Annotated in this window: 92 protein-coding genes, 1 pseudogene and 1 CRISPR repeat array (2 of these 94 only partly in view); of the genes and pseudogenes, 49 read left to right on the top strand and 44 right to left on the bottom strand. The window is 76.7% G+C overall.

All coding sequences use genetic code 11. The features are described from left to right. The 5 genes from J0910_RS19195 to J0910_RS19215 form a co-directional block, all read right to left on the bottom strand. Positions 1-1,420, bottom strand: partial view of a GMC oxidoreductase gene (locus J0910_RS19195; RefSeq protein WP_420159923.1) — the 5' portion only. Its footprint begins 542 nt before the window's first position; the window shows 1,420 of its 1,962 coding nt (coding positions 1-1,420); the start codon lies at positions 1,418-1,420; its stop codon lies off the left edge, out of view. Then, positions 1,417-2,049, bottom strand: coding sequence for a hypothetical protein (locus J0910_RS19200; protein WP_420159924.1), 633 nt, complete (start codon positions 2,047-2,049; stop codon positions 1,417-1,419). Before J0910_RS19200 ends, J0910_RS19195 begins: the two co-directional genes overlap by 4 nt. Continuing rightward, positions 2,046-3,695 carry a GMC family oxidoreductase gene (locus J0910_RS19205; RefSeq protein ID WP_420159925.1) on the bottom strand — a complete coding sequence of 550 codons (1,650 nt, stop codon included), beginning with the start codon at positions 3,693-3,695 and terminating at the stop codon, positions 2,046-2,048. The genes J0910_RS19200 and J0910_RS19205 overlap by 4 nt, the downstream gene beginning before the upstream one ends. A 979-nt stretch (positions 3,696-4,674) precedes the next feature. Next, positions 4,675-5,331 carry a class I SAM-dependent methyltransferase gene (locus J0910_RS19210; RefSeq protein ID WP_420159926.1) on the bottom strand — a complete coding sequence of 219 codons (657 nt, stop codon included), beginning with the start codon at positions 5,329-5,331 and terminating at the stop codon, positions 4,675-4,677. Between the two features lie 88 nt (positions 5,332-5,419). Beyond that, entirely contained in the window at positions 5,420-6,415 is a 996-nt protein-coding gene (locus J0910_RS19215; protein WP_420159927.1) for an NAD(P)/FAD-dependent oxidoreductase, read from the bottom strand. Between the two features lie 78 nt (positions 6,416-6,493). Between J0910_RS19215 and J0910_RS19220 the strand changes: the two genes are divergently transcribed. After that, positions 6,494-7,096: a helix-turn-helix domain-containing protein gene (locus tag J0910_RS19220; protein WP_420159928.1), complete on the top strand. Its 603-nt coding sequence runs from the start codon at positions 6,494-6,496 to the stop codon at positions 7,094-7,096. A 127-nt stretch (positions 7,097-7,223) separates the two neighbouring features. Here the strand turns inward: J0910_RS19220 and J0910_RS19225 are convergent, their stop codons facing one another. Next, positions 7,224-7,493 carry a hypothetical protein gene (locus J0910_RS19225; protein WP_420159929.1) on the bottom strand — a complete coding sequence of 90 codons (270 nt, stop codon included), beginning with the start codon at positions 7,491-7,493 and terminating at the stop codon, positions 7,224-7,226. 241 nt (positions 7,494-7,734) lie between these two features. Here J0910_RS19225 and J0910_RS19230 point away from each other — a divergent pair, with 241 nt between their 5' ends. The 11 genes and pseudogenes from J0910_RS19230 to J0910_RS19280 all read left to right on the top strand — a co-directional run bounded on the left by J0910_RS19230 (position 7,735) and on the right by J0910_RS19280 (position 20,798). Further along, on the top strand, positions 7,735-9,189 hold the full coding sequence (locus J0910_RS19230) for an SDR family oxidoreductase (RefSeq protein ID WP_420162020.1): 1,455 nt from the start codon (positions 7,735-7,737) through the stop codon (positions 9,187-9,189). After that, on the top strand, positions 9,186-10,517 hold the full coding sequence (locus J0910_RS19235) for a cryptochrome/photolyase family protein (protein ID WP_420159930.1): 1,332 nt from the start codon (positions 9,186-9,188) through the stop codon (positions 10,515-10,517). The genes J0910_RS19230 and J0910_RS19235 overlap by 4 nt, the downstream gene beginning before the upstream one ends. 525 nt (positions 10,518-11,042) lie before the next feature. Beyond that, positions 11,043-12,608, top strand: a complete 1,566-nt coding sequence (locus J0910_RS19240) for a molybdopterin-dependent oxidoreductase (protein WP_420159931.1) — start codon at positions 11,043-11,045, stop codon at positions 12,606-12,608. An 83-nt stretch (positions 12,609-12,691) separates the two neighbouring features. After that, positions 12,692-13,345, top strand: coding sequence for a fasciclin domain-containing protein (locus J0910_RS19245; RefSeq protein WP_420159932.1), 654 nt, complete (start codon positions 12,692-12,694; stop codon positions 13,343-13,345). Positions 13,346-13,470: 125 nt separating this feature from the next. Next, positions 13,471-14,064 carry an ECF RNA polymerase sigma factor SigK gene (sigK, locus tag J0910_RS19250; RefSeq protein WP_420159933.1) on the top strand — a complete coding sequence of 198 codons (594 nt, stop codon included), beginning with the start codon at positions 13,471-13,473 and terminating at the stop codon, positions 14,062-14,064. Between the two features lie 8 nt (positions 14,065-14,072). Then, positions 14,073-14,798 carry an anti-sigma factor gene (locus tag J0910_RS19255; protein WP_420162021.1) on the top strand — a complete coding sequence of 242 codons (726 nt, stop codon included), beginning with the start codon at positions 14,073-14,075 and terminating at the stop codon, positions 14,796-14,798. Positions 14,799-15,278: 480 nt separating this feature from the next. Next, complete coding sequence (locus J0910_RS19260) at positions 15,279-16,640, top strand: NAD(P)/FAD-dependent oxidoreductase (RefSeq protein ID WP_474646598.1); 1,362 nt, start codon at positions 15,279-15,281, stop codon at positions 16,638-16,640. After that, positions 16,637-17,341 (top strand): annotated as a pseudogene (locus J0910_RS19265) (DUF1365 domain-containing protein); the annotation flags it as partial. The gene J0910_RS19260 and the pseudogene J0910_RS19265, both read left to right, overlap by 4 nt. Before the next feature lie 60 nt (positions 17,342-17,401). After that, complete coding sequence (locus J0910_RS19270) at positions 17,402-18,697, top strand: class I SAM-dependent methyltransferase (protein ID WP_420162023.1); 1,296 nt, start codon at positions 17,402-17,404, stop codon at positions 18,695-18,697. Continuing rightward, the gene (locus J0910_RS19275) at positions 18,694-19,971 is read left to right on the top strand and encodes a class I SAM-dependent methyltransferase (RefSeq protein WP_420159934.1); all 1,278 of its coding nucleotides are present in this window, start codon (positions 18,694-18,696) and stop codon (positions 19,969-19,971) included. The genes J0910_RS19270 and J0910_RS19275 overlap by 4 nt, the downstream gene beginning before the upstream one ends. 68 nt (positions 19,972-20,039) lie before the next feature. Continuing rightward, entirely contained in the window at positions 20,040-20,798 is a 759-nt protein-coding gene (locus J0910_RS19280) for a DUF1295 domain-containing protein (RefSeq protein WP_420162024.1), read from the top strand. 250 nt (positions 20,799-21,048) lie between these two features. Here the strand turns inward: J0910_RS19280 and J0910_RS19285 are convergent, their stop codons facing one another. Beyond that, the gene (locus J0910_RS19285; RefSeq protein WP_420159935.1) at positions 21,049-21,672 is read right to left on the bottom strand and encodes a methyltransferase family protein; all 624 of its coding nucleotides are present in this window, start codon (positions 21,670-21,672) and stop codon (positions 21,049-21,051) included. Positions 21,673-22,459: 787 nt separating this feature from the next. Here J0910_RS19285 and J0910_RS19290 point away from each other — a divergent pair. The 5 genes from J0910_RS19290 (at position 22,460) to J0910_RS19310 (ending at position 33,477) form a co-directional block, all read left to right on the top strand. Then, on the top strand, positions 22,460-24,115 hold the full coding sequence (locus J0910_RS19290; protein ID WP_420159936.1) for an AMP-binding protein: 1,656 nt from the start codon (positions 22,460-22,462) through the stop codon (positions 24,113-24,115). 133 nt (positions 24,116-24,248) lie between these two features. Next, positions 24,249-31,652, top strand: coding sequence for an SDR family NAD(P)-dependent oxidoreductase (locus J0910_RS19295; protein ID WP_420159937.1), 7,404 nt, complete (start codon positions 24,249-24,251; stop codon positions 31,650-31,652). Further along, the gene (locus J0910_RS19300) at positions 31,649-32,419 is read left to right on the top strand and encodes an alpha/beta fold hydrolase (protein ID WP_420159938.1); all 771 of its coding nucleotides are present in this window, start codon (positions 31,649-31,651) and stop codon (positions 32,417-32,419) included. The genes J0910_RS19295 and J0910_RS19300 overlap by 4 nt, the downstream gene beginning before the upstream one ends. 10 nt (positions 32,420-32,429) lie before the next feature. Then, positions 32,430-32,738 carry an acyl carrier protein gene (locus J0910_RS19305; protein ID WP_420159939.1) on the top strand — a complete coding sequence of 103 codons (309 nt, stop codon included), beginning with the start codon at positions 32,430-32,432 and terminating at the stop codon, positions 32,736-32,738. Positions 32,739-32,988: 250 nt separating this feature from the next. Beyond that, the gene (locus J0910_RS19310; RefSeq protein ID WP_420159940.1) at positions 32,989-33,477 is read left to right on the top strand and encodes a hypothetical protein; all 489 of its coding nucleotides are present in this window, start codon (positions 32,989-32,991) and stop codon (positions 33,475-33,477) included. 78 nt (positions 33,478-33,555) lie between these two features. Here the strand turns inward: J0910_RS19310 and J0910_RS19315 are convergent, their stop codons facing one another. Further along, the gene (locus tag J0910_RS19315) at positions 33,556-34,083 is read right to left on the bottom strand and encodes an EF-hand domain-containing protein (protein WP_420159941.1); all 528 of its coding nucleotides are present in this window, start codon (positions 34,081-34,083) and stop codon (positions 33,556-33,558) included. Positions 34,084-34,650: 567 nt separating this feature from the next. Here J0910_RS19315 and J0910_RS19320 point away from each other — a divergent pair. Then, positions 34,651-35,382 (top strand): TVP38/TMEM64 family protein, encoded by a 732-nt coding sequence (locus J0910_RS19320; RefSeq protein WP_420159942.1) that lies wholly within the window; start codon positions 34,651-34,653, stop codon positions 35,380-35,382. Positions 35,383-35,442: 60 nt separating this feature from the next. On the opposite strand, the gene J0910_RS19325 is transcribed toward J0910_RS19320, so the two are convergent. Next, entirely contained in the window at positions 35,443-36,000 is a 558-nt protein-coding gene (locus J0910_RS19325) for a GNAT family N-acetyltransferase (protein ID WP_420159943.1), read from the bottom strand. A gap of 1,325 nt (positions 36,001-37,325) precedes the next feature. Then, positions 37,326-38,213 (bottom strand): LysR family transcriptional regulator, encoded by an 888-nt coding sequence (locus J0910_RS19330; protein WP_420159944.1) that lies wholly within the window; start codon positions 38,211-38,213, stop codon positions 37,326-37,328. 210 nt (positions 38,214-38,423) lie between these two features. On the opposite strand from J0910_RS19330, the gene J0910_RS19335 reads away from it, so the two are divergent. Together J0910_RS19335 and J0910_RS19340 are read left to right on the top strand one after the other, a co-directional pair. Then, complete coding sequence (locus J0910_RS19335) at positions 38,424-39,737, top strand: cytochrome ubiquinol oxidase subunit I (protein WP_420159945.1); 1,314 nt, start codon at positions 38,424-38,426, stop codon at positions 39,735-39,737. Positions 39,738-39,744: 7 nt separating this feature from the next. Beyond that, entirely contained in the window at positions 39,745-40,749 is a 1,005-nt protein-coding gene (locus J0910_RS19340; RefSeq protein WP_420159946.1) for a cytochrome d ubiquinol oxidase subunit II, read from the top strand. 111 nt (positions 40,750-40,860) lie between these two features. Here J0910_RS19340 and J0910_RS19345 read toward each other — a convergent pair whose 3' ends face one another. Beyond that, positions 40,861-43,008 carry a protein kinase domain-containing protein gene (locus J0910_RS19345; RefSeq protein WP_420159947.1) on the bottom strand — a complete coding sequence of 716 codons (2,148 nt, stop codon included), beginning with the start codon at positions 43,006-43,008 and terminating at the stop codon, positions 40,861-40,863. 340 nt (positions 43,009-43,348) lie between these two features. Here J0910_RS19345 and J0910_RS19350 point away from each other — a divergent pair, with 340 nt between their 5' ends. Continuing rightward, positions 43,349-44,293, top strand: coding sequence for a cation diffusion facilitator family transporter (locus J0910_RS19350; RefSeq protein WP_420159948.1), 945 nt, complete (start codon positions 43,349-43,351; stop codon positions 44,291-44,293). A 120-nt stretch (positions 44,294-44,413) separates the two neighbouring features. Here J0910_RS19350 and J0910_RS19355 read toward each other — a convergent pair whose 3' ends face one another. From J0910_RS19355 to J0910_RS19380, 6 genes are all read right to left on the bottom strand, one after another. Beyond that, entirely contained in the window at positions 44,414-47,278 is a 2,865-nt protein-coding gene (locus J0910_RS19355) for a hypothetical protein (protein WP_420159949.1), read from the bottom strand. Next, the gene (locus J0910_RS19360; protein WP_420159950.1) at positions 47,278-48,390 is read right to left on the bottom strand and encodes an AAA family ATPase; all 1,113 of its coding nucleotides are present in this window, start codon (positions 48,388-48,390) and stop codon (positions 47,278-47,280) included. Before J0910_RS19360 ends, J0910_RS19355 begins: the two co-directional genes overlap by 1 nt. A 12-nt stretch (positions 48,391-48,402) precedes the next feature. Then, a complete protein-coding gene (locus J0910_RS19365; RefSeq protein WP_420159951.1) occupies positions 48,403-49,743 on the bottom strand; it encodes a VWA domain-containing protein in 1,341 nt (446 codons plus the stop codon). Beyond that, positions 49,740-51,146 (bottom strand): hypothetical protein, encoded by a 1,407-nt coding sequence (locus J0910_RS19370; protein ID WP_420159952.1) that lies wholly within the window; start codon positions 51,144-51,146, stop codon positions 49,740-49,742. The genes J0910_RS19365 and J0910_RS19370 overlap by 4 nt, the downstream gene beginning before the upstream one ends. Beyond that, positions 51,146-51,649, bottom strand: a complete 504-nt coding sequence (locus tag J0910_RS19375) for a hypothetical protein (RefSeq protein WP_420159953.1) — start codon at positions 51,647-51,649, stop codon at positions 51,146-51,148. The genes J0910_RS19370 and J0910_RS19375 overlap by 1 nt, the downstream gene beginning before the upstream one ends. A 1,338-nt stretch (positions 51,650-52,987) precedes the next feature. Then, positions 52,988-55,783 (bottom strand): hypothetical protein, encoded by a 2,796-nt coding sequence (locus J0910_RS19380; protein WP_420159954.1) that lies wholly within the window; start codon positions 55,781-55,783, stop codon positions 52,988-52,990. Between the two features lie 290 nt (positions 55,784-56,073). Here J0910_RS19380 and J0910_RS19385 point away from each other — a divergent pair, with 290 nt between their 5' ends. Together J0910_RS19385 and J0910_RS19390 are read left to right on the top strand one after the other, a co-directional pair. Next, positions 56,074-57,456 carry a DUF2201 family putative metallopeptidase gene (locus J0910_RS19385; RefSeq protein WP_420159955.1) on the top strand — a complete coding sequence of 461 codons (1,383 nt, stop codon included), beginning with the start codon at positions 56,074-56,076 and terminating at the stop codon, positions 57,454-57,456. Between the two features lie 223 nt (positions 57,457-57,679). Next, a complete protein-coding gene (locus J0910_RS19390; RefSeq protein WP_420159956.1) occupies positions 57,680-59,554 on the top strand; it encodes an AAA family ATPase in 1,875 nt (624 codons plus the stop codon). A gap of 324 nt (positions 59,555-59,878) precedes the next feature. Here the strand turns inward: J0910_RS19390 and J0910_RS19395 are convergent, their stop codons facing one another. Next, a complete protein-coding gene (locus J0910_RS19395) occupies positions 59,879-60,523 on the bottom strand; it encodes an HNH endonuclease family protein (protein ID WP_420159957.1) in 645 nt (214 codons plus the stop codon). A 367-nt stretch (positions 60,524-60,890) separates the two neighbouring features. On the opposite strand from J0910_RS19395, the gene J0910_RS19400 reads away from it, so the two are divergent. The 4 genes from J0910_RS19400 (at position 60,891) to J0910_RS19415 (ending at position 65,144) form a co-directional block, all read left to right on the top strand. Next, complete coding sequence (locus J0910_RS19400; protein ID WP_420159958.1) at positions 60,891-61,334, top strand: NUDIX domain-containing protein; 444 nt, start codon at positions 60,891-60,893, stop codon at positions 61,332-61,334. Between the two features lie 156 nt (positions 61,335-61,490). Beyond that, positions 61,491-62,645: a hypothetical protein gene (locus J0910_RS19405; protein ID WP_420159959.1), complete on the top strand. Its 1,155-nt coding sequence runs from the start codon at positions 61,491-61,493 to the stop codon at positions 62,643-62,645. Between the two features lie 352 nt (positions 62,646-62,997). Beyond that, the gene (locus tag J0910_RS19410; RefSeq protein WP_420159960.1) at positions 62,998-63,885 is read left to right on the top strand and encodes a universal stress protein; all 888 of its coding nucleotides are present in this window, start codon (positions 62,998-63,000) and stop codon (positions 63,883-63,885) included. A gap of 113 nt (positions 63,886-63,998) precedes the next feature. After that, on the top strand, positions 63,999-65,144 hold the full coding sequence (locus tag J0910_RS19415; protein WP_420159961.1) for an epoxide hydrolase family protein: 1,146 nt from the start codon (positions 63,999-64,001) through the stop codon (positions 65,142-65,144). A gap of 465 nt (positions 65,145-65,609) precedes the next feature. Here J0910_RS19415 and J0910_RS19420 read toward each other — a convergent pair whose 3' ends face one another. The 6 genes from J0910_RS19420 to J0910_RS19445 all read right to left on the bottom strand — a co-directional run bounded on the left by J0910_RS19420 (position 65,610) and on the right by J0910_RS19445 (position 68,747). Then, positions 65,610-66,227 carry an Asp23/Gls24 family envelope stress response protein gene (locus J0910_RS19420; protein ID WP_420159962.1) on the bottom strand — a complete coding sequence of 206 codons (618 nt, stop codon included), beginning with the start codon at positions 66,225-66,227 and terminating at the stop codon, positions 65,610-65,612. A 442-nt stretch (positions 66,228-66,669) separates the two neighbouring features. After that, positions 66,670-67,278, bottom strand: a complete 609-nt coding sequence (locus tag J0910_RS19425; RefSeq protein ID WP_420159963.1) for a DUF6286 domain-containing protein — start codon at positions 67,276-67,278, stop codon at positions 66,670-66,672. Next, positions 67,263-67,691, bottom strand: coding sequence for an Asp23/Gls24 family envelope stress response protein (locus tag J0910_RS19430; protein WP_420159964.1), 429 nt, complete (start codon positions 67,689-67,691; stop codon positions 67,263-67,265). The genes J0910_RS19425 and J0910_RS19430 overlap by 16 nt, the downstream gene beginning before the upstream one ends. After that, the gene (locus tag J0910_RS19435; RefSeq protein ID WP_184390362.1) at positions 67,688-67,858 is read right to left on the bottom strand and encodes a hypothetical protein; all 171 of its coding nucleotides are present in this window, start codon (positions 67,856-67,858) and stop codon (positions 67,688-67,690) included. Before J0910_RS19435 ends, J0910_RS19430 begins: the two co-directional genes overlap by 4 nt. A gap of 116 nt (positions 67,859-67,974) precedes the next feature. Then, positions 67,975-68,205, bottom strand: coding sequence for a hypothetical protein (locus tag J0910_RS19440; RefSeq protein ID WP_420159965.1), 231 nt, complete (start codon positions 68,203-68,205; stop codon positions 67,975-67,977). 53 nt (positions 68,206-68,258) lie between these two features. Further along, a complete protein-coding gene (locus J0910_RS19445) occupies positions 68,259-68,747 on the bottom strand; it encodes an Asp23/Gls24 family envelope stress response protein (RefSeq protein ID WP_420159966.1) in 489 nt (162 codons plus the stop codon). Positions 68,748-69,004: 257 nt separating this feature from the next. Between J0910_RS19445 and J0910_RS19450 the strand changes: the two genes are divergently transcribed. The 3 genes from J0910_RS19450 to J0910_RS19460 all read left to right on the top strand — a co-directional run bounded on the left by J0910_RS19450 (position 69,005) and on the right by J0910_RS19460 (position 71,503). Further along, entirely contained in the window at positions 69,005-69,556 is a 552-nt protein-coding gene (locus J0910_RS19450) for an RNA polymerase sigma factor (RefSeq protein WP_420159967.1), read from the top strand. Then, positions 69,547-70,086 (top strand): anti-sigma factor, encoded by a 540-nt coding sequence (locus J0910_RS19455; protein ID WP_420159968.1) that lies wholly within the window; start codon positions 69,547-69,549, stop codon positions 70,084-70,086. The genes J0910_RS19450 and J0910_RS19455 overlap by 10 nt, the downstream gene beginning before the upstream one ends. A gap of 412 nt (positions 70,087-70,498) precedes the next feature. Beyond that, positions 70,499-71,503: a YbgA family protein gene (locus J0910_RS19460; protein ID WP_420159969.1), complete on the top strand. Its 1,005-nt coding sequence runs from the start codon at positions 70,499-70,501 to the stop codon at positions 71,501-71,503. A 31-nt stretch (positions 71,504-71,534) separates the two neighbouring features. Here the strand turns inward: J0910_RS19460 and J0910_RS19465 are convergent, their stop codons facing one another. Beyond that, positions 71,535-72,953, bottom strand: coding sequence for an MFS transporter (locus J0910_RS19465; protein ID WP_420159970.1), 1,419 nt, complete (start codon positions 72,951-72,953; stop codon positions 71,535-71,537). A gap of 104 nt (positions 72,954-73,057) precedes the next feature. Here J0910_RS19465 and J0910_RS19470 point away from each other — a divergent pair, with 104 nt between their 5' ends. After that, positions 73,058-73,654 carry a TetR/AcrR family transcriptional regulator gene (locus J0910_RS19470; RefSeq protein ID WP_420159971.1) on the top strand — a complete coding sequence of 199 codons (597 nt, stop codon included), beginning with the start codon at positions 73,058-73,060 and terminating at the stop codon, positions 73,652-73,654. 1,376 nt (positions 73,655-75,030) lie between these two features. Here J0910_RS19470 and J0910_RS19475 read toward each other — a convergent pair. Continuing rightward, positions 75,031-76,602, bottom strand: coding sequence for an MFS transporter (locus tag J0910_RS19475; protein WP_420159972.1), 1,572 nt, complete (start codon positions 76,600-76,602; stop codon positions 75,031-75,033). A 292-nt stretch (positions 76,603-76,894) separates the two neighbouring features. On the opposite strand from J0910_RS19475, the gene J0910_RS19480 reads away from it, so the two are divergent. After that, entirely contained in the window at positions 76,895-77,767 is an 873-nt protein-coding gene (locus J0910_RS19480) for a TetR/AcrR family transcriptional regulator (RefSeq protein ID WP_420159973.1), read from the top strand. 43 nt (positions 77,768-77,810) lie between these two features. On the opposite strand, the gene J0910_RS19485 is transcribed toward J0910_RS19480, so the two are convergent. Further along, on the bottom strand, positions 77,811-78,761 hold the full coding sequence (locus J0910_RS19485; RefSeq protein WP_420159974.1) for a LysR family transcriptional regulator: 951 nt from the start codon (positions 78,759-78,761) through the stop codon (positions 77,811-77,813). A gap of 215 nt (positions 78,762-78,976) precedes the next feature. Here J0910_RS19485 and J0910_RS19490 point away from each other — a divergent pair, with 215 nt between their 5' ends. Next, the gene (locus J0910_RS19490) at positions 78,977-79,672 is read left to right on the top strand and encodes a type 1 glutamine amidotransferase domain-containing protein (RefSeq protein ID WP_420159975.1); all 696 of its coding nucleotides are present in this window, start codon (positions 78,977-78,979) and stop codon (positions 79,670-79,672) included. 60 nt (positions 79,673-79,732) lie between these two features. Here J0910_RS19490 and J0910_RS19495 read toward each other — a convergent pair whose 3' ends face one another. After that, positions 79,733-80,287: a CGNR zinc finger domain-containing protein gene (locus tag J0910_RS19495; RefSeq protein ID WP_420159976.1), complete on the bottom strand. Its 555-nt coding sequence runs from the start codon at positions 80,285-80,287 to the stop codon at positions 79,733-79,735. A gap of 88 nt (positions 80,288-80,375) precedes the next feature. Between J0910_RS19495 and J0910_RS19500 the strand changes: the two genes are divergently transcribed. From J0910_RS19500 to J0910_RS19510, 3 genes are all read left to right on the top strand, one after another. After that, positions 80,376-81,170, top strand: a complete 795-nt coding sequence (locus tag J0910_RS19500; protein ID WP_420159977.1) for a class I SAM-dependent methyltransferase — start codon at positions 80,376-80,378, stop codon at positions 81,168-81,170. A gap of 425 nt (positions 81,171-81,595) precedes the next feature. Beyond that, on the top strand, positions 81,596-84,619 hold the full coding sequence (locus tag J0910_RS19505) for a helix-turn-helix transcriptional regulator (RefSeq protein WP_420159978.1): 3,024 nt from the start codon (positions 81,596-81,598) through the stop codon (positions 84,617-84,619). A 605-nt stretch (positions 84,620-85,224) separates the two neighbouring features. Further along, positions 85,225-86,064, top strand: a complete 840-nt coding sequence (locus J0910_RS19510) for an AraC family transcriptional regulator (RefSeq protein ID WP_420159979.1) — start codon at positions 85,225-85,227, stop codon at positions 86,062-86,064. A 31-nt stretch (positions 86,065-86,095) separates the two neighbouring features. Here J0910_RS19510 and J0910_RS19515 read toward each other — a convergent pair whose 3' ends face one another. Further along, positions 86,096-86,827 (bottom strand): nuclear transport factor 2 family protein, encoded by a 732-nt coding sequence (locus J0910_RS19515; RefSeq protein WP_420159980.1) that lies wholly within the window; start codon positions 86,825-86,827, stop codon positions 86,096-86,098. Between the two features lie 136 nt (positions 86,828-86,963). Continuing rightward, positions 86,964-87,578 carry a TetR/AcrR family transcriptional regulator gene (locus tag J0910_RS19520; protein ID WP_420159981.1) on the bottom strand — a complete coding sequence of 205 codons (615 nt, stop codon included), beginning with the start codon at positions 87,576-87,578 and terminating at the stop codon, positions 86,964-86,966. Between the two features lie 110 nt (positions 87,579-87,688). On the opposite strand from J0910_RS19520, the gene J0910_RS19525 reads away from it, so the two are divergent. Continuing rightward, positions 87,689-88,609, top strand: coding sequence for a class I SAM-dependent methyltransferase (locus J0910_RS19525; RefSeq protein WP_420159982.1), 921 nt, complete (start codon positions 87,689-87,691; stop codon positions 88,607-88,609). Here J0910_RS19525 and J0910_RS19530 read toward each other — a convergent pair. Together J0910_RS19530 and J0910_RS19535 are read right to left on the bottom strand one after the other, a co-directional pair. Beyond that, on the bottom strand, positions 88,555-88,950 hold the full coding sequence (locus J0910_RS19530) for a Fur family transcriptional regulator (protein WP_420159983.1): 396 nt from the start codon (positions 88,948-88,950) through the stop codon (positions 88,555-88,557). The two genes, J0910_RS19525 and J0910_RS19530, sit on opposite strands and share 55 nt — an antisense overlap. Before the next feature lie 71 nt (positions 88,951-89,021). After that, positions 89,022-89,780: a class I SAM-dependent methyltransferase gene (locus J0910_RS19535; protein ID WP_420159984.1), complete on the bottom strand. Its 759-nt coding sequence runs from the start codon at positions 89,778-89,780 to the stop codon at positions 89,022-89,024. Between the two features lie 273 nt (positions 89,781-90,053). Between J0910_RS19535 and J0910_RS19540 the strand changes: the two genes are divergently transcribed. After that, positions 90,054-90,347 carry a hypothetical protein gene (locus tag J0910_RS19540; protein ID WP_420159985.1) on the top strand — a complete coding sequence of 98 codons (294 nt, stop codon included), beginning with the start codon at positions 90,054-90,056 and terminating at the stop codon, positions 90,345-90,347. 235 nt (positions 90,348-90,582) lie between these two features. Here the strand turns inward: J0910_RS19540 and J0910_RS19545 are convergent, their stop codons facing one another. The 3 genes from J0910_RS19545 to J0910_RS19555 form a co-directional block, all read right to left on the bottom strand. Beyond that, complete coding sequence (locus tag J0910_RS19545; RefSeq protein WP_420159986.1) at positions 90,583-91,170, bottom strand: peptidoglycan-binding domain-containing protein; 588 nt, start codon at positions 91,168-91,170, stop codon at positions 90,583-90,585. 176 nt (positions 91,171-91,346) lie between these two features. After that, positions 91,347-91,673, bottom strand: a complete 327-nt coding sequence (locus tag J0910_RS19550; protein ID WP_420159987.1) for a DMT family transporter — start codon at positions 91,671-91,673, stop codon at positions 91,347-91,349. Further along, positions 91,667-92,314, bottom strand: coding sequence for an FMN-dependent NADH-azoreductase (locus J0910_RS19555; protein ID WP_420159988.1), 648 nt, complete (start codon positions 92,312-92,314; stop codon positions 91,667-91,669). The genes J0910_RS19550 and J0910_RS19555 overlap by 7 nt, the downstream gene beginning before the upstream one ends. Positions 92,315-92,404: 90 nt before the next feature. On the opposite strand from J0910_RS19555, the gene J0910_RS19560 reads away from it, so the two are divergent. Next, positions 92,405-92,980, top strand: a complete 576-nt coding sequence (locus J0910_RS19560) for a TetR/AcrR family transcriptional regulator (protein ID WP_420159989.1) — start codon at positions 92,405-92,407, stop codon at positions 92,978-92,980. 242 nt (positions 92,981-93,222) lie between these two features. Further along, entirely contained in the window at positions 93,223-93,660 is a 438-nt protein-coding gene (locus J0910_RS19565) for a hypothetical protein (protein WP_420159990.1), read from the top strand. 175 nt (positions 93,661-93,835) lie between these two features. Here the strand turns inward: J0910_RS19565 and J0910_RS19570 are convergent, their stop codons facing one another. Then, positions 93,836-95,428: an MFS transporter gene (locus tag J0910_RS19570; RefSeq protein WP_420159991.1), complete on the bottom strand. Its 1,593-nt coding sequence runs from the start codon at positions 95,426-95,428 to the stop codon at positions 93,836-93,838. A 129-nt stretch (positions 95,429-95,557) separates the two neighbouring features. Between J0910_RS19570 and J0910_RS19575 the strand changes: the two genes are divergently transcribed. Then, complete coding sequence (locus J0910_RS19575; RefSeq protein ID WP_420159992.1) at positions 95,558-95,929, top strand: MerR family transcriptional regulator; 372 nt, start codon at positions 95,558-95,560, stop codon at positions 95,927-95,929. An 899-nt stretch (positions 95,930-96,828) separates the two neighbouring features. Here J0910_RS19575 and J0910_RS19580 read toward each other — a convergent pair. Both J0910_RS19580 and J0910_RS19585 read right to left on the bottom strand, forming a co-directional pair. After that, complete coding sequence (locus tag J0910_RS19580) at positions 96,829-97,719, bottom strand: serine hydrolase (RefSeq protein ID WP_420159993.1); 891 nt, start codon at positions 97,717-97,719, stop codon at positions 96,829-96,831. After that, positions 97,716-98,609, bottom strand: coding sequence for a LysR family transcriptional regulator (locus J0910_RS19585; RefSeq protein ID WP_420159994.1), 894 nt, complete (start codon positions 98,607-98,609; stop codon positions 97,716-97,718). The genes J0910_RS19580 and J0910_RS19585 overlap by 4 nt, the downstream gene beginning before the upstream one ends. Positions 98,610-98,830: 221 nt before the next feature. Between J0910_RS19585 and bla (J0910_RS19590) the strand changes: the two genes are divergently transcribed. Together bla (J0910_RS19590) and bla (J0910_RS19595) are read left to right on the top strand one after the other, a co-directional pair. Further along, positions 98,831-99,772 carry a class A beta-lactamase gene (bla, locus tag J0910_RS19590; RefSeq protein WP_420159995.1) on the top strand — a complete coding sequence of 314 codons (942 nt, stop codon included), beginning with the start codon at positions 98,831-98,833 and terminating at the stop codon, positions 99,770-99,772. A gap of 240 nt (positions 99,773-100,012) precedes the next feature. Further along, positions 100,013-100,933, top strand: coding sequence for a class A beta-lactamase (gene bla / locus J0910_RS19595; protein WP_420159996.1), 921 nt, complete (start codon positions 100,013-100,015; stop codon positions 100,931-100,933). A 67-nt stretch (positions 100,934-101,000) separates the two neighbouring features. Here bla (J0910_RS19595) and J0910_RS19600 read toward each other — a convergent pair whose 3' ends face one another. Both J0910_RS19600 and J0910_RS19605 read right to left on the bottom strand, forming a co-directional pair. Continuing rightward, positions 101,001-101,648 (bottom strand): MSMEG_1061 family FMN-dependent PPOX-type flavoprotein, encoded by a 648-nt coding sequence (locus J0910_RS19600; RefSeq protein WP_420159997.1) that lies wholly within the window; start codon positions 101,646-101,648, stop codon positions 101,001-101,003. Positions 101,649-101,747: 99 nt separating this feature from the next. Then, positions 101,748-102,431 (bottom strand): LysE/ArgO family amino acid transporter, encoded by a 684-nt coding sequence (locus tag J0910_RS19605; RefSeq protein WP_420159998.1) that lies wholly within the window; start codon positions 102,429-102,431, stop codon positions 101,748-101,750. A gap of 72 nt (positions 102,432-102,503) precedes the next feature. On the opposite strand from J0910_RS19605, the gene J0910_RS19610 reads away from it, so the two are divergent. Next, a complete protein-coding gene (locus J0910_RS19610) occupies positions 102,504-103,385 on the top strand; it encodes a LysR family transcriptional regulator ArgP (protein WP_420159999.1) in 882 nt (293 codons plus the stop codon). A gap of 105 nt (positions 103,386-103,490) precedes the next feature. Further along, positions 103,491-104,093, top strand: coding sequence for a trypsin-like serine peptidase (locus J0910_RS19615; protein WP_420160000.1), 603 nt, complete (start codon positions 103,491-103,493; stop codon positions 104,091-104,093). A 750-nt stretch (positions 104,094-104,843) separates the two neighbouring features. Here the strand turns inward: J0910_RS19615 and J0910_RS19620 are convergent. Together J0910_RS19620 and J0910_RS19625 are read right to left on the bottom strand one after the other, a co-directional pair. Beyond that, the gene (locus J0910_RS19620; RefSeq protein ID WP_420160001.1) at positions 104,844-104,996 is read right to left on the bottom strand and encodes a hypothetical protein; all 153 of its coding nucleotides are present in this window, start codon (positions 104,994-104,996) and stop codon (positions 104,844-104,846) included. A 20-nt stretch (positions 104,997-105,016) separates the two neighbouring features. After that, positions 105,017-105,288: a CRISPR direct-repeat array (repeat unit 27 nt; unit sequence GTCCATCCCCGCGCCTGCGGGGCTTAC). A gap of 66 nt (positions 105,289-105,354) precedes the next feature. Beyond that, entirely contained in the window at positions 105,355-106,857 is a 1,503-nt protein-coding gene (locus J0910_RS19625; RefSeq protein ID WP_420160002.1) for a xylulokinase, read from the bottom strand. A gap of 176 nt (positions 106,858-107,033) precedes the next feature. Here J0910_RS19625 and J0910_RS19630 point away from each other — a divergent pair, with 176 nt between their 5' ends. Next, entirely contained in the window at positions 107,034-107,687 is a 654-nt protein-coding gene (locus J0910_RS19630) for a hypothetical protein (RefSeq protein WP_420160003.1), read from the top strand. A gap of 39 nt (positions 107,688-107,726) precedes the next feature. Here J0910_RS19630 and J0910_RS19635 read toward each other — a convergent pair whose 3' ends face one another. Continuing rightward, a complete protein-coding gene (locus J0910_RS19635; protein WP_420160004.1) occupies positions 107,727-108,776 on the bottom strand; it encodes an extracellular catalytic domain type 1 short-chain-length polyhydroxyalkanoate depolymerase in 1,050 nt (349 codons plus the stop codon). A gap of 418 nt (positions 108,777-109,194) precedes the next feature. Here J0910_RS19635 and J0910_RS19640 point away from each other — a divergent pair, with 418 nt between their 5' ends. From J0910_RS19640 to J0910_RS19650, 3 genes are all read left to right on the top strand, one after another. Continuing rightward, positions 109,195-110,034 (top strand): alpha/beta fold hydrolase, encoded by an 840-nt coding sequence (locus J0910_RS19640; protein WP_420160005.1) that lies wholly within the window; start codon positions 109,195-109,197, stop codon positions 110,032-110,034. A gap of 173 nt (positions 110,035-110,207) precedes the next feature. Then, positions 110,208-110,915, top strand: coding sequence for a glutamine amidotransferase (locus J0910_RS19645; RefSeq protein WP_420160006.1), 708 nt, complete (start codon positions 110,208-110,210; stop codon positions 110,913-110,915). Positions 110,916-111,065: 150 nt separating this feature from the next. Next, a complete protein-coding gene (locus J0910_RS19650; RefSeq protein ID WP_420160007.1) occupies positions 111,066-112,340 on the top strand; it encodes an NsdA family TPR-like regulatory protein in 1,275 nt (424 codons plus the stop codon). A gap of 1,565 nt (positions 112,341-113,905) precedes the next feature. Here the strand turns inward: J0910_RS19650 and J0910_RS19655 are convergent. Next, positions 113,906-114,736 carry the 3' portion of a hypothetical protein gene (locus tag J0910_RS19655; RefSeq protein WP_420160008.1) on the bottom strand. 246 nt of this gene lie beyond the right edge of the window, so 831 of the gene's 1,077 nt are visible here — the last part of the coding sequence; its start codon lies beyond the right edge, outside the window; it ends in the stop codon at positions 113,906-113,908.

Raw genomic sequence — 114,736 nt, forward strand, 5'->3', positions numbered from 1 at the left:
GCTGGAGCTGCCGGCCGATCGCGGAACCGAGGAGGCTCCGCAGCTCCGCACCGAAGACGCCCTTGCCGCGCACCTCCCCGGCGGCGTCGCCGCCGACGCCGAGCGCGGTGGCGACGTTGCTCATCGGGGCGCCGTTCGCCCAGCCCCACCCCCAGTTGCCGATCTCGATCCGGAACGGGGCCCGCTTCGCGCGCGCGCCGCCGAAGCGGAACTCCTCCCAGCCGGAGGTGTGGCCGGGGCCGCGGAACGGCCCGATGTTCCCGTCAGCCGCGGCGGTGAGCCCCCAGGCGACCATGGTGGGGTGGTCCATCAGGTTCCGGCCCACCTGGCCGCTGCCCTTGGCGAGCCCGGAGAAGAGCAGCAGCCGGGCGTTCTCGATGGCGTGCGCGGCCAGCACGACCACGTCGGCCTCGGCGGTGTAGCTCCGGCTGACCGGGGTGGCCGGGTCGCCGTAGGCGCGGTACTCCACGCCCCGCACGTAGTCGCCGCGGCCGCGCAGCACCCGGGTGGCGACGCTCCTGGTGGCGACGGTGACCGAGCCGGAGAACCCGGCCTGGATCCGCACCGGGGTGGACCTGGCCTGGACCGGGCAGATCGGGACGCAGCTGGCGTTGCCCACGCAGCGCTCGCCGTAGTTGGGCAGTCCGACCGCGCCCTTGGGGCGGTAGCCGGCGCCGCCGGCGTAGCCCGGGTTCGGGGTGCCGTTGCGGGCCTGGGGCAGGCCGGTCACGTTGATCCGGTAGGACTCGCCGCCGACCTCGTCGCGGATCTCGCGGTCGGGGAGCCGCTCCTGGCAGTACTGGTCGATGTGGCTCTGCGGGATGCCGTGCATCGGGTAGGTGTAATCCGGGTCGGTGACCACGCCGAGCCTCCGCTGCTCGTCGGCGTCGCCGGAGACGCCCATCGCCCGCTCGGCCTCGGCGTAGTGGCGCTGGAGGTCCTCGGCTCCGATCGGCCAGTCCCGGCCGTAGTCGTAGTCCTCGTCGGTGCTGAAGTCGTCGTCGCGCATCCGCGGCACCGCGCCCAGCCAGTGCATCCCGGAGCCGCCCAGGGAGCGCAGGTAGTCGGTGCCGTAGGGCAGCCGGCCCTTCTGCACCAGGTAGCCGCCGGCGGTGAACTCCGGTCGGCCCGGCTTCGGATCGCGCACCGGCGCCAGGTCGAGGACGTCGGGCGAGGGGGCGGCGGTGTTGCGGCGGTGCGGGGAGTTGGGCACCTTCGCGACCGCGGAGTGGAAGGTGCGGACCGAGTCGAGGTGCCCCTCCCAGGTCTCGTCGCCGCCGTTACCGGCCTCCAGGACCAGCACCTGCCAGCCCTTCGCGCCGAGGCGCTCGGCGATGAGGCTGCCGGACCAGCCGGCGCCGACGATGATCGCGTCGTAGCGGCGCCGGTCGGCGTCCCATGCCGCTGCCGTGGTGTTCATGCGCGGATCTCCTCCTCTTCTGCCGCCTCCGGTGCCCGGGCGGTGGGGACCTCGGACGGGGCGACGTCCCGCGAGGCGCGGAAGGCGGGCAGCAGGTCGTGCGGGACGTCGTCGAGCGCGACCGGGTCCTCGAAGCCGACCCGGTACGCGCCGCCGGCGCCGTCCGCGGACTCCTCCCGGAGCTCTTCGATCGCGGGGACGTCCGGCGGCTTCACCGACCAGGTGCCGAAGCCCGGTGCCTTGGCCCCGGCGGGGTGGCCGTGGAAGGTCCGCCACACCAGGCCCTCGGTGTAGGCGCTGGGCGCGGCCACGAACTCGGTGTTGGCCTTCTCCCTGCGCAGCGCGGCGTGGGCGGCGGGGGCCAGCTTCGGCCAGGCGCCGGTGTACCAGAGGTAGACGAGTGCGCGGGCGACCTCCAGGTGGGGCGGCGAGAGCTTCTCAAGCCCCTGCTGCTGCTCCAGGGCCTTCTTCAGTGCGGCCCAGAACGTGTCGAACCGCTCCCTCCCCACCTGGTCGCGGGCGGTGTCGAGGTAGAGCGGGGCCATCCCGGTGCCGTAGAGGTCGTACTGGCCGAACCCGGTGATCCGGGCGCAGACCCCGACGAAGTCCTGCTCGCTGATCCCGGTCACGGCTTCCCCCCGTCCAGCAGGTGGTCGGCGAGGCGGTGGCCCAGCGCGACGGCGGTCAGGGTGGGGTTCCAGGATCCGGAGGTCGGGAAGGTCGCGGCCCCGCCGACGTAGAGGTTGTCCACGCCGTGCAGCCGACAGTCGAGGTCGGTGACCGATTCCTTCGGGTCCTCGCCCATCCACAGCGTCCCGGACTCGTGTACCAGGGCGTCCTTGAGCCGCTCCTCCGGCGGATCGGCCTGCCACCGGCCGGGCACGCCGGAAGTGCCGGGGCGCCAGTACTCGATCTCCTTCTCCGGGACGTTCGCCGCCAGCACCTGCTTGACCAGGCGCAGCGCGGCGCCGTCCATCTCGGAGCGGAGTTTCACGTCCTTGTCGGCGGGCTTGATGGCGAGGACGGTCTCCCCGCCCTCCACCCGCACCCTGCTGCCCTGGGCGTTCTTCCGCTCGCTGCGCCACTCGCCCAGGCAGTGCACCAGGAAGCCGATGTGGTCGGGGCTGCTCAGCTGGGCCAGGAACTCCTGGTCGAAGGAGTCCGGGATGAGCCGGTAGAGGTCGGCGGTGGCGGCCGCCGGTTCGGGGTTGGAGGCCCCCATCAGGTGGACGTGGAAGTCCCGGGAGTAGGCCTCGACCCGCCCCTTGAGGTAGGCGCAGCCGATCTGCAGGTCCTTGCCCAGCCCCTTCCAGGCGTGCCGGGGGACCCGGACGGAGAACCAGGAGGCGACGTGGCCGCCGAGGTTGGTCCCGGTGAACCCGGGCAGCGTCTCGGGGAACGACCCGAGCAGCAGCCCGGTGGGCTCGACGACGCCGTTGGCCAGCACCAGCCGGGCGCCCTTCAGGTCGAGTGCGCCCTGGGTGGTCTCCAGGCGGGTGGCGGTCCGGACCTTCCCCTTCTGCTCGTGCCCGATCTTCTTCACTTCGCAGCCGGTGACCAGGTCGATCCGGCCGGGGAAGGCGTCGGCGGCCGCCAGCAGCACCGGGACCGGGCTGAACTTGCGGTAGCCCAGGGTGGAGGAGGTGGCCTTGGAGGCGAGCGGCACCTCCAGCGCGTCGGGGTCGTCGTAGGGCAGGAAGTGCCCGACCCCGCCCAGCCGGTCCAGGATGCGCTGGAGCAGCCGGGGCTGGAAGGCGGAGAACTCCGGGCCCATCCGGCTCGGGCGGACGGCGCCCATCAGCCGCTCGGCCTGCTCCCAGTACTTCTTCTGCTCCAGCTCGTCGAGGACCCGCTTCGGCCAGTCCGGCATCTGCGCGCGGGTCGGCCGCGGGATCCAGGTGCTCCAGAACAGGGCCCGCCCGCCGATGTAGGGGACCTGGGGGGCCAGGTCGAAGGTGGTGCCCGCTTCGAGCCTCCAGGGCTTGGCCACGGCCTTGGCGATCAGGCGCTGGTACTGCGGCACCAGGTTCTGCACGTGCTCGGGGAGCAGGAAGGGGCCCTTCTCCAGAACGAGCACGCGGAGAGCCCGCCTGGTTCCGGCCTTCCTGAGCAGCGCGTCGGCGACGGCGGCCCCGACGGCGCCGCCGCCGACCACCACCACGTCGTACTTCTCGCCTCTGACCTGCTCCAGGGTCTTGCAGTAGTGCGCGGCGACCGGGTCGAGGCCGGCCGCCGGCGGCGGTGCGGCGGCCGGCACCTCCTCCAGGTCGAGCATGGTGGTTCCCTCCGCTGCCCGCGGAGGGGGTTGGACGTTCTCCGGCACGGGTGGTTCTCCTTTCTCTGCGGTACCGCCGCGTCCGGGGCACGGCGCGGCCCGGGAATTCCCGGGCACGCCTTTCACCGGGCGCGGCTCTCACCGGTCATGGCGCCGCTCGGGCGACCGGCGGGAACTCCGGCGCACCGGGCGCACGGGGCGGGAAAAAGGGGCGGGGATCGGCGCCCCGGGCGATCTGCGGCCTCATTCCGGCGGAAAAGCGCCGGCGCCGGCATTCAGCGGGCGGGCGGTCTCTCCCGGAGCGGGACCCGTCGCGGCGCGCTCCTTCTCCGCCGCGCAGAGGCGCCGCTGCGGCCGGCGGGGGCCGCGGCGGATGCGGGCACGGGCCCGCCGGGGCCGATATCGGGGTTTTCCGGAAGGACGCGCGGATCGTTTTCCATCAAAGCCTCTTCCTGGAACGAGTTCCATTGGGAGACACCGGAAAGAGAGGGACCTCCAGCGGGGAAGACCCCCCGGAGGCCGTTTGCGATTTTCAGCCTACCCAGGGCCGCGCCCCTTCATAGGCCCCCGCCGTTCCGGTTCTTTTTCCACGCGGCCGAAACCGCGCCTCCATTTCATGGCAAAACCGATCATTCCCCGGAAACCAAGGCCGTTCAGCCGCTTTTCCGGCTCCGGGCGCCGGCCGCGCCTCGGACGCGTCCGAATCCCCGCGGCGGACCCGGCTTCACCTGGGGGAAGGCCGGGGACCGGAGGGCCGCGGCGCCGGGGGCGGAAAATCACCGGATCGGCGGGGGCGGGCGACATCGCGGTCCCGGTGCGGCGCTGCACCGGGTGCGGACCGGCGCGCGGCGGCGCTCACCGGCCAGGACCGAAACCGCCCCGGCCCCTCCCCTGCGGGCGGGGAGGGGCCGGGGCGGTCCCGGCGGCGGGGCGGCCCGCCCCCGGGGTCCGGCGGGGAGGGCGGGCCGCCCGGCCCGGTTCAGCCGCGCTTCCGGGCGCGGAGCACCGTGTCGCTGAAGGTGGTCTCGGACCCGTCGGGGGCGGTGACCCGCCGGTTCCTGGACTCGGCGACGGCGACGTCCCAGCGGTCCGGGTCGAGGCCGGCCGCGACCTCCTCGGCGGTGAAGTGCACGTCCGGCGCCGAGGTGTGCTCGGCGCTGTGCCGGTCGGTCGGGTGGTGGCCGACGACGACCAGGGTTCCGCCGGGGGCGACCGCGCCGGCCAGCCGCCGGAACAGGGCGTCCCGCTCCCCCGCGCCCGCCGGGTGCACGTAGTGCGTGCACACCAGGTCGTAGCGGTCCGCCTCGGGCTCCCACTCGGTCAGGTCGGCCTGCACCCAGGCGATCCGCGCGGCCGCGCCGGAGCCGCTCCGCTCGGCGCGGTCCCGGGCCCGGTCGAGCGCGGCGCCCGCGATGTCCACCGCCGTCACCCGCCAGCCCTGCTCGGCGAGCCAGACGGCCTCGGCCCCCTCGCCGCACCCGGCGTCCAGCGCCGCTCCCGGCTCGAGGCCCGCCGCCTCCGCGACGAGCTGCGGGTTGGGCCGCCCGCCGGCGCCGTGCCCGTGCCCATGGCCGTGGCCGTGCCCGTGGCCGCGGTAGCGCTCTTCCCAGTACTCCGCGCTGAACTCCTCGGTCACCGCGTCCCCCTTCTGCAGATCGCTCTTGCAGGTCGTTCTCGTGTTCCGTGCGCCTTTCCGGCGCGTCTCCGGTGTGCGGGCCCGCCGGTCACCGGCCGCGCCGGCGCTCCGCCTCCCCGGAGGAGGCCCGCTCCCGGCGGGCGGCGACCGCCCGCCGGGTCTCCTCGGCGACCAGGTCGCCGTTGATCTGGGCGCCGGCGCTCAGGCCCGCCGCGGCGGCCGGTGCGACCTGGGCCATCAGGTCGGTGGCGTTCCCCGCGACCCATACCCCGGGGACCGGGGTGCGCCCGGTCGGCTCGGCGGGGATGTGCTCGCCGACCCCCGAGGGGTGCTCCACCGGGAACAGGCCGAGGTCGGAGAGGAACTTCGCGCGCGCCGCCATCCGCGGTGCGACCGCCAGCGCGTCGCGGGCGACCACCGTCCCGTCGGCCAGCCGCACCCCGGTCAGCCGGTCCCCGGCGGTCTCCACCGCCGCGGCCTCCCCGGCCACCACCCGGATGCCCCGGGCGGCCAGCTCCTCGGCCTGCTCGGCGGCGGGCTCCCCCGCCGTGTGCGCGAAGAACACCACGTCCTCGCTGAGCTGCCGGAACATCAGCGCCTGGTGCACCGCCATCGGCCCGGTGGCCAGCACGCCGATGGCCTGGTCGCGGACCTCCCAGCCGTGGCAGTAGGGGCAGTGCAGCACGTCCCGGCCCCACCGGGCGCGCAGCCCCGGCAGGTCGGGCAGCTCGTCGGCCAGGCCGGTGGCGACCAGCAGCCGGCGGGCGCGGACCGCCCGGCCGTCGGCCAGCACCACCCGGAACCCGTCGCCGTCGCGCGCCGCCGAGGCGACCTCGCCCCGGACCACGTGGCCGCCGTAGCCGCGGACCTCGGCCCGGCCGCGCTCCACCAGCTCCTGCGGCGGCGTCCCCTCCCGCCCCAGCAGGCCGTGCACCCCTTCGGCGGGGGCGTTGCGCGGGGCGCCCGCGTCGATGACCGCGACCGACCGCCGCGATCTGACCAGGGGCAGCGCCCCGCTCAGCCCGGCGGCGCCGCCGCCGACCACCACCACGTCGTAACCGTCTCTCAACTGGTCGAACACCATGACCACCTCCAGGACCGAGGATGCTCCACCGCCCGCCGTTCGAGCAATCTTCGTTGCCGGTCTGGCAAAATGGCGGGCATGGACGACGATCTGGACCGGGCTCTGGACTCGGTCGGCCCCCGGCTGCGGGCGCTGCGCAAGCAGCGCGAGACCACCCTGACCGACCTGTCCGCGGCGACCGGCATCTCGGTGAGCACCCTGTCCCGGCTGGAGTCCGGGGCCCGCCGGCCCAACCTGGAGCTGCTGCTCCCGCTGGCCCGGGCGCACGGCGTCACCCTGGACGAGCTCGTGGACGCGCCGCCCACCGGCGATCCGCGGGTCCACCTGCGCCCGGTGGCCCGGAACGGCATGACCATGGTGCCGCTGACCCGCCGGGCCGGCGGCATCCAGGCCTACAAGATGGTGCTCTCGCCCGATTCCCGCGGGGAGCCGGATCCGCAGGTCCACGAGGGCTACGAGTGGCTCTACGTGCTCAACGGGCGGCTCCGGCTGATCCTGGGCGAGCACGACCTGGTGCTCGCCCCGGGCGAGGCCGCCGAGTTCGACACCCGGGTGCCGCACTGGTTCGGCCCGGCCGGCGGCGAGCCGGCGGAGATGCTCAGCCTCTTCGGCCGCCAGGGCGAGCGCGCGCACCTGCGCGCCCGCCCCAAGAAGCGGGCCTCCGAGGAGGGGGCGGACTGACGCCCCGCCCCGGAGCCGGCCGCGCCGCGCCCGCTGGGACCGCCGCCCCCGGGTCCCTCCTCCAGGGCGGCGCGCACCCCGCCGGGAGGGCTCCGCCGGCGCCCCGGCCGGAGGCGGCACCCGGCGCTCACCCCTCCAGCAGGTCGGCGAGGTCCGGATCGCGGAACCGGAAGACCTCGAAGAGGCCGAGGGCGCGGAGCGCCGGCACCGCCTCGCGGAGCCGGGCCAGCGCGGCCCGGTGCTCGGCGCCGCCGGGCTCCAGCGACTCCAGCGCCCTGGCGTTGTCGATGGCGGCCTTGACCGTCCCCTTGCGCACCCGCATGCCGCCGAACTCGCCGCCCTCGGCCCCGTCGGGGAGCACGTCCTCCGGCCCGACCGGCCGGAACCCTCCGTCCATCCTTACCTCCCGGAACACATGAGCGTGCACTGTGCACGCAATGGAGGGTAGCGGAAATGCGTGCGCGATGCACGCTTCTTCGGCGGGCCGCCCCGTCCCGCCCCGGGGAGGCGCCCTCCGGAGCGGCGGGGTTGCGCCGTCCCCGCGCCGCCTGTGTAATCGCAGGGTGACACGGCGTTCCGATGCGGAGGCGGCACCGGCGGACGGCCCGCGGGACCGGGAACGCGCCGCGACCGCCCTGGTGACCGGCGCGACCGGCTACATCGGCGGCCGCCTGGTCCCCGAGCTGCTCGACGCCGGGTGGCGGGTGCGCTGCCTGGCCCGGTCCCCGGAAAGGCTCCGCGACCACCCCTGGCGGAGCCGGGTGGAGGCGGTCCGCGGCGACCTGACCGACCCGGAGACGCTCCCTCCGGCGATGGAGGGCGTGCACACCGCCTACTACCTGGTCCACTCGATGGGCGCGGCGGAGGACTTCGCCGAGGCCGACGCCCGCGCGGCGCGCGCCTTCGCCGAGGCGGCCGCCGGGGCCGGGGTGCGGCGCATCGTCTACCTGGGCGGCATCGCCCCCGACCGGGGCCGCTCCTCCCCCCACATGGCCTCCCGCCGGGAGGTCGGCCGGATCCTCCTCGACGGCGCGGTCCCCGCCGTCGTCCTGCAGGCCGCGGTCATCCTCGGCTCCGGCTCCGCCTCCTTCGAGATGCTCCGCCACCTCACCGAGCGGCTGCCGGTGATGGTCGCGCCCCGCTGGGTGCGCACCCGGGTCCAGCCGATCGCCGTCCGCGACGTGCTGCGGCTGCTGGTGAAGGCGGCCGACCTCCCCGAGGGCACCGACCGGGCGTTCGATGTCGGCGGCCCGGACGTGCTCCGCTACACCGACATGATCCACCGCTTCGCCCGGGCGGAGGGGATCGGGCGGCGGCTGATCATCCCCGTCCCGGTGCTCACCCCGCGGCTCTCCGGGCTCTGGGTCGGGCTGGTCACCCCGGTGCCCGGAGCGGTGGCCCGGCCGCTGGTCGAATCGCTCCGCCACGAGGCCGTGGCCCGCGAGAACGACCTGGCCGACCTGCTCGGCGACCACCGCCGGCTCGGCGTGGACGAGGCGCTGCGGCTGGCCCTGCGCCGGGTCCGGGAGGCCGGCGTCACCACCCGCTGGTCGTCGGCGTCCTGGCCGAACGCCCCCTCCGACCCGCTGCCCACCGACCCCGACTGGGCCGGCGGGTCGCTCTACACCGACGAGCGGACCCGCGACACCGACGCCTCCCCGGAGCGGCTGTGGCGGGTGATCGAGGGGATCGGCGGCGACCGGGGCTGGTACTCCTGGCCGCTGGCGTGGGCGGCGCGCGGCTGGATCGACCGGGCGGCCGGCGGGGCCGGCCTGCGCCGGGGCCGGCGCGACCCGGGGCGGCTGCGGGTCGGCGACTCGCTCGACTTCTGGCGGGTGGAGGAGATCGAGCCGGGCCGGCTGCTCCGGCTGCGCGCGGAGATGCGGCTGCCCGGCCTGGCCTGGCTGGAGCTGGCGGTGGAGACCAGGGGCGGGCGCACCCGGTACCGGCAGCGCGCGCTGTTCCACCCCCGCGGACTGGCCGGCCGGCTCTACTGGTGGAGCGCGGCCCCGTTCCACGGGATCGTCTTCGGCTCGATGGCCGACAACATCACCGCCGCGGCGGCCCGCGGCGGCGGAGAAGGGAAGCGATGACCCGCGCACCGGTGATCGTCCTGTTCAACCGGGACCTGAGGGTGCACGACCACCCGGCGCTGCACGCGGCCGCGGCGGAGGGGCCGGTGGTCCCGCTGTTCGTCGCCGACCCGCGGATCCTCCGGCGGTCCGCACGCAACCGCGTCCGCTACCTCGGCGAGGCCCTCGCCGACCTGCGGACCGCGCTGCGCTCCCGGGGCGGCGAGCTGTTCCTCCGCGACGGGGACACCGCGCCGGAGGCGCTGCGGCTCGCCGCGGCCACCGGGGCCCGGGCGGTCTTCGCCACCGCCGACGTCAGCGATACGGCGCGGCGCCGGGAGCGGGACCTGGCGGAGGAGGGGCGCCGGGCCGGGGTGGAGTTCCGCGCCTTCCCCGGGGTGACCGCGGTCCCGCCCGGCTCGATCGCCCCGGCGGGCGGGCGGCACTACCGGGTGTTCACCCCCTACCTGCGGGCCTGGGAGCGCACCGGGCGGCGCGCCGTCCTCCCCGCCCCGGCCCGGGTGGCGGTGCCCGGGGGCGTGCCCCCCGGGGAGCTCCCCGGCCCGGAGGCGGTGCGGCGGGGGCGCGGACCGCTCTCCCCCGACGTTCCGCACGGCGGCGAGGGCCCGGCCCGCGCCCGGCTGCGGGAATGGGCGGAGGGGCCGCTGCGCGACTACGGCGACCGGCGCGACCTGCTCGCCGCCGACGCGACCTCCCGGCTCTCCGCCGACCTGCGGTTCGGCTGCCTGTCCCCGCTGGAGGTCGCCGAGGACGCGCGCGGCCGCCCCGGCGCCGGGGAGTTCGTCCGCCAGCTCGCCTGGCGCGACTTCCACCACCAGGTCTCCGCGGACTTCCCCGGCCTCGCCCGGCGGGACTACCGGCCGCGCGGCACCGCCTGGCGCGACGACCCCGGCGGGCTGAAGGCCTGGCGGGAGGGGCGCACCGGGATCCCGATCGTGGACGCCGGCATGCGCCAGCTGCTCCGCGAGGGGTTCATGCACAACCGGGCCCGGATGCTCACCGCCGCCTTCCTCGTCCGGGGGCTGCGGGTGGACTGGCGGCAGGGCGCCGGGCACTTCCACGACCTGCTGCTGGACGGCGACGTCCCGGACAACCACGGCAACTGGCAGTGGGTCGCCGGCACCGGCAACGACACCCGGCCCAACCGCAGGACCAACCTGCTGCGCCAGGCCCGCCGGTTCGACCCGGACGGCGACTACGTCCGCCGGCACCTGCCCGAACTCGCCGGGATTCCGGGGCGGCGGGCGCACACCCCCTGGGCGGAGCCGGACCCGCCCGCCGACTACCCGCCGCCGCTGCTGGACCCCGCCGAAGGGCTCGGCGGCTGAACCCGGCGCCGTCCGCGTCCGCGGGCCGGAGCCACAGCGGGCCCGAGAAGTCCGAGGCGCGGAGGAGCACCGTGAACGGGCGCGGCGCCCCCGAGCGCGGCGCCCCGAGCACACCGCGCCCCGGGCACCGGGACACCGGGCCGCCCGCACTCGACCGGCCGGTCGGCACCGGGGAGGCCGGCGGCGGGGCGAGCGGCCGCGCCGCCTCCCCCCGGCTGCCGGGCGGCCGCTTCCCCGGGCAGGAGACCGGCACCGTGCAGGACGGCCGCCGTGTCGCCGGCATCGAGGGCACCGGCCGGGAGAAGCCCTTCGGCGGCCCCGGCCCCGGGATCCGGTCCCGCTTCTTCCACTTCTTCCACCGGAGCGGGGGCGAGACCCGCGACCGCGTCTCCGAGCTCAGCGGCGGCACCCTCACCGTCCGGGCCGGCGGCGGCCACCGGTCCGGCCTGACCCGCGCGCCGCCGCCCCGGGGAAAGTTCTGCGATCCGGGCCAATCCGCTCCGCGGCCCGCACCGAATCCCTGGTGTGACGGCGCAGAAGCAGAACGGAACCGACGCGCTCCCCGGTCGTGCGGAGGGCGCCCTCGCCGGGGCGGCCGCGGCGCTGGCCGCCTGGGGCGCGGGCGAGGCGTCCGCGGCCGCGCTCTCCACCTCCTCCCCCCTGATATCGGTCGGCGACGCGGTGGTGGACCTGAGCCCCTCCTGGCTCAAGGAGGCGGCGATCGCCGCGTTCGGCCTCTACGACAAGGCCGTCCTGATCGGCGGGACGGCCGCGGTGCTCATCATCGCCGCCGTGCTGCTCGGCCCCGCGGCGCTGCGCCGCCCGGCCGCCGGGCTGGGCGTGATCGGCGGGGCCGCGCTGCTCGGCGCGGCGGCGGTACTGGTCCGCCGGACCGACGACATCGCGGCGCTGGTCCCGGTCGCCGCGGCGGCCGCGGCGGCCGCCGCCGTGCTGCTGCTCCTGGCCCGGCTGCGCCGGGGCGCCCGCCCCGGCGGCGGCCCGGGGCCGCACGCCGACCGGCCGGCCCCGGACCGCCGCCGGTTCCTGATCACCGGGGCCGCGGTGGCCGGCGGCGGGGTGCTGCTCGGCGCCGGCGGCCTCGCCGCCGCCGGGAGCGGCGGGGCATCCCGGGCCCGGGACGCGCTGCGGCTGCCCGCCGCCGACGTCCCGCTGCCGCCGCTGCCCCGGGGGGTCGGGCTCGGCGTCCCCGGCCTCACCCCGTTCACCACCCCCAACCGCGACTTCTACCGCATCGACACCGCGCTGACCGTGCCCCGGCTCGACCCGTCCGAGTGGACGCTGCGCATCGACGGCATGGTCGACGAACCGCTGGAGCTCGACTACGGCGCGCTGCTGCGGCTGCCGCTGGTCGAGGCGGACACCACCTTGACCTGCGTGTCCAACCAGGTCGGCGGCGACCTGGCGGGCAACGCCCGGTGGCTGGGGGTGCGCCTGGCCGACCTGCTGCGCGAGGCCGGCGTGCAGTCCGGCGCCGACCAGGTGCTCAGCACCTCCTCCGACGGCTGGACCTGCGGCACCCCCACCGAGCTGGTGCTGGACGGCCGTGAGGCGCTGCTGGCCATCGGGATGAACGGTGAGCCGCTGCCGTTCCGGCACGGCTTCCCGGTCCGGATGGTCACCCCCGGGATCTACGGCTTCGTGGGCTCCACCAAGTGGCTCACCCGGATCACCCTCACCCGGTTCGCCGACCGCCGGTCCTACTGGGCCGAGCGCGGCTGGGCCGTCCGGGCGCCGATCAAGACCATGTCCCGGATCGACGTGCCCGGACCGCTGGAGCGGGTCGAGGCCGGGCCGACCACCGTGGCCGGGGTCGCCTGGGCGCAGCACCGCGGCGTGGACGCCGTGGAGGTGTCGGTGGACGGCGGCGAATGGGCCGAGGCGCAGCTCGCCGAGGTCCCCGGGATCGACACCTGGCGCCAGTGGCGGACCGAGGCCGACCTCTCCCCCGGCAGGCACACCCTCCGCGTCCGCGCCACCGACGGCACCGGGGCCGTGCAGACCTCCGAGCGCGCCGAACCGATCCCGGACGGCGCCTCGGGATGGCACTCGGTCCAGGTGATCGCCGAATGACCCGGGCCGGCCGCGGCCGGCCCCGCAGACCGCAGACCGCAGAGAACCAACGGAAACCGCAGAGAGAACGAGGAGCAAGGACCATGAACGCAGCCAAGATCGCGGCCCTGCCCGCCGCCGCCCTGCTCGCCCTCGGCCTGGCCGGGTGCGGGGACATGGGAGGAGAGGACGGCGCCGGCGGAGGCGGCGAGGAGACCGGGGCCGCGTCCCCGGAAGAGGGAATGGAAGAGGGCATGGAGGAGACCGGCGGCGCGATGGCCGGCGAGCCCTTCGGCCCGGCCTGCGCCGACGTGCCCGACGAGGGCGCCGGCAGCTTCGACGGCATGGCCGAGGACCCGGTCGCCACCGCGGCCTCCAACAACCCGGAGCTGTCCACGCTGGTCGAAGCCGTGACCCAGGCCGACCTGGTCGATACGCTCAACGACGCCGAGGACATCACCGTCTTCGCGCCGGCCAACGCGGCGTTCGAGAAGATCCCGGAGGAGGACCTCAACGCGCTCCTGGAGGACAAGGACAAGCTGACCGACGTGCTCACCTACCACGTGGTGGAGGGGCGGCAGGCGCCGGACGCCCTGCAGGACGGCGAGTTCACCTCGCTCCAGGGCGAGCCGGTCACCGCGACCGGTTCCGGCGAGGACTACACGGTGAACGATGAGGCCGCGGTGGTCTGCGGCAACGTGCAGACCTCCAACGCCACCGTCTACATCATCGACGCCGTCCTGATGCCGCAGGGCTGAGCGGACCACCGGGGGCGGTGGTCCCCGGTTCCCCCGGTTCCCGGGCGGACCGCGCCGGAGGGCGGCGGCGGTCCGCCCGGGGCCGTACGGTCCCGGAGGCCGGCCCCTTTTGGAGAGCGAGGCAGATGAACGAGCAGGAGCGCGCCCCGGGCGACGCGCACGCCGCCGGCCCCCGGGCCGACCTGGCCGACCTGCTGCGCCGGACCGCGCAGGGCGACGAGGCCGCCTTCGAGCGCGTCTACGACCTGGTCAGCCCCGCCGTCTACGGGCTGGTGCTGCGGGTCCTGCGCGATCCGGCCCAGTCGGAGGAGGTCGCCCAGGAGGCGCTGGTCGACGTGTGGCGCGGCGCCTGCCGCTACGCGGAGCACCGCGGCAGCGCCAAGTCGTGGGTGCTGACCCTGGCGCACCGGCGGGCCGTCGACCGGGTCCGCGCGGAGGAGGCCGCCGGCCGGCGGGAGGAGCGGGCGTCGGCGTCGGCCGGCGGCCGCCCCTACGACGAGGTGGAGGAGGAGGTCACCGCCCGGCTCGAAGGGGAGCGGGTGCGCCGGTGCCTGGAGACGCTCACCGAGCTGCAGCACCAGGCGGTCAGATTGGCCTATTACGGCGGATACACCTACCGTGAGGTCGCCAAGCTGCTGGCGACCCCGCTGGGGACGGTGAAGACCCGGATGCGCGACGGGCTCATCCGGCTGCGCGACTGCCTGGGGGTGGAACGGTGAAGTGGAGGATGCGGCCGGACGTGCACACGCTGGCCGGCGCCTACGCCCTCGACGCGCTTCCCGGCGAGGAGCAGCAGCGCTTCGAGCACCATCTGGCCTCCTGCGACGCCTGCGACGAAGAGGTGCGCGGGCTGGCCGAGACCGCCGCGCTGCTCGGCGAGGCGGCCGCCCGGACCCCGCCGGAGCGGCTGCGCGCCCGGGTCCTGGAGGAGGCCGCCCGCACCCGGCAGCAGGCGCCGTCCCCGCCGCGCCCGGACCCGCCGCGGCCGCGCTGGTGGCAGGGGGGCGGCGGGCTGGTGCTGGCCGCCTGCCTGGTGGTGGTCCTGGTCCTGGCCGGAACGGCGGTGGTCCAGCAGCGGCGGATCGCCGAGCTGGAGCGGACCGAGCGGGAGATGGCGGCGGTGCTGTCCGCACCGGACGCCGACACCGAGTCGGCCTCGCCGGCCCCGGGGGTCACCGTCACCGTCGTCTCCTCGCGCGAGCGGGGCGCGCTGGTGTTCAGCGCACACGGCCTGGAGCGGCTGGAGGATGAGGACTACCAGCTCTGGCTCTCCGACCCGGGGGGCGGCATGCGCTCGGCCGGGGTGCTGGCGGTGGGCCCCGACGCGACGGCCGCGCCGCTGCTCGCCGGCGACCTGGGCGACGCCGTGGGCGTGGCGGTCACGGTGGAGCCGGCCGGCGGCTCCGAGCAGCCCACCGACGAGCCGATGATGTCCATGCCCCTGGAGGGGTGAGGACGCACCGCCGGCGCCGGGCCCTCCCAGCGGAGGCGGCCCGGCGCCGGCGTGCCCCGGCCCGCGCGGCCGAGGGGCGCGGGCCCGTCCGATGCCTCCTCGGCGAAGCGCCCGCCGAACCGGTCCGCCGCCGCCCGGTGCCCCGGCGCGCCGGTGCCCGGACCGCGTCCGGGAGGCCCGTCGAGGGCGGCCGCGTGATCGCGACTCCGCCCGCAGGCGCCCGGAGGCCCCCGGCCGAGACAGGGGCGCCGGGCCCGCGCGGCCCGGACAGGGCTCCTGGAGGCCGCTCCGCCGCATCGGCGCGGCGATGATCGCGGACCCCGGCCGGTGCGCGGCGCCGCCGCGCCTCCCCGGCCCCGCGCGGGGCCGGGAGGGCGGTGAGGAGGCCGGCGGGAGGAGAAGCGCCGCGCCGCCGCCGGCGGGCGCGGCCCGGTCCCGGAGGGACCAATCCGCTCCCCGGGCCGGTTCCGAACCCCTGGTGTGAACGATGTCAGAGATGGGGAGCCGGGGACGGGACCGGCGGAAGGGGCCGGCCCGGGGCCGGGGGACGCCGTCGCGGTCATCGGCTCCGGGATCGCCGGGCTGGCCGCCGCGCACGTGCTGCAGCGGGGCGGGCGGCGGGTCACCCTCTTCGAGGCCGATGCCCGGCTGGGCGGGCACGCGCACACCCACGCGCTGCCCGCCGAGGCCGACGGCACCGGGACGGCCATGGTGGACAGCGGGTTCATCGTGCACAACCGGCGCACCTACCCGAACCTGCTCCGGCTCTTCGCCGAGCTGGGGGTGGCCACCAGGCCGTCCGAGATGAGCATGTCGGTCAGCTGCGCGGGGTGCGGCCTGGAGTACGCCGGCGCGCGCGGAGCGGCCGGCCTCCTGCCCGGTCTCCGCTCCCGGAACCCCGGCTCCTACCTGCGCATGCTCGCCGAGGTCCCGGTGTTCGGCCGAGCCGCCCGCAGGCTGCTGGAGGCGGCGCCGCGGCAGCGCACCGGGGTCCCGGCGGCCGCCCCCGGCGAGCCGACCCTGGGCGGGTTCGCCGCTGCGGCCCGGCTGTCCGGCTACTTCACCGCGCACTACCTGGTGCCCCTGGTCTCGGCGGTGTGGTCCTGCCCGCCCGGCACCGCGCTGCGCTACCCGGCCCGCTACCTGTTCGCGTTCCTGGACCACCACGGCATGCTGGAGCCGGCCGGATCGCCCCGGTGGCGCACGGTCGAGGGCGGTTCGGCGCGGTACGTGGACGCGGTGGCCGCGCGGCTGCACCGGGTGCGGCCGTCCAGCCGGGTGGAGGCGGTGCGGCGCACCGCCGGCGGGGTGCGGGTGCGCGCGGCGGGCCGGCCCGCCGAGGAGTTCGCCGCCGCCGTCGTGGCCGCCCACCCCGGCCAGGCACTGGCCCTGCTGGAGCGGCCGACCCGGGCGCAGCGGGAGGTCCTCGGCGCGTTCCGCTACTCGCGCAACGAGGCGGTGCTGCACGCCGACCCGGGGGTGATGCCGCGGGACCGGCGCGCCTGGGCCTCCTGGAACCACCGGCTGCCGTCCTGCTCCCCGGACGGCGGCCCGGTGCAGGTCAGCTACCACATGAACCGGCTGCAGCGGCTGCCCGGGAGCCGCCCGCACTTCGTCACCCTGAACGCCGCGCCCGGAACCGTGCCCGAGGGGCGCACCGCGGCCCGGATGGTCTACGAGCACCCGGTCTACACCCCGGAGACGCTGGCCGCGCAGCGCCGGCTGCCCGAGGCCGACGACGGGCCGATCGTGCTGGCCGGCGCCTACCACGGGTGGGGGTTCCACGAGGACGGGTGCCGCTCCGGCGCCGCGGCGGCCGCCCGGCTGGGGGTGCGGTGGTGAGCGCGGCCCGCCCCGCCGCGGCGCCGGCGCTGTACGAGGCGACCGTCCGGCACGCGCGCGCCGAGCCGGTCCGGTACGCGTTCGCGCACCGCACCTACTACTGGCTGGTCGACCTGGACGACCTGCCCCGGCTGCCCGCGCCGCTGCGCCCGCTGGCGCGGTTCCGCGCCGAGGACCACGGCGGGGCGCCCGGCGAGCCGCTCCGCGCCGGCCTGGACCGGTTCCTCGCCTCCCGCGGGGTGGACCTGGGCGGCGGCAGGGTGCTGATGCTGGCGCACGCCCGGGTGCTCGGCCACGTGTTCAACCCGCTCACCGTCTACTGGTGCCGGAACGCGGCCGGGGAGCCGGCCTGCACCGTCGCCGAGGTGCGCAACACCTACGGCGAGGGCCACCGCTACCTGCTCTTCCCGGACGGGCGCGGGCGCTGCACCGCCGGCAAGGAGTTCTACGTCTCGCCGTTCAACCCGGTCGACGGGGAGTACCGGCTGGCGCTGCCCGAGCCGGGCGAGCGGCTGTCGATCGGCGTCGCCCTGCACCGCGGGGGCCGGGCCCCGTTCACCGCCGGGGTGCGCGGGGTGCGGGTGCCCGCCGCCCCGCGCGAGCTGCTCCGGCTGGCCGCCCGGCACCCGGTGGCGCCGCTGGCCGGCTCGGCCCGGATCCGGGAGCACGGGGTCCGGCTCTACCTGCGCGGGCTGCCGATCGAACCGCGCCCCGGCCGGCCCCGGGGCGAGACCAGGAGCACGGAAGGAAGGCGACCGACCATGACCACCGACACCGCCCGCCCCGAGGAACGCGCCGCCGGGCCGGCCGCTCCGCGCGGCGCCGGCCCCGACGCCCGCCGCTGGCCGGACGTGGCCCGGACCCCGGCCGCCCCGGTGCGCGGCCGCGCCGCCCGGCTGCTGGCCGGGCGGGCGCTGGCCCGGCTGCCGGTCCGGGTCGAGGTCCCGGGCGGGCGGGCGCCCGCCTCCGGCGGCGGGCCGGACGACCCGGTGCTGGTGCTGCGCCGCCCGGAGGCGTTCTTCGCCCGGCTGGGCCGCTCCGGGCTGATCGGGTTCGGCGAGTCCTACATGGCCGGCGAGTGGGACGCCCCGGACCTCCCCGGGCTGCTGGAGGTGTTCGCCCGCGGCTACGACGGGCTGGTGCCGGCCGCGCTGCGGCCGCTCCGGCACATCGTCCTGCCGCGCCGGCCGGGGAGCGAGCGGAACACCGCCGAGCGCGCCCGCAGCAACGCCGGCCACCACTACGACCTCTCCAACGACCTGTTCGCGCTCTTCCTCGACGAGACGATGACCTACTCGGCGGCGATGTTCGACGGCGGCCCGGCCCGCGGCCCCGCCGACCTGGCCCGCGCCCAGCGGCGCAAGATCGACCGGCTGCTGGACGGCGCCGCCGTGGGCCCCGGGACGCGGCTGCTGGAGATCGGCACCGGCTGGGGGGAGCTGGCGATCCGGGCGGCGCTGCGCGGCGCCGAGGTGACCACGGTGACCCTCTCCGCGGAGCAGCGGGCACTGGCGGCCGAGCGCGCCGAGCGGGCGGGGGTCGGCGCCGCGGTGGACGTGCGGCTGTGCGACTACCGCGCGGTGCGCGGCCGCTACGACGCGGTGGTCAGCGTGGAGATGGTGGAGGCGGTGGGCGAGCGGTACTGGCCGGTGTTCTTCACCGCGCTGGACCGGCTCACCGCGCCGGACGGGCGGGTCGCGCTGCAGTCCATCACCATGGAGCACGGCATGATGCGCGCCTCGCGCAACGAGCGCACCTGGATGCACAAGTACATCTTCCCCGGCGGCCTCATCCCCTCCCCGACCGCGATGCGCGAGCAGATCGACGCGCGCACCGCGCTGCGCGTCACCGGGCGCACCGCGTTCGGCCCGGACTACGCGGAGACCCTGCGGATCTGGCGGGAGTCGTTCGAGCGGGCCGCCGACCGGGTGGAGCGGCTCGGCTTCGACCCGGTGTTCCGCCGGATGTGGCGGCTGTACCTGGCCTACTGCGAGGCCGGGTTCCGCGCCGGGATGATCGACGTCGAGCAGCTGACCATGGTGCGGGAGGCGCGGTGAGCGGGGAGCGGGCGGCGGCCGGCGCGGGCGGGGCCGCCGGGTTCCTGGCCCCGGCCGCCGCGGCGCTCTTCGGCGGCCGGGCGCCGTTCCGGATCCGCGCCTGGGACGGCAGCGAGGCCGGACCGGAGGGGGCGCCGGTGCTGGTGGTTCGGCACCCGGACGCGCTGCGCCGGATCGCCGCCCGCCCCGGCGAACTGGGCGCCGCCCGCGCCTACGTCGCCGGGGAGCTGGACGCCGACGGGGACCTGCTGGAGGCGCTGCGCCGGGTGTTCGCCGCGGTGGAGCGCTCCCCCGCGCGGCCGCCCGGACCGGCCGGGCTGGCCCGGGTGCTCCGCGCCGCCCTGGTGCTGGGCGCGGCGGGCCGCCCTCCGGCGCCGCCGCCCGGCGAGGCGCGGCGCCGGGTCCGGCTGCGCCGCGGCGAGCGCGACCGGGCGGCGATCGCGCACCACTACGACGTCTCCGCGGACTTCTACCGGCTGCTGCTGGACCCGTCGATGGCCTACTCCTGCGCCTACTGGACCTCGGAGGAGCCCGGGTACACGCTGGCCGACGCGCAGCGGGACAAGCTCGACCTGGTCTGCCGGAAGCTCGGCCTGGACCGGGCCGGCGACCCGGAGCTGCTGGACCTGGGGTGCGGCTGGGGCTCGCTGGCGCTGCACGCCGCCGAGCGGTACGGGGCCCGGGTCACGGCGGTGACCCTCTCGGCCGAGCAGGCCGCGTTCGTCCGCGCCCGCGCCGCCGAGCGGGGGCTGGGCGGCCGGGTCGAGGCGGTGCACGGCCACTGGCGGGACGCGCCCGGCGGCGGCCACCGCGCGATCGCCTCGATCGAGATGGGCGAGCACGTCGGCCGCGGCCGCTACCGGGCGTTCGCCGCCCGGCTGGCGGCCCTGGCCGCGCCGGGCGGGCGGGTGCTGGTGCAGCAGATGTCCCGGCGGGGCGCCCGCCCCGGCGGCGGGCCGTTCATCGAGTCCTACATCGCCCCGGGCATGCACATGCGCCCGGTCGGTGCGACCGTCTCGGACCTGGAGGGCGCCGGGCTGGAGGTGCGCGGCGTGCAGGCGCTGCGCGAGCACTACGTGCGCACCGCCCGGGTCTGGCTGGACGCGCTGGAGGCCCGGGAGGCCGAGGCGGAGGCGCTGATCGGCGCCGAGGGGGTGCGCGTCTGGCGGCTCTACCTGGCGGGCGGTTCACTCGCCTTCGAGCAGGGCCGGATGGGCGTGGACCAGGTCCTCGCGGTGCGCCCCGGCGGCGGGGCGGGCGGGGGGCGGCGGTGAGCGCGGCGTTCCCGGCCGCGGAGTTCGCGGTCAACCTGGGCGGGTCGGCGGTGGCGGTGGCCGCGGTGATGGCGGGGGCCTTCGCCGCGGCGCGCCGGCTCGGCCGGCACTCGGTGGTGGACGTGGCGTGGGGCGCCGCGTTCGCCGCGGTGGCGGCGGTCACCGCGGTGCTCTCCGCCGGGGAGGGCGACCCGCTCCGCACCGGGCTGGCCTGCGGGGCGACGGCGGTGTGGGGGCTGCGGCTGGCGGTGCACATCGCCCGGCGCGACCGGGGCGCGGGCGAGGACCCGCGGTACGAGGCGCTGCTGTCCAGGGCTCCGGGGAGCAGGGACGCCTACGCGCTGCGCACCGTCTACCTGCTGCAGGGGGCGCTGGTCTGGGTCGTCTCGGTCCCGGTGCAGCTGGCCGGCTACGTTCCGGGGCCCGCCGGGTGGGCGGCGCTGCTCGGCGCCGGCGTCTGGGCGCTGGGGCTGGCCTTCGAGGCCGTCGGCGACCGGCAGCTGGCCCGGTTCAAGGCGGACCCGGCCAACCGGGGCCGGCTGATGACGGGCGGCCTGTGGGCGTGGACCCGGCATCCGAACTACTTCGGCGACGCCTGCGTGTGGTGGGGGCTGTTCCTGATCGCGGCGGGCTCCTGGCCGGGCGTGCTCTCCCTGCCCGCCCCGGTCCTGATGACCTGGCTGCTCACCCGCGGCTCCGGCAAGCGGCTGCTGGAGGAGCGGATGCGGGACCGCCCCGGCTGGGCGTGCTACGCCGCCCGCACCCCCGGTTTCGTCCCGCTGCCCCCGGGCTGGAAGCCCCGCCTCCTCGGCCGCGCGGCCCGGTGAGCCGGGGCGCTCCCTCCGCCCCTGCCCGGCCCGGCGGGGAAGGCGGGTCCGGCGCCCCCTGCGGAACCGGCGGCCCGCTCACCGCCGGGGCGCCCGAGGCCCGCCGGCCCCGGGGGCGGGCGGTGCGGGGCGGCGGAACCGCGGCCGCGTCCGCACCGGGCCCTCTCCGTCCGGCCCGCGCGCCGCGGCCCCGCCCCGGGGGCCTGGGGCGGGGCCGCGGTTCCGCGCCGGGGCGCGGTCCGGGCGGCGGTCACTCCGTCGGGCGGGGCTCCGGGCTCCGGCCGCGCAGGAACGGCGGGAGGGGGATCAGCCGGGGCGTCACGGCGGCGTAGTCGGCGTACTCCGCGCCGAGCTCCGCCGTCAGCACGGCCTCCTCCTGGCGGATCCGGTAGGCCAGGCCCGCCGCGACGCCCGCGACGAAGAGCGCCGAGGCCGCGAGGTTGCCGACCAGGGCGAGGTTCAGGACCGAGACCTGCACCAGGGTCGCGAGGTAGAGGGGGTGGCGCACGTGGCCGTAGGGCCCGGTGCGGACCACCCGCTGCCCCGGCGCGACGTGCACGAAGAGCCGGTAGAACCGGCCGAGGGAGTGGATGGACCACACCCGGAAGGCCATCGCGCAGCCCAGGACCGCCACCAGGGCGAGGGCCGGCGGCGCGGTCAGCCGGTAGGAGAAGGCGTCCAGCGGTCCCCCCAGCAGCGGTACCGCGAAGGACAGCAGCGCGGCGCCCCCGATCGCGGTGAAGAGGAACACCAGGCTCCCGCGGTCCCGCCGCGTCCCCGACGGCCGCTCGCCCCGCAGCCGCGACTGCAGCACGGCCTCGATCGGGAACCAGGCCAGGAAGACGGCGAGCACCACCCAGCTCAGCCAGGTCATGTCCGCCGCCCCCCTCGGTGCGGCGCCCGGCGGGGGCCCGCCGCGGCGCCTCTCCGCCGAGCGGCCTCCTCCCCGGGGCCTTCCCTCTCCCGGGCGGCCGGCCCGTTCTCGGACGATTTCCCCATGTTCACCCTTTCACTGCGGAGAACCGCGCCGGTTCCGAAATGCACCGCGCGGGCGCCCTGCGCGGAAGGGGCGCCCGGACGCGGCGGTTGATTTCCCGGTCCGGCCGCCCCAAACGCGAATCCCCTTTCCGCTCGCACCTTGGTCCGGAATGCGGCCCGCATTCCGTCCCGGAACGGTGGGTTCGCCTGTTTCGAGGGCCCGGGGAGCGCGTTCTCCCACCGGTTTCAGGACGGGCCGCAACCGGGGCCGGGGCACGGCCGCGACCCCGCGGGCCGGGGCCGCCGGGGCCACCGGACGGCGGGGCGGACCCGACGGAGCCTCCCTGTTCGGAGGAGGTCGGACCGCTCCGCCCCGGCCGCGCCCTCCCGGGCGGGGAACGGTGCGCAGGACGCCGGGTCCGAAACACCGGGACCGGCTCTCCCCGCGGCGTCCGCCTCCGGACGGCACAGGCCGATTTCCTCCCGGAGCGCACCGGAAAACCGGAAATTCCGGAATGGGAAAAGGGTCGGCCGGGGCCGCACGGCACCGGAATGCGCGGAAACGACCGGTGGCGAACCGGCCCGAAAAGGAAACCTTCTGCGTTCACTTCACCGCGCGTAGTAGTGTCCGTTCGCGTGCGGCCCGCGGGCCGCCGCGACCAGAGGAATTCGGAGGACTGGCGATGGGGCCGAGAACGGCGGGCGGACCGGAGCTCTACCGGGCCGAGGGCTGGTGGCGCGCCGAGCTCCTGGACGACCTGGTGCTGCGGCACGCCTCGGACGGGGCGGCGGGCGCGGACCGGCCCGCGGTCGCGGGGCCGCGCCCGCTGACCCACCGGGGGCTCGCCGCGGCCGTCGACTCCGCGGCCGGGCGCCTGGCCGGGCTGGGCGTGCGGGCCCCCGGCCCCGTCCTCGTGCAGCTGCCCAACGGCCCCGAACTGCTCGTCCTCACCCTCGCGCTGATCCGGGCCGGCTGCCCGCCGATCCTGGCCCACCCCGCCCTGCGCGAGCACGAGCTGGAGCCGGTCGTCGCCGACCTCGCCCCGGTGGCGGCCGCGGTCCCGGCCGCCACCGGGCGCACCGACCACCCGGCCATGCTGCGCGGGCTCCTCCGGGACCGCCCCGGTCCGGGCGCCGTCCTGGTGCTCGGCCCCGGCGAGCGGCGCCCCGGCGAGGCGGACCTCGCCGCGCTGTGCGCCCCCGGCCGCGCCCCCGGCCGCCGCCCGCACACCGCCCGCCCCGGCGACACCGCCCTGTACTTCCTGTCCAGCGGCACCACCGGGCCGCCGAAGCCCATCCCCCGCACCCACGAGGCGCTCGGCTCGGTGCTCCGCGCCGCCGCCGGGGCGGCCGGCCTCGGCCCGGACTCGGTCTACCTGGCCGCGCTCCCCGCCACGCACAGCTTCACCTGCGCCCACCCCGGGATGCTCGGCGCGCTGGCGCGGGGCGGCTCCGTCGCCTTCGCCGGGACCGCCGACACCGACGCGCTGCTGGAGCTGGCCGAGCGGCACCGCGCCACGCACACCGCCCTGGTGCCCACCCTCGCCGAGCAGCTGGCCTCCCGGGCCGCCGCCTCCGGCGCCGCACCGCGGTCCCTGCGGGCCGTGCAGGTCGGCGGGGCCCGGCTGGCCCCGGAGACGGCCCGCCGGATCAGGGCGGAGCTGGGCTGCCGCGTCCAGCAGGTGTACGGGATGAGCGAGGGGCTGCTGACCTTCACCCGCCTCGGCGACCCCGAGGACGTCACCGACCTGACCCAGGGCCGCCCGGTCGCCCCCGGCGACGAGCTGCTCGTCGTCGGCGCGGACGGCCGCCCCGCCGCCCCCGGCGAGCAGGGCGAGCTGTGGACCCGGGGGCCGAGCACCATCACCGCCTACGCCGGCCGCGCCGCCGGCGAGCCGGGCAGGTTCGGCCCCGAGGGGCACTACCGCACCGGCGACCTGGTCCGCCTCGACGCCGCCGGGAACGTCTCGGTGACCGGCAGGGTCAAGGACGTCATCAACCGGGGCGGGGAGAAGATCGCCGCCGACGACCTCGAATCCGTGCTCACCCGCCACCCGGGGGTGCGCGCGGCCGCCGCGGTCGGCTTCCCGCACCCCCTCTACGGGGAGGGGGTGTGCGCCGTCGTCGTCCCCGGCGGCGACCCGCCGGACGGCGCCGCACCGCTCACCCTGCGCGGCCTGCGCGCGTTCCTCAGCGGCGAAGGGGTGGCCGCCTTCAAGCTCCCCGACCGGGTGGTGCTCCTCGACGCCCTGCCCGCGATCGGGATCGGCAAGGTCGACAAGGAGGCGCTCCGGCGCCTGGCCGCCGACCGCACCGCCGGTCCCGCCCGGACCGGCTGAACGCCGGCCCCGATCCGACCGCGGCGCGGCGGAGCCGGCCCCCTCCGCGCTCCCCCGCCCGCACCTCCGCCGACACCCCCGCGAGCGGTGCGCACCGCGACCGGCCCGCACCGAACCCGAACGAAAGGGCAGTATGGAACAGTCGCCGACACCCGGGAAGGACGCCGTCGCCGTCGTCGGCGCCTCCTGCCGCCTCCCCGGCGGAATCACCGACCTGGACGGCCTGTGGGCGGCGCTGCGCGACGGCCGCGACCTGGTCACCGAGGTCCCCGGCGACCGCTTCGACAAGGCGTGGTTCCACTCCCCCGACCCCGACCGGCCCGGCAAGAGCTACACCTTCGCCGGCGGGATCGTCGAGGGGATCGAGGAGTGGGACCCCGGCTTCTTCGGCGTCTCCCCCCGCGAGGCCGCGCGGATCGACCCCAAGCAGCGGCTGGCGCTGGAGCTGACCGCCGAGGCCTTCGACGACGCCGGGATCGACCCGGCCGGGCTGCGCGGCTCCGACACCGCGGTCCACCTCGGCATCTACACCCACGCCTTCGGCGCCCTGCAGGGCCGCGACATCGCCTCGATCGACGCGCAGACGAGCATGGGCAGCGCCGGCACCGCGGTGCCCAACCGGGTCTCCTACCACTTCGACCTGCGCGGCCCCAGCACGGTCGTCGACACCGCCTGCTCCTCCTCGCTGGTCGCGGTCCACCAGGCCTGCGAGGAGCTGCTGGCCGGGCGGACCTCCCTGGCGCTGGCGGGCGGGGTCAACACCCTGCTCGACCCCTACGAGTACGTGATGTCGTCCAAGGCCCGGATGCTCTCGCCGACCGGCCGCTGCCGCACCTTCTCCGCCGCCGCCGACGGGTTCGCGCGCGCCGAGGGCGGAGGGGTGCTCCTGCTCAAGCGGCTCTCCGAGGCGGTCGCCGACGGCGACCGGGTGCACGCGGTCGTCCTGGGCAGCGGCACCAACTGCGACGGGCGCACCCCCGGCCTGGCCCACCCCGGCCGGGACGCCCAGGAGCGGCTGCTGCGGGAGGTGTACGCGCGGGCCGGCGCGGCCCCGGACGACCTCGCCTACCTGGAGGCGCACGGCACCGGGACGCCCGTCGGCGACGCGGTCGAGTGCACCGCGATCGGGACCGCGCTGGGGGTGCGCCGCGCACCGGGCGCCCTGCTCCCGGTGGGCTCGGTCAAGACCAACCTGGGCCACCTGGAGGCCGCCGCCGGGGTGGCCGGCCTGCTCAAGGCGATCGCGGTGCTGCGCCACCGGGAGATCCCGCCGTCGCTGCACGCCGAGACCCTCAACCCCGCCATCGACTTCGACGGGCTGGGGCTGCTGCCGGTGCGGGAGGCGCGCCCGCTGGGCGGCGGGGAGCGCCCCCTGGTGGGGGTGAACTCCTTCGGCGCCGGCGGCGCCAACGCCCACGTCGTGGTCGGCCCGCACCCGGCCGGGGACCCGGAGCGCGGCGCCCCGGCCCCGGCCGGGCGGCTGCCGGTGGTGGTCTCCGGCCACACCGAGGAGGCGCTGCGGCAGGCGGCGCGCGCCCACGCCGACCGGCTGCGCTCCGCCGCCCCGGCGGACTTCTACGACCTGGCCCGCACCGCCTCGGTGCGGCGCGGGCGGCACCGGCACCGCGCCGCCGTCCTGGCGGCGGGCCCGGCCGAGGCCGCCGGCCTGCTGGAGGCGGTCGCCGACCGGGAGCCCGGCGCCGGCGGGGCGGTCGCGGCCGCCTCCGGCGGGGGCGGGGCGGCCTTCGTCTTCTCCGGGAACGGCGCGCAGTGGGCCGGCATGGGCGCCGGCCTGCTCGACTCCGAGCCCGCGTTCCGGGAGGAGGTGGAGCGGGCCGACGCCGCGCTCCGCCCGCACCTGGGGTGGTCGGTCGTCGACGAGCTGCGCGCCCCCGCGGAGCGGTCCGCCCTGGCGCGCACCGAGGTCGCCCAGCCGGCCCTGTTCGCGGTCCAGGCCGGCCTGGTCGCGGCCCTCGCCGAGCGGGGCGTCCGCCCGGCGGCGGTGGCCGGGCACAGCGCCGGCGAGGTCGCCGCGGCCTACGCCTGCGGCGCGCTCGACCTGGACTCCGCCGCGCGGGTGATCGCCGAGCGGAGCCGGGCGCAGGGCCCCACGGCGGGCGCCGGGCGGATGGCCGCGGTGGGCCTGTCCCCGGCCGAGGCGGAGAAGGAGATCGCGCCGTTCCGGGGCCGGCTGGAGATCGCCGGCGTCAACGGCGACGCCGACGTCACCCTGGCCGGGGAGGCCGCGGCCCTGCGCGAGCTGGGCGAGCGGCTCGCGCTGCGCGGCGTCTTCCACCGCGAGCTGGACCTGGACTACGCCTTCCACAGCCGGGCGATGGACCCGGTCCGGGCCGGCCTGCTGCAGGCGCTGGAGGGCCTGGCCCCGCGCACCCCGCACACCCCCATGGTCTCCACCGTCACCGCCTCGCCGCTGGAGGAGGGCGAGCCGGGCGCCGCCTACTGGTGGCGGAACGTGCGCGAGCCGGTCCTGTTCGCCCAGGCCGTCCGGGAGCTGGCGGCCGGGGGGCGGGACGTGTTCCTGGAGGTCTCCCCGCACCCGGTGCTGGCGGGCTACCTGCGCCGCGCGGCCGGCTCCGGCCGCGGGCGGGCCTCGGTGCTGACGACGCTGCGCAAGCCCTCCCCGGGCGAGGCCGCGGACGAGCGGGGCGCCGTCGACTCCGCCGCCTGCCGGGCCATCGCCGCGGGGGCGGCCGACCTCTCGGTGTTCTTCCCCGGGCCGGGGCGGGTGGCCGACCTGCCGTCCGTCCCCTGGCAGCGGGAGCGGCACTGGAACGGGTCCGGGGACTGGTGGGCGCCGCTCACCGGCGGCGGCCGCGGCCCCTACGAGCACCCGCTGCTCGGCCAGCGCGTCCCCGGCCCCGACCCGGCCTGGCTCGGCGAGGTGGAGCCCGCCCGCCTGCCGTGGCTGGCCGACCACCGGGTGGGCGGCGCGGTGGTGATGCCCGCCGCCGCCTTCGCGGAGATGGCGCTGGCCGCGGGGCGCCGCGCGCTCGGCGGCCCCGCCGAGGTCGCCGGCCTGGACATCCGGCGGATCCTCTCGCTGCCCTGGGAGGACCCGGCGATGGACGTGCGCACCCAGGTGTCGGTGCCCGCCGCCGGGGCGCTGCGCATCTCGGCCCGGACCGGCGAGGACTGGCAGCTGCACGCCGAGGCCCGGATCCGGCCGCTGGCGGGGGAGGCCCCGGAGCCGCTGGACGCCGCCGGGCTGCGCGCCCGGTGCGGACCGGAGCACGGCACCGGCGGCCACTACGCCCGGATGGAGGCGTCGGGGATCGGCTACGGCCCCGCGTTCCGCCCGCTGCGCCGGCTGCACGCGGACGGCGGGGAGGCCGTCGCCCGCTACGAGACCGACGGCGCGGCCGGGTTCGAGCTCCACCCGGTCCTGCTGGACGGGGTGCTGCAGACCACGGCGGCGCTGCACGGCGGCGGCCCGGACGCCGACGCGTTCCTGCCCGACGCGATCGGCGCGGTCCGCCGGTGGCGCCGCCCGGCCGCCTCCGGGTTCATCCGCACCCGGCTGCGCGAGGCCGGCCCCGACGAGATCGTCTGCGACATGGTCGTCACCGACGAGGACGGCGCGGTCTGCGTGGAGGTCGAGGGGTACCGCGGCCGGCGGTTCCGGGCCGGCACCCGCCGCCCGTCCGTCTACGCCTCCCGGCTGCGCGCCGCCCCGAGGGGCCCGCTGCCGGCGGCGGCGCTGCCCGGCCCCCGGGAGCTGGCCGAGGCCGCCGCGCCCCGGATCGAGGAGGCCCGCCGGGCCTGGCTCCGCGACGGCGGCACCGCCTCCGACGCCGCGGCCCTGACCCTGACCGGCCACTACGCGGCCCGGACACTGGCCGAACTGGCCGGGGGCACCGAGCCGTTCGGCACCGACGACCTGGTCGCCGCGGGGGTGCTGCCGCGCCACACCCGGCTGGTCCGGCTCCTCGCCTCGGTGGCGGAGGACGAGGGCCTGCTGGAGGACGTATCCGGCGACGGCGGCCCGCCGCGCTGGCGGGTGCGCGGGGCCGCCGACCCGGAGCGCGTCATGGAGGAGACCGGGCGCGCCTGGCCCGAGTCCGCCCCGGCGCTCCTGCTGCACCAGCGGTGCGGCCGGCGCCTCGCCGAGGTGCTGCGCGGCGAGCTCGACCCGGTGCAGCTCGTCTTCTCCGACTCCGGATCCCGCCTGGCCCAGTACGTCTACGACTCGCTGCCCTACGCGCGGGCGGCCAACCGGTACTCCGCGGCGGCGGTCGCCGCGCTGGCCGAGCGCTGGCCCGCCGACCGGCCGCTGCGCGTCCTGGAGGTCGGCGGCGGCACCGGCGCCACCGCCGCCGCGCTGCTCCCGGTGCTGCCGCCGGAGCGCACCCGCTACGTCTTCAGCGACGTCTCGCCCTCCCTGGTGGCCGGGGCCCGCCGCCGGCTGGCCGGCCACGGCTTCGTCGAGTACCGCACCCTCGACCTGGAGGTCCCCGCCGCCGGCCAGGGGCTCGGCGAAGGCGAGTTCGACCTGGTGGTGGCCGCCAACGTGCTGCACACCATCTCCGACCTGCGGGCGGTGCTGCGGAGCCTGGGCGGCGTGCTCGCCGACGGCGGCCGGATCCTCGCCATCGAGCACCACGACGCCGGGCAGCTGGCCCTGGTGTTCGGCCTGCTGGACGGCTTCTGGACCTACACCGACACCGACCTGCGCACCGACTCCCCGCTGCTCTCCGCCCGGGGGTGGGCGGAGGCGCTGGAGTCCTCCGGCTTCGAGGAGCCGGTCCGGCTCGGCGGTGAGGGCGACGAGCCCTCCTCGGCGATCCTGGCCCGGCGCGCCGCCCGCCCCCGCCCGGTGCGGGCCCCCGCCCCCGCCTTCGGCGGCGCCCGCTGGCTGGTCGCCGCCGAGCCCGGCGCCGGCCCGCACGCCGAGGCGCTCACCGCGCACCTGGCCGCGGGCGGGGCCGACGCCGTCCGGGCCGGCCTCCCCCGGGACCCGGCGGAGTGGGCCGGCCTGCTGGGCGAGGGCACCCCTCCCGAGGTCGTGCTGCTGCTGGGCGGAGACGGGGAGGCCGGGGACGCGGCGGACGGGGTGGAGACCGCGGTGCGGCGCATCGCCGCGCTCCGCGCCCTGGTCTCCGCGCTCGACGGCCTCCCCGAGCGGCCCCGGGTGTGGGCGGTGTCCCGCCCCTCCGGCGCGTTCCCCGCCCCGGAGCGGTGCACCGCCCCGGAAGACGCCGCCACCTGGGGTGTCGCCCGGGTGCTCGACGGCGAGCGCCCCTGGCTGGACCTCCGGCACGTCTCGCTGCCCCGGACCGCCGACCCCGGCGCCGACACCGCGCCCCTCGCCGCCGAACTGGCCGACCCCGGGGAGGAGGACGAGGTGGTGCTGAGCGGACCGGGCCGGTTCGTCCCCCGGCTCGCCCCGCTCCCCCCGGCCGCGGAGCGGACCGGTGCGGGCGGGCACTGCGCCCTGCGGCTCACCGACCCCGGCCCCTCCCGCCGGCTGGAGTGGGTCCGCTCCCCCGCCCCGGTGCCGGAGGCCGGCGAGGTCCTCATCGGCGTCCGGGCGGCCGCGGTGACCGGGCGGGACGCGGCGGAGGCGCTGGGCGAGGCGCCCGCGCGCCCTGCGGACGGCGGCGGGTACGCCTCGGGGTACGCCTGCGCCGGCGTGGTGGAGGCGGTCGGCGGCGGCGTCGAAGGGCTCGCCCCGGGCGACCGCGTCTACGCCCTCGCCCCGGGCGCCTGCGCGGCCCGGGTGCGCGCCCGCGCCGGCCTGGTCGGGCGGATCCCCGAGGGCATGCGGTTCACCGAGGCCGCCACCCTCCCCGCCCACCTGGCCGCGCAGTACGGGCTGGAGCACCTGGCCGGCCTCGCCGAGGGCGAGGTGCTGCTCGTGCACGGGGACGGCGGGGGCGCGGCGGCCGCGGCCGTCGCCCACGCCCGCCTCGCCGGGGCGCGGGTCATCGCCACCGCCGAGCACCCCAACACCCGCGACCTGCTGGGCATGCTGGGGGTGGCGGACGTGCTCGACACCGGCGACCCGGCCCTGGGCCGCAAGGTGTCCGCGCTGACCGGGGGCCGCGGCCCCGACGTGGTGTTCAACTCGGCCGCAGGCGGCGCCGCGGGGGCCGCCCTGGAGCTGCTGCCCCCGGGCGGCCGGTTCGTCCAGGCGGCGCACGGCCCCGCCCGGTCGGCGCCGGTCCCGCCGCTCCACGGCGAGCTGGTCTTCGCCTCGGTGGACGCGGTGCGCATGGCGGCCGAGCGCCCCGACGCGGCGGCCGGGCACTTCGCCCGGCTCGCCGAGCGGGTCGCCTCGGGCGCCTACCGCCCGCTGCCGCTGGAGCTGCACGGCCCGGACGGGGCGGACGGGGCCTACCGGGCGCCGCGCGCGCCCGAGGCCGCCGGGCTCCCGGTGCTGGACCTGGAGGAGCCGCCCGCCGCCCTCCGCCCGCACCGCCCGGCCTCCTTCGACCCGGCCGGCTCCTACCTGGTCACCGGGGGGACGAGCGGGCTCGGCGCGGCCACCGCCCGCTGGCTGGCCCGGCGCGGCGCGCGCCGCCTGGTGCTGGCCAGCCGGCGCGGACCGGCCGCCGAGGGCGTCCCCGGCCTCCTGCGCGACCTGGCGGAGCTGGGCGCGGAGGCCTCCGCGCACGCCCTGGACGCGACCGACGCCGAGGGCGTCCGGTCGCTGATCGCCGGGCTGGCGGAGGAGGGGCGCCCGCTGCGCGGCGTGGTGCACGCCGCGATGGTCCTGCACGACGAGCCGTTCGAGGAGGGCGACGACGAGCGCACCCGGGCGGTGCTGGCGCCGAAGCTGGGCGGCGCGCACGTCCTGGACCGGGCCACCCGCGGCCTGGACCTCGACCTGTTCGCGGTCTACTCCTCGGTGACCTCGGCCGTGGGCAACCTGCACCAGGCGGCGTACGCGGCGGCCAACGCCGCCGCCGAGGCCGTGGTCCGCGCCAGGCGGCGGGCCGGGCTGCCCGGCCTCGCCGTGCAGTGGGGCGGCGTCGACGGCGTCGGCGCCCTGGCCCGGGAGGGCCTGGGCGAGGCCCTCGGCCGGCGCGGCATGGCCCCGATCAGCGCCGACCAGGCGTTCGCGGCGCTGGAGGGGCTGCTCGACCGCGGCGCCGAGGTGGCCGCGGTGCTGCACGCCGACTGGGCCCGGGTCGCCGAGTCCCGGCCCTATGTCGCGGAGCGCCCGCGGCTGCGGCACCTGGTCCCGGAGTCCGCCGCCTCCGACGCCACCGCCCTGGAGAGCGCCCGGCGGCGGCTCGCGGAGGCGCCGCCGGAGGAGGCGGCGGAGGCCGCCGAGGAGATGCTCACCCGCGTGGTGGCCCGGGTGGTGGGCGCGCCGCGGAGCGGGATCGACCGCGGCCGCACCCTCGACCACCTGGGCATCGACTCGATCATGGCGACCGAGCTGCTCGGCGCGATCCGCAAGGAGTTCGGCTGCGACCTGGCGCTGGTGGAGATCGCGTCCGGCCCGTCCGTCAGCGAGCTGGCCGGGCGGGTGCTGACCCGGCTGCGGTCCGAGGGCGGTGCGGCGCGGTGAGGCTGCACACCCGCACCTGGGGGGAGGGGGAGCGGACCGCGCTGCTGGTGCACGGGTTCGCCTCCGACTCCGCCACCTGGGAGCGGACCGCCGGGGCCCTCGCCGGCCTGGGGTACCGGGTGGTCGCGCCCGACCTGCGCGGGCACGGTGAGAGCCCGCGCGGCTACTACAGCCCGCGGGCGCTCGCCGGCGACCTGGCGGAGACGCTGCCCGCGGGGGCCGACCTCGCGCTGGGGCACTCGCTGGGCGCGGCCGTCCTCGGGCTCGCCGCCGCCGACCTCCGCCCGGCCCGGCTGGTCTACGCCGAGCCGTACTGGGGGGTGCGGGCCGTCGCGGAGCTCCCGGACCCCCGGTCGGCGGCGCTGCTGATGGGCGTCTCCGCCGAGGAGATCGCCGCCCGCCACCCGGGCTGGTCCCGGGGCGAGGTGGAGGCCGAGGCCCGCGCCCGCGCCCGCTGGGACCGGCGGACCATGGTGGACCTGCACGCCTTCGACATGCCGGCGCTGCCGGAGGAGGCGGAGGTGCCCGGCCTCATCCTCCTCGCCGAGCGGCAGGGGATGATCCCGGACATCGACGAGGAGGCCGCCCGGGCGCGCGGGTTCGAGGTGCGCACCGTCGCGGGGGCGGGCCACACGCTGCACCTGGACGCGCCGGCCGGGTTCGCCGCGGTGCTGCGGTCCTGGCTGCTCGGGACCGAGGGGGCGGGGGCCGCCCCGGCGGCCTCCGGCGCGCAGGGAGTACAGGGAACACCGGAGAACGGGAAATGAGGAGGACGGATTGCCCGCCGACGCGGTACCGCTGAAAGCGCGCCTGGCCGCGATGCCCGACGCCGAGCGGGAGCGGCTGCTGCTGGACGTGGTGGTGGAGTGCACGGCCGCCGTGCTCGGCCACCCCGACGTCCGCGACCTGGAGCCCGACATGGAGTTCGCCGAGGCCGGGGTGGACTCCATCGCCGCGGTGGAGATCCGCTCGCGGATCTCCGCCCGGCTGGGCGCACCGGTCCCCCGCACCGTGCTGGAGGCCGCCCCGACCTTCGCCGAAGCGGCCCGCGCCCTGCTGCCCCTGTCCCGGGGGCCGCGGGGCTGACCCGCCGCCGGGGACGCCCTTCCCGGGGCTCCTCCGCGGCGCCGGCCTCCGCAGCCGCGGCCCCGCCGAACGCTCGGCGGGGCCGCCGAAGGAATCGGGACCGCCGGGGAAGGAGGCCGTGCGGCCGGCGCCCGATGGGACGCCGGGCGCCGCTCCGGGCCCTTGGCCGCCCTCCCCTCCGCTCCGGCGGCGGAGGGCGGGGACCGCCCGGCCGCCGATACCGTCGCCGCAGACGATGACGAGGAGGAGCATGTCCGTTTCCGAGCAGCCCGGCCCGGTGTGGGCGAGGGTGCCGATGTCGCTGACGGCCGCCGTCCCCGAGGGCGCCGGCCACGAGCCCCTCGCCGTGCTCCTCGCGGACGCGGTGTCGGCGGTGGAGCGGATCCCGACCGGAGAGGTCTACCCGGGGCGGGCCGAGGTGCTCGTGCCGCCGCCGCACGCGCGCCCCTGCGGGCCCGGCCCGGCCATGCGGCGGGGGGCGGGCCGGCACGGGTCCGTCGTCACGGTGCTGCTGTGGTGCTGGGCGGAGCGGCGGTGGAACGCGGGGGAGGCCTCCGCCGTGCTGGCCGACTTCCACCGGGTCTTCGCCGCCGCGCTGGCCCGGACCTGGCCGGGCGGTCCGGCCTGGTCTCCGCTGGGCCTCCCGGCCGACCCGGTGCTCCTGGAGGCGGCGGCCCGCACGGGGGTCGTGGTCCGCGCCCGGGAGTCCGCCGGGGCCTCCCTCCACCCCTCGCGGTGACGGCGGCGCGAGCGCCCGCGCACACGGGGAAGGGCCGCCCGGGGGCGTCCCCGGGCGGCCCTTCCCCAGCGGTGCCGCTCAGCCGACGCCGAGCAGCGAGGCGCTGCTCCTGCCGAACATGTAGTCCTGGACGGCCCTGTTGAACTCATTGACGGAGAGGTAGCCGTTGTGGTCCAGGTCCAGCTCCTGGAAGACCTCCGCGGGGTGGGCGCCGTCCACCCCGACGGCGTCGGCCCACTTCTGGAACTCCTGCTGGCTGATCTTGCCGTCGTCGTCGGTGTCCAGCAGGCTCCCGACCGCTTCGACGACCGGCATCACCGCATAGGCGAAGCCGCTGTCGCCCCGGTCGATGATCGACCGCTCGGCGAGCTGGAGGAACTCGTCCTTCGTGATCCGGTCGCTGCCGACCTCCCGGGAGATGCCGTTCCACATCTCGTGGTAGGCGCGGGCGAGCGCCTGCCCCTTCGCGCTGCCCTGCTCGCCGAAGACCTGAGCGACCCGCTGCGCCTCGGCCTCGAGGTCGGAGTGGTCGATGGTCCCGTCCCCGTCCTTGTCCCAGAGCTCGAAGCGCTTCTCGAAACGGGCCTTCTCCTTGGCACCCAGCATCGGCTACCCCCTGTTGTTCAGAATTGAATGTCCATGAAGAGAATCTCCGCCCGCCCGGTCTCCGGCGAGCGGATTCGCGATGGATAAGTTACCGCAGCCCCCACTCGAATAAACCCCATCCGCAGCCACCATTCGAAGGTTTTAGCAGACCGACCGCCACCCCGCCTCCGATTCGGACAATAAAACCCCAGAACCACGCAAGCGGTGACATGCAACGGATGCGAACCATCACCCCTTTCCGCCTTGCTTCAATCCGGCGGCCCGCAAAGCAGGGGCGATCACCGCTTAAAAATTCGGTACGCCCCATGCGGCGGCCGCAAATTAGACGGAGTCGGAAAATGACCGCATCGACCGGAGAGGAAGCGACATCGCCGCCTATCACATTTCGAATCAGGGACACATCCGATCCGTTTTCCCTGCAGACGTGAGGCCTGCCGGGGTTCTGCGGAAGTGCGGCGGAGCCCCCGCGCCTCCCGAAGCGGACCCGGCCGCACGGGCCGGGCGGTCCGCGCGGTCGGGGATACTTGGTAGCCGGTTCGGCTCGGGAGCGGGGAGGCTGCGGACGGGATGCGCTCGGCTGTTCGGCCGGGGGTGCGCGCGGCGGCCCTCGCGGCCGCGGTGGCGGCGGCCGCCGCCCTGGGATTCCACGCACCGGGCCCCGAAGAGGTGCGCGCCTGGATCGAGGCGGCCGGGCCGGCCGCGCCGGCGGCCTACCTGGCCTGCTACGTCGCCGCGGCGCTGGTGTACGTGCCGCGCCCGGCGCTGAACGCGGCGGCCGGGGTGCTCTTCGCACCGTGGCTGGGCGTGCCGGTCGCGCTGGCCGGAGGGGTCGCCGCCGCCCTGGTCCAGTTCTGGCTCTCCCGGTTCCTGGCCCGGGACTTCGTGGCGGCGCGGCTGCCCCGCCCGGCGGCCGAGCGCCTGGACCGGCTCGCCGAGCGGCACGGCCTGCTCGCGGTGGTCCAGCTCCGGCTGCTCCCGGTGCTGCCCTTCTCCGCGGTCAACCACGGCCTCGGGCTGACCTCCCTGGGGGCCGTCCCGTTCGCCGTCGGGACCGCGGTGGGCGGCCTGCCCGCGACCGCGGCCCTGGTGCTGCTCGGCGACGCGGCCGCCGACCCGCTCTCCCCCGCCTTCCTGGCCTGCGCCGCGCTGTTCGCGGTGCTGTGCGCGGCAGGCTTGGCGGTGCGCCGGTGGCGGCCCCGCTCCGCGTACCCGGAGGCCGGTCGGCCGGGCGGCGCTCCGCCCCGGGAGGGCCCCGCCGGCGCTCCGGAGCCGGAAGCGGCCTCCGCCCCTCCGCGCTGATCCCGGCGCCCCGCCGCCCTGGAAGCGCAGAGGCGGCGGGGCACCAGGCCCGCCGGGAGCTCAGCCCGCGGCGCGGGCGGCCCGCCACTCCGGGGCCAGCACCGCCCAGACCTCGGTGTCCTGCCGGACCCCGCGGTACGGGGAGTTCTCCCGCAGCACCCCCTCGCGGACCATGCCGAGCCGCTCGGCCACGCTGATGCTGGGCTTGTTCTCCGGGGCGACCATCCACTCCACCCGGTGCATCCCGCGCTCCTCGACCGCCCAGTCGATGATCACCCGCAGCGCGCGGGTGACCAGGCCCCGGCCGGTGGCGGCCGGCTCCAGCCAGCAGCCGGCCTCGCAGGTCCCCTGCTCCGCGTCGAAGACCCGGAACAGAACCCCGCCGACGAGCCTCCCGTCCAGCCGGATGCCGTACAGCCGGCCGGTGTCGGCGGCGGCCTTGTCCGCGTAGGAGCGCAGCCAGGCCCGCGCCGACTCCAGGTCTGCCACCGCATCGGGGAGCCCGACGTAGCGGCCGATGTGCTCCCGGCCGCGGTCCATGTGGGCCAGCAGCTCCTCGGCCTGCCAGGGCTCCAGGGGCCCCAGCTCCGCCCCGTCGCCCAGGGGAATGGCGAACATCATCGTCCTCCGCGGGTGGTCGTCTCCGGTGGACGGATCCTCCCACGCCCTCCGGGCGCCCCCGGCGGCCGACCCCGGGGAACCGCAGGACCGCACCGCTCCCCGGGGGAAGGCGGGCCCCGGGGGGGAAGGCGGGCCCCGCCCCGGGCCCGCAGCCGGGGCGCCGGCGCCCCACGGAGCCAGGGGTCAGACCAACAGCGACGGCGCGGGTAGGGACGAGGCGGCAGGCCTCGCCCGGGTGCAGCGTCTCGCGGAGCGAAGGTTCAGGCGAGCGGCGACGGCGCAGGCAGGGGCAGGGCACAGGTGTCGCCCGGGCGCGGCGCCTCGCGGGGCCGGGGTTCAAGCGGGCGGCGAGGGCGGGAGTGGGCCGGGGCGGCGTTCACCGGTCCCCGCCCAGGCGCCCGGCTGGGAAGCGCTGTTCCGGCGGCGGGTCCGGGCCCGCCTCACCGGTGGAGGGGGTTGTGTCCGCTGTGCCGGATCGCCGGCGGGGATCGGGCAGGCCGGGGGCGCCCTGCACACCTCCGCAGCAGGCTCAATGACATCTACCAGCGAGTAGTAAGCCCTGAACCCCCACCGCCCCCTCACTGGTCACTCAGAGTGGCCGAAGCGGGGCCCGCCGGGAGGACGAATGCGACATCCCGCCCCCGCGTCTCCCCTGTCCGGGTTCCGGCCCTCCGGTTCGTGCTCTTGCGGGCCGCTCGAACCCGCGATCACCGGCCCGAACGGGGCGATCCGGGTCCTCGGGGGCCCGATCCGGCCCGGGATGCGCGCCCGGGAATCACCGGGGTGCTCTCGCGGTGCGCAGGCCGCCCCCCACCACCGTCACCGTCCGTATTCACCCAGGTCAGGGCGGTGCCGGTGATCGCCGGGCGGCCCGCCCCACCGCCGGGGCGACGCGGGAACGGCGAACCCGCCCCCCACTCGCCCCACCCGCCGCGACCGCCCTGCCGCACACGATCCGCCGCCCCCGGCCCGCTCCCGCCCTCGCCGCCCGCCTGAACCTTGGCCCCGCGAGGCGCCGCGCCCGGCCGAGACGCCCGGCCCCGTACCTTCTTCTGCCGTCACCGCCGGTCTGAACCTTCACTTCGCGGGGCGCCGCGCCCGACCGACCGGCCGGCACGCCCCTTGGCCTCGCCGCCAGTCTGAACCCTCACCCCGTGGGACGCCACACCCGGGCGACCGTCTCCACCCCGCCCCTGCCTGCGCCGTCGCCGCCTGCTTGAGCCTTCGCTCCGTGGGGCGCCGCGCCCGGCAGGGGCGCCCGCCCCGCCCCCCGCTTCCGCCGTCGCCGCCCGCATGAACCCCCGTGCCGCGGGGCCGCCGGGTCACGGCCGGATCCGGTCGGCGAACCAGTCGGTGACGAAGTCGCGGAAGCGGCGGGCCGCCGCGGAGAGGTAGGCGTCCCGGTGCCAGGCCAGGGTGAGCGTCCGCGCCGCCTCCTCGGTGTCCAGCCGGACCCAGGCGACCTCGGCGCGGGTGGCCGAGTCGCGCGCCATCGCCGGGATGAGGCCGACTCCGAGCCCGGCCTCGATGAGGTACTGGATCGAGCCCGGCTCGTCGCCCTCGCACACGATGTCCGGCGCGGCCCCGGCCCGCTCGAAGAGGCGGTCGCCCAGCTCCCTCGGCCAGTACCCCGGCCTCGGCGCGATGAACGGCTCCCCGTCCAGTTCGGCCACGGAGACCCGGTCCCGGCCGGCCAGGCGGTGGTCGGGCGGGACCGCGAGCAGCACCTCCTCGGTCACCAGCTCCCGGAGTTCCAGCGCGGCCCCCTCCAGGGGCTGGGAGGCGACGCAGAAGTCGACCTCCCGGACCCGCAGCAGCCGCTGCATGGAGTCGGCGCGCGACTGGTAGAGCCGCACCCTGATGCCCGGCTCGGCGGCGCGGAACTCCGACAGCGCGCCGAGCAGGGTCAGCATGGTCTCGGAGGCGAGCGCGACCGTGCCCTCGACCTTCCCCGAGGCGTCGGTCAGCTCGCGGCGCGCGTCGTCCATCTCGCCGAGGATCCGATCCACCCTGCGCAGGAACGCCTCCCCGGACCCGTTCAGCCGGACCTGGCGGCCCCGCCGGTCGAACAGCGGGACGCCCAGGTCGGCCTCGAGGCGGGCGATGCTCCGGCTGAGCGAGGGCTGGGCCACCATCAGCTCCTCCGCCGCGCGGCTGATGTGCTGGTGCCGCGCCACCACCCGGAAATAGCGCAGGGACTGCAGGTCCATCGCCCTCTCTCCCCCTCATGCCCGCCGCGCATATGCACATGACGGAATCGGTCTTGGAAATCATAGGGGATTCCGCTTTAGGGTCGGAACGGCCCGGCCGGGGGAGGCCGGGCCCGCTCCGCTCTCGGAAGCGGAGCCGTTTCCCGCGCCCTTCCGCCGCACCCTGCCGCGCGTCCGCGCACCGGAATGGAAAAAGAAAGGGGGTCCGGCTTGGACGTCGTAGAGCTTTCCCGCCTGCAGTTCGCGGTGACCACGAGCATCCACTGGCTCTTCACCGTTCTCACCCTGGGCCTGGTTCCGCTGGTCGCCGTGGTGCACACGCGGGCCGCCCTGGCCCGGACCCCGGAGAAGCGCGAGCTCTTCGAGCGCATGGCGCGCTTCTGGGGGCAGCTGTACGTCATCAACTACGCCCTGGGAATCGTCACCGGGCTGGTCATGGAATTCCAGTTCGGTTTGAACTGGAGCGGGCTCAGCAAATACGCGGGCAACGTATTCGGTGCGCCTCTCGCACTGGAGACGATGATCGCGTTCTTCGCCGAGTCCACTTTCCTCGGGCTGTGGATATTCGGCTGGGGGCGGCTGCGGCGCGGGGTGCACGCGGCGCTCATCTGGCTGGTCGCGCTGACCGCCTACGCCTCGGCCTACTGGATCATGGTCGCCAACGGGTTCATGCAGAACCCGGTGGGCCACGAGGTCCGCGGCGGCACCGCCTACCTCACCGACTTCGGCGCCCTGCTGTCCAACCCGAACACCCTCGTCGCGCTCGGCCACATCGCCTCGGCGGCGCTGGTCGCCGGCGGCCTGTTCATGGCGGGGGTGAGCGCCTACCACTTCATCCGGCGCACCCGGCACACCGCCTTCTTCCGCGGCTCGCTGCGGCTGGGCGTGGCCACCGCCGCGCTGGCCTCCCTCCCGCTGTACCCCTTCGGGGAGGCCCAGCTCAAGGAGTTCGCCGAGCAGCAGCCGGTGAAGGCCGCCCTCTTCGACGGCGCCCTCGACCGGGCGTCGCGGGCCGCGCTGGAGGCCGCCGGCGGCCACGCCCCTCCCGAGTGGCTGTGGATCCCGGCGAAGGTGATGGTGGACCTGGGCTGGGTGCTGTCGGTCGCGCCGCTGGTCGCCCTGGTCCTGCTCCCCCGCGACCTGCTGGTCCGGTTCCGGCCGACGGCCTGGGCGATGGTCGCGCTGGTCCCGCTGCCGTTCGCCGCCTCGGTCTGCGGCTGGCTGTTCCGCGAGATCGGCCGCCAGCCCTGGCTGGTCTACGGGGAGCTGACCGTGGCCGAGGCGGTCTCCGACGTCTCCCCCGCCGCGGTGCTGGTCTCACTCGTGCTGTTCAGCACGGTGCTCGGGGCCCTCGCGGTCGCCGACTGGGTGCTGATCGCCCGGTCCGCGCACCGGGGGCCGGAAGGGGTGCGGCTCGGCGCCCCCGAACCGGAGCCCGCCCCCTGGGAGGACGCCGTACCCGAATGGCTGGACTCCGGCCCGGACGGCCGGAGCACCGCCGCCACCGCGAGACGAGGGACGTGACGACGCGATGACGCTCGAGACCGCCTGGCTCCTGCTGCTGGGAGCGCTGCTGGCCGGGTACTTCGTCCTCGGCGGCTACGACTACGGGACGCAGATGCTGCTGCCGCGGGGGCCGCGCGCGGCGGCCGGCCGCAGGACGCACCTGGCCGCCCTGGGCCCGTTCTTCCTCGGCAACGAAGTGTGGCTGGTGGCCTTCGCCGGGGTGCTGTTCGGCGCCTTCCCCTTCCTGGAGGGGACGCTGCTGTCCGGGCTGTACCCGCTGCTGGTCCCGCTGCTGGCGGCGCTGGCCGCGGGCAAGGCCGCGGTACTGCTGCGCGGCCGGGCGCACGGCCGCGCAGCCGAGCGCGCCTGGGACGCCCTGGTCGTGCTCGGCGGGGCGGTCCCCGCCCTGCTGTGGGGCGCGGTCATCGGCGTCCTGGTGCAGGGGGTCCCCCTGGCGCCCGGCGGCACCTCGTTCGCGCTCGGCGCCGACCCGCTGCTGGCCCCGGTGGTGGCGGTGTGCGCGGTGCTGTCGGCGCTGCTGTGCGCCGCGCACGGGGCGGCCTTCCTGGCGCTGCGCGCCCGGGGGCCGGCGGCGTCCCGGGCCCGCGCCCTGATGCGGCCGCTGACCGCGGCGGCGCTGGCGGCGGCCGCGGCGGCCGTGCTCGCCGGGGCGGCCGCCGGAGTGGGCAACCCCGCGGCGGCGGCGGCCGTCGCGGTGCTGCTGGCGGCCGCGACCGCGGGCGCCCGCGCCGCCGCCCGCCGCAGGCGCCCGGGGGCCGGCTTCGCCTGCACCTCCGCGGCGATGGCCCTGCTCGCCGTGGCCCCCGGGGTGGCGCACTTCCCCTACGTGCTGGCCTCCTCGACCGGGCCCGGGGGGATGTCCCTCGCCGACGCCGCGGCCGACGGGGCGACCCTGGCGGTGCTGTCCGGGTTCGGCGTCGCGGTGGTCCCGCTGATGCTCGCCTACCAGGCGGCCGGCTGGTGGGCCTTCCGCGGCCGGGTGGACCACCGCTCCCCCTCCTACCTGTGACCGCCCCGGTCCGGCGCCCGGGCCCCCGGGCGCCGGACCGCGTCCTTCCCGCGCCCGCGGAGGAGCCGGGGAGGAGCAGGGAGGCCGGGGCCCGGAGCGCCCGGCGGCCTTTCAGGCGGTGCCGATCCGGGCGGCGATCCCGGTGGCCTTCTCGCCGGTCAGCGGGCCCAGCGGGGTGTACCCGCCGTTCTGGGCGGCCTGGGCGCCCTCCTCGCCCAGGGCGTAGATCCAGAAGTCGCGCAGCGCCGCCCCGGCGCCCCCGTCGTAGCCGCATTCGAAGGCGAACACGTGGGCGATCCGCATGATCGGGTACGCCTCCCCCACGGCCGCGGGGAGGGTCGCCCTGCCGCCGTCCAGCTCCAGCTGCTCGGTGGCCGCCCTCGTGCTGTCGGGGTCCGGGACGACCTGGGAGCCGGAGTCGTTGACGACCGGCAGCACCGCCAGTCCCGCCTCCTCCGCGAAGGAGCCGTTGACGAACCCGATGCCGCCCGGCTCCTCCAGGAGCACCTGGTGGACGCCCTCGTCGCCGGCGGCGGCCACGGACGCGCCGCCCCAGTCGCCCGGGTTCCACCCGGTGTCCCGGGACGCCAGGTACTCGTCGAACACCCGGGCGGTGGAGGCCGTGTCGTCGTGCCGCACCGGGACGATCTCCAGACTCGGCCCCTCCCCGCCCGCCCCGTCCGCGGGAACGGTCCCGGGAAGGCCCGGGTGGTCGAGGTCCTCCCCGCGGTAGAGGCTCGCGAGCCCGTCCGCCGTGAACGCCGTGCCCTTCAGCTCCTCGTTCGCGCTGACCACGGAGACGGCGCCGGTCACCACGGGGAACTGGACGACGGGGCAGCCCCGGGCGGCCTCGGCCGCCTCGACCTCGTCCCCGGTGAGGCCCGCCTCGGCCGCACCGAAGTCGACCTCCCCGTCGACGAACATCTGCGCCCCGGCGCCCGACCCGACGGCGTCGTAGGACGCCTCGACCCCCGGCTGCCGCTCGGCGTAGGCCGCGGCCCACCCCTCGAACGCCGCGGTGAGGAAGGTGGAGCCGGCGCCGTGGAGCGTCCCGGACAGGGTGCCCCCGGCGGCGGGGGACGGCTGCGCGGCGGCCGGGCCGGGCCCGCCGGACCCCCCGCCGTCCCCGCCGCCGAACCGCGCGGCGGCGATCAGTCCGGCCGCGCCGACGAGGGCGACCGAGAGCGCCCCGGCGGTCAGGGCCAGGGGGAGCTTCCAGCGGCGGCCCGAGGGGGCGCCCCCCGGCGCCCCGGGAGGGGCCGGGGCGGGCGGCCGCGTCCCCTGGACGCCGGGCGGGGCGGGCGGCGGCGCCCCTTGGGGCGCGGTCGGGGCGGGCGATCCCGCCTCCCGCCCCTCCCCGCCCCCGTCCCAGTGGGCGCGGATGAGCCCGTCGACGACGGTCGTGTCGTCGGCCCCCGCAGCGGCCTCCGGGCCGGGGCCGGCGACCCGGTGCAGCAGCTCCGCCGCCGCCGGGCGGCGCCCCGGGTCCTTGTCCAGGGCCGAGGCGACCGGCTCCCGCAGCTCCTCGGGCAGCCCGGCCAGGTCCGGCTCCTCGTTGAGGATCCGGTACATCAGCGTCTCGGCCCCGCCGCCGCCGAACGGCGAGCGCCCCGTGGCGGCGAAGGCGACCATCGCGCCCCACGCGAACACGTCGGCTTCGGGCCCGCTGACGCCCCGGTAGCGCTCGGGGCTGAGCCAGCCGGGCGACCCCACCAGGCCGCCGGTCCGGGTCAGGCCGGTCTCGTCGACCGCCCGCGCGATGCCGAAGTCCAGGACCTTGGGGCCGTCCGGGGCGAGGATGACGTTGGACGGTTTGAGGTCGCGGTGCAGGACACCGGCCGCGTGGATCGCGGCGATGGCCTCGGCCATACCCGCCGCGACCACCCTCACCTGCGGCATCGGGATCGCCCCGCCGCCGCGGACGCGCGCGCCCAGGGTCGGGCCGGGCAGGTAGGGGGTGGCGTACCAGGGCTGCCCCGCGCCGGTGTCGTGCGCCAGCACGGGGGCGATGCAGCGCGCCCGGACCCGGCGCATCAGCGCGACCTCGCCGGCGAAGCGGGCGCGGAACTCCGCGTCGCCCGCGTACTCGGGCCGCACGACCTTGATCGCCACCCAGGCCCCGGCCGGGTCGGTCGCCGCGAGGACCACCCCCATGCCGCCCGCCCCGAGCCTGCCGTGCACGGTGAACGGCGGGACCGACCGGGGGTCGGCGGGCTCGGGCGGGGTGAGGCCGGCGGGCGGCCGGAAGGGGTGGGCCATCGGAGTCCTCGGTTGTCGGGGCCCCTCCCCCGGCACGGCACCGGCCGCGCCCCGGGAGGAGGGGAGGAAGGTCGCGCGATCAGGACGCCCCATTCTCCCGAATCGTTCGCTTCTGCCGCACACGCCCTGGTCCGTAGCGGGGCCGGCCCCGTTCTCCTTCGGCGCCGGGGTGCGGCGGCCCGCCCCGTTGATCTTGACGTTGCGGGGGTATCAAGGCGCCCTGATACCCCCGCAGCGTCAAGATCAACGGGGAAACGGGACGGCGGCACCGGCCCGCGGCGGCCGCGCCCCGCTAGGATGCGCCCCTGTCCGGCGGAACAGCACCTCAGCGGGGGGACCGATGAGCACCGAGGGAAGCACCAAAGCCGTGGTCATGGCCTTAGCGGCCAATCTGGGGATCGCGGTGACCAAATTCGCGGCCTACGCGCTGACCGGGTCGTCCTCGATGCTGGCCGAGTCCATCCACTCGGTGGCCGACTCCGGCAACCAGGCGCTGCTGCTGATCGGCGGCAGGCGGGCCAAGCGGCGCGCCACCCCCGACCACCCGTTCGGCTACGGCCGCGAGCGCTACATCTACGCCTTCCTGGTCGCCATCGTGCTGTTCAGCCTGGGCGGGCTGTTCGCGCTCTACGAGGCCTGGCACAAGATCAGCGACCCGCACCCGATCACCGCCTGGCACTGGGTGCCGGTGGTCGTCCTGCTGGTCGCGGTCGCCCTGGAGGCGACGGCGCTGCGCACCGCGGTCAAGGAGTCCAACGCGGTGCGCGGCCGCGCGAGCTGGGTCCAGTTCATCCGCCGCGCCAAGGCGCCGGAGCTCCCGGTGATCCTGCTGGAGGACACCGGCGCCCTGCTCGGCCTGGTCTTCGCGCTGGCCGGGGTGGGCCTCACCCTGATCACCGGCAACGGCGTCTGGGACGGGGTGGGCACCGCCGCCATCGGCCTGCTGCTGGTGGCCATCGCGATCGTGCTGGCCGTCGAGGTCAAGAGCCTGCTGCTCGGCGAGTCCGCCTCCGAGGAGCACGTCCGCCGGATCGAGGCGGCCATCGCCGGCACCGAGGACGTCGACGGCGTCATCCACATGCGCACCATGCACCTGGGCCCCGAGGAGCTGCTGGTCGCCGCGAAGGTCGCGGTCGGCGCCCGGGACGACGCCGGGCGGGTGGCGCGCGCCATCAACACGGCCGAGGCGCGCATCCGCGAGGAGGTGCCCATCGCCCGGCTCATCTACATCGAGCCGGACATCCTGCGCACCGGCCGGGCACCGGCCGCCCCGCAGGACGGCTGACCCTGCCCTGGCGGCCCGCCCGCCTTCCCGGCCGGAGCCGGGTGCGGCAGGCGGGCCGGAGGGAGCCGGTCGGCCCGCCCCGGCGGCCCGGCCTCCGGGGCGGGCCGCCGGGGCGCGGGCTCAGCCCAGCAGGGCCGCGACCGCCCCGGCCGGCGCCGGGTGGCGGGCCAGCAGGGCCGCCGCCTCCGGATGGGCGGGCCCGCCCGCGCCGGGGGCCGCGGCGGGCCACTCGGCCTCCACCCCGAGCAGGGCGGCCACCGCGTCGCTCGCCGCCGGGTGCCCGGTGAGCAGGTCGGCGACCGGCCCCGCCGGGACCGCGCCGGCCGGGGCCGCGGGCTCCGCCTCCGCCCACGGCGGCACCCACGCGTCCAGAGCGGGCAGGGACGCCGGGAAGGTCCGCCCGGCCTCTCTGATCAGCACCGGGACCATCTCCCCGGCGTGCTCCTTCAGCGTGGTGATCAGGGACGGCAGCCACGGCAGCAGCACCCGGTCCGGGAGCCGGGCGAAGGCGTCCGAGATCGCCTCCACCACGAACGGCGCCAGCATCGGCACCGGCGAGAGCGCCTGCACGAACCCGCTCAGGTACTGCGGGAACGCCGGCACCACCAGCGGGTTGTCCAGCAGCTCCGCGCAGCGCCGGCGCAGCTCGGGCATCGGGAGCAGGTCGAGCCTGCTCTCCGCCGCCCACAGCAGCGCCGTCTTGGCCGGCTCCGCCGGGTGCGACTGCTTCACCGCCAGCTCCAGCTGGGTCCGCTCGCAGCCCAGCGCCAGCGCGGTGTTCTCCATGGTGAGCAGGAACCCGAGCATGGCGGCGACCTGCCGGACGCCGGTGTCCTGGTCGGTGAAGGAGGTCGGCAGCATCGTGCAGTAGTGCGCGAAGCCGGTGGTCACGAACGCCTCGCACCACGCGGGCAGGGCCGGTTCGGTGGCCCGGTAGTGCCCGAGCAGGCGGCGGAACCGGCGCAGCACCTCGGGGGCGCCGTCGGCGGTCCGCTCCGCGGAGAGCAGCTGCACGGCGCGCTCGCCCAGCTCCTCGGTGAGCCGCCGGGAGTCCAGGTAGAGGATGGACTCCTCCACCGCCTCCAGGGCCGAGGCCGCCGTGGCCTTGGGCTCCCAGGCGGCGGTGCGCAGCCGCTGCTCCAGCACCTGCTCGACGGTGACGCCCTCGTAGCCGAGCTCGATCAGCGCCCGCTGGTCGCGGCCGAGCGAGACGTCCCAGCTCTCCTGGAGCGAGCGCTCGCCCAGCTCCAGCGCGCCGGTGATCGGCCGGACCGCACCGGGCAGCAGCCGGCGCAGCCGCCACAGCAGCCGGGAGCAGGGGTCCAGCTCCGGTTCGGCCCGCAGGTCGATGAGGACCCGGTTCACCCCGTTCTTCCTGGGCATGTCGAGCGGTTCCAGCCGGTCGTACACGTCCTGGGCGAGCGGCGGCAAGGCGGTGTAGCCGACCTCGCCGACCCGGTCGCCGCCGAGCAGGATCTCGCAGAGCCGCCGCACGTCGCGCCGGCCCGGGACGGTGTCCTTCTCGATGCAGGTGATCGCCGCGTCCTGGAAGTCGTACGGCGTGGGGCGGGCCCGGTTGCGCATCCCCGCCAGCAGCACCGACGTCTCGTAGACCGCGATGGCGTCGGCGGTGCTGGCCGCGTAGCCGTTGCGCCGCGCCAGCCGGACGATGTCGACGCACCAGCCGACCAGCTCCGCCTCGTCCAGCGGGTCCATCGCCGGCGGGCCGGTCAGGAAACCGGTCAGCCGGTCGGCGGCCGGGGCCGGCGCGGCGGGCGCCTTGGCCCGCCCCCGGCCCCCACCGCGCTTGCGGGCGCCCTTCTGCCCCTTGAGCACGAACGGCGCGGCGCCCCCGGCGGAGAGGTGCTTCTCCCAGGTGGCCGCTGCGATCGACACCGACCCGCCGGCCAGCCCGAACTGGGCCTCGATGGCCGAGTGGCTGGACGGGATCAGGCCGTACAGCCAGGAGGTGCCGGTGCGCGGGGTGATCGCGAAGCCGTCGGACTCCGGTTCGGTGCCGAACTCCGCCACCCGGCTGGCGGCGTGGAACGCCCCGCACACGTACAGCGACTCGGCCGGGTCGGCGCCGGTGGCGGCCTGGTGCTCCCGGATCCGGGTCCACATGTACCGCTCGCGGTCCTCGTCGACGGCGACCCGGTCGGCGCCGGAGGGGGCCAGCCGCCGGAACAGGCTGCCGATCATCACCATGACCTGCCGGTAGGTGTCGTAGTCGGCGCCGGCCAGCGGCTGCTCGACGTACTGGTCCCACCACTCCGACCAGTGCCGGACCCGGCCGTGGTGGAGCAGGTGCTCCTCCAGTTCGGCGAAGCGCGGCCGCAGGTCGCCGATCTCGACGCCGACCGCGCCGCCGTGCATGGCGGCGCCGTCCTCTCCGCCGGCGGTGTCATCCGCGGTGCCGGCCTGCGGGCCGGGCGCGGCCGCGCCGTCCCCGCCGCCGTCCTTCCCGGCGGAGGCGCCCTCCTCCGGGGAGGCGTACTCCGGGTCCCACCGGAAGACGTGGTCCACCGACCGGTCGACCAGGACCAGCTCCACGCCGGGGTCGTCCAGCGCGTAGGCGATGGCCTGGTACTCGGCGGAGGCCTCGGTGATCGGCGCGACCACGCTGAGCGGGCCGGCGCCGGGCGGGAAGCCGTCCAGGTCGGTGGCGAAGGCCTGCAGCGCCACCGGCAGCCTGCAGTTGCGCAGCTCCTCCAGGAGCGGCCGGAGGTCCTCGCACAGCTCCAGGTAGATGGTCTTGGGCCGCTTCTCGCGCAGCCGGCGCGCCATGGACAGCGCCGAGGCCGGCGAGTGGTGGCAGACCGGGAAGACCTCCAGCTTCTCGGCCAGCGCCCGGTCGACGTCGTCGACCATGCCGGACAGGATCTCGGCGGGGGCGCCGGCGAACTCGGCCGCGGCGGCGCCCAGCTGGTCGCGGAGCGCGCGGAACGGGCTCGCGTCCGTCATCGCTTCGGTCGCCTCGCTCATCAGGAGAGGGTCTCGATCGCCTGCTTGCCGCCCTCGAGGAACTCGGTCCACTCGCCCCCGTCGGACTTGCTGCGCGGCTCGACGACGCCGTGCCAGAACTTGTTCAGGATGGTCAGGTCCTCCGGTGTGCGCCGGACCAGCGAGCCCACCATCGACCCGGCGAGGGTCTGGGCGCGCAGCGTGCTGTCGCCGAAGAACCGGCTGTGCAGGATGGCGTCCTCCAGCACGCCGATCTGCTCGGCGGTGGACAGCGCCGACTCCAGCTTCTCGTCGTCGCTGGTCGCCGACTCCGCGGCGGCGCGCAGGTCGGTGAAGCTCTGCAGCAGGATGTCCAGCAGGGTGGGCGGGACCTCCAGTTCGATGCTGTGCCGGCGGAGCAGCTCGGTGGTGCGGAACCGGACGATCTCGGTCTCGCTGCGCTTGTTGGTGACCACCGGGATGCGGACGAAGTTGAACCGCCGCTTGAGCGCCGAGGAGAGGTCGTTGACGCCCTTGTCCCGGCTGTTGGCGGTGGCGATGATGGAGAACCCGGGCTTGGCGAACACGGTGTTGTCGTCGTCCAGCTCGGGGATGGACACGTACTTCTCGGACAGGATCGAGATCAGCGCGTCCTGCACGTCGCTGGTGGAGCGGGTGAGCTCCTCGAAGCGGCCGATGGAGCCCTGCTCCATCGCGGTCATGATGGGCGAGGGGATCAGCGACTCGCGGGACTGCCCCTTGGCGATCACCATGGAGACGTTCCAGGAGTACTTGATGTGGTCCTCGGTGGTGCCCGCGGTGCCCTGCACGACCTGGGTGGAGTCGCGGCAGATCGCCGCGGACAGCAGCTCGGCCAGCCAGCTCTTGCCGGTGCCGGGGTCGCCGATGAGCAGCAGGCCGCGGTCGGAGGCGAGCGTCACGATGCTGCGTTCGACGAAGGTGCGGTCGCCGAACCACTTCTGCGGGATCTCCCGGTCCAGGCCGTCGGAGGGCTCGGAGCCGAGGATGAACAGCCGGACCATCTTGGGGCTGAGCCGCCAGGAGAACGGCTTGGCGCCGTCGTCCACCGACTCCAGCCACTCCAGCTCTTCGGCGTACTTGACCTCGGCGGGGGCGCGCAGCATGTCGGACATGGGTGGGGTCTCCTAGTCCAGGAAGTTCTTGAGTTCGAAAACGAGCTTGTCGATGTTGCCGGACAGGACGGGGGCGCCCATGTCCTTGAAGCGCTGGCGGAACCAGGGGTTCACGTTCTGCCGGCCGCCGCTGGTCACCGAGCCGACCGGGATGAAGCGGACACCGGAGCGGTGCAGCGACTCCATGCCGCGGAACACCTCCTGCTCCCGCCACTCGTAGAAGTCGGAGATCCAGGCGACCACGGTGTTCTTCGGGTCGGTGATCTTGGGCCGCACCTGCTCCAGGGCGACGGTGCCGTCGGTGCCGCCGCCGAGCTTGGTGCGGAGCAGCGTCTCGAACGGGTCGTGCACCCACGGGGTGAGGTCCAGTGCCCGGGTGTCGTAGGCGACCAGGTGCACGTCGACCTTGGGCAGCCCGGCGAAGATCGACGCCAGGATGGTGCAGTTGACCATCGAGTCGACCATGGAGCCGGACTGGTCCACCACCACGACCAGCCGGGCCGGCTCGACCCGCCGGGCGGTGTGCCGGTAGAACAGCTGGTCGACGTAGAGCCGCTGGTCCTCGGGGTTGTAGTTGGTGAGGTTCTTCCAGATGGTGCGGTCCAGGTCGAGGTTGCGGAACACCCGCTTGGGCGGGACCGACCGGTCGATCTTTCCGGTGCTGGTCTTCTCCACCCGGGTGCGCAGCACCTGGGCGACCTCGTCGACGAACCTCTTGATCAGCGCCTTGGCGTTGGCCAGCGCCACCCCGGACAGGTTGTGCTTGTCGTGCAGCAGCTGCTCGATCAGCGACATGCTCGGGGTGAGCCGGCCGGCCAGCGCCGAGTCGCCGAGGACCTCGCGCAGCCGCATCCGGCGCACCAGGTCGCCCTCGACCTCGCCGAGCGTCCCGGCCAGGCCGGCGTCGCCGGGGCGGGAGCGCAGCTCCCCCGGCTGGTGGCCGCAGGCGCGCTCCAGCCACCCGGCGTCGGCCTGCCACTCGGCGAGCCGGGAGGCGCTGACGTCGCCGGTGCCGGTGGCGAAGACGTTCAGCAGCAGCTTCGACACCAGGGCGGCGCGGCGCACCTCCTCGGCGCCGGCCGGGCCGTCCTCGCCGCCGGCCAGGGCCTCCTCCGACATCAGGCCGTCGAACTCGGCGGCCAGCTCCGGGAAGCGCTGCACCACGGTGTCGACCGTCGTGCCGGGGTCGAGCAGCGCCGGGGGCAGGCCGATGTCGTCGACGACGGCCACGCCGGCCGATTCCAGCGCGGGCTGCTCCTCGTCGCCGAAGAGCCGGGACAGCAGCCGCCAGTAGAGCACCTGGCGGCGGTTCTGGTCAGGGTTGACCGCGGTCTCCTCCGCTGCCCCGCTCATTTGCGCAGCAGCCTTCCGGCGCGCTCGCGGAGCACGTTGACCGCGTCGTAGCGGGCCTCGGCCTTGGCGACCTTGGGGTCGGTGGGGCCCAGCGCCCAGTCGCCGGTGTGCACGTCGGCGGGCTTGCGCTTGACCGTGGTCTGCACCGCCAGCGGCTGCACCGACCAGCGGCCGGCGTCCCAGCGGAGCAGGCCGATGCAGGCCGAGGAGGCGGCGACCAGCTTCTCGGTGAGCGGGCCGCAGCCGGGCAGCCGGTCCGCGGCCACCGGGAGCAGCGCGTCGCCGAAGTCGAAGGCGGGGCCGCCGTCGGCGGTGGCCGCCTTCTTGTACCCCTCCAGCAGCACCGGTTCGGCGATCCGCACCGGGTGCCGCTCCAGCGGCGGCACGGCCGGGGCGTGGGCGGCGGGCAGCGCCACCCGGGCGGTGCCGAACGGGTCGGCCGGCTCGTCCAGCCCGGCCAGGTCCTCCTGCCAGAGCAGGTCGCCGCCGTCCAGCAGCGGCATGCCCTCGATCTTCACGGAGCGCTTCTCGGCCAGCGCGCCGAGCAGCACCGGGTGGCCGGCGAGCAGGTTCCACACCGCCGGGCCGACGATCACGTCGACCTTGGGCGCGGAGACCGCGGCGCGCACCAGCCGCGCCGGTCCGCCGTCGGCGGGTTCGAACACCGCGTGCACCTGCAGCTGGACGGCGGTGCCGTGCTCGTGCACGTCGGCGCCGAGCGGCAGCAGCCGGCCGGTGGCCGGGGCGGCCGTCCCGGACGGGCCGGCCTGGGCGGTGTCCTGGACGAGCAGGACCGCGCAGGCCCACAGGTCGGCCCAGCGGCGGACGGGCAGCCCCTCCATGGCGGCGACGGGGGCACTGGCCTGCAGTTCGGCGGCGAGGCCGTCCAGCAGCACCGCGGCGCGGCGCCGCTCCGGGTCGCCCAGCAGCGCCTCGATGGCCTGGTCGGCGCCGCCGGCGATGTCCCGGTCCACGCCCCGCCAGCCGTTGACGGCGAGTTCGGTGAGCCAGGAGCGGACGCCGCCGAGCGGTCCGGTGGGCGCCTCGGCGGGCTTGTCCGGTTCGGGGTCGGCGTCGCGGGTGCGGCCCAGGGCGGTGTCGGCGGCGGCGAGCAGCGCGTCGTGCACCGAGCCGATCAGCGCGCTGCGCGCGCCGGCCAGGGCGGCGGTCTGGGCGTCGCCGACGGTGCCGGAGGCGATGGCGTCGACGGCCTCGCGCACCGGGGCGGCCAGCGGGGTGGCGGCCATCGCGCCGGCCAGGGCCTCCAGGGCGCGGGACTGCTCGGCGCCGGGGCGGCCCAGGCCGTTCTCCAGTGCGCCGTCGAACGCGGCGACCAGGTCGAGGGCCTCGTCGGCGCCGGCGGGGGCGGCGGAGACCAGTTCGGCGGTCTGTGCGGGGAGCATCAGCGCATCGCCCCCGTCGCCGGGAACCAGTGCATCTCGGGCAGCGGCGCGGTGGCGCCGGGCAGCTCCAGGTAGGAGAGGTAGCGCAGGAACCGGTTGAACACGACCCCGGACTGCTCCCGCGAGGGGCCGCCGTCGAACCCGCGCACCAGGTCGAAGGTGCTGGGCTCGTCGTCTTCCAGCCGGATCTTGAGGTAGTCGGCGATGCGGCGCAGCCCGTACTGGGCGACCGCCTCGTCGAGCAGGGCGCGCAGGTGCTTGCAGGGGCTGCCGCCCAGCCCGCCGCAGGGCCGGTTGTTGTTGGTACCGCAGCTGAACGTGCGCGTCCCGGCGGCGAACGAGGAGACGTAGACCCGCGCGATGTCGGAGCCGCTGGAGACGACGCCCTGCAGTCTCCCGTCGGCCAGCTCTACGAACGGCACCTTGGCCAGTTTCCGCGGCTTGGCGGGCGGCACCACGCTCACCGCGCTCGCCCGGCCGACGTCGAAGCCTTCGGATTCCACGGCATCACCTTCTGATACGACGAATGAGGGGGTAGCGGCGCGGAGAGCCCGCACCGCCCGTCGGTGTGCGACGCGGTATGTCTATCGGATCTCTGCGACAAACCCGACCGAGCCCGCCCACCGGCCGCCCGACCTGCCGGAACCCGGCACCCGGGGAGCGAGACGGACACCCCGACCGGGCGCGGCGCCCCACGGGATCGGGGTTCAGGCAGGCGGCGACGGCAGGGAGAAGGGAGACCGGCCGGCCGGTCGAGCGCGGCACCCCACAGGGCCGGGGTTCAAACGGGCAGCGACGGCGGGGAGAAGGGAGACCGGTCGGCCGGTCGGGCGCGGCGCCCCACGAAGTGAAGGCTCAGACAGGCGGCGACGGCGGGGAGGGCACCGGCCGGGCGGGCGGGTGCGGCAGCGGTCGGGGTGGCGGGATCGCCGTGCCCGCGCCGTCCCGGCGCCGGGGCCGACCGCCACTGGAATCACCACCACCCTGACCTGCATGAATACGCACAGTGAGGACGGGAAGGTGCGCCCTGCACACCGCGAGAGCACCCCGGTGATTCCTGGGCGCGCATCCTGGGCCGGATCGGCCCCCTGAGGGCCCGAATCGCCCTGATCGGGCCGGTGATCAGGGGTTCGAGCCGCCCGGAAGGCCGAAGAACAGGGGCCGGAACCCGGGAAGGGCAGGGGCGGGCGCGAGATGTCGCATTCGTTCCCCCAGAGACTCCACTTTGCTCACTCCGGGTGATCGACGAGGGGGGAGTGGGGGCTCAACGCTTACTACTCGCTGGTAGATGTCATCGGGGGTGCCGCAGAGGTGCGCAGGGCACCCCGCTCCGCTAGACCTTTGCCGCTAATCCGACATATAGGGCATGCCTTCCTTGCCCCTGGTGGGCCCGGGCCCTTTCCCGCTGGGAGCGCAGGCCGGGCCGGTAAACGCGGCGCCCGCCCACTCCCGCCCTCGCCGCCCGCCTGAACCGCAACCCCGTGAGGCGCCGCGCCCGACCGGGCCCAGTCCCCCCTACCGCTGCCGTCGCCGCCGGTTCGAACCGCGACCCCGTGGGGCGCCGCACCCGGGCGACCGCCTCCGCCCCGCCCCACCTCCGCCGTCGCCGCCCGCCTGAACCGCGACCCCGTGAGGCGCCGCACTCCGACCGACCGGCCGGTCCCCCTCCCCGCTGTCGCCGCCGGCTTGAACCCCACCCCATGAGACGCCGCACCCGGGCGGGGCGCCGGGCTTCGTCCTTCCCTCGTCGTCGCCGCCCGCCCGAACCCTGCCCTGCCCCCCGGCCCCCACCCCCGTGAGACACCGTGGCCGGGTGAGACGGCCGGGCGGGCGGGGCGGGGTCAGTCCTCCGCGCCGACCGCCAGGAGGGCCGTGCGGACCAGCTTCGCCAGCGACTCTGGGAAGCCGTCCAGCATGTTCTGGGCGAGCAGCCACGCGTCCGGGTGCCCGTCCAGGTCGCGCACCGCCTCCGGGACCGCCTCCTCGACCCGGTCGTCGCGCACCGCGAGGTCCAGGACCACTCCGGCGGGTCGGGCGTGGCGGACCAGGTCGGCCGGGCTGAGCAGGCCCTCGTCGAGGGCGTGCAGGGTCCACTGCCGGCCCGGGCCCTGCGGGGCCGAGAGCGCGACCTTGGCCAGCGCCTGCTCCGCCGGAACCCCCTCGGCGAGCCGCCGGTGGGCGCGCTGCTCCGGTTTGGTCATCCGCCCCAGGCCGGCCCGGATCGGTTCGGGGCAGCCGGGCAGCCCGGCCAGTTCCGCGATCCGCCCCTCGTAGAACGGGCTGCGCAGGTGCGCCTCCAGCAGCGCGTCCCAGTCCCAGTCGAGCCGCTCCGCGGCGATCCGGTCGATCCCCCGGGAGCTGGTGCGCAGCCGCCGGATCAGCTTCTTGGCCGACTCCGCCTCGGCCACCGCCGACCGCATCAGCTCCACCGCCTCCTCATCGTCCTCGGCGCGGTCCGCCTCCGGGACCAGGTACGCGCCGGGGTCCTCGTGCCGGGGGCAGTGGCCGCGGCCGTTCCGCTCCCACAGCCCCAGCCTGATCCGCAGCCGCAGGTTGAGCCGGTCGGTGCGCAGCCCCTTGGCCTCGATCCGGTCGAGGACCCCGGGGTCGCCGCAGCCGACCACCGGGTAGAGCCACCGCCAGGACGCGCCTTTCAGCAGCTCCGCCCGGAACCCAGGGTCCAGCGGCAACCGGGCCGGGCGCTCCGGGTGCTCCGGCCCGAGCGGCACCCCGGCCAGCAGCGCGTCGCGCACCTCCCTCGGAGCGGCCTCCTGGTAGAGCAGCCCCGCGTTGACCGCCGGGTCGTCCAGTTCCGCCAGGGTCCGGACCGCCTCGGCCGGCAGCCCGGGGCGGCGGGAGAGCGCCACCCGGTCGCGCTGCCGCCGCCCCTCCCGGACCCACTCCTGCCATTCGGGCCGCCACCACCCCTGGGTGAACAGGTCGTGGGCGGTGCGGTCGTCCACCCGGTCCAGCAGCCGGTCCTGGTCCTCGGCGGGCAGTGCGCCGAGCAGCACCGCGAAGGCGGTCCGCGCCTGGCCGGGCGGGCGGGCCCCGGTCACCGGGGGCATCTCGGCGGCGTCGGGCCAGGGGCCGTCCGGGGCCTTGCCCCGAGCGGTCTCGGCGAGCAGCTCGGCCACGGTTCCGGCGGCGCGGCCGGCCTTGCGGCGCAGCGCCCGCCAGAGCAGCGGGTCGGTGCCGACGGTCTCGGCGAGCAGTGCGGCCAGTTCGCCGCCGACGGCGTCCCATTCGGCGCGGGCCCGCTCGTCGCCGCCGGGGATCACCGCGCCGACCTGGAGGGCGACCGGCGCGGGGCGGAGCTCGTGCAGCAGTTGCCGGGCGGTCAGGGTGCGGCCCAGGCTCCGGGCGCACAGCCGGGCCGCCGTGCGCGCCGACACGATGCCCGCCAGTGCGGTCAGGGCCGCCGCCGACAGCGGCCGGTCGACCCCTTCCACCCGCCTGTCCTTGTCCGGGGATTCATGGTCCGCGACCAGCTCGACGAGGAGCTCGTCCGGGCAGTCGGGGCGCTCGACCAGGTAGTGGGCGAGGGCGGCGGGCAGCCGCTCGGCCCGGTGCGCGGCGGCCAGCTCCGCCCATGCGGTGTCGTCGCCGGTGACGCCCTGCTCGCGGTCGCGCCTGCGTGCCCGGTCGATGATGGTCCGCAGCGGCCGGCGGCGGAGCGGAGGCAGCAGCGCGGCCATCGCCCGCAGCGAAAGCGGCCGGCCGGTCCGCTCCAGGGAGAGGACGGGGTCGGGAAGGCCGGAGACCAGCTCGACGAGGAACTCCTCGGGGCAGTCGGGGTGCCGGGCCAAGGCCTCGGAGACGGCGGGGCCGAACGGGCGCTCGCGGTGCGCGGCGGCCGGCACCGACAGGTCGATCCCGCCCCGAAGGTTCAGCCGCACCGCGACCCACTGGGGGCTGAGGGAGGAGGCTTCCGCCTCCGCCGCGCGCAGCTCCTCGACGACGCCGTCGGCCCCGTCGGCCTCTTCGACGGCGGCGCGCAGCTCCGCCGCGCCCTCTCCGCTATTCAGGGCGCGCTCGGCGGTCTCCCGGACCGGTCCCGCGAACCGGGGGCCCGGCTCCGGGCCGTCCAGCACCTCGCGGAGCGCGTCCGGGCCGCCGTGCGCGTGCAGCGCCCGCGCCGCGCGGAGCAGCTCGCGGGGGTACAGGTCCCCGCCCCACAGCCGCAGGGTGTGCCGGACCAGGTCGGGGAAGGGCGAGCCGAGCGCCGCGATCTGCAGCACCCGGTCCCGGTGGTCGCGGTCCGGCTCCGCCCGCAGCAGGTGGGCGACCGCGCCGGAGGGGCCGCGCCAGCGCGGGTCGGCGGGGTCGGCGGAGTCGAACAGGACCTCGTACTCCCGATCGGACCACAAGGCCCAGAAGTCGGCCCGGCCGCAGATCGCCTCGGCCACCAGGGGACTGCCGGAGGCGGCGAGCTTCAGCCGCATCCCCGGGTCGTTCTGGATCGCCACCTCATCGGCGAGGAGGGCGGTGATACCGGAGTCGCCCTCCGCGATGGCGCTGTCGACAGCGGACCCCGCGGGTCCGTGCGGCGCGGGCGAGGTCCCCATCCTCCCGGGGGCTCGGCGGAGGAGTTCGGTGGCGTCCTCCGGGCCGCAGAAGTCCAGCAGTGTCGGCATGGGTGCCTTTCCGGGTCGGCGGGGTGCGGGCCGCGCGCGGCGGGCCGCCGGTGGTCCGGCGGAGGGTAGTGCGGCGCGCCGACAGAACGGCGCGCCCGGCGCCGGCGGGTTCCGGGGCGGACGCGGGTGTCGGCGGCCGGTGGTTCAATGCGTGCACCGGAATCGCCCGGAGCGGAGGCCGACCCCTGCCCCGCCGGGCCCGCCCCCGCCGCCCCCTTCCCGGAAAGGCCCCGATGCGACAGAGCCGGCACGATGCCCGCCCTCCGGCGGCGCGGCGCGCGGGCGCCCCCGTGGACCTGCTGGACCGCCGGGCGCTGGCCGAGTACGACCCGGCCGACCCGGAGGTGGTGGAGGAGGCGCGCAGGCTGAAGGAGGCGGCGCTGCTGGACTTCGGCGTCGCCGACAGCGCGGTCGCCTCCTGGCTCTACGCCAAGTGCCACTACCAGATCCCCACCACGGCGGTGCCGACCGCGGCGGTCGCCGCCACCGGCGACGGCGCCTGCATGCTGCTGTACAACCCGTGGTTCTTCACCCGGCTGGGCGTCGACGGGGTGAAGTTCGTGCTCTACCACGAGGCGCGGCACATCATCCAGCGCCACCTGTACATGGAGCCGGAGCTGCGCGGCGACCCGCTGTTCACGCTGGCCGCCGAGGTCGGCATCAACCACGCGGTGATGGTCCGGCTGGGCCGGTCCGAGCTGCCCGCCCTGGACGGCGGGCCGACCGGGGTCGACCCCCGGGAGGTGCACCGCGACTACAGCGCCGACCTGCGCGCCCAGGGGCTGGAGCCGGTGGGCTACGCGGCGTTCACCGAGACCGACATGTCGGTCTACGCCGAGCTCAAGCGGATGGCCGCGCCGCCGGTGCCGGCCGTGCTCTGCGTGCACATGGGCGGCGACGGGGAGGGCGGCGGGGACGGCGTGCCGCTGGACCCCGAGACGGTCGGGCAGGTCGCCACGGCGGTGCTGGAGGAGGTCATGCGGCGGGCCCGCGGCGGCGACCGGTCCGCCCGCGCCGAGCTGCTGGAGATCGCGGACCAGAGCGCGGAGGCGAACGAGCGGATCCAGCGCATCTGGGGTTCGCTCGGCCTGGCCGCGCTGCGCGGCGAGACCCCGCGCACCCGCCGGGTCGACTGGTGGAAGCGGTGGCTCGCCGACACCCTGGCCTCCAAGCTGCACTCCGGCGAGCGGCTGGTCTACCCCAAGAAGCTCGGCGCGGTCATGCTCGCGCTGGGCCACGAGCCGATGCTGGCCCGTCGCGGCGACGAGCGCACCAAGGTGGTGCTGATCGCCCTGGACACCTCGGGGTCCATGCCCGACGCGGTGGTCGAGTGGATCACCGGCCTGGTCGGGCGGACCGACGGCGTGGAGGCGCACTGGGTGTCCTTCGACGGCGCGGTGATGCCCTTCGTCCCCGGTGAGCGGGTGCTCGGCGGCGGCGGAACGAACTTCCAGAACGTCGTCGACTACGCCGAGGGGCGGTACGAGATCGGCGGCCGCCGGTTCGAGGAGCGGGCGGACGCGGTCATCGTGGTCACCGACGGCCACGCCCCCGCGGTCGTCCCGCGCGACCCCGACCGGTGGATCTGGCTGATCACCGACGGCGGCGACACCTGGCCCGAGCGGCACGACCCGCCGATGGCCTGCCACCGGGTGGCCACCGGCGACCACTGACCCCGGGGCCGGAACCGGCCCCTCCCCGGCGGCGCCCGGCCCGCGGGTCCGGCGCCCGCCCTGCCCCACCTCCCCGAGCAGCAGAAGGAGTCGCCGTGCCGACCCGGTTCCCGACCCGAGCCCCGCGGCCCCGGCGCCGCGCGCACCCGCCCGGGGCCGCCGCGCGCGCGGGCGCCGCCCGCACCCCCCGCCCCGAGCAGCGGGCCGACCCGAGGGAGGCGCGGTGAGCACCGCCGGAACGGCCCCGGACACCGGGGAGCGCGCCCGCGCCGCCGAGTGGATCCCCACCGCGACCTACCCGGACCCGCCGGAGGGCGGGGCGGCCGGGTCCCGGCTGGAGCGGTTCATCGACGCGATGATCGCGATGGGCCAGACCGGCCAGGTCTTCGGCGAGCACGGCATCGGCAAGACCTCCACCTTCCTCTCGCACATCCCCCGGGCGCACCCGGGGACCGAGGTGGTGCTGCTGCCGGCCGCCAACCTCACCCCGGACGACCTGCTGGTCAACGCGCCGGTGCGGCAGGACGGCGGCGGTCTGGCTCTGCGCCAGCTCATCATGGGCCGGCTGCGCCCCGGCCGCCCGTTCGTGCTGGTGATCGACGACTCGCTGCAGGCCGGCGACACCATCCAGTCCCAGCTCATGCAGATCGCGTGCAACTGGACGCTGGGCGAGCACGACCTGCGCGAGCTGGGCTGCGTGGGGGTGTTCCTCGCCGACAACGAGTCGTCGTCCGAGACCGGCACCCGCCGCACCGACCTGGCGATCCTGGACCGGATGGCCACCATCAGGATCACCGCCAACGACACCTCCTGGCGGCGCAGGCTGGCCGAGCGCTACCCCGGCCGCGACCTGGGCGGGGTGTTCCGGGAGTGGGCCGGGCTCACCCCCGAGCTGCGCCGGCTGCTGTCGCCGCGCACCCTGCAGCACGTACTGGACTGCGCCGAGGAGGGGCTCCCGCTGCGCTGGGGGCTGCCGCTGCTGAACGGCGCCCGGGTCGCGCTGACCGAGCCGGGGAAGGACGGCAAGCCAGGGCGGGACCGCACCGACGAGATCCTGGGCCGGATCGCGGCCGCGGCGGGCGCCGCCGACCCGGACCGGGTGGCCGACCCGGTCCGCCGCATCCTGCGGGCGGCGGTGCGCAACGGCTGGGCGGTGCTGCTGCAGGGCCCGCCCGGGTGCGGCAAGACCGAGATCACCCGGCAGGTGGCGGCCGAGGAGACCGGCCGCGCGCCGGTGTACTTCTCGCTGCCGGTCACCGCGCTGGAGGACCTGTGCGTCCCGGTGCCCTCCTCGGACGGGTCGCTGGACGTGCTGCTGACCCGGTCCCTGCTCGGCCCCGAGCCGAAGGTGGTGGTCTGGGACGAGTACAACCGGCCCAAGGACAAGGCGGCCTTCGCCAAGCTGATGGAGGTCACCCAGGAGTGGTCGCTGGCGGGCCGGCCGATCGAGAACCTGCGCGCGCAGGTCGCCCTGCAGAACCCGCCCTACCACCTGGGCCGCAGGCTGCTGGTGAGCAGCAACAACCTGGCGCAGGCCAGCCGGTTCACCGTCTCCTACGAGGTGCTGCCCGAGGACATCCCGGCCAACCAGTGGCTGATCGACACCTACGGGCGCACCGCCGAGACGGTGCTGGAGTGGTGGAAGAACGACATCGACGACGAGGGCCGGGAGTGGATCACCAAGCGCACCCTGGAGCGGCTGATCAAGCTGCACCTGGCCGGTGAGCCGCTGGAGTCCGGGCTGATCTACCTGGGGGACGGCGAGTTCGCGCCGGTCCCGCTCTCCGGCCTGGAGGCCCGGCTGGCCGAGCGGCGCTCCGTCGGCCTGCACGACCTGGCCGCCGAGGTGGACGCCTGGGAGGCCAAGCTGGCCGCGGCCGCCCGGGAGTCGTCGGAGGGCACCGCCGACTCCGACACCGTGCACCGGGTGCTGGCCAACTCCGAGGTGTCCCAGCTCCGCGAGCACCTGCCGGAGGTGGCCCGGCTCCTCCGCCACCTCCCGCCGAAGCTGCGCGCCACCTACCTGGTCGGCCAGGCCCCGGAGAAGCAGCGGTTCTGGGTCGACGCCTTCGCCGAGATGGCCGCCGCCGGGCGCTGAGCGGCCGCGGCGCCGCGGGCCCGGCGGCCGTGCGCAGGGCCGGCGCCCGCCCCGGTCCGCCCACCGCACGCGGCGCCGGAGGAACGGGGGCGGAGGGAGCGGGGCGGGGGGAGGAGAGGATCCGGGCCTCTCCCCGCCGCCCCGCCCGCCCCGATGGGCGGCCCTCCCGATCTGCTCGGCGGCCGCGCGATGCCCGCGGCGTCCGCGCGGCCGCTCGCACCGCGCCGCGCCGGCGCACCGGACCCGACCGGGGCGGCGGGCAGGCCGTCAGGATCCCGCCCGGGTCCGGACGGCCCGGCGGAGAGGCGGCCGCGCCGCCTCCGGTCAGGCCGCGGGCTCGGTGTCGACCACCGCGTCCGGGCAGTCCTCGGCCATCCGGGTGAGCGTCTCGTGCTCGGCGCGGTCGGCGGAGAGGCCCCAGCGGACCTTCACCGCGGTCCACTCGGTGATGTAGCGGCAGTGCGCGCTGGTCAGCGACGGCATCCAGGTCGCGGGGTCCTGGTCGGCCTTCTGCCGGTTCTCCCGGGCGGTGACCGCCACCAGCGCGACCGGTTCGCCCAGGTCGTTGGCGTAGTCGCGGCGGCGGGCCGTGCTCCAGGCGGAGGCGCCGGAGTCCCAGGCCTCGGCCAGCGGCACCATGTGGTCGATGTCCAGGGCGCGGGCCTCGGTGTGGGAGCGGCCGTCGTAGTAGGAGTACCACTCGCCTCCGCTGATCCGGCACCGCTCACCGACCTCGGGGGCGGTGACGGCCTCCTCGATGAGGACTTCGGCGCGGGTGTTGCAGCGGTCGCGGTCGGCGTCGGTCCAGTGCGGGAAGAGGGAGCGGTCGTAGCCGTCCCGGGACTCGTCGGCGACGGGGAGCCCGGCGACGGCCTCGGCCAGCGGGACCGGCGCGGCGTGCGCCGGGGCCTGGGCCAGTGCGACGGCGGCGGCGCAGACGGCGCCGGCGGCGAGGGATGAGCGCAGCATGGTTGCCCTTCGAACGGTGATCGCTGTGCGTGGTCGATCTGCGCCGGACGGTCCGCACAGAAACGCGTCTCCCCTGTTCACCACCGTCAGGGGGAGGCCATACCGGTACCGGGCGGGACGTTCACCGCACACCGCCCCGGGTTCCGGGCGCCCTGTTCCCCGGTATCGGGCCGTCCGTTCACCGGGCCGAGGCCCCGCCCGGCCCCGCCGCCGGCCGCCGGGCCCCGGGCCGGGCGCGCGGAGCCCCCCGACGCGGCCGGGCAGGGTCGCACGGCCGGGCCCGCCCCTGTGAAAAGGTCGGAACCGCCGCCGGGGGCCGCCCGCCGGCGGCCCGTACAGCGACGACGCGGGAGAACGGGAGCGCGGCGTGGACCGTGACCGGAAACCGACCGGGTGCCTGGTGCTGATCACCGACCGCCGCGGGCGGGTGCTGCTCCAGCTGCGCGACGACATCCCCGGCATCCGCTGGCCCGGCCACTGGGTGCTGCCCGGCGGCCGCCGCGAGCCCGGCGAGACCTGGGAGCAGAACGCGCTCCGCGAGGTCTTCGAGGAGACCGGGATCCGCCTGTCCTCGGTCGAGCGCGCCCGGGTGGAGCCGCACGATTCGGAGAAGGCCCCTCCCCCGGTCTTCCTCGCCTCCTTCGACGGCGACGAGGCCGACCTGGTCCTCGGCGAGGGCCAGGAGCTGCGCTTCGTCCACCCCGGCGACGGGCTGCCCGAACCGGTCCCGCCGCACATCAGGCACTACATCGCCCGCCTCGCCCCGGTGCGCGCCGGCGGCGCGGGCGCGCACCGCCCGCCGGGGGGCTGACCGCCGGGGCCCTGTCCCCCGGCGCCGCCCCGGGGCACGCTGAAGCGGGCCGCCGGGGGTTCGCCCGGTGTTCCCCCGCGCTCCCCGCGGGGTTCGCACCGGCGGCGTGGCCTCCGGGCGGCGGAGCGGCGGCGACCCGGAGAGGACGGGATCGGCATGGGCGAGCGGCGGGCCGGGCGGATCGGAGCGGCGGGGGTGCTGGCCGCGGCTGCGGTGCTGGCACCGGCCGCGGTGGCGGAGGCGGACACCGGCGGGCCCGGCGCGCCGCCGGCCTCGGTGGACGGCGGGGCGTGGCCCTCCGGGCACGTCCAGGGCGCCGCCCTGGACGAGGAGCGCGGCCACATGTACTTCTCCTTCACCGACACCCTGGTCAAGACCGACCTGGACGGCGGGGTGATCGGCACCGTCACCGGGCTCACCGGCCACCTCGGCGACCTCGCCTTCGACGAGCGGGACGGCCGGGTCTACGGCTCGCTGGAGTACAAGTCCGCCGAGGCGTTCTACATCGCGGTCTTCGACGGCGAGCGGATCACCCGCACCGGGATGGACGCCGAGGAGGACGGTGTGCTCGGCACCGTCCACCTGGAGGAGGTGGTCGAGGACTACACCGCCGACATGGACGGGGACGGGGTGTTCGACGGCGACACCGCCGACACCGCGGACCACCGGTACGGGTGCAGCGGGATCGACGGCGTCGCGTTCGGGCCCGCGTTCGGCCGGCGCGGCGGCAGGCCGCTGCTGACCGTGGCCTACGGCGTCTACTCCAACACCGGCCGCGCCGACAACGACCACCAGGTGCTGCTGCAGTACGACACCTCCTCCTGGAAGGAGAGGTACGAGCGCCCGCTGGACCAGGGCGACCCGCACACCAGCGGCCCGCACCGGCCGCGCGGCAAGTACTTCGCCTACACCGGCAACACCGCCTACGGCGTGCAGAACCTGGAGTACGACGGGCACACCGGCGACTGGTTCATGGCCGCCTACCGGGGCGGGAAGCCGCACTTCCCGAACTACTCGCTGTTCGCCGTCGACGGCTCGGAGCGCCCGGCCGAGGGCGAGCTGCGCGGGCAGCCGGAGGAGGAGCGCGGGCTGCTGCTCTCCCTGCGCGAGGACGGCCTGCACCACGGGGAGTCGGGCGTCCGCGGCTGGGAGGGCGCCGGCCAGTACGGCCTGGAGTCGCTGGACGACGGCCGGTTCTACGTGGTGGAGCGCGGCCGGCGCACCGAGGACGGCGCGGTGCTGGAGACCGGCACCGCCCGGCTGCACGAGTGGACCGCCGCGACCCCGGACCCGTTCGCCCCGCTGGGCTGATCCGGCCCCCCGCTCCCGGCCCCCGCTCCCGGACGCCCGGTGCCGGACGCCCGCCCGGCGGGTACGTTCCCGAGAGCGGGAGGGCCCCGCCGCCTGCTCCGGGAGGGATGAACGTGGCAGAGCCCGACGGCCCCGTCCGGCCGCCCCCGCCCGGCGGCCGGGCCGCGGCGCACGGCGGCGGCGCCGCGCCCGCTGCGGGAAGGGCGGCTCCGAAGCGGCCGAGGTCCCGTCCGTCCCCCCTCTCCTCCCCCTCGAACGAGCCGGCCGGCGGCGCGCCGGGGCCGTGCGCCCCGGGCTCCCGGCGGCCCCGCACCGGCACCGGGGCGGGGAGGACCGAAGGATCGGAGGAGCCATGGCGGCGGAGCAGGGCGCGCCCATCGCGGCGGCGGTCGACGGGAAGCGGGGGAGTCTGCGGGCCCTGGACTGGGCCGCCGACGAGGCGCGGCTGCGGGGGCGCCGGCTGCGCATCGTGCACGCCTTCGACTGGCCGCTGTACCACTCCACCCCGCACGGCCTGGCCGGCTTCGACATCGAGGAGTACGGCCGGCGCGTCACCCGCGACGCCGAGGAGCGGGCCCGGGAGCGCACCCCGGAGGTCGAGGTCGAGTCGGTGCACGTCACCGGGGACGTCGCCCCGGTGCTGCTGGAGGAGTCCCGCCGGGCCGAGCTGATCGCCATCGGCTCCCGGAGCCTGGGCACCGTCAGTGCGGTGCTGGTCGGCTCGACCGCGCTGGAGCTGCTGGCGTTCGCCTCCTGCCCGGTGGCGGTGGTGCCGGACCGGGAACCCCGTGCACCGGTGGGCCGGGTCACCGTGGGGGTGGACGGCTCCGCGCCGGCCCGCGCCGCGGCCGCCTGGGCGTTCGGGGCCGCGGCCGAGCGCGGCGCCGAGCTGCGCGCGGTCACCGTGCCCCGGCGGGTCACCCGGGCCCGGTTCGGCGCGCCGGAGGAGCCCGCCGAGGGCGCCGGGGAGGACCCCGCGGTGGAGGAGGCCCACCGGATGCTGTCGGAGTCGATCGCGGGCGAGCGCGAACTCCACCCCGGGGTCCTGGTGGAGGAGGCGGTGGAGGCCGGCCACGCCGCCGAGGTGCTCTGCGCCCGCGCCGAGGACGCCGACCTGCTGGTGGTGGGGACCCGCGGCCGCGGCGGGTTCACCGGGCTGCTGCTGGGCTCGGTGAGCCAGGCGGTGCTGTCGCACAGCCCCTGCCCGGTGGTGGCGGTCCGCGCCGGGGACGGCCGCTGAGGCCGCGGGGCTCCGGCCCGGTGCGTCCGGCGGGGCCGGGGCCGGGCCGGCCTCCCCGGCCGCGGGCGGGATGGCGGTTGCGGGAGGGGCTCCGCCGCTAGAACAATGCGCCGATGCGCGCTTTCACATTCGATACGAGTCCGGAGGTCCTGGCCGATCTGCGCGAGCGGCTGGCCCGGACCCGGTTCCGGGCCGATCTGCCCGGCGAGGACTGGGACCGGGGCACCCCGCAGCCGTGGCTGCGCGCGCTCGTGGAGCACTGGCTGCACCGCTACGACTGGCGTGCGACGGAAGCCGAGCTGAACGCCATCCCCCAGGTCATCGGGGAGTGGGCCGGCCTGCGGGTGCACGCCTTCCACGTCCGGTCCCCGCATCCGGAGGCCACGCCGCTGCTGCTGTGCCACGGCTGGCCGGGGTCGGTGGTGGAGTTCCTGGACTGCCTGCCGGCGCTGACCCACCCGACCTCGCACGGCGGCCGGGCCGAGGACGCCTTCCACGTGGTGCTGCCCTCGATGCCCGGCTTCGGGCCGTCCGGTCCGACCGCCGCCGGGGCGGACGTCCCGGCCATCGCCGACGCGTTCGCGGCCCTCATGGACGGGCTGGGCCACCGCCGGTTCGTGGCCCAGGGCGGCGACTGGGGTGCGTTCGTCGTCCGGCAGCTGGGCCTGGAGCACCCGGAGCGGCTGCTCGGGGCGCACGTCAACTTCCCCTGGGCGGTGCCCCCGCCCGGTGTAGCGGACCCGCTGGGCGAGGCGACGGCCGAGGAGCGGGCGGCGCTGGAGCGCAACGAGCGGGTCTACGGCGCCGACCAGGGCTACTACATCCAGCAGGCCACCCGGCCGCACAGCGTGGGCCCGGCCCTGGAGGACTCCCCGGCCGGCCTCGCGGCCTGGCTGCTGGAGAAGTTCCACACCTGGTCCGACACCCGGGACGGCCTTCCGTTCACCCTGGACCGGCTGCTGGACAACACCATGCTGTACTGGCTGACCGGCACCGCCACCTCCGCCGCCCGGCTGTACGCGGATTCGGAGTGGTACGGCTCGGATCCGGAGGTGTGGGGCCGCCGGGTGCAGGCGCCGACGGGGATCGCCCTCTACCCGTACGAGAAGACCCGCTCCCCGCGCCGGTGGGCGGAGCGGCAGTGGAACGTCGTGCACTGGTCCGAGCAGCCCCGGGGCGGCCACTTCGCCGCCTTCGAGCAGCCGGAGCTGTTCACCGCCGACCTGCGGGCGTTCGCCCGGGTGCTGAACGGGGGCTGACCGCCGGCCGGCGGCACGGCCACCGCGTTCGGGGCGAGCGGCCCGGTTCCCCGGTCGGCCCGGTTCCCCGGTCGGCGCGGCGCCCGGGGCGCGACGCCCCGGGGCGGGCCATCACGCCGGGCGGCCGCCGGTCCGGTACGGGGCGCCCTGCTCCGGCCCTGCGCGCTCCGAGCGCCTTCCGGACCCGCCCGCCGCCACGGCGGCCACGCTGTCGGGACCCGCGTCCGATATGAAACCCCGGCGGCCCCGGCCCCCCTTCCAGGCGGACTTCTCCAGGATGAGGCGCGGGACCCGTTCGGCCCCGACGCGGCGGACCGGCAGGCCTCCTCGGCCCGGTCGGGGAGGACAGGCGGCGGATCCGGCCCTCCGGGGACGGGCAGGCCGGGCCGCCCCCGCGCCCGGCCCCCTGCGGCAGGCCTCCCCCGAGGCGGGAAGGGCGCGGGAGAAGACCGCGGCGGGAGCGGATCAGGCGAGTCCCCTGCCCCTGCCGGGGGCGAGGGGCGGGCGGGCCGGTACCAGGCGGAGCACCGCGGGCAGGCGGTCGGCGCCGAGGGCGTCGCGGAGTTCGGGCAGGACCTCCGCTCGGAGCCGGCGGCAGAGCTCGGCCGGGTCGGCGTCGTCGTCCAGGGCCATGTCGATCCAGAGCCGGGGGGCGTCGGCCGGGCCCGCCGCGCGCAGCCGCACCGAGCGGACCCCCGGGTAGCCGCCGGCCCTGCCGCGCACCGCGTCCTGCAGCGCCGAGGCGGAGACCACGATCTCCCCCTCCCCCGCGTCCTCCAGGCCGGCCCGCGCGACCGCCCCGGTGCGCGCCTGGACCAGGATCCAGCGGAGCGCGGCCAGCGCCACCAGCAGCGCCAGCGCCGCCCCCGCGTAGGGGAGGTAGGGCGCCCACGGGCCGGCCGCCCCGGCGAGGCGGGCCGGAAGCACCCGGCCGTCCGGCCCCGGGCCCCACAGCCCGTACCCCGCCGCCATCCCCGCACCGCCGAGGGCCGCCGACGCCGAACCGAGCAGCGCCAGCCCCCACCGGTTGCCGCGCGCCGTCCTGCGGGCCATGTCCACCACGGGCTCCTCGCCTTCTCTCACCGATGTCCGTTCCCCGCCGCCCGCGGGGCCGGGAGGGCCCCGGGAGCGCCGGGGCCTCCGCCCGCCCGCCGCGGACACGGCCGGGGAGGGCCGGCCTCCCCGCACTCCGCGGCGCCCCGGCCCCGCCCCGCTCCACGGGTGCGGTCGGACCGGCGCGCCTCGTGCGCCGCCGCACGGCCGGCGGCCCCCTCAGAGACTGTCGGGTGTGCGGCCGGTCGCCTGGAGTGTCCGACCGCGGGTCGGGAGGGGCGGGGACCGGGGCCCGGCGTCGCCGCGGCCGCTGTGGGCCGTGCGCCGCCGGGCCGCCGGGCCGCCGTCCCGCTTCCCCGTTGGTCGTGGTGCTGCGGGGCATCAGGGCGCCCTGATGCCCCGCAGCACCACGACCAACGGGGCGGTCCGCCGCTGAGCACTCCGGGCGACCGCTCGCACACCCGACAGTCGCTCAGGACCGGTCCCGGCGGAGCCGGGTCCGGACCCGCATCGGGCGCAGCGGGTCCATGCCCTCCAGCCGCGACCGGACGGCGGCGCGCACCTCCTGCTCCGCCTCGGCGCCCCGGTGGCGGCGGACGCGGGCCCGCACCCGCACCCGCCGGCCGCGGACGGAGACCCGCACCCGGTGCACCCCGTCGACGCGGGAGGCCGCCGCGGCCAGCGAACGCCGCACAGCGCCCCGGGAGACGGCCGCGACCAGGTCGGGGTCGCCGGTGCGCAGCGCCGACCAGGGGCCCCGGCCGGGCAGCAGCGCCGCCCCCAGCAGGGCCAGGCCGATCAGCAGCGCGCCGGCGCAGGCGGCGCGGACCGGCAGGTCTCCCCAGCGGGCACCGGCCGCGGCCTGCACCAGGCCGCGCGGGAGCGGCAGCGGCGCGGTGCCGAGCAGCGCCGACACCAGGTCCGCGGCGGCGGCGCCGGAGGCCGCCAGCAGCACGCCGCCGGCCAGCAGTGCGGGCAGGGCGCGGCGGGGGCGGAAGGCGCGCGCGGCGGCGCGGCGCGCCCGCCTCTCGTCCCGGGGCGGCGCGGCCCGCTCCGGGGCCGCGGTCACGGCCGCCCCCACCGCGGGTCCTCTCCGCCGGCCCCCGGCTCCCCGGCGGCCTCCTCCGCGGCGCCCGCCGCCGGCGCGGGCGCGCGCCGGACGGCCAGCGAGGCCACCTCGACGTCGACCCGGAGCACCTCCGCCCCGGCGTACTCGCGGAGCCGCCGCGCGACCCGGTCGCGGACCGCGCGGGCGGCGCCGAGCACCCCGCCCGGGTAGGGCAGCGCGACCGAGACCGCCACCGAGACCCCCGTACCGCTCCGGCGCACCCGCACCCCGGTCCCGGAGCCCCTGCCGACCGCCCCGGCCTCCACCGCGGCCCGCCGGGCGATCTTCGCCAGCACCCGGTCCGGAACGGTCGTCCGGCCCGGCCCGCCCGCGTCCGCGGGGCCCGGGGGCGGGGCGGTCCGGGCACCGGCCGGCGCGGCGCTCACCGCCGCTCCCCGAAGAGCCGGGCCAGGTCGACGTCGCCCTCGTAGGCGCGCCCGGCCACGAAGCCGGCCAGGCCCAGGAGGAGGACGAGGGCGAACGCCCCGAAGCCGCCGAAGGCGGCGGCGAAGCCCAGGGCGGTGCCGAAGGCCAGTCCCACGATGGGCCACATCCGGCCCACCTCCTCATCCGTGCTCGTCGGTGCGGGTGCTCGGATCCGCGGAGCGCGCCCGCCCCTCGAGGGCGCGCTCCGCGGCCGTGCGCGGCGGGCCGGTGCCCGCCGCGCGTCTATCGCAGGCGCCGCCTGCGCTCGCGCCGCCGCCGGGCGCGGCGCAGCGCCTCGGCCGCCGCCGCGACGGGGGTGCGGGGGCGCCGGTAGACCGTGATGCCCCGGGTCCCGGGGGCGGCGGCGCCCCGGTCCCAGCGCGCCAGGCCTTCGGCGAAGGCGCGGGGGTCGCCGCCGGCGTCGGGGTGGTTGCGGCGCACCCAGGCGCGGAACTCCGCGGGGTCGGACGCCATCGGGGGCTCCTCCTTCCGGGCCGCTCCGCGGCCTCGGGGGGCGGTGCGGACGGTCACTGCACCCGGGGCTCGGAGCCCGCGGCGCCGCCGTTCTCCTCGTCGGGCAGGTGGATGTCGTCGACGTCGATGTTGACCTCGGTGACCTCCAGGCCGGTCATCCGCTCGATGCCGGCGATGACGTTGCGCCGGACCGCCGCCGCCAGGTCGGGGATGGACACCCCGTACTCGACGACGAGCTGGATGTCGACGGCCGCCTGGCGCTCGCCGACCTCCACGCCGACCCCGCGGGCGGCGGTGGAGGTGGAGGTGGAGCCGGGGATCCGGTCCCGGACGGCGCCGAACGCCCGAGCGGCCCCGCCGCCCATCTGGTGGACCCCGTTGACCTCGCGGGCCGCCATCCCCGCGATCTTGGCGACCACGTGGTCGGCGATGGAGGTCCGCCCGTCGGCCGTGACCAGCTCGCGGCCGCCGCCCCGCCGCGCGGTGTCCCGGCGCTCCGCCTTGGGCGCGCCCTCCTGCTTCTCGTTCACGCTCTGCGTCATATCGCTCCGGCCTTTCGGCTCTCCGTCGGTCTGCGGTCCGGCTCGTGCGGGCCGGCACAGGGAGGACACCCCGCGGCGCCCGAGCCTCACGCGCCGACTGGAGTGACATGGAACACATACCGCAACGAGGTGTGCGCGAGGGGGAGTTCTGAGTAGCCTTCCGCTCCGGACCGCGCGCCCCCGGGGCGCGCGTCCCCCGCCGTCGGCCGGCCCGGCCCGGTGGACGGCCCGGACCGGGGAGGAGCACGCACAGGGGCATGGAGCGCACGGAGGGCATCCCCGAGGCGTCCCTGGTGGAGCGTGCCCAGGACGGCGACACCGCGGCCTTCGAGGCACTGGTCCGGACGCACCAGCACGCGGTCTACCGGATGGCGCTGCGTACCCTGCGGGACGAGGCGGAGGCCGCCGACGCCGCGCAGGAGGCGTTCATCACGGCCTGGCGGCGCCTCCCCGACCTGCGGGACGTCCGCACGTTCCGCGCCTGGCTGCTGCGCATCACCGCGCGGCGGGCGCTCAACCTGCTCCGCTCCCGCCGCCCCGGCATCCCCCTCGGCGAGGCCGGGGCGGACCCGCCGGACCCCGATCCGGGCCCGGCGGGGCGGGCCGCGGCGGCCGGGCTGCGCGAGGCCCTGGAGGTCGCCCTGGCGGGCCTGCCGCCGCCGCAGCGGACCTGCTGGCTGCTGAGGGAAATGGAAGGATTGGGATACGAAGAGATAGCCGACATCGTCGGCGCGACCCCGACCGCCGTGCGCGGCCGCATCCACCGTGCGCGCACCCGTCTCGTGGAGGCGCTTGAACCATGGCGGTAGAGCAGCCCGCCGAGCCCGGCCGCCTGCCCTGCGGCAACACGCTCGACTCGCTCCTGTCGGACCTGCGCGCCGGCCGGACCGGGGAGCACGAGCGCGGCTGCCCGCACTGCCGCGCCGAGGCCGACCGGTACCGCGTGCTGCTCGACGCCGAGGCCGCCGAGGCGGAGGCGGGGCCGTCCGCCCCGCCGGACCTGGTCGACCGGGTCATGCTCGCGGTGCGCGCCGAGGGCCGCCCCGGGCGGCGGATCGGGGTGCGCGGCGCGGGGCCGGGCCGGACGCGGGTGCGCGAGTCCACCCTGGCCGCGATCGTCCGCGCGGCCTGCGCGGACGTGCCGGGGGCGGCGGTGGGCCGGTGCCGGATCCTCGACGAGGAGGACGGCCCGGCCGTCGAGCTCACCGTGCGCCTCACCGAGCGGGTCCCGGTCCCCCGGCTGGCCGACGCGCTGCGCGCCGCCGCCCGCCGCGCCGTACAGGACCAGCTGGGCCGCGCCCCGTCCCGGGTGGACGTCCTGGTCGCCGACGTGGAGTGAGCCCGCCGCCCCGAGAGCGCGGGAGGAGCACGGGCCCCCGTCCCGCTCCGGCCCGGCGCCCCGGGGCGGCGGTGGGGCCTTCTCCCCCGCCTCCGGACCGGGAGCCCCGGTGCCGCCGGGAGCGGTCCGCGGAGGGAGGGCCGCCCGGGGCGCGATGCGGGGCGCGGCGCCGCGGTCCGTGCGCCGGATCGCGGCGGCCCCGGAGTTCCGGGCCGCTCAGCGGGTAGGAGACGGCCACGGGATCGGGATCACCGCGGAGAGGCCGGCCTCCGCGGGCTGAGAAACTTTCGGGTATGCGGTCGGTCGCTCGGAGTGTCCGGGCGCGGGCCGGCCGCGTCGCGGGTGGGCGGGGAAGCGCGAGGCGGCCCACCGGGTGACCGGCCGGACACCCGACGGCCTCTGAGGAGGGACCATGATCGACGGCGACACGGCCGCGGAGCCCGGAGGGCAGGAGGGCGCCCGCCCCCGGATCGGGGTGTCCAGCTGCCTGCTGGGCGAGCCCGTCCGCTACAACGGGGGCCACTGCCGGCACCGCTTCCTCACCGACGGGCTCGGGCCGTACGTGGAGTGGGTGCCGGTCTGCCCCGAAGACGAGATCGGGCTGGGCGTCCCCCGGGAGACGCTGCACCTGGAGCGCGCCGGGGCCGGCGGGGAGGCGGCCCCGAGGGTGGTCGGCGCCAAGAGCGGGGCCGACCGCACCGACCGCCTCGCCGCGGTCGCCGACGCGCACCGCGCCGACCTGGACTCCCTCGACGGCTACGTACTGAAGAACAAGTCGCCCAGCTGCGGCCTGTTCGGCCTGCCGGTCTTCTCCGACGGGAAGCGGGTGGACGGCAAGGGGCGCGGGGCGTTCGCCCGCCGACTGGTCGAGCTCCACCCCGAGCTGCCGGCCGAGGAGGAGGGGCGGCTCTCCGACGCGGGACTGCGCGACCACTTCGTGGAGCGGGTCTTCGCCCACGCCCGGCTCCGGGAGCTGTTCGCCCCCGGTTGGCGCCCCCGCGACCTGGTCGCCTTCCACGCCCGGCACAAGCTCCAGCTGATGGCGCACTCCCCCGACGCCTACCGGGCGCTGGGCCGGGTCACCGCCGGGGCCGGCCGGGGCGACCCCGCCCGGGTCGAGGCCGAGTACCGGGGCGGCTTCCGGCGGGCGCTGGCGCTCAAGACCACCCCGGGCCGGCACGTCAACACGCTGCAGCACGCCTTCGGCATGGTCAGCGGCCTGCTGGACGACGCCCGCCGGCACGACATGCTCGCCTCGATCGAGGCCTACCGGGCGGGCGAGGTCCCGCTGACCGTGCCGGCGGCGCTGATCCGGCACCACTGCGCCGCCGAGGGCGTCGCCTGGGCGGCCGAGCAGACCTATCTGGCGCCCTTCCCCGCCGGCCTGGGCCTGCGCAACTCCCTGGTGCGCGGCTGACCGGAGCCCTTCCGGCGGCGGCCGGCGCCGGTCAGCGGGGGCGGCGGGCCGGCAGGGCGAGGGCGGCCGCAGCGACGGCGAGCTGGAGGCCGGCGATGATCCAGAAGGCCCTGGCGTGGTCCGCGGCGGCGGCCGGCGGGCCGGCCAGGGTGACCAGCACCGCGAGTCCGAGCGCCCCGCCCGCCTGCTTGGCGGTGTTGAGCAGGCCGGAGGCGGCCCCGGCGTCGGAGGCGCCGGCACCGGAGACGACGGCGGCGGTGAGCGGAGCGGCGAGCAGGCCGCCGCCGAGGGAGAAGACGATCCCGGGCCCCAGGACGGCCGCGGCGTAGGTCCCGGCCGGCGCCGCGGCGGCCTGCCAGGCGAAGCCGGCGGCCGCGATGAGGGCGCCCGCCGCGACCGGCGCGCGGGCGTCGGCCCGTCGCATGAGCGGCGGGACCAGCCACCGGGCGGCCGCGACGGTGGCCAGGGTGTGCGGCAGGAAGCCCAGGCCCGTCGCCAGTGCGCCGTAGCCCAGCACGTCCTGCATGTAGAGGGTGAGGAAGTACCACATCGGGATCTGGAAGCAGGCGCCCGCCAGCAGCGTCACCGCGCAGCCCACCGCGACCGCGCGGTCGCGGAGCAGCCGGGGCGGGACCAGCGGCGCGGCGGCGAACCGCGCTTCGACCGCGGCGAACAGCGCCAGCGCGGCGGCGCCGGCGGCCAGCGCCGCCGCGGTCGCCGGGTCGGTCCAGCCGTGGTCCGGGACGCGGGTGACGCCGTAGGTGAGCGCGGTGACCCCGGCGGTCGCCGCGACCGCGCCGGGGACGTCGAGCCGCCCCGGGCCGCCCGCGGGGCGGCGGTCCCGGCCGATGAAGCGCGCCGCCGCGGCGATGGCGGCGATCCCGACCGGCACGTTGACCAGCAGCACGGCCCGCCAGGACAGCGAGTCGGTGAGCAGGCCGCCGACCAGGTTTCCCGCCGCGCCGCCGACCGCGCCCACGGCCGTCCAGGTGGCCAGCGCGCGGGTGCGCGCGGGCCCCTCGGGGAAGGCGGTGGTCAGCACGGTGAGGGTGGCGGGGGCGAGCACCGCCGCGCCCAGCCCCTGGGCGGCGCGGGCGGCGATGAGCAGGCCCGGTGTCCAGGCCGCCCCGCCCACCAGGCTCGCCGCGGTGAACAGGGCGAGCCCGGCGGCGAGCACCCGGCGGGGCCCGTACAGGTCGGCCAGGCGCCCGCCGAGGAGCAGGGGCCCGGCGAAGGCCAGCGCGTAGGCGCCGGCCACCCACTGCAGGTCGGCCGGGTGGAAGCCCAGCGCGGCCCGGATCGAGGGCAGCGCGACGTTCACCACGGAGACGTCGAGGACCACCATGAACTGGGCGGTGCAGGCGAGCGCGAGGACCGCGCCGGCGGCGGGGCGGCCGGCGCGCCCGCTCCCCCGGTCCGCGGTGGAGCGCCGGGGTCCGTCGGGCGCCATGGGGCCTCCATCAGATCAATGCGAGCACATCGTTCTGCCGGGAAGCCAACCCGAGTAGACTCGATCCGTCAAATCGATGAGCGCACATCGGAAAAGGAGGGGCGATGGCCCACCGGACCCGCGGGCCCGGCGCGCACCACGAGGAGCGCCGGACCCGGATCGCCGACGCGGTCCTCGCGGTCGTCGCCGAGCGCGGACTGGCCGCGGTGTCGCAGAGCGAGGTGGCGGCCCGCGCCGGCGTCTCCCCCGGCCGGGTGCAGCACTACTTCCCCGCCAAGCAGGGGCTGATCGAGGCCGCCTTCGACCGGGGCAACGCACTGAGCAGTGCCCGGATCGCGGACGCCGCGGGACGGGCCTCCGGCCCGCGCGACGTGCTGACCGCGGTGCTGACCGAGCTCATTCCCCACGATGAGGAGACCCGCGCGCACATGCGCGTCCGCCAGGCCTTCACCGCGCTCGCCCTGTCCGACGAGGCCATCGCCGAGCGGATGCGCACCGAGTACGAGCGCTTCCACCGCCAGGTCGCGGACCTGCTGCACGGGGCCGGCGCCGCCGACCCGGCGGCGTCCGCGGTCTCGCTCACCGCCCTGGCCGAGGGCCTGGCCTACTACGTCCTCATCGGCGCCCACCCCGCCCCCGCGGCCCGCGCCCGCGTCCTCGCCGCCATCACCGAGGCCTGCCCCGCCGATCGGGACCGCTGACCGGGGCCGCTGACCGGGGCCCGTGCCCCGCCTCTCCCCGATGATCTTGACGCTGCGGCCCCATCAGAGCGCTCGTCACCAAGTGGCCGTTGCAACGAGCAACTCGGGGAGGGCCGGAGCTCAGGCGGTCACCCGAGCGCGGCGCCCCACGGGGCGGGGTACAAGCGGGCAGCGAAAGCAGGGAGGGGCACCGGCCGGTCGGTCCGGCGCGGCACCCCACGGAGCGAAGGCCAAGACGGGCAGCAACGGCAAGGGGAGGGCCGGGGCACAGGCCTCACCCGAGCGCGGCGCCTCGCGGAGCAAAGGTTCAAACCGGCGGCGGGAGCGGGGGGCGCCGCGTTCGCCGACCCGACCCGCCGCGTACTCCCGGCGGGAGGCGGCGGCGCCCCGGCGAAGGCGGAGTGGGCCCACTCCCCAGAGCCCATCAGGGGGCCTTATCTCGTATGTCGGGTTTGCGGCGAGGATCGGGCGAAAGTGGGGGCGCCCTGCGCACCTCTGCGGCACCCCGAGTACATCTACCAGCGAGTAGTAAGCCCCGAAGCCCTCACCACCTCCTCGCCGATCACCCAGAGTGGCCAAGGCGGGCCCACCCGGCAGAGCAAAAGCGACATCCCGCCCCCACTCCTGCCTTTCCCGGGTTCCGGCCCCCTGCCTTCCGGCCTTCCGGGCCGCTCGAACCCCCGACCACCGGCCCGATCAGGGCGATCCGGGCCTGCCGGGGGCCGATCCGGGCCGGGATGCGCACCAGGGAATCACCGGGGTGCTCTCGCGGTGCGCAGGGCGCCCCGCCCCACTATCACCCTGCGTATTCACCCAGGTCAGAGAGGGGCAGTGGTTACCGGGCGGCCGGCCCCGGCTCCCGGGGCAACACGGGCACGGCGAACCCGCCACCCCGCCCCACCCCCGCCACTGCCACGCCCCCATCACTGCCGTCGCCGCCTGCTTGAACCTTCGCTCCGCGAGACGCAGCACCCAACCGACCGGCCGGTGCTCCTCCCGCCCTCGCCGCCCGCTTGAACCCCTGCCCCGTGAGGCACCGCGCTCGGCCGGAGTGCCCGTCCCCGCCCCTGCCGGTGCCGTCGCCGCCGGTCCGAGCCTTCACCCCGTGGGGCGCCGCGCCCAACCGACCAGCCGGTGCCCCTCCCGCCGTCGCCGCCCGCTTGAACCCCTGCCCCGTGAGGCGCCGCGCTCGGCCGCACTGCCGCCGGAGGCCGCGCCGCGCTCCTCCCCGGTGGAGGGGGCCGGCTGACCGGGAGGGCGCCGATCCCCGGTGGCGGCTCCGGGATTACCTCGCTCCCTGGAGGGGAGAGGCGGCATAGCGGGTTCTTCGCCGTCCGTCCCGGCGAAGAACCCGCGGTCTCCGGTCCGCCCGGCGCTCAGCGCGCCGGGTCCGCGGCGGGTTCGGCCGGCGCCTCCTCGCCGGCCCGCGCGCGGCGCAGGTTGATGAACGCCAGCACCCCCATGACCAGCATGGTCACCGCACCGGACCAGGCCGCGGTCTGCATGCCGGCCACGTAGGCGGAGCGCGCCGCCTCCGCCAGCGCCGCGCCGGCGCCGCCGGCCAGCTCCCCGGCGACGGCCAGGGCCCCGCCCAGCGTCTCGCTCGCGGCGGCCCCCTGCTCGGCCGAGAGCCCGGCGGGCAGCCCGTCGGCCAGGACGGAGCGGAACACCGCCACGCCGATGCTGCCCAGCACCGCGGCGCCCAGCGCCTGCCCGAACTCGGTGGCCGACTCGAACAGCCCCGAGGCGGAGCCGGCCTTCTCCGGCGGCGCGGAGGAGACCACCATGTTCGAGGCCAGCGCCTGCACCGAGCCGATGCCCCAGCCCAGCAGGAGCAGCCCGGCGAAGAGCAGCGGCAGGTCCGCGGCGGTGCCCAGCCGGGCGACCAGCACGAACCCGGCGGCGCCGAGGAGCATTCCGGAGCCGATCACGTACCCGGGGCGGAACCAGCGGGTGGCGGCCGCGCCCAGCAGCGACCCGGCCACCGAGCTGACCGCGGTGGGCAGCGTCATCAGCCCGGCCGTCAGCGGCCGCATCTCCAGCACCGACATCAGGTACTGCGTGATGAAGTAGAACGTCCCGACCAGGGCGAACACCGCGACGGCCGCGGTGATCAGGGAGACGCTGAAGGCCTTGGACCGGAACAGCCCCAGATCCAGCATCGGGGTGTCGAGCCGCCGCTGCCGGCGGGCGAACAGCACCGCGAAGAGCACCCCGACCAGGGCCGCGGCCAGGGTCTGCGGCCCGTAGTCCTGCTCCGCGGCCTTCTTCACCGCGTACACGGCCGGGAGCGCGGCGAGCAGCACCCAGGCCGTGCTGACCAGGTCGAACCTTCCGGGGGACGGGTCCCGGTACTCGGGCAGCAGGATCGGGCCGAGGACCAGCAGCACCGCCATGACCGGGACGTTGATCAGGAAGACCGCGCCCCACCAGAAGTGCTCCAGCAGCCATCCGCCGATGATCGGCCCGACCACGCTGCCCAGGGTGAACACCGAGGCCCACACCGCGATGGCCGCCTGCAGCCGGCGCGGTTCGGTGAACATCACCCGGATCAGGGCCAGTGTGGGCGGCATCAGCGTGGCGGCCGCGGCGCCCTGCAGCGCGCGGGCGGCGATGAGCAGCTCGGCGGTCGGGGCGTAGGCCGCGACCGCGGAGGTGGCGCCGAAGGCGGCGGCGCCGAGCAGCAGCAGCCGCCTGCGCCCGATCCGGTCGCCCAGGTTGCCCATCGGAATCAGCAGCCCGGCGAGGAGGAAGGCGTAGATGTCGACGATCCACAGCTGCTGGGCGCCGCTGGGTTCCAGTTCGGCGGTGAGCGAGGGAAGCGCGAAGAAGAGCACGGTGACGGTCACCGAGATGAGCAGGACCGGCAGCATCAGCACCACCAGGCCGGCCCATTCCCGCCCGCCCGGCCTCGCGGCGCCTTCAGTGGCGCCTTCAGTGGCATTCATGAGAAAACACTCTCCCCTACAAAGTATGTGCGAGTTGCTGTACAAGGTACGACCATCGTGACGTTTTAGCAATCGCACGGCGGCGCCCGCCGACCCCGACGCTGAAATGAGCAGAGTTCCACGCGGACAACCGGTTGCGCGGCAGAGAGTGCGGCCGAGCCGCATTTTCATCACACGGCGTCGGCTTTTTCGTCACAGAGAAAGGCGTGGTAGCATTTCGTCACGAAATGGTGAGCGTGATGAAAAGGGGCCGCCCATGCCGACCTGTGCGCAGTGCGGAAAGGAACTCGCGGTGCCCGCCCGCGGCCGCAGGCCCCGGTACTGCTCGCGCTCCTGCCAGGCCCGCGCCTACCGGGCGCGCGCGGCCGCCCGCGGCCGGGACGAGCACGGCGCGGACGCGGCCGCCGGGCCCGCCGAAGAGCGGCGGGAGCCCGCACCGCCCTCCGGCGCGGAGCGGCCGCGCACCGGGGGCCTGTCCCGCGACCGGATCGTCCGCGCCGCCGTCCGGATCGCCGACTCCGAGGGCCTGGACACCATGTCCATGCGGCACGTCGCCCAAGCGCTCGGTGTGCAGGTGATGTCCCTCTACCACCACATCGACGGCAAGGACGAGCTGATCGACCTGATGGTGGAGGCGGTCTTCGGCGAGGGCGGCGAGGCGGACGGCGGCGGGGACTGGCGGAGCGCGCTGGAGGCCTCCGCCCGCTGGGAGTGGGCGCTCTACTCGGCGCACCCGTGGGTGCTGGAGGTCCTCGCCTCCGTGCAGCCCCCGCTGGTGCCCGGTGTGCTCGCCGGGGTCGAGCGCGGGCTGCAGGCGCTGGACGGCCTCGGGCTGGACACGGTCACCGCGCACCGGATCTACCTGAGCATCAGCGGCCTGGTCCAGGGGCTGGCGCTGCTGCGGGTCAGCGAGATCACCGCCGAGCGGCGCGACGGCGGCGCCTCCCTGGCCCGGTGGCGGTCCGTCCGCGTCCCGGCCGTGCTGGAGAAGCTGGGACCCGACCGGTTCCCGAGGCACGCCGCGCTCCGCGACGACGTCGACTCCCTGACCGACCTGGAGGGGGTCTTCGAGTTCAGCCTCCAGCGCCACCTCGACGGGCTCGCCCTCTTCCTGGAGGGGGCCGGGGAGCGCGCCCGGAGCGCCGCCGGGGAGGAGCCGGGCTGAGTCCGCCGGGCGGGGCGCGGGCGGCGGCCGCGCCGGACCCGGCTCACCCGCCGCCGGCCTCCCGGAGCAGCAGGTCGTGCACCCGGTCGACGCCGGGGCCGCTCGGCGGTCCGGGCCGACGGACCAGGTAGCAGGTGTTGAACGGCGGGTCGTCCGGCTCGTGCAGCGCGACCAGGGCCCCGGAGTCCAGCGCGTCCCCGCACAGGTAGCGCGGCAGCACGCTGAACCCGGCGCCCGCGACCACCGCGGAGAGCACCCCGCGCAGGTCGGGCAGGGTGAGCGCGGCGCGCCAGGAGAGCCGCCCGCCGAAGACGTGCCGCCAGTAGCGCCGCACGATGGGCAGGTCCTCGGCGTAGGCGACCAGCGGCACGCCGCGCAGCGCCGACGGCCCCTCCCCGGCCGCCAGGGCCTCCGCCCGCCCCGCCCATGAGGGCGCGGCGACCAGCACGAACTCCTCGTCCATCAGCGGGACCGAGACCAGGCTCCGCCCGCGCGGGCGGAGCGTCGCGATGACCAGGTCGTGCCGGCCCGCGCGCAGCTCCTCCAGGAGCGGGCCGGTCAGACCGGTCGCCACCCGCAGCCGCACGCCCTCGGCCGCCAGCGGGGCCAGCGCCGGCACCGCCCGGGTGCACAGCAGCTCGGCCGGGCCGGCCAGGTGCACCGGGGCGGAGCCGCCTCCGCCCTCCCCCGGCGCCGCGACCGCGGCCAGCTCGTCCAGGGGCGCCGCGATCCGCGCCGCCAGCTCGTCGGCGACCGGCGTCGGCGCCGCGCCGCGCGGCAGCCGCTCGAACAGGTCGCGCCCCGAGTTCCGCTCCAGCGCGCGGATCTGCGCGGTCACCGTGGGCTGCGACAGCCCGAGCAGCTGCGCGGCGGCGGTGAAGGACCCGGACCGGTGGACCGCCAGGAACGTCCGGAGCAGGTTCAGGTCGGCCGGCCGCGCCGCGCCGGCCGGGGCCGGCGGGGCCGCCGGCTCATCGGTCTCCCTATCGCTCACGGCGCCGACCCTATCCGGTCCCCGATGCCCCGGCCCCGCCCGCTCCCATCGGTGATCCGATGGCCGGCATCGGTCCGGTCATTGGAGATCCGGCGGCCGGACGGCCTACCGTCGGTGGCACCGCGCCGGCTCCCCGCGCAGGCCGGGGAGGCGGCGCCGGCGGCCTGACCCATCCACGGGGCCCGCACGGGCCCGCAGCATCGGAGTCGCACACCATGTCGAAGATCCTCGCCGTACTGACCGGCGCCGACCACTGGACCCTGGCCGACGGGACACCGCACCCCACGGGTTTCTGGGCCGAGGAGCTGGTCGCCCCCTACCAGGCCTTCACCGGGGCCGGCCACGAGGTGGACATCGCCACTCCGGGCGGGGCCGCCCCTCCGGTGGACCGGGCCAGCCTGGCACCCGAGGCGGCCGGCGGCCGGGAGCGGGCCGGGGAGCTCGCGGCCGCGCTCGACTCGATCGCCGGGCTGCGGGCCCCGCTCCGGCTGGAGGAGGCCGACCCCGCCGACTACGGCGCGGTGTTCTACCCCGGCGGGCACGGGCCGATGGAGGACCTGGCGGCCGACGCCGCCTCCGGCGCCCTGCTCGTCCGCGCCCTGGACTCGGGGCTGCCGCTCGGCGTGGTCTGCCACGGGCCGGCGGCGCTGCTCGCCGCGGTCCGCCCGGACGGCTCCAACGCCTTCGCCGGCTACCGGCTGACCGGGTTCAGCAACGCCGAGGAGGCCCAGGCCGGGCTGGCCGACCGGGCGAAGTGGCTGCTCCAGGACCGCCTCACCGGCGCCGGCGCGGACTTCCGGGAGGGCGAGCCCTGGGCCCCGCACGTGGTGGTCGACCGCAACCTGGTCACCGGGCAGAACCCGGCCTCCTCCGCGCCGCTCGCCGCCGAGCTGCTGAAGCTGCTGGGCTGACCCGCGCCCTCCGCCCCCGGGAGCGGGGAGCGGCGGCCGGTGCGCGCCCGCCGGCCGCCGCTACCCCTCCCGCCTCCGGGCGCGGAACGCCGCCGCCTTGGCCCGGTTCTGGCAGGCGGTGGAGCAGAACCTCCTGGTGCCGTTGCGCGAGGTGTCGGCGAAGACCCGGTCGCACCGGTCGGCCGAGCAGACGCCGAGGCGCTCGAACGCCGCGTTGCCGAGGACCATGGCGAGCGAGGTGGCCATCGCCGCGCCCCAGCCGAGGGCCCAGGGCGCGTCCGGGGCGTGGAAGTGCAGGTGCCAGGGCTCGCCCCCGTGCCGGGAGAGCACCGGCACCGCGCGGGTGTCGGCCATCACCTCGTTGGCGGTGGCGCAGGCCCGGTCCAGGTCGCCGGCGTCCACCGCGGCGAAGACCGCGTACAGCCGGCCGGTGACGGCGCGCAGCTCGGCGGCCTCGGCCTCGTCCGGGAGGCGCTCGGCGTACTGGCTCCCGGCGAGGGCCAGGGCCGCGGCGACCTCCTGCCCGGCCGGCTCTCCGGCGTACTCCCGTCCGCGCCGCTCCCCCGGCGTCAAGAGGTTGACCAGTCGGACGGTCGTCTCCACAACGTCACTCATGTGACTGTCGAACTGCACTTGACCAGTCACCTTTCGGGCCGTAGTTTCATCACTGTCCAAAAGCCTATCGACGGTTATGGAGAGTGGCATGACGGCATCGACCGGTACCGCGGGAATCCCCTCCGACGCGGCCGCGGAATGGGTGGAGCGCTGGGACTCCCAGCAGGAGGGGTACGTCCCGCAGCGGGAGGAGCGGTTCGCCGTGCTGGCCGACGCGGTGGCCGGAGCGCTGGCCGGCGTGGCGGACCCGGTCATCGTCGACCTGGGCTGCGGCCCCGGGTCGCTGACCGCGCGGCTGGCCGAGCGGCTGCCCGGCGCCTCCTTCATCGGCGTGGACGCCGACCCCCTGCTGCTCGGGCTGGCCCGGGCGCACTACGGCCCGGCGGCCGCCTGGGTCCTGGCCGACCTGGCCGACCCGGCCTGGGCCGAGGCCCTGCCGGAGACGATCCACGCGGCGGTCTCCTCCACCGCGCTGCACTGGATGTCCCGGGACTCCCTCGCCGAGCTGTACCGGACCCTCGGGGCGCGCACCGCCCCCGGCGGGATCTTCGCCGACGCCGACCACATGCCGCTCCCCGACGGCCGGCTGAACGGGCTCGCGGACGCGGTCGGCGCCGGGCGCGCCGAGCGGTCCGGCGCCACCGGGCGCGAGGAGTGGGGGCCCTGGTGGGAGGCGGCCCTCGCCGACGAGCGGCTGGCCCCGCTGCGCGCGGCCGCGCGGCCGCTCCCCGAAGCGGGCTCCGCCGGCGCCGCCGAGCACCACCACGGCAGCAACCTGCTCACCGCCGACGAGCACGCCGGGCTCCTCCGCGCGGCGGGCTACCGCTCCGCCGGCACCCTCTGGCAGGCCGGCGACGACCACCTGGTGGTGGCGGTCCGCTGACCGGCGGCCGGGGGCCGGGGCCGACCGCCCCCGCACGGCGGGCGGCCGCCGCGGGCACCGCCGCTCCCCCCGCCGACGCCTTCGGCGCCGTCCGCTCCGGGCGCCGCCGAAGCGGGCGGGCACACGCCACCGCCCGCCGCCGACACGGCCGCCCCGGCGGCGCCGGAGCACGACCGGAGAGCGCCCCTCCGAAGAGGGCACCGCAGGCCCCGGGAGCGCCCGCCGGGCCGCCCCCGCCATGGAGGCGGCGGCGCGGAGAAGCACCGCCGAACGCCCCTCCGCCGAGGGCGGTGCGGGCCCCGGGAGCGCCCGCCGGGCCCGCGCCGCCCCGGCGGCCGGGGGCCGCCTCCGCGCGGTGGCGGCCGGGGCGCGGGCGCCGGGGCCGGGAACCCCTCCCCGGCGGGCGGCGTGCGATCCTGAACGGCGTGCACAGCAACCACATGAGCCCGGTCCTCATCGGCCGCGACGCCGAGCTGGCCGCCCTCGGCGACGCCCTGTCCCGGGCGGACGCCGGGGAGCCGCGGGCCCTCATCGTGGGCGGCGAGGCCGGGGTCGGCAAGACCCGGCTGCTCGAGGAGTTCCTCCGGCGGGCCGCCGCGGACGGGGCCGTCACCGCCCTCGGCGGCTGCGTCGAGTCCGGCGCCGACGCCCTGCCGTACCACCCCGTCTCGACCGCCCTGCGCTCGCTGAGCCGGCGGCTCGGCGCGGAGCTCCGCGCCGCCGTCGACGGCCAGGAGGGCGAGCTCGCCCGGCTGCTGCCCGAACTCGGCGAGATGGACCGGGGCCGCCCCGAGGGCGGCGACCGCGCCCGGCTCTTCGAGCTCACCGCCCGGCTCCTCGAGCGCCTCGCCGCGGACCGGACCCTCGTCCTGGTCCTGGAGGACCTGCACTGGGCCGACCGCTCCACCCGCGAGCTTCTCAGCTACCTGCTGCGCGCCCTCGCCCACGGCCGCCTGCTCCTCATCGCCACCTTCCGCTCCGACGACCTGCACCGCCGCCACCCGCTGCGGCCCGCCCTCGCCGAGTACGAGCGGCTGCGCACCGTCACCCGCCTCGACCTGCCCCGCTTCGACCGCGCCGAGGTCCGCCGCCAGCTCGCCGCCATCGGCGGCGAGGCCCCGCCCGAGCAGGTGGTGGACCGGGTCTTCGAGCGCTCCGAGGGCAACGCGTTCTTCGTCGAGGAGCTGGCGTGCAGCATCCGCGAGGGCTCCCCGGGTGGCATCAGCGACTCCCTGCGCGACCTCCTGCTGGTCCGGGTCGAGGCGCTGCCGGACGAGGTTCGGCCCGTGGTGCGGGCCGCCGCCGCGGGCGGCTCCGAGGTGGAGTTCCGGCTGCTGGCCGCCGTCACGGGCCTCGCCGAGGACGGGCTGATCGAGGCGGTGCGCACCGCCGTCGCGGCCGCCGTCCTGCAGCCCTCCCGCGAGGCCGAGTCCTTCCGCTTCCGGCACGCCCTGATGCGCGAGGCGGTCCTCGGCGACCTGCTGCCCGGCGAGCGGTCCCGGCTCGGCCGCCGCTACGCCGAGGCGCTGGAGGCCGACCCCGCGCTCGTCCGCTCCGAGGAGCGGTCCGGGCGCCTGGCGCACTACTGGTACGGCGCCCGCGACCCCGGCCGGGCGCTGCCCGCCGTGATCGCCGCGGCGGGGGCGGCGCGCGCCCGGCACGCCTTCGCCGAGCAGTACCGCCTGCTGGAACGGGCACTGGAGCTGTGGGACGACGCACCCGAGGAGGTGCGCCGCCGGACGATGCTGCGGGCCGCCGCCGACGGCCTGTGCCCGGTCGCCTCCCCGGAGGCGCCCGGGGACTTCGCGGACCTGCTCGCCGCGGTCACCGTCGCCGCGCGCCTCACCGGCGAGCGGGAGCGGGCGCTCTCCCTCGCCAAGCGGGCGCTGCGCGCGTTGGAGGGCTCCCCTCCCCCGGGCCCGGGGTCCGGCCCGAGCGGGGAGGACGCCCTCCGGGCGGCCTGGTTCTGGACCGAGCGCCACCGGCTGATGCTCGACCTCTCCCGCTCCGACGGCTGGGACGAGATCGCCCGCGCCCAGGAGCTGGTGCGGGACCTGCCGCCGTCCGCCGTGCACGCCGAGGTGCTGACGCAGGCGGCGCACTGGCACCTCGTGCACCGGCCGGGGCCGGCGGCGGTCGGGATCGCGGAGCGGGCGGTGGAGCTCTGCCGGGTGACCGGCGCCGAGGTCACCGGCCTCACCGCGCGGCACCTCCTGGCCTGGCTCACGATCCACGCGGGCGACGTCGAGGCCGGGCTCGAACAGGCCCGCGAGGTGTGCGCCCGGGAGCTGGAGCCGGACAGCGCCAACGTCCTCCTGCGCGGCCACGGCAACCTGGCCGAGGCGCTGCACGGCCTCGGCCGCTACACCGAGGCCGCCGAGACCGCGGAGAAGGGCTCCCGGCTGGCCGAACGGCACGGGCTGCCGGACACCGCCTCGTTCATCGACGGCAACCTCGCCGAGTCCCTGATCCGGCTGGGCCGCTGGGACGACACCCGCGACGTGCTGGAGCGGGCCGAGGGCCGGCGCGGGACGAGCGCCCGCATCCGGGCGCACCTCGCCGAGCAGCGGGCCGAACTCGCGCTGGTCCGCGGCGAGTACGGCGAGGCCCGGCGGTGGCTGAAGGAGTCCTTCGGCTCCACCACCGGCCCCTACCCGGAGCCGCAGCACACCCTGCCCCAGGCCCGGATCGCCATCGCGCTGGCGGCCGCCGAGGGCCTGATCTCCGATGTCCGCTCCCTGCTGGAGGCGGCGGTCGGCGCGGCCGTCGCCCCCGGCCACCACCGCTACGGCTGGCCGCTGCTGTACGAGGCCGCGGCGGCGGAGGCGCGGGCCCGCGGGCTCGCGGCGGCCGAGCCGGGGCGCGGGGCGGCGGTGGAGCGGATCCGCGCGGCGATGGGGGAACTGGCCCGGTTCGCGCCGGTGTGGGACGCGCAGGCCCTGATGACCGAGGCCGAGCTGCTCACCGCCGAGGGCCGGGAGGCCGCCGGCCGCTGGACCGAGGCGGTCGCCGCCGCCGAGCGGCTGGAGGACCCGCTGCCGCCGGCCGTCGCCCGGTCGCGGCTGGCGGAGGCCTTGGTCTCCCAGGGCGGCGCCGGGTCCCGCGAGGCCGCCGCCGAGCCGCTGCGGCGGGCCGAGGCGGCGGCGCGCGAACTGGGCGCGGCGCCGCTCGCGGCGGAGGTCACCGCCCTGGCCCGCCGCGCCCGCATCCCGCTGCGGCAGGGCGGCCCGCCCCCGGATCCGGTGGCCGCGCTGGGGCTGACCGCCCGGGAGCAGGACGTGCTGCGCCTGGTCGCCGCGGGGTGGAGCAACCGGCGGATCGCGGAGGAGCTGTTCATCTCGCCGAAGACGGCCAGCGTGCACGTCTCCAACATCCTGGCCAAGCTGGGGGCCGCGAACCGGGGCGAGGCCGCCGCCATCGCGCACCGGCTTGGGGCGCTCGCCGAGTGACGCCCCGCCGGAACCGGCGGGGCTCACCGGGGATGCTCCCCCCTCATGGGGCGCATCGGGTGCGGCGCGCCTTCGGAGCCCGCCGGGCGGGTCCGGGACGGCCCCCCGGCATGCGGTCCGGGCGGAGGGGTTCGAGGCCGGCTTCCCGCTCTCCCCGGGCGAGGACCCGCCTCGGCCCGCTCGCCGGGGACGCGCTGCGGGAGGCGCGGCTGCGGCCGGCCCGCACCGGTGAGGAGGACATCGGCGACCTGGGCGGTCGGCCGGCCGCCGTGGTCATCCGGGCCGCCCGGACATGCTGCGCAGCCGGGCGTCCCGGCGCGAGGAGCCGCCGGAGGAGCGGCTGCCCGAACCGGTGGCCCTCCGCGACGGGGCCGCCGGCCCCGGGCAGCGGGCGCTGATCGCCGGCGCCGCCGGGCCGCCCCGGGCCAACGGGGCCGCAGGAGCGGTGGACCTGGTGGGCGGGCGGCCGCAGGCGGTGCTCGGCTTCACCGGCCGAGCCCTCCCGGCTCCCCGGTCCGGGCCGGGGCGGGGCGGGGAGCCGGGGGAGGCCCCGGCGCTCCGCCCGCCGGGGCACGCGCCTTCCGGCGGCGATCTAGGGTGGGGGCATGAGCACAGCCGCCCCGGACGTGGCGCGGTGCTGGCGCCACCCGGGGCTCCCCGGGGTCGAGCTGCTCCAGGCGCACTTCGTCCGGCACGCCTTCCCCCGGCACTCCCACGACGCCTACACCCTCGCCGTGATCGACTCCGGGCTGGAGGTGTACGACTACCGGGGCAGCACGCACCGGGTGGGTCCGGACGGGATCGCCCTGGTCGAGCCGGGGGTGGTGCACACGGGGCACTCCGGCGCCCCGGAGGGCTGGCGGTACCGGGTGCTCTACATCGACGAAGAGGTGGTCTCCGCGGCCGCGGCCGACCTGGGCATGGCCGCCGCGCCGGCGTTCGCCTCCTCCTCCGCGCACGACCCCGGCACCGCGGAGTCGCTGCGCGCCGCGCACCGCGCCGCCGAGCGGGGCGACCGGCTCAGCGCCTCCTCGCTCACTCGGCGGGCGCTGCACCTGCTGCTCGCCGGGCACGCCCTCGGGCGGCCCGGGGGCGCGCCGACGCCCGCGCCGCACCGCGCGGTCGACCGCGCCCGGGAGATCCTGCGGGAGCGGCTGGCCGACCCGCCCCCGCTGGAGGAGCTGGCGGCCGCCGTGGAGGCCTCCCCGTTCTCCCTGGTGCGGGCGTTCCAGCGGAGCCTGGGGCTGCCGCCGCACGCCTACCTCAACGACCTGCGGGTCCAGCGCGCCCGCCGGCTGCTCGCCGGCGGCGTGCCGCCCGCCGAGGCCGCGGCCCTGCTGGGCTTCGCCGACCAGGCGCACCTGACCCGGCACTTCAAGCGGAGGACCGGGGTGACACCGGGGGCGTTCCGGCGGGGCGTGCACGGTACGGCCCGGCGCGGCTGAGCGCCCCGCCGGGCCGGTCCTCCCCTCCCTCTCAGTCCGGGGACACCGCGTAGCCGGGGGCGTCCTGCCAGTCGACGAGGACGGCCGGCTCGTCGCCGAGCACCCAGGCGTCGTGCCCCGGCGGGATCCGCACCACCTGGCCGGCCCGGGCGTCGAGCTCGGCGCCGTCGGCCATCCGGATCCGGAGCGCCCCGGACACCACGTAGCCGAAGTGGGGGAACATGCACAGCTCGGTCCCCATGATCGGCTTGACGCAGGTCGACCAGCGCCAGCCCGGCTCGAAGACGGCCCGGTCGAGCTCGCCGCCGCCGACGTGCACGATCTCGATCCGGCCCAGCTCGACCCGGCGCACCTCCTCCGGGTCGGCGAAGTCGGCCGTCTCCGCCTCGGTGATGCCCTCGTCCCAGGCCTGGACGCTGATCTGGCGCGCGATCCGCCCGCCGCTCAGCTCCAGCATGGACATCGAGGTCACCTTGGTCCCGTCCGGGTAGGTGCAGGTCTCCTCGTAGGCGACGTGGTCGCCCTGGACGACGCACCGGTCGAGCCGGTGGGTCATCGGCCGGGAGTACACCTCGCGCAGCATGTCCCCGATGGCCTGCCGCCCGTGCAGGGTCATCGGCGCGCTGGGCGGGGTCCTCCGGTCGATCATCTCCAGATCGGCGTCCTCGGTGAACTGCCCGAGCATCGCGTCGACGTCCCCGTCCTCGATGGCGTGCCGCAGCAGCTCCCCGTCGAAGGGCCGCTGAGCCTCCTGAAGCGCCATCCTGCTCCCCTTCTCTCTCCTTCCGCCCTCGACGTACCGGTCGCCGGGGGCCCGTCTCCCAGATTCCGCCCGCGGCGCGCCGGCGCACCCCAAACTCCGGTCATCTCTTCCCCTGCGGTCGGATGCCCCGCGGCGGCTAGGCGTCCCGGAGGCCGCGCAGCAGGGCGGAGAGGCCGTGGTGGAACTCCTCGTCGGCGGTGATCCTCCGGGCGGCGCGGGCGGTCTCGGCGGTGCGGGGGAACTCCGCTCCGGGCAGCCCGGCCATCTCCGCGGTGCCGGCCCCGTCCAGGGGGCCGAGGTGCTCCAGTTGGAGGGCGCCGAGCAGGTGGGCGACCAGGGCGCGCTGCGCCAGGGCCCGGCGCTCGCCGGTGAAGCCCGCCTCGGTGAGGACCTCCAGCACCGCCTCGATCCAGCGCAGCGACGCCGGGGCGGCGTGCCGGTGCGACAGCAGGAGCGGCACGGCCGCCGGGTGCTCGGCGGCCGCGGCGCGCAGCCGGTCCATGAGCAGCGCCACCCGCTCGGTCCAGTCGCCGCCGGCCGGCGGTGCGGGGTCGACCGCGCCCAGGAGGCGGTCGACGATCCACACCTCCAGCTGCTCGCGCCCCTCCGCGTAGCGGTACAGGGCCATCGCGCTCACGCCGAGCTCGGCGGCGACCGAGCGCATGGACAGCGCGCCGGTCCCGGAGCGCTCCAGCACGGACAGCGCGGCACCGGTGATCGCGTCCCGGTCGAGTGATCGAGGTCGAGGCATCCCTTGACAGTTTACGGCGTACGCCTAAAAATCGGAACCACCGGATACCCCTACCCGGTTCCGGTGTCGCGGAGCGCACCGGCCCCGAGGCGACGACGGAGGAGCCGCTGATGCAGCAGATCGCCAACACCGAGCAGGCCGACATCTGGAACGGCCCGGACGGCGCGCACTGGGCCGAGCACCACGACCGCTACGACGCGATGTCGCAGGGGGCCGACGAGCCCCTGCTCGACGCCGCCGCGGTCACCGGGACCAGCCGCGTGCTGGACATCGGGTGCGGGACCGGGCGCACCACCCGGCGCGCCGCGCTCCGGGCCCGGGACGGCGCCGCCGTCGGCATCGACCTGTCCGGGCCGATGCTGGACAAGGCCCGCTCGCTCGCCCTCCGGGAAGGGGTCGGCAACGCCTCCTTCATCCGGGGCGACGCCCAGGTCCACCCCTTCCCCGCCGCCGGGTTCGACGCCGCGATCAGCCTGGCCGGGGTGATGTTCTTCGCCGACCCGGCGGCCGCGTTCGCCAACATCCGCGCCGCACTCGCCCCCGGGGGCCGGGCGGCCTTCCTCACGCACCGCTCGGCGGGCGCCCGCTTCCAGGCGGTCTACGCGGCGCTGGCCGAGCACATCCCGCCGCCGGAGGATCCGGGGCACGCCCCGGGCGTCACCGCCTTCGCCGACCCCGACCGGGTGCTGGACCTGCTCACCCGGACCGGGTTCGAGCGGGCGGCCGCCGAACCGGTGGAGATGGCCTGCACCCTCGGCGCGACCCCCGAGGAGGCGGCGGACTTCCTCTTCTCCGGCTCGCTGGCGCCGATGGTCCGCCACGCCGACCCGGACGGCCTGCGGCGGGCCCGGTCCTCGGTCCTCCGGGCGCTGCGGGCGTCGGTGCAGGGCGGCGCGGTGCGCATGACCGCGGAGGCCTGGCTGTACACCGCGGTCAACCCCGGGGGCCGGCCCGGCGCGGGCGGCGCCCCGGGGGCTCAGCCCGGCTCCGCCGCGCAGCCGCCGCAGACCCCGGAGAGCTCGAAGGAGTAGCGGAGCGAGCGGTAGCCGCTGGCCGCGCCGACCCGCTCGACCAGGGCGGCGAGCTCGCCCGGTTCGGGCACCTCCTCCACCTGCCCGCAGAGCCGGCAGAGCAGGTGGTGGTGGGCGGCTCCGCCGCACCGCCGGTACAGCAGCTCCCCGTCGGGGGAGTGCACCGTGTCCAGCGCCCCCTCCTCCGCCAGCCGGCGCAGCGCCCGGTAGACCGTGGACAGGCTCGGCCCCCGGGCGCCCCCGGACGGGGCGCCGCCGAGCAGCCCGTGCACCTCCTGCGCGCTGCGGAAGTGCGGCTCGCGGCCGAGCGCCCGCAGAACCGCTCCGTCGTACCTGGCCACCGGCTCTCCTCCCCGCCCTCTCCCGGCCTGACGCCCGGCCGCCCGCCTCCGGGCCGGCCGTGCGCGCGCCGTCACGGCCGGCCGGGCCCTTCCCCGGACCGGTGCAGCAGGAACAGGGCGGCCTCCTCCGGGCCGGTCGGCCGCGCCTCTAGGCCGTACCGGGCCGCCTCGTCTCGCAGGCCGTCCGGGGCGAGGACGTGCCATTCGTACTCGACGTCGACCGAGGAGGCCTCCTCGCCGTCCTCCTCGACCCGGTAGGCCATCCGCCACAGGACGGAGTCCCCGGCCCCGGGGCGCGCCTCGCCCCAGCCCCGGTAGGTGCGCCGGCCCACGGCCGCCTCGCTCATCGGGGTGCGCGGCACGGCGGCGGGAGTGTACGGCGGGGCAAGGTTGACCACGGCGCCGCGCTGCGGTGCGAGCCGCTCGGCCAGCAGCGCCCACAGTTCGGCGCGCCGGTCCGCGGGGAAGTGGCCGAGGACGTTCATCGCCAGCAGCCCGCCGATCCGCTCCGGCAGCCGCGCGGAGAGCAGGTCGGCGCCGGAGACGGTGACCCGCCCCCCGCCCCAGTCCGGGTCGGCGGCGCGGGCGAGCAGCACGGACCGCAGCGCGAGCGAGGGCTCGACCGCGAGCACCTCCGCATCCGGTATCTCGCCGAGGAGCAGGCGGGTGCCGTGCCCGGAGCCGGCCCCGGCGTCGACGACGGGGCCCTCCGGTCCGGCGGCGGCGCGCACCGCGCCGGCCACCGCGGCGGCGTTCGCCCGCCACCAGGGGGCGATCAGGATGTCGATGAACTCGGCCGAGCGCTCGTAGGGGTCGCGGTGTTCGGGCATCGCCCGGTCCTCCAGGAGACGATGAACAGGGGGTGACAATGATTATCATAGTCGAACCTCGGATTCCACCGCCCCCCTCTCCGGGCGGGCCCGCCCGGAGGTCCGGCGGACGCAAACACCGCCCCACGCCCGCCTCCCCTGTTCCCCAATCCTCCGCACAGGGGGCCGCCGGGCACCCCCCGGCGGCCTAGCATTTCTGTTCAGGGCCCCGGAACCGGGCCGCCGGGAGCACCCGGGGCCGCACGGCACCGACCCGCGATGAGGACCGCATCCATGTCCACGCATCACGTCCACGAGGGCCACGACCACGCGCACGGGGAGAACTGCGGCCACGTCGCCGTTCCCCACGGCGACCACACCGACTACGTGCACGACGGCCATGTGCACCGCAACCACGACGGCCACACCGACGAGTGCGACGGGGGTGCGCACACCGCCCACGAGGCCCACGACCACGTGCACGGGGAGAACTGCGGCCATGTCGCCGTTCCCCACGGCGACCACACCGACTACGTGCACGACGGCCACCGCCACGCCCGGCACGGCGACCACTGGGACGAGCACTGACGGGGCGGGGCCGGGCCTCCGCCCGACCGCGGAAGGCCCGCGGAAAGGGGCCCGCGGAGAAGGGCCGCGCCCTCCGCCGACCGGAGTCGCGGCCCCGCGCCCTTCCGCCCGCGCACCGCGCGGGTGCGGGGGCGCTTCACCAGTGACCCGGGCGCCCCTGCGGCGCCCCCTCCCCCGGCGGGGCCGCCGGGGGGGGAGGGGCGGGCGAGGGGTCAGGGCGCCCGCCGCGCCGCGCTCACACCCCGCCGCAGACCATCGCGCGGAGGGTGATCTCGCCGACGATCCCGTCGTCGTCGATGCCGAACTCCCGCTGGACCTCCTCGACCGCGGCCTCGGTCCTGGCACCGTAGCGGCCGTCCACCACCAGGTCCTTGCCGTAGTCGACGGCGAGGGAGTACTGGATCGCGCGGACCGGGTCCCCGCTGTCGTTCGGCAGCCCCCGGCCCCACTCGCCGAACACCGCACCGCGCAGCGCGGTCCAGGTCTCCTGGTTCAGGGTGCCGGTCACGTGCAGGTCGGCGTCCTCCTGGAAGGCGGTGACCGCGTCCTCGGTGTAGGTGGTGAAGTGGTCGCGCGGCTCGCCGGTGAAGTGCCCCAGGTGCCGGAGGAGGTAGCCGGCCACCGCGACGTCGGTGTCGGTGTCGCCGAAGGAGTACTCCGGCCACTCCAGCGCCTCGATCTCGGCGAGCACCTGCGGCGGGGTGTCCGGCCCGTCGGCCAGCGCCGCCGGAGCCCCCGCCGCCCCCGCCGCGAGCGCCAGCGCGCCCGCGGCCAGCACCGCCGCCGCCCGTCCCGCCGCCGTCGCCCCGTCCCGTGTTCCCATGTCCCGTCCTCCCGTCGCTCCCCGCCGCGATCCTCATCGCGCGGACATCAGAGAAGACGCCCGCCCCGGGCATCCCGTTCAACCTCCGCGGGCGAATACAGCGCGCCGGACATACCTTGATCACTCTCCTTTCCGCAGGTGAACCCGGGCGCACGGATGCGCGTCGGCGGCCGCGGTCAGGCGGCCGGCGCGGTGGCGTGCGCCAGGGCGACCCCGCCGGCGATCAGCGCCAGGGCCGCCAGCCGGCCGGCGCCCGCAGGCTCCCCGTGCACCAGGATCCCCACCAGGACCGCGCCCGCGGCGCCGATGCCGGTGAATACGACGTAGGCGGTACCCGCCGGCAGGCCGCGCATGGCCAGCGAGAGCAGGTAGACCGCGCCGGCCATCAGCACCAGGCTGACCAGGGTGGGCAGCGGCCGGGTGAACCCGTCGGTCGGTTTGATGCTCTGCGCCCAGGCGATCTCCACGATCCCGGCCGCGATCAGCAGCAGCCAGTTCACCACGACGCCCCCAGAGCGCGCGCCGCCTCCAGGGCCGCGGCGCGGGAGGCCTCGTGCTCGGCGCGCCGGCCGGCCAGTGCCGGATCCACCGGGGCGTTGGCCATCTCGGTCCCGACGAACACGACGTCGTCGACGGCGAAGTGCCCGGAGAAGAAGTCCCGCAGGTAGCGCTCCTGGTGGTCGAAGGGCTCGCGGGGCGTTCCCGGCCCGTAGGCGCCGCCGCGGGCGTAGGCCACCGCGAACCGCCGCCCGGCCAGCGACATCCTCGGGAAGGTCACCTGGTCGATCCAGGCCTTCAGCGAGGCCGGGACGGAGTAGTTGTACATCGGCGCGGCGATGAGCACGGTGTCCGCGGCGACCAGCTCGGACAGGAGAGGCTCGACCACCGCCCAGGCCTCCTTCTGGGCGGGGGTGCGCACCGCCTCGGGGTAGCGGGCGGTGTCGGTCAGGCCGGCCGCCAGGACGGCGTCGCAGATCTCGGTCCAGGCCTCGCCGATCTGCGGGACGGGGTCGCGGGCCAGGTCGCGGTGGGTGTAGTCGGCTCCGGGGTGGGCCTCGCGCCAGGCCGCGGCGAAGGCGTCGCCGACCTCCCGGCTGAACGAGCGGCGGCGGGCGCTGGCGTCGATGTGCAGAAGCGCGGTCACGGAAGCCTCCGAGTCAAGTGGACACCTTGTCCGCTTCTGACGGTAGAGCAGAACCGGACACATTGTCCACTTGTCCGCTAGGATGCCCCCATGACCGAACGGAGCCGCAGCCGCGGGGAGCGCGCCGACGCCGCGCGCAACCGCGCCAAGGTGCTGGAGGCCGCCGCGGAGCTGTTCGCCGGGAAGGACCCGCGGGCCGTCACCATGGACGAGGTCGCGCGGGCCGCGGGGATCGGCCGGGCCACCCTGTACCGCCGCTACCCCGACATCGCCTCGATCGCCGAGGCCCTGCTCGACGAGCACGAGCGGCGGCTCCAGGAGGAGCTGCTGCGGGGCGGGCCGCCGCTGGGCCCCGGCGCCCCGCCCGGCGAGCGGCTGGCCGCCTTCTACGCGGCCATGGCCGGCCTGCTGGAGCGCCACGCGCACCTGGTGCTCGGCGCCGAGACCGGCCGGGCCCGCTTCGCCGCCGGCGCCTACGGGTTCTGGCGCGCCCACGTGCTGGCGCTGCTGCGCGAGGGCGGCGCGTCCGCACCGGAGGCGCTCGCCGACCCGCTGCTCGCCCCGCTGGCCCCCGACGTCTTCACCCACCAGCGCGAGCAGGGCCTCTCCACCGCGGAGATCGCGTCCGCCCTGGCCCATCTGGCCCGGCGGGTGCTCCCGGAGTGACCCCGGCCGGGCCCGCGCGGAGAGCGCGGCGGACCCCGCCGGGAAACCCCCCGGACAGGTGCCGCCACCGGTGAAAACGGGAATGACAGGGAGAGAACGACCTCCTCGCCGCCCGCACGGCCCTCTCCCGGCGGCGGGACCGCCGGCGCCGGCCCGGACGCCGGCGGGGCGCGGACCGCGGGGAAGCCGTCGCCCAACGGCGTCCGCGCCCCGCGGACGCGCTGACCGGGGAGGCGGATGCCATGTCCACGATCGCCCACCACGCCCGCTCCCACGCGGTGACGCACGCCTGGCGCGGCGTGCTGGCCGGCCTCGCCGGAGGCGTCGTCTTCGGCGCACTGATGGCGATGACCGGAATGCTGCCCATGGTGGGCATGCTGATCGGCACCGAGAACGCGGTGGCCGGCGGCGTGGTCCACCTGATCATCTCGGCCGGTGTCGGCCTGCTCTTCGGCCTTCTTGCCGGGGCCTTCGCCGACCACCCCTGGACGGTGCTGGGCGCCGGTGCCGTCTACGGACTGGCCTGGTGGGTCGTCGGCGGCCTGCTGGCGATGCCCGCGATGCTCGGCATGCCGGTGCTGCAGATGGACCAGGCCGCGATGATGAGCCTCATCGGCCACCTCCTCTACGGCCTGGTGGCCGCGGCGGCGCTGTACGCGCTGAGCCGCCGGGAGGTGTAGCGGAACGGCACCCGCGGCCCCGCCCTCCGGGAGGTCGGGGCCGCTTCCCTGCCGCGCCGCCGCGCCGAGGGGCCGCCCCCTGCGGGACGGCCCCCGCGGCCGCGGCCCCGCTCCGGCCGGGGAAGCCCCGGCGGCCGTGCGCCCGGGCCTTTCCCGGCTCCCCCGGCCCGCCGCGCTACCGCTCGGCCGGCGCCTCCCGCCGCTCCCCCTCCTCCTCCGGGGCGCCGGTGTCCTGCTCCTCCCGCGCCGCGCCGGTCGGCGGCACACCGCGGAGGAAGGCCAGGGCCAGGGCGGCGGCCAGGACCAGCAGCACCGCTCCGATGGCGGCGGCCGCCTGCAGCCCGTCGGCGAAGGAGGAGCGGACCGCGCCGAGCAGGGCGGTACCGGCCTCCCCGGGCAGCCCCCGGGCGGCCTCGACCCCGGCGCCGACGGTCTCCCCGGCCGCCGCCAGGTCTCCGGCGGCCGCCCCCTCCGGCGCGGAGGCCGACAGGCTCGCCTGGTAGACCCCCATCGCGGCGGCGCCCAGGAAGGCCATCCCGGCGGCCAGGCCGAACTCGCCGCCGCTCTCGGCGACGCTGGAGGCCGTCCCGGCCCGCCGGGCCGGCGCCGAGCCGACGATCAGGTCGGTGGTCAGCGCCAGGGTCGGCGTCACCCCCGTGTAGAGCACGGTGAACCCGGCGAGGGTCCAGGCGAGGTCGGCCTGGGGGGCGGTGGCGGCGATGACGGCCGCGCCGACCGAGGCCGAGCCCAGCCCGGCGGCCACCACCGCGGCCGGTCGGACCCGCCGCACCAGCCTGGGCGCGCCGAGGGTGGCGATGATGCCCAGGACGATCGAGGGCACCGTCCACAACCCGGCCTCCAGCGGCGACAGGACCAGCACCGACTGCAGGTACTGGACGACCAGCAGCTGGCTTCCGGCCATCGCCACGACCGCGAGGAACTGGGCGCCGAGCCCGGCGCTGAACGCGGGCAGCCGGAACAGCCGCAGGTCCATCAGCGGGTCGGACATGCGCAGCTGGCGCCGGACGAACAGGGCGCCGAGCGCCAGGCCGGCCGCGACCCAGGCCGCGGCCTCGAATACCGGCCCGGAGGAGGCGAGGGACTTGATCCCGTAGACCAGCGGGAGGACCGCGGCGACCAGCAGCGCCGCGCCGGCGACGTCCAACCGGCCGGTCGGCCGCTCGGTGTGCTCGGGCAGCAGGAACGGGCCGACGGCGAGCAGCAGCGCCATCACCGGGACGCCGATCAGGAAGATCGACCCCCACCAGAAGAACTCCAGCATCACCCCGCCGACCAGCGGCCCGATCGCCTCGCCGGCGGTGAAGCAGGTCATCCAGACCGCGATCGCGAAAGTGCGCTGGGCGGGGTCGCGGAACAGGTCGGCCAGGAGCGCCAGCGTGGAGGGCATCAGGGTGGCCCCGGCGACGCCCAGCAGCGCGCGGGCCGCGATCAGCGTCTCCGCGGTCGGGGCGAAGGCCGCGGCCGTGGAGGCGGCCGCGAAGGCCGCGGAGCCGATCAGCAGCAGCCGGCGGCGGCCGATCCGGTCCCCCAGGCCGCCCATCACCAGCAGGAAGCCCGCCACCATGAAGCCGTAGACATCGAGGATCCACAGCAGCTGCGGCCCGGTCGGGTCCAGGTCCGCGCTGAGGCTCGGTGCCGCCAGGTGGAGGGCGGTCAGGTCCATGGACAGGACCACGGTGGGCAGGGCCAGCACCCCCAGCCCGATCCATTCGCGCCGCCCCGCGCGCTCGGGTGCCGTCTTCCGCACGTCGCTCTCCTCCCGGTTCGCCTGCTCAACGGTGGGCACCGGACCGGCGGGCAGGCGCCCCGCGGACCGGCGGCGCCCAAGTTAGACTCTGACATCGACGTGAGAGTCAACCCGGAGGGACGGCCCTGGATGCGCATCGGCGAACTCTCCCGGCGGACCGGCGCCAGCATCCGCTCGCTCCGCTACTACGAGGAGCAGGGCCTGCTGCGCCCGCTGCGCCGCCCCAGCGGCTACCGCGAATACGCGGAGAGCGACACCGCGGTGGTGGCGCGCATCCGCACCCTGATCGCGGCCGGCCTGAACACCGCCCTGATCGCCCAGGTCCTGCACTGCTTCGAGGGCGACTCCGACACCCCCGTCCCCACCTGCGCCGAAATGGTCGAGGAGCTCTCCGCCGCCCGCACCGCCATGGCCTCGCACATCTCCGCCCTGGAGGCCTCCTGCTCCCTCCTCGACGCCATCATCGAAGCCGCTCCGGAGAAGTCCCCCGCCCCGTCCTGACCCCCCGGACCGCGGAGCCCCTTCCTCGGGACCGCCCTGCCTCCCCTGGAGGTCCCGGGCGGCGGCTCAGCCCCCGCCCCCAAGGGGTCGACCGGGACCGCCTCCACGCAGCGGCCCCGGGAGTCGAGGATGCGGCCGTAGATCTTGTGGTTGCGCAGGATGACGCGGCGGTCGCGGACCTCGGCGGCACCCCCGATGACATCTACCGGCGAGTAGTAAGCCCTGAACCCCCACCACCCCCACCGTGGTCACTCAGAGTGGCGAAAGCGGGGCCTCCCGGGGGAACGAATGCGACATCTCGCCCCTCCCGGCCCCTCCCCGGGGTTCCGGCCCCGCCTTTCCGGCCTTCCCGGCGGCACGGATCCCCGGCCACCGCCCCGATCGGGGCCGTTCGGGCCCCGGGAGGCCCGTTCCGGCCCGGGATGCGCGCCCAGGAATCACCGGGGTGCTCTCGCGGTGCGCAGACCGCCCCCCACCACCATCACCGTCCGTGTTCACCCAGGTCAGAGAGGTGCCGGTGATCACCGAGCGACCCGCCCCACCGCCGGGGCGACGCGGGCGCGGCGACCCCGCCCCTTCACCCGCCCCCGCCCTCGCCGCCCGCCTGAACCCCCTCCCCGCGAGACGCCGCACCCGACCGACCGGCCGGCACGCCCCCTGCCCTCGCCGCCCGCTTGAACCTTCGCTCCGCGAGACGCCGCGCCCGGCCGAGACGCCCGGCCCCGCCCCTTCTTCCGCCGTCGCCGCCGGCCTGAACCTCCACCCCGTGGGGCGCCGCGCCCGGCCGACTCCTTCACTCCGTCCCTTCTTCCGCCGTCGCCGCGCGGAGCCGACCGCATACCCGGCGGTCTCTGAGCACGGCGGTCGTCCGGCGGGGCCGGACGGCCGGTGCGGTCACCTCACCCGCCGCGCAGGTGGTCGCGGAGGGCGCCGGCGACGCGGGCCATGAGCGCCTCGGCGCCGGGCTGGATGATCGCCGGGACCCGCGACTCGGTGAGCACCGCGACGGCGAAGGCCTGCCCGTCGGCGTGCTCCACCACGCCGACCTCGTGCCGGAGGTTGAGCAGGGTGCCGGTCTTGGAGGACCACTTGGAGGCGTCGGAGGCGAAGTCGGGGGCCAGTCGCTGGCGCATCAGGTTGTCGCCCATCAGCCCGCGGACCCGCTCGGCGATCCCGGGGTCGACGGCCGAGGGGGACCACAGCTCCTGGAGCAGGTCGGTGAAGGCCCGCGCCGTCCCCGAGTTGCCCACGGTGACGTCGAGCTGGGGCATCACGTGGCCGCGCCCGGCGGTGCCCGCGCCGATGGCCAGCGAGTGCGCCAGGTGGGCGTCGTCCGGGCCGAGGCGGTCCGCGGGGGTGTCGCTGAGATCGCTCATCGGGTGCCGGACGGTGATCCCGCGGACGCCCATGCGCCGCAGCGACTCGGTGACCCGCACGGGCGGGGCGATGGCGAACAGGGCTTCGGCGGCCACGTTGTCACTGATCGCCATGGCGAGGTAGAGCAGGTCCTCCACGGCGACCCGGACGGGGTGGCGGAACCTGCCGACTCCGGTCGGCGCGCCGCCGGGGCGCAGCGGCACCGGTTCGGCTCCGTCCACCTCGCCGGCGCGGACCAGTTCCAGGACCGCCACCGCCAGCGGGATCTTCACCAGCGAGGCGGTGGGGAACTCCAGGTCCGGCTCGATCCCCGCCTCCTCGCCGGTGCGCAGGTCGCGGACGAGGAAGGAGCCGCGCAGCCCGCCGTCGTCGAGTTCGGCGCGGAGCTCCCGGATGAGGGCCTCGGTGCTCATGCCGCGCCCCCGTCCCGGGTCAGGGCGCCCAGGCAGTGCGCGATCCCGGCGCCCAGCCGCTCCCGGATCCGCTCGGCCTCGTCGCCCGCGCCGCCCGCGATCCCGTAGCCGCGGGCCAGGTCGATCCCGCCGATCGGGCGCCAGTGCAACTCCAGCTCCTCTGCCTGCTTGGCCGAGCAGAGCAGCAGGTCGGAGGAGCCGAGCACGGCCGCGACCGCGGGGGCGAGCGCGGCGGCCACCGCGACCTGGGCGGGGCGCAGACCCACCGAGTCGCGCAGCCGGGTCACCCGGTCCCGGATGTGCGGGACGTCGTCCTCGGGCTGGATCCAGATGCGGCGGCCCGGGGCGGCCCGGTCGCCGCGCCCCACCCGGAGCGTCTCGGCGTGCACCACCCGGGCGCGCTGCGGGACCGCGGCGGCCAGGCCCAGCGGCACCGTCCAGGCGCTCTCGCTCACCGGGACGGCGGTGAGGGCGGCCCGGACCTGCTGGGAGCGGAGCAGTTCGGCCCGCTCGTCCGGCCGGGCCTGCTGGAAGTCGAGGTGGACGCCCTGCTCGCGGGCCTCGGCGTCGAGGCGGGCGAGGTCCAGGGTGGAGCAGACGTCCGGGACGGCGAACCGGAGCGGGGTGAGCCGGGCGCGCTCGGCGTCGTGCTCCATCGCGTCGGCCAGCCGCACCAGGCGCCTGGCGGAGGGGAGCATCTCCCTGCCGAACGGGGTGAGCACGGCCCTGCGCGCCGAGCGGTCGATCAACCGCCCGCCCAAGTGCTTCTCCAGGGCGGCGACGCGCCGGCTGGCGACCGGCTGCGGGATGCGCGCGGCCGCCGCGCCGAGGGTGAAGCTGCCCCGCTCGCTCACGCTTACGAACGCCTTGCAGGCACCGACGAGATCCATGACAGAGCATTATGCCGGTTCCGCATGGAAGCGCCGGTTTCCGTCTTGGACGGCATCGGATCTCTGGGCCAGACTGCTGCGCAGGGCTTCGGCGAGGCCGTCCGAGCACGCGGGGCGGGGCATCGGGCGTGCACCCGGGGGTGCGCACCGGACATCGGCGGGCCCACCGCTCACCATGCATTCGAACGTGTGTTCGATACGAGAAGCAGGGAGTAACGGGGATGAGAATCCGCTTCACACGGGGCGCCGGCGCGGCACCGCTGGCCGCACTGGCGCTCGTGCCGCTGGCCGCCTGCACCGGAGCCGGCCTCCCCGGCGGCGTCGCCGCCGAGGTCTCGGCCCGGGAGAGCACGGGCGCGGCCGCCGGGAGCGCCCTGACGGCCGGGGTCGAGCGGGCCTTCGCGGAGCTGGAGGAGGAGCACGACGCCCGGCTGGGCGTCTACGCGGTGGACACCGGCTCCGAGGAGGAGATCGCCTACCAGGCCGACGAGCGGTTCGCCTACTGCTCCACCTTCAAGGCGATGGCCGTCGGCGCCCTGCTCCGCGAGCACCCGGAGGAGAAGCTGGACGAGGTGGTCGCCTACTCCGAGGAGGACGTGATCGGGTACTCGCCGATCACCGAGAAGCACGTCGACACCGGCATGACGCTGCGCGACATCGGCGACGCCGCGATGCGCTACAGCGACAACACCGCGGGCAACCTGCTGTTCGAGCAGTTCGGCGGGCCGAAGGGGCTCCAGGCCGAACTCCGCGAGATCGGCGACGAGACCACCAGCATGGACCGGTACGAGACCGACCTGAGCGAGGCGGTCCCCGGCGACGAGCGGGACACCAGCACCCCGCGCGCGCTCGCCGCGAACCTGCGCGAGTACGCCCTCGGCGACTCGCTCACCGATACCGAGCAGGACTACTACACCGACCTGCTGGAGCGGAACCTCACCGGTGACGCGCTGATCCGGGCCGGCGTCCCGGCGGACTGGAAGGTCGGCGACAAGACCGGCAGCGGCGGCTACGGCACCCGCAACGACATCGCCGTGGTGTACCCGCCGGACGGCGACCCGATCGTCATCGCGATCATGACCAGCCGGGACGAGAAGGACGCCGAGCGGCGGGAGGCGCTGGTCGCCGACGCCGCCGAGGTGGTCGCCGACACCCTCGGCTGACCGCCCCGGGCGGCCGCGCGCCGCCCGGAGAGATGCGGCCGGGGACTCCGCCCACCCCTCGGCCGCGCCCCGGGGACGCACCCCGGGAACGGGGACGGCCGGGCGCCATGCCGGTTCCGCATGGAACGGCCCGCTTCCGCCCCGAACGGCATCGAACCACCGGGCCGGCCGCCGCGCGACGGCCGCGGAGGCCCGTCCCCGGCCCGGTGGCCCACCCCACGAAACAGGGAGAAACAGAGGATGAAGACCGCATTCGCACGGCGCCTCGGAGTCGCCTCGCTGACCGCGCTGGCGCTCGCACCGGTCGCGGCCTGCACCGGCGCCGGCGCACCGGAGGGCACCGCCACCGAGGTCTCGGCCCGGCAGGACCTGCAGGCCGCGGCGGAGAAGGAGTTCAAGGAGCTGGAGAAGGAGTACGACTCCCGACTCGGCGTCTACGCGGTGGACACCGGCTCCGACGAGGAGGTCGGCTACCGGGCCGACGAGCGGTTCGCCTACTGCTCCACCTTCAAGGCGCTGGCCGTCGGCGCGCTCATGGACCGCTTCCCCGACGAGAAGCTCGACGAGGTGGTCACCTACTCCGAGGAGGACCTGGTCGACTACTCCCCCATCACCGAGAAGCACGTCGACACCGGCATGACGCTGCGCGACATCAGCGACGCCGCGGTCCGCTACAGCGACAACACCGCCGCCAACCTCCTCTTCGACCAGTTCGGCGGGCCGAAGGGGATGGAGGCCCAGCTCCGCGAGATCGGCGACGAGACCACCAGCATGGACCGCTACGAGACCGACCTGAACTCGGCGGTCCCGGGCGACGAGCGGGACACCAGCACCCCGCGCGCGCTCGCCTCCGACCTGCGCGAGTACACCCTGGGCGACACGCTCGACGAGGACGAGAGCGCCTTCCTCACCGACCTGCTGAAGCGCAACACCACCGGAGACGAGCTGATCCGGGCCGGTGTCCCGGACGGCTGGGAGGTCGGCGACAAGACCGGCGGCGGCGACTACGGCACCCGCAACGACATCGCGGTGCTGTGGCCCTCCGACGGCGGCGACCCGATCGTCGTCGCCATCCTGACCAGCAGGGACGCCAAGGACGCCGAGTGGCGGGAGGAGCTGGTCGCCGACGCCGCCGGGGTCGTCGCCGACACCCTCGGCTGACCCGGGGCGCCTCCGCGGGACCGCCCGCGCGAGGGGCGGCGGGCCGGCGCCCGCCGCCCCTCCGGGGTCAGTACCTGCGGAGCCTCGATTCCAACCTGAGTGCCGCGTTCACCAGCGACTCGGGCACCTTCGACCCGGCCTGGCTCTTGGCGATCCGGCCCGCGCTGGGCAGCGAGGAGCGGTCCGGCCAGGTGGCCGCGTCCCACAGCGAGGACCGCAGGAAGGCCTTGGCGCAGTGCAGGAACAGCTCCTCGATCCGCACCTCGATCGCGAGGTCGGGGCGCTTGCCCTGCACCGCGAGCCGGTCGAAGTAGGGGGCGTCCCGGACGATCCCGGCCCGGCCGTTGACCCGCAGCGTCTCGTCGACCCCCGGGACCAGGAAGATCATGCCGACCCGGGGGTCGGCCAGGATGTTGCGCAGGCTGTCCAGCCGGCGGTTGCCTTTCCGGTCGCCGAACACCAGCGACCGGCCGCCGTCGAGGACCAGCACGCTGCCGGGCGGGTCGCCGCGCGGCGAGACGTCCGTCCCGCCGCCGGGGGCGGTGGTCGCCAGCAGGAAGAACGGCGACGCCTCCAGAAAGAGCCGGGACTGCTCGTCCACGTGGTCGATGGCCTTCTCGGCGACGGCCCGGACCGGCTCCTTGACGACCTCGCGCAGCTCCTCCTCGGTCGAGATCCTGCGGACCTCTCCCCCGCCCCCGCTCCCGTCCCGCACGGCGCCTCCGATCCGCGTCCGCCCCGGCGGCGGGCACCGCCGCCGTTTGAAGATAAGGGCACCCTAACCCATCCCGCTCCGGCCCGCCCGGGGCGCCGGTCACGCCTCCAGCGCCAGCGAGGCCGCGATGGCGAACATGGTGCACGCGATCACCAGGTCCAGGACGCGCCAGGCCCGCGGGGAGCGGAACACCGGCCCCAGGTACCGGGCGCCGAACCCCAGCGCGCTGAACCAGACCAGGCTGCCCAGCACCGCCCCGCCGCCGAACCACCAGCGCTGCTCGCCGTAGCCGTTGCCGACCGAGCCGGTGAGCACCATGGTGTCCAGGTAGACGTGCGGGTTCAGCCAGGTCATCGCCAGGCACGCGGCGACCGCCGCGGCCGCCCCCGCCGGGGCGCTCCCCTCCGCCGGGCCCAGCCGGCCCGGGCGGGCGGCCCGGCGCAGCGCGAGCGCCCCGTAGACGACCAGGAACGCCACGCCGCCCCAGCGGACCGCGGTGAGCAGCCAGGGCGCGAGCTCGGCGACCGTGCCGATGCCGGAGATGCCGAGCAGGATCAGCACCGCGTCGGAGAGGGCGCAGATCGCCACCACGGCGGGGACGTGCTCGCGGCGCAGACCCTGGCGGAGCACGAAGGCGTTCTGCGCGCCGATGGCGACGATGAGCGAGAGCCCGAACCCCAGCCCCGCCCCGGCCGCGGCGAGGTCGGAGAGCGCCCCGGAGAGGCCGGAGGGCGCGGCGAAGGCAGGGGGCGGAGCGGCGAGGAGAGAAGCGAAGATCGACACGCTCCGAAGCTAGGCCCGGCCACCCGCGACAGTAAAGCTAATGTTCCTCGGGTTCCGTTAGAATTGCTCATGATGAACCTGGACTTCGGGCAGCTGCGGGCACTGAGCGCCGCCGTGCGGTGCGGCACCTTCGACGCGGCCGCGGCCGCGCTGCACGTCACCCCCTCCGCGATCAGCCAGCGGATCAAGGCGCTGGAGACCGAGGTGGGCCGGGTGCTGCTGGTCCGCTCCCGGCCGCTGGCGGTGACCGACGCGGGGGCGTCGGTGCTGCGCACGGCCCGGCAGATCGAGGCGCTCTCCGCCGACCTCGCCCGCGACCTGAGCGGCGGAGGCGACGGGGACGGCGACGGCCCGGTCACCGTCCCGCTGGCCGTCAACGCGGACTCGCTCTCCACCTGGGCGCTGCCGGCCTTCGCCGGCCTCAGCGGCCACCTCTTCGAGATCCACCGGGAGGACGAGGAGCACACCGTCTCGCTGCTGCGCGACGGAACGGTGATGGCGGCGATCACCGCCGATTCCGCCCCGGTCCAGGGCTGCACCGTGGAGCGGCTGGGCACCATGCGCTACCTGGCCGTCGCCGCCCCGGACTTCGCCGAGCGCTGGTTCCCCGACGGGGTGACCGCCGACGCGCTGGCCGCCGCCCCGCACGTCGACTTCGACCACAAGGACGACCTGCAGCGCCGGTACATCCGCTCCCGCACCCGCCGCCGCCTCACCCCGCCCTGCCACCGGGTCCCCGCCTCGGCCGACTTCGCCGAGGCCGTGGCCCTCGGCCTCGGCTGGGCGATGGTCCCCCTGATGCAGGTCGAGGCCATGGGCGACCGCCTGGTCGACATCGACCCGGACCACCCGCTGGACCGCCCGCTCTACTGGCAGCAATGGCGCCTGCGCAGCCCGGCCCTGGACACCGTTGCCACCGCGGTCATGGAGGCGGCAAGGGCGACCCTCCGCTGATCAGAGGTGGAGCTTCCCCGCGCCTGCGGGGCTTACCACGCGCAGCGCCACCATGTCCTGCTGGGCGAGGGGTCCATCCCCGCGCCTGCGGGGCTTACAATCATCGTGCACAAAACAGTTTCATTTGCAGGCACAACCATTTTGGCGCTGGGAGTGCTCGCTTCTCCCGCTCAAGCAATTGAGACTCCCGCAGAGATGGACATGAAGGATCCACAGTCTCAGCCGGTTTCCCTTAACGGGAAAATATCCATACCCGATTCCTTTTCTCTCTCTTCAGGGGGTGGCCATTACGCCATCGAAGATCCCGGAAAAGGAGCTCCCGACTCCCCTGAAGATCATGGCGCCTCTCCCTACACAGGAAATAATGACAGTGACGAGAATGGCGACATTGGAACGCCTGAAATCATCGGAGGCGACAACCGGTATCGCGTAGAGACCGACTTTCACCCCTACACCGCCGTCACATTGATCGAATATGATGACGGTGGCTGGTGTACAGGCTGGCTTGCCGGGCCGGATGTTGTGGTAACTGCTGGCCACTGTGTGAGCGAGGGAGGGACCGGCAAGTTCTTCGCCCCGGAGACCACCACAGTCATTCCGGCCTACGACAACCGCTGGGATCCCGCAGCCCCATTCGGTGAATGCGGGGTAACTAACCTCGCCCCCCAGAAAGCATGGCTCTATGATGCCCCCCCACACTCACCATGAAGCGGGCACCATGTTTCACAGGACACTCATTCATACTGCCGTCACTCTAGCCCTTGCAGCTTCTTCGGGATGCAGCCTCCCCAGCACCCCTGTAAGTAGCAATGAAGTACCGACCCATAACCCAGACAAGCCGAACCCGAAATCAGCTCGCATTTTCGGGGTTGTCTATGACAGCAATGAGACTCCCATGGAAGGGGTCTCGATCAACCGAACTCCGACAGGAGACAATCCTCCACCAATGCAAGAAATCGCAATTGCGAGTAACGCAAAAGGGGAATGGTCCGTCGATTTGCAGCCCGGGGAATGGGAAATATACGGGCAAGTGCACGGAGAAGTGAAAGAAAAAAGAACTCCGACAGAGACCTTAAAAGTTGAGGCTGGAGAGATCATCAAAGGCGTTACCCTCCAATTCCCTTAATGAATCATAACCCCCTTTCGGAGACTCCTAACCACTATCTTCTGGTCAAGGAAAATGATTCGGGTTCAACCACTACGGGCAGTACCTCAGGCTCCAGCTCGGTGACGGTGACCGTGCACTCCCCCGCGCCAGCGGCCTCCACTAGGCCCCCAGGGTGACGGTGGCCACCGTGTCGTCGTTGGTGGTGGCGTCGCGGGGGCCGGTGGTGTAGGTGGCGATGACGGTGAGCTGCTGGGTCGTGGCCACAGCGGTCTCCTTTCAGTTCATCAGGGTCAAGGGGGGTGGCGCCCGGCCTACTCAGGCGGTGAGCCGGACCTCGCGGGGCGCCACCGTCACGGAGAAGGGGCGTCGCTACCGGGGATGGTCACGTTCTCGGCCGGCTCGCTGAGGATCGAGAACTGGACCTGAATCCGCGCGGCCTCGTCGCCGACCGACCGCATCTTGCCGCTGGAGGCGACCCGCACCGGGTACACATCCATCGGCATCCCGGGCTCATCGCCGTTGGGTCCATCCCCGCGCCTGCGGGGCTTACTTGGTGCTGGTGGCGGCGATGCGGGAGTGGGTGAGTCCATCCCCGCGCCTGCGGGGCTTACGCCTGCGAGCAGGGGGTGCGCGCGCTGCAGGTGAGTCCATCCCCGCGCCTGCGGGGCTTACCCGCTGCAGCTCCGCGGCGTCGACCCAGCGCACGAGTCCATCCCCGCGCCTGCGGGGCTTACCGGAACCGGCGGTGGAAAAACGAGCTTCATTCAAGTCCATCCCCGCGCCTGCGGGGCTTACCCTGAATGACCTGCGACGTTGTTGGGCGTTACCGATAAGTTATCCACACTTCGAGTGTCACGCTCTCTACCGTAGCGGCGGTTCCTCCGGGGCGGTGGCCGCCTTCAAGTAGCGGGTGTAGAGCTCGCGGTACGCCTCGGTGTTCGGGCCCGGGTGGATCGGGGGTTCGTTGCGCGGGGGCGGGGGTGCCAGGGGAACGCCGACGGCGCGGGCTGCGAGGAGGGCCGCGCCGAGGGCCGAAGGGCTGCGCAGGGAGGTCGGGCGCAGTTCGGCGCCGAGGACGTCGGCGAGCAGGTGGCGGAAGCGGGGGTCGCGGGCTCCGCCGCCGGTGAGGCGGATGGTGGCGGGGGCGCCCCCGGGCAGTGCCGAGGCCGCGTGCCGGATCGACAGGGCCACGCCCTCGACGGCGGCCCGCAGCAGTTCCGTCCGTCCTGTTCCCAGGCTCAGGCCGGAGAGGCGCCCGGCCGCTCCGTCCTCCCCTCTCCCCGTCCCCGTCCCCGCCGTGCGCTCGCCGGTCAGGTGCGGGACGAACAGCACCCCGCCCGCCCCCGGGCCGCCCTGGTCCGCGGCGGCGTACAGCTCCTCCCAGTCGGCTCCGAGCAGGCGGCGCACCCAGTCCAGGGCGATTCCGGCGTTCTGCACCGCCGCCATCCTGTACCACCCGCCCGGTTCGGCGGTGCGGTAGACGTGCCCGCCGGGGAACGGTGCCGGGTCGCCGGTGGGGGCGACGAGCTGGGCGCCGCTGCCGACGGTGAGCCGCACCTCGTCCTCGCCCGCGCCGGAGGCGAGCAGGCCGGCCGGGGTGTCGCCGGCGCCCGCCGCGACCGGGACGCCCGGCGGCAGGCCCAGTTCGGCGGCGGCCTCCCCGGTGAGCGCGCCGGCCGCGGAGCCGGAGGGAAGGACCGGCGGGAGCAGCCGCTCCGGCAGGCCGGCCGACGCGAGGGCCGCCCGCGACCAGGTGTCGGCGGGGACGTCCCAGAGCAGGGTGGCCGAGGCGTCGGAGGGGTCGGTGGCGGCGGCGCCGGTGAGGCGCATCCGGAGCCAGTCCTTGGGGAGCAGCGCCCAGCGGGCCGCGCGGACCGCGTCCGGTTCGCTGCGGGCCGCCCAGCGCAGCAGCGGCCCGGTCATCCCGGGCACCACCGGGTTGGCCAGGCGCTCGCGCTCCCCGGCGGGCAGTGCGGTCCACGGCTCCAGGTCGCCGGCCGCGCGCCGGTCGGCCCAGAGCAGCGCCGGGCGGACCGGGGCGCCGTCGGCGGCGGTGAGGACCAGGCCGTGCATCTGCCCGTCCAGGCCGATCCCGGAGATGCGCACCCCGTCCGGCCGCCGCTCCGCCGCCCGGCCGGAGGCCGCCCGCTCCAGCGCCGAGCGGACCGCCCGGACGGTGGCCGCCCACCACTCGCCGGGGTCGCCCTCGGCCCACCCCGGCTGCGGCGACCGGACCGGGTACCCGGCCTCCGCCTCGCCCAGCAGCTCCCCGTCCACCCCGATGACCAGCGCCTTCACTCCGCTGGTGCCGAGGTCGACGCCGAGCAGCGCGTCGGTGCCCACCGCCCGCCCGCCGGATCGCACGAGAACGCCTCCCCCACCGGTCGCCGCCTGTCCGCGGCTCCCCATTCTCCGCCACCGCCGCGCCCCTCACGGTGCCGCTGAGCCCGTGCGGGTGGGGCGGCCGCGCCCGTCGCACGCACCCGCTACCCTTCCAGGGCCCCGCCCCTCCCCCTGCACCGGCCAAGGAAGCGACCACCGTGGGACTCCTCTCCGAATTCTTCTCCGAAATGCTGAGCCGGGCGATGACCCGCAAGGCCGACGCGGTCGTGATGTCGGCGCAGAGCCGCCGGGTGCAGCGGTTCGCCGCGGAGGGCGGCCTGCACCACACCCCGCCGGGGCGGCCCGTCGGGCATGCCGCGCCCGCCCTGGGCGAGCTGTGCGCCCTGGGGGTCCCCGCCGCTCCGGAGCAGGCGTGCGACGTGGTCGGCGGCACCCTCCGGGGCATCCCGGTGCTCGGTTTCGACAACCCGCACGTCAAACTGCACGCGCTCGACGGTGGTCACTTCTGGTTCGCCGCGGCCCGGCTGCCGTACGCCTGCCCGGACGTCATCGCGCGCTCCCCGTGGGAGGTGCGGCACGCGAAGGGCACCCCGGTGACCGGATGGTTCCCGAACCTGCCGCACTACGTCCCGCTGCCCGGCGCCTCCTCCGGGGAGCGCGGCGTGCTGACCGCCGACCCGGGCTTCGCCGCCCATGCCGTGGGGGCGGTGCGCGGCCGGGGGCGGTCCTACCGGATGTCCTGGGCGGTCCGCGGCCACTGGGCGGTGACCTGGGACCCCGGGCCGGTGACCCTGGAGCGGCTGCGGCAGCGCTTCGGCCTGGTGTGCGACCTCGCCGCCCGGTGCCGGTGAGGCCCGGCCGCGCCCGGCCGGGCCTCCGGCTCCGCTGCTTCAGGCGGGGCCGTCCAGGCCGAAGAAGGAGGTGATCCAGTAGGCGGAGCAGATCGAGTCGATGAAGTGCGGGGTCCCGGTCCGGCCGCACTGCCGTTCGGCCTGGCCCGGGTCGACCGGGGTGCCGTGGCCGATGCCGGAGACCCGGGCGACCTCGACCGCGACGCTCCCGTCTGCGGACAGGTACTCCTCGCGGACGGTCCGCCCGCCGGGGCCGATGGCGGTGGTGCGGTCCGGCTCCTGCCCCAGGCCGTGCACCTCGGTCCACTGGTCGCGCAGCTCACCGGCGTTGCCGGGGACCACCGTGGTGTCCTGGTCCCCGTGCCAGATCGCCACCCTCGGCCAGGGGCCGCCGTAGCCCGGCCGTGCGTCGCGGACCCGCTGGGCCCAGGCCTCGGGGGTCCGGTCCGTGCCGGGGTTCATGCAGGTGAACGGGTTGGTGTCCCGGGTGCAGCCGTAGGGGATCCCGGCGACCGCGGCGCCCGCCCGGAAGGCCTCCGGGTAGGCGGCGAGCATCACCGCGGTCATCGCGCCGCCGGCGGACAGGCCGGTGACGTGCACCCGCTCCGGGTCGGTGCCGTAGGCGTCGACCGCGTGCGCGGCCATCTGCCGGATCGACGCCGCCTCGCCGGAGCCGCGGCGGTTGTCGATCGCCTGGAACCAGTTGAAGCAGTTGCGGATGTTGTTCGCGATCGGCTGCTCCGGGAGCACCAGGAGGAAGCCGTACCGGTCGGCGAACTCGGCCAGGCCGGAGTTGTCGGCGTAGGTCCGGGCGTCCTGGGTGCAGCCGTGCAGGGCCACCACCGCCGGCGCGCCGGCCGGCAGCGGGTCCGGGCGGTAGACGTACATGTCCAGCGCGCCGGGGTCGGCGCCGAAGTCCTCGACCTTCTCCAGGGGCACGCCGGCGGCTCCGGCGTGCGCCGCGGGCGCCGGGGCCGCCAGCAGTCCGGCGGCGACCAGCCCGGCGGCGACCCGGCGGGCGAGGGCCCCGCGGCGGCGCGGTGCCCGGTCGCCGGGGTGGGGGCGGATGCGGGGGGTGCGGGGGTTCATGCTGCCTCCGTTCGCGGCCGGAGCCGCCCCGGAGGCGGTCCGGCCGGGGGTGGCGCGCCGCGCTCCGGGGCCCGGTTCCGGCCAGGGTAGGCGGCGCCCTGCGGGCGCGGTATGGCTCCGTCCCCCGCCTCCGCGGCGGTGCGGGCCGCGCCCGGCCCGTTGCGCCGGTCCCGGCGGCCGCCCTCTCCGGCCCGCGGCCGGGCCGGCGCGGAGCCCCGGTGTGCCGCACGGCCATATCCGGGCGTGGCCGGGCCACCCCCGACGGGCGCGGGCGGGGTCCGCCGCGCCGGTCCGGTGGGACCGCCGCCATGACCGGTCCCGCCGCCGGCTCCTCCTCCGGCTCCGGCGCCGCACGGGTCCGGGCGCCCCCGGAGGGCGGCCCGTCCCGTCCGCGGGTCCGGCAGGCCAGGATGGACCGATGGACATCACCGAGCGTTTCACCGTGATCGACGGGCACCGCGTCGCCTACCTCGACTCCGGCGGCGAGGGGCCGGCCGTGCTCGCCCTGCACGGGCACTTCTCCCGCGGGCGGGCGTTCGCGCCGCTGGCGCGGGCGCTGTCCGGGCGGTTCCGGGTGATCGCCCCCGACCAGCGCGCCCACGGGCGCTCCGGGAAGGGCGGCGACCTGTGCCCCGACCGCTACGTCCGCGACGCCGCGCGGCTGCTGGAGGAGCTGGGCACCGGCCCCGCGGCCGTGCTCGGCCACTCCATGGGCGGGATCGTCGCCTACCGGCTGGCCTCCCGCTTCCCGGAGCTCTGCGCGGCGCTGGCGGTCATCGACATCGGCACCGCCAACCGGGAGCCCGAGGTGCGGCCGGTCCTGGACGTCACCGGGTGGCCCCGCCGCGCCCCCTCCCGGGAGGCCCTGGCCGCCGCCATCGAAGAGCAGGGCGTGCCGTCGTGGTTCTTCATGGAGAGCGCCGCGGAGTTCGACGACGGCTGGGGCCTGCTCTTCGAGTACGAAGACATGATGGCCTCCCAGCGGGCCCTGATCGGCGACCACATGGCGGCGTGGGCCTCCGCCCGCGGCCCCGCGCTGCTGCTGCGCGGCACGGAGAGCTTCATGCTGTCCGAGGCCGAGGCCGCCCGGATGGCCCGGGCCCGCCCGGACGTGGAGGTCGTTCCGTTCCCCGGGTGCGGCCACTGGCTCTACGCCGACGCCCCCGAGCGGTTCGCCCGGGTGGTGGGCGACTTCCTGGAGCGGCGCCTCCGCGCCTCCCCGGGGGCGGCGGACGCCGGGAGCGCGCGGCCGCGCTGAGAGCAGGCGCACACCCGGCGGCGGCGCCTTCTCCCCCGCCCCCGTGCTCGAATGGGAACCGGTACAGAACAGACCGTGTACCAGTACGAATCCGGCGAAGAGGGCGCCGCGCCGGCGGCTGACGGTTCCGGCCCCGCGCCCCTCCCCGCCCCGACGGAAAGCGGGCCCCGCCCATGACCACCGCCCTCGTCCTGCGCCACCTCGCCTTCGAGGACCTGGGGATCCTCGCCCCGCTGCTGGAGCGGCGGGGCCACCGGATCTCCTACCGCGACGTCGGCGTCGACCCGCTGGACGAGGCGGAGCTGCTCGGCGCCGGCCTACTCGTCGTCCTCGGCGGGCCGGTCGGCGTGCACGAGACCGACGCCTACCCGTTCCTCGCCGAGGAGGCCGCGCTGATCGGCCGGCGGGTCGCGGCCGGAGCGCCCACCCTGGGCATCTGCCTGGGCGCCCAGCTGATCGCCCGCGCCGCCGGGGCCCGCGTCACCGCCGCCGGCCGCAAGGAGATCGGCTATGCGCCGCTGGCCCTGACCCCCGAGGGCGAGGCGTCCCCGCTGAAGCACCTGGACGGCTCCCCGGTGCTGCACTGGCACGGCGACCGGTTCGAGACCCCCGCCGGGGCCGACCGGCTGGCCGCCACCCCCGGATGGCCGGACCAGGCGTTCGCCCTGGGGCCGAACGTGCTCGGCCTCCAGTTCCACCTGGAGGCCGACCACACCCGGATCGAGCAGTGGCTCATCGGCCACGCCCACGAACTCGCCGCCGCCGGTGCGGACCCGGCCCGGATCCGCGCCGACGCCGGGGCGCACGGCCCCGCCCTGGCCTCCGCCGCCCGCCGGGTCTTCGACTCCTGGCTCGACGGCCTCCGGCCGCACCCGGCGTGACCGGAGGGACGGCCCGGCCCGTCCCCGCCGAACAACGGCCCTTTCCCCGTTCCACCCCCTGATCCAGGGTTTCCGGATTTTCCGGAGAAGCCGCGAAAAGGGAAAACCGATTCCGTTGCGCTCGGCCGGGCTCCTCCAGAGAATGTCCGCATGGCGACGACGACGGGTCCGATGACGCCCTTCGGGGCCGAGCTCCGGCGGCTGCGGATGGAAAAGGGCTGGACGCTGAACGACCTCTCCAAGGAGGTCCATTTCAGCAAGGGGCATTTGAGCAAGGTGGAGAACGGCCATAAGGCCGCCTCCCATGAATTCGCCCGGACCTGCGACAACGCGCTCGGCGCGGGCGGGCGGCTGGCCGCACTCGTGCAGGGCGGGCGGACCCCTCAGTCCGCCGCCGGGACCGCCCCGGACGGCGTCTTCCCCGCGCCGTCCGGGGCGGAGCACGGCCTCGGCGGGGAGGCCTTCGGCATGGGCGCGGCGTCCATCCTCGGGCTGGGCCCCGACGGGCGGACGCAGCGGCCCGCCCTGCGCTCCCCGGACGTCCTGGCCCCGTTCCGCCTGCTCTTCGACCAGCTCCGCGCGGTGGGGCGGAGCACCGGACCGTCCTCGGTACTGCCCACCGTGGTCGCGCAGACCCAGGCGCTCACCCGCCTCGCCGAGCGCTCCGCGGCGGAGCCGCGGAGGGCCGCCCTGCTCCTCGCCTCGCGCAACGCCGAGTACGGCGGCTGGATGGCCCAGGAGAACGGCGACGACCGCGCCGCCCTGTGGTGGACCGGCCACGCGGTCCGGCTGGCCGAGGCCGCCGGGGACCCCGAACTCCGCGGGTACGCGCTGGTCCGGCGGGCCTGCGTCGCGATGTACGCGCACGACGGCACGGGCACCGTCGCGCTGGCCCGGCAGGCCCAGGCGGACCGGTCGCTGTCGCACCGGGTCCGGGCCATCGCCGCCGAGCGGGAGGCCCAGGGGCACGCCCTCCTCGGGGACGAGGTCGGCTGCTTCCGCTCCCTGGAGCGCGCCGCGGCGTCGGGCGAGCGGGCCGGCGGCGAGGAGGACGAGCGGCCCCGGCTGGGGTCGGGCATCCCCGACCGGCTCGGCGCCGTCGCCGGCTGGTGCCTGTACGACCTGGGCCGGCCCGCCGACGCGGCGGCCCGGCTGGACGGGGTCTTCGCCGGTCTGCCCGGCGACGCCGGCCGCGCCCGGGCCCGGTTCGGGATGCGGCTGGCACTGGCCCACGCCGGCGCGGGCGACACCGACCGCGCCTGCGCGCTGGCCGACGAGCTGATCGAGGATGTGGAGGCCGTCGACTCCGCGACCATCGCCCATGACGTGCGGCTGCTGGTGCGCACCCTGAAGCGGCGCCCCGGCGACCCCGCGGTCCGCGGCCTGGCCCCGCGCCTGGCCCAGGTCCTGCACCGCTCGGCCTGACCCGCCCGGCCGCGAAAAGCCCTCCCTGGACCCCGGGCGGTGGTCTTGGTGTTGTTGCCGTCCCGACCCGGGTCGGGACGGCAACAACACCAAGACCACCGGGGAAAAGCGAGGAACGGAAGACACCCCGACCAGGCCCGGCGCCCCACAGAGTGAAGGCTCAAACCAGCAGCGACGGCAGGGACAGGGACAGGGACAGGGACAGGGACAGGGCGGAGGCGATCACCCGGGCGCGGCGCCTCGCGAAGCGAAGGTTCAAGACGGGCAGCGACGGCAGAGGTGGGGCGGGGCCAGGCGCTTCACCCGGGCGCGGCGTCTCACGGGGCTGAGGTTCAAGCGGGCGGCGACGGCGGGAAGGGGACCGGCCGGTCGGCCGGGCCCGGCGCCCCACAGGGCAAAAGTCCAAGCAGGCGGCAACGGCACAGGCAGGGGCGGGGCGCAGGTCTCACCCGGGCGCGGCGCCTCACAGGGCCAGGGGTTCAAGCGGGCAGCGACGGCGGGAAGGGGACCGGCCGGTCGGCCGGGCGCGGCGCCTCGCGGGGCGGGGGTTCAAACCGGCGGCGAGGGCGGGGGCGGCGTGTGCTCCCGGCGGGAGGCGGCGGCGCCCCGGCGAAGGCAGGGTGGGCCGCCCGCCCGGGCCCACCAGGGTGGTTTTATCCCGCACGCCGGGTTTGTGGCGGGGGCCGGACGGGGGTGGGGGCGCCCTGCGCACCTGCGCGGCACCCCGATTGCATCTACCAGCGAGCAGTAAGCCCCGAGGCCCCCACCGCCCCCTCCCCGGTCACCCGGAGTGGCCAAGGCGGGCCTTCCCGGCAGGGCAAATACGACATCTCGCCCCCGCCCCTGCTCTTCTCGGGTTCCGGCCCCCTGCCTTCCGGTCCGGCGGGCGGCCCGAAGCCCTGATCACCGGCCCGGATCGGCCCCGTCCGGGCCCCTGGAGGGCCGATCCGGGCCCGGGATGCGCGCCCGGGAATCACCGGGGTGCTCTCGCGGTGCGCAGACCACCCCACCCCACCATCACCCTGCGTATTCACCCAGGTCAGGGGTGGGGGTGCGGTTTCCCGGCGGCCGGCCCCGGCGCCCGAGGCGACGCGGGCACGGCGACCCCGCCCCCCGACCCCGCCCCGCGAGGTGCCGCGCCCGGCTGGAGCGCCCGACCGCGCCCCTACCGGCGCCGTCGCCGCCGCTCTGAGCCTTCACCCCGCGAGGCGCCGCGCCCGGGCGAGGACCTCCGCCCCGCTCTCTCCTCCACCGCCGCCGCCTGCTTGAGCCTTCGCTCCGCGAGGCGCCGCACCCGACCGGCCGGCCCCTCTCCTTGCCGTCGCTGCTGGCCTGAACCTCCGCCCCCGCGAGGCGCCGCGCCCGGGTGATCGCCTTCGCCCCGCCCCTACCGGCGCCGTCGCTGCCGGTCTGAGCCTTCGCTTTGTGGGGTGCCGCACCCGGGCGGGGTGGGGGGATGGGGTGGGATCGTCCAGGGGCGGGGCTGGGGCTGTGCCCCGGGGCGGGGAGGCCCGTCCTGCCGCCCCGCCCCGAAGTCCTGCCGCCGCCCGTCTCGGCCGGCCGTCTCAGCCGCCCGGGTGGGCGGTGCCGTTCAGGCCGGGCGGCGCCCCGCCGCCGGGGGCGGCCGGCGGTTCGGCCCCGCCGCCGGGCGGCTCCGCGCCACCGGCCCCGGGCGGTGCGGCGCCGCCCGCCGGGTGCACGGTGAGGTCGGGCGTCTCGTACTTCTCGCGCAGCAGCGCGGACAGGCCGGCCTGGCCGTGCTCGCGGAGCAGGCGGGCGAACCGGTCGGTGAAGGCGTCCTGCTCCTCCTCGCCCCGCTCCGATCCGACCTTGTCGACCAGCGTGCTGCCGGCCTCCAGCAGCGGGTCGGCCCCCTCCGGGGCATCCGGCAGCGGCTCGGCGGCGCTCTTCCCGCTCGCGACCTCGGAGAGCCGGGTCAGCGGGCCGATCAGCCGGACCGCCTCCTGCACCCGCCCCTGGTTGGCGAAGAGCCACCACACCACGGCACCGGCCGGGCTGGCCAGTACGTCGTCCTGGAAGTAGCGGCGCCGGTCCCGTGCCTCACCCCACTCGTGCTCGCGCACCTCCTTGTCCTTGCGGATGGTGGCCATCTGCATCAGGCGCCGGGCGTCCTCCTCCGGCAGGACGATCTCCACACCCGTGGCGCACAGCTCCACGCCTTCATGCTCCAGCCGGACCGGCCGCCCCAGCACGGAGGCGAGCCCGTAGGCCGCGACGCCCACCTGCTCCGGAGGCTGACGGGAGGTGAACTCCTCCGCCCGGCGCAGGACCGACTCGCAGGCCGCGGCCATCCGCCCCTCGTCCGGCGGGGCGCCGCCGGTGACATCGCCCACCTCGACCAGCGCGGAGAACAGGCAGGGGTAGTCCTCCTTCGC

The organism is Nocardiopsis oceanisediminis, assembly GCF_048595525.1.
Lineage (GTDB): Bacteria > Actinomycetota > Actinomycetes > Streptosporangiales > Streptosporangiaceae > Nocardiopsis_A > Nocardiopsis_A oceanisediminis.

Coding starts and splice junctions, on each gene's coding strand:
- J0910_RS19205 (WP_420159925.1), bottom strand. CDS start 3,695: ATGCTCGACCTGGAGGAGGTGCCGGCCGCCGCACCGCCGCCGGCGGCC.
- J0910_RS19215 (WP_420159927.1), bottom strand. CDS start 6,415: ATGGTGTTCGACCAGTTGAGAGACGGTTACGACGTGGTGGTGGTCGGC.
- J0910_RS19220 (WP_420159928.1), top strand. CDS start 6,494: ATGGACGACGATCTGGACCGGGCTCTGGACTCGGTCGGCCCCCGGCTG.
- J0910_RS19225 (WP_420159929.1), bottom strand. CDS start 7,493: ATGGACGGAGGGTTCCGGCCGGTCGGGCCGGAGGACGTGCTCCCCGAC.
- J0910_RS19235 (WP_420159930.1), top strand. CDS start 9,186: ATGACCCGCGCACCGGTGATCGTCCTGTTCAACCGGGACCTGAGGGTG.
- J0910_RS19245 (WP_420159932.1), top strand. CDS start 12,692: ATGAACGCAGCCAAGATCGCGGCCCTGCCCGCCGCCGCCCTGCTCGCC.
- sigK (WP_420159933.1), top strand. CDS start 13,471: ATGAACGAGCAGGAGCGCGCCCCGGGCGACGCGCACGCCGCCGGCCCC.
- J0910_RS19255 (WP_420162021.1), top strand. CDS start 14,073: ATGCGGCCGGACGTGCACACGCTGGCCGGCGCCTACGCCCTCGACGCG.
- J0910_RS19270 (WP_420162023.1), top strand. CDS start 17,402: ATGACCACCGACACCGCCCGCCCCGAGGAACGCGCCGCCGGGCCGGCC.
- J0910_RS19280 (WP_420162024.1), top strand. CDS start 20,040: ATGGCGGGGGCCTTCGCCGCGGCGCGCCGGCTCGGCCGGCACTCGGTG.
- J0910_RS19285 (WP_420159935.1), bottom strand. CDS start 21,672: ATGACCTGGCTGAGCTGGGTGGTGCTCGCCGTCTTCCTGGCCTGGTTC.
- J0910_RS19290 (WP_420159936.1), top strand. CDS start 22,460: ATGGGGCCGAGAACGGCGGGCGGACCGGAGCTCTACCGGGCCGAGGGC.
- J0910_RS19295 (WP_420159937.1), top strand. CDS start 24,249: ATGGAACAGTCGCCGACACCCGGGAAGGACGCCGTCGCCGTCGTCGGC.
- J0910_RS19310 (WP_420159940.1), top strand. CDS start 32,989: ATGTCCGTTTCCGAGCAGCCCGGCCCGGTGTGGGCGAGGGTGCCGATG.
- J0910_RS19315 (WP_420159941.1), bottom strand. CDS start 34,083: ATGCTGGGTGCCAAGGAGAAGGCCCGTTTCGAGAAGCGCTTCGAGCTC.
- J0910_RS19320 (WP_420159942.1), top strand. CDS start 34,651: ATGCGCTCGGCTGTTCGGCCGGGGGTGCGCGCGGCGGCCCTCGCGGCC.
- J0910_RS19325 (WP_420159943.1), bottom strand. CDS start 36,000: ATGTTCGCCATTCCCCTGGGCGACGGGGCGGAGCTGGGGCCCCTGGAG.
- J0910_RS19330 (WP_420159944.1), bottom strand. CDS start 38,213: ATGGACCTGCAGTCCCTGCGCTATTTCCGGGTGGTGGCGCGGCACCAG.
- J0910_RS19340 (WP_420159946.1), top strand. CDS start 39,745: ATGACGCTCGAGACCGCCTGGCTCCTGCTGCTGGGAGCGCTGCTGGCC.
- J0910_RS19345 (WP_420159947.1), bottom strand. CDS start 43,008: ATGGCCCACCCCTTCCGGCCGCCCGCCGGCCTCACCCCGCCCGAGCCC.
- J0910_RS19350 (WP_420159948.1), top strand. CDS start 43,349: ATGAGCACCGAGGGAAGCACCAAAGCCGTGGTCATGGCCTTAGCGGCC.
- J0910_RS19355 (WP_420159949.1), bottom strand. CDS start 47,278: ATGAGCGAGGCGACCGAAGCGATGACGGACGCGAGCCCGTTCCGCGCG.
- J0910_RS19360 (WP_420159950.1), bottom strand. CDS start 48,390: ATGTCCGACATGCTGCGCGCCCCCGCCGAGGTCAAGTACGCCGAAGAG.
- J0910_RS19365 (WP_420159951.1), bottom strand. CDS start 49,743: ATGAGCGGGGCAGCGGAGGAGACCGCGGTCAACCCTGACCAGAACCGC.
- J0910_RS19370 (WP_420159952.1), bottom strand. CDS start 51,146: ATGCTCCCCGCACAGACCGCCGAACTGGTCTCCGCCGCCCCCGCCGGC.
- J0910_RS19380 (WP_420159954.1), bottom strand. CDS start 55,783: ATGCCGACACTGCTGGACTTCTGCGGCCCGGAGGACGCCACCGAACTC.
- J0910_RS19395 (WP_420159957.1), bottom strand. CDS start 60,523: ATGCTGCGCTCATCCCTCGCCGCCGGCGCCGTCTGCGCCGCCGCCGTC.
- J0910_RS19405 (WP_420159959.1), top strand. CDS start 61,491: ATGGGCGAGCGGCGGGCCGGGCGGATCGGAGCGGCGGGGGTGCTGGCC.
- J0910_RS19410 (WP_420159960.1), top strand. CDS start 62,998: ATGGCGGCGGAGCAGGGCGCGCCCATCGCGGCGGCGGTCGACGGGAAG.
- J0910_RS19415 (WP_420159961.1), top strand. CDS start 63,999: ATGCGCGCTTTCACATTCGATACGAGTCCGGAGGTCCTGGCCGATCTG.
- J0910_RS19435 (WP_184390362.1), bottom strand. CDS start 67,858: ATGTGGCCCATCGTGGGACTGGCCTTCGGCACCGCCCTGGGCTTCGCC.
- J0910_RS19440 (WP_420159965.1), bottom strand. CDS start 68,205: ATGGCGTCCGACCCCGCGGAGTTCCGCGCCTGGGTGCGCCGCAACCAC.
- J0910_RS19445 (WP_420159966.1), bottom strand. CDS start 68,747: ATGACGCAGAGCGTGAACGAGAAGCAGGAGGGCGCGCCCAAGGCGGAG.
- J0910_RS19450 (WP_420159967.1), top strand. CDS start 69,005: ATGGAGCGCACGGAGGGCATCCCCGAGGCGTCCCTGGTGGAGCGTGCC.
- J0910_RS19455 (WP_420159968.1), top strand. CDS start 69,547: ATGGCGGTAGAGCAGCCCGCCGAGCCCGGCCGCCTGCCCTGCGGCAAC.
- J0910_RS19460 (WP_420159969.1), top strand. CDS start 70,499: ATGATCGACGGCGACACGGCCGCGGAGCCCGGAGGGCAGGAGGGCGCC.
- J0910_RS19465 (WP_420159970.1), bottom strand. CDS start 72,953: ATGGCGCCCGACGGACCCCGGCGCTCCACCGCGGACCGGGGGAGCGGG.
- J0910_RS19470 (WP_420159971.1), top strand. CDS start 73,058: ATGGCCCACCGGACCCGCGGGCCCGGCGCGCACCACGAGGAGCGCCGG.
- J0910_RS19475 (WP_420159972.1), bottom strand. CDS start 76,602: ATGAATGCCACTGAAGGCGCCACTGAAGGCGCCGCGAGGCCGGGCGGG.
- J0910_RS19490 (WP_420159975.1), top strand. CDS start 78,977: ATGTCGAAGATCCTCGCCGTACTGACCGGCGCCGACCACTGGACCCTG.
- J0910_RS19495 (WP_420159976.1), bottom strand. CDS start 80,287: ATGAGTGACGTTGTGGAGACGACCGTCCGACTGGTCAACCTCTTGACG.
- J0910_RS19500 (WP_420159977.1), top strand. CDS start 80,376: ATGACGGCATCGACCGGTACCGCGGGAATCCCCTCCGACGCGGCCGCG.
- J0910_RS19510 (WP_420159979.1), top strand. CDS start 85,225: ATGAGCACAGCCGCCCCGGACGTGGCGCGGTGCTGGCGCCACCCGGGG.
- J0910_RS19515 (WP_420159980.1), bottom strand. CDS start 86,827: ATGGCGCTTCAGGAGGCTCAGCGGCCCTTCGACGGGGAGCTGCTGCGG.
- J0910_RS19520 (WP_420159981.1), bottom strand. CDS start 87,578: ATGCCTCGACCTCGATCACTCGACCGGGACGCGATCACCGGTGCCGCG.
- J0910_RS19525 (WP_420159982.1), top strand. CDS start 87,689: ATGCAGCAGATCGCCAACACCGAGCAGGCCGACATCTGGAACGGCCCG.
- J0910_RS19535 (WP_420159984.1), bottom strand. CDS start 89,780: ATGCCCGAACACCGCGACCCCTACGAGCGCTCGGCCGAGTTCATCGAC.
- J0910_RS19540 (WP_420159985.1), top strand. CDS start 90,054: ATGTCCACGCATCACGTCCACGAGGGCCACGACCACGCGCACGGGGAG.
- J0910_RS19545 (WP_420159986.1), bottom strand. CDS start 91,170: ATGGGAACACGGGACGGGGCGACGGCGGCGGGACGGGCGGCGGCGGTG.
- J0910_RS19560 (WP_420159989.1), top strand. CDS start 92,405: ATGACCGAACGGAGCCGCAGCCGCGGGGAGCGCGCCGACGCCGCGCGC.
- J0910_RS19565 (WP_420159990.1), top strand. CDS start 93,223: ATGTCCACGATCGCCCACCACGCCCGCTCCCACGCGGTGACGCACGCC.
- J0910_RS19575 (WP_420159992.1), top strand. CDS start 95,558: ATGCGCATCGGCGAACTCTCCCGGCGGACCGGCGCCAGCATCCGCTCG.
- J0910_RS19580 (WP_420159993.1), bottom strand. CDS start 97,719: ATGAGCACCGAGGCCCTCATCCGGGAGCTCCGCGCCGAACTCGACGAC.
- J0910_RS19585 (WP_420159994.1), bottom strand. CDS start 98,609: ATGGATCTCGTCGGTGCCTGCAAGGCGTTCGTAAGCGTGAGCGAGCGG.
- bla (WP_420159995.1), top strand. CDS start 98,831: ATGAGAATCCGCTTCACACGGGGCGCCGGCGCGGCACCGCTGGCCGCA.
- bla (WP_420159996.1), top strand. CDS start 100,013: ATGAAGACCGCATTCGCACGGCGCCTCGGAGTCGCCTCGCTGACCGCG.
- J0910_RS19610 (WP_420159999.1), top strand. CDS start 102,504: ATGAACCTGGACTTCGGGCAGCTGCGGGCACTGAGCGCCGCCGTGCGG.
- J0910_RS19620 (WP_420160001.1), bottom strand. CDS start 104,996: ATGCCGATGGATGTGTACCCGGTGCGGGTCGCCTCCAGCGGCAAGATG.
- J0910_RS19635 (WP_420160004.1), bottom strand. CDS start 108,776: ATGAACCCCCGCACCCCCCGCATCCGCCCCCACCCCGGCGACCGGGCA.
- J0910_RS19640 (WP_420160005.1), top strand. CDS start 109,195: ATGGACATCACCGAGCGTTTCACCGTGATCGACGGGCACCGCGTCGCC.
- J0910_RS19645 (WP_420160006.1), top strand. CDS start 110,208: ATGACCACCGCCCTCGTCCTGCGCCACCTCGCCTTCGAGGACCTGGGG.
- J0910_RS19650 (WP_420160007.1), top strand. CDS start 111,066: ATGGCGACGACGACGGGTCCGATGACGCCCTTCGGGGCCGAGCTCCGG.